The following is a 115,343-nucleotide window of genomic DNA, read 5'->3' on the forward strand; positions in this document are numbered from 1 at the left end:
ACGCCACCCACCTGTACCCCGGGCACGGCGCCCCTGGTGACCCGGACCGGCTCATGGACGAGCAGCGGACCTACCTCCAGCGGTTCCGCGCACTGGTGCGGACCGCGGTGGCGGCGGACTCGCCCGGGGGCGCGAAGGTCACCACCGCCGAACGCGACCGGATCGTGGCGAAGACCGAACGCAGCTACCCCGGGCACCCCAGTGTCGCCTCGCTGCCCACGATGATGGAGGAGAACGTGAAGGGCGTGGCCCGCGAGATCGGGGCGGAGGATCCCGGCACCCTGCCCGCGGTCTGCGGGCGGTAGTCCGCGCGGGGCCCCGGCGCGCGGACGCGTGCGCCCGTCACCCGCGGGTGCCCGTGATCAACGCCGCCAGGGCCCCGATCGGCGGCCACGACCACTGGCCGGCGCGTGCCAGCAGGAAGCTGCGGCGCATGCCGGCCACCGGGTCCAGCCGCCGGAAGGCGACGTCGGCACGGTCCCGCTCGATTCCCGACTCGGCCAGCAGGGCCACCCCCAGCCCCGCTCCGACCAGGCTGTTGACCAGGTGCAGACTGTCCACGCGGTGGGCGATCCGGGGGACGAAGCCGGCGATCGCGCACACCCGCTGCACCAGTTCGTCGTCGTCGGTGCCCCGCGAGTTCGCGATCCAGCCGGTGGCGGCGAAATCCGCCAGGGCCGACACGGCGACCGGCCGGCCGGCCTCCGGATGGCCCGCGGGGACCGCGAGGTACAGGGGCTGCTCGTCGAACCGGCGGGCGCTCAGCTCCGCCGGGACCGACCGGGGCACCAGGCTGTAGTCGTACACCACCCCCAGGTCGATGCCGCCGGCGAGCAGCAGCCCCACGGTGTGCTCCGGCTCGTGCTCGTGCACCTCCACCTCGATCCGCGGGTGCAGACCGCGCAGCCGGGCCAGGGCGGGCAGCAGCACCGGTTCCACCGCGGTGAAGAAGCTCGCCAGCCGTACCCGGCCCACGGGTTCGCTCTCGCCGCGCAACTCCGCCCGGGCCTCCTCCACCGCCGAGAGGATGCGCACGGCGTGCTCGACCAGCCGCTCGCCGGCCGGTGTCAGCCGCACCCGGCGGCCGACCGGCGCCAGCAGCCGCACGCCGACCTCCTGCTCCAGCACGGCCAGGTGCTTGGAGACCGCCGACGTGCCGTACCCGGTGCTCGCGGCCACCGCGGCCATGGTGCCCAGCCGGCGCAGCTCGACCAGGAGCCGCAGCCGCACCAGATCCGGGAGATGCCTCGTACCGTCCGCCGCCATCCCGCCATTGTCCACTTTCAGTGGACAAGATGTCCACGACCAGCCCGTGGACAGAAACGGACGGTTACCGGTCCAATGACGCGGTGACCGCCACCGCCAGCACCGCCAGTACAAGCGGTACCGCAAGCACAGCCAGCGCAGCCGACACAGCCGGCACCGCCGCTCCGGCACCCGGGCCGACGGGCGCCGGTCCGGCGGGCCCCGGCCGCCGCCAGGTGCCGGGGGCCGCCCTCGTCCTCATGGCCATGGCGGTGCTGCACACCGGCAGCGCGCTGGCCACCGAGCTGTTCCACACCCTGAGCCCCACCGGCACCACCTGGCTCCGGCTCACCTTCGCGGCCGCCATGCTGCTCGCCTTCACCGGGCGCTCCCTGTGGCGCGTGCTGCGCACGGCCGCCCGCGCCGACCTGCTCGCCACCGGCCTGCTGGGGGTGGTCAGCGCCGGCATGATGCTGCTGTTCTCCGAGGCTTCCGCACGGCTCCCGCTCGGCACCGCCACCGCCCTGGAGTTCCTCGGCCCGCTCGCGGTGGCGGTCGCCACCGCGCGGCGGCGCAGGGAACTGCTGTGGCTGGGCCTGGCCGCGGCCGGGGTCCTGCTGCTCACCTCGCCGTGGAGCGCTGCCGCCGGCGCCGCCGGGATCCTGTTCGGGCTGGGGTCCGCCGCCTGCTGGGCGCTCTACGTCATCGGCACCGCGCACGTCGGCAGCCGCTTCTCCGCGCCGCACGGGCTGGCCGTGTCGCTGGCGGTCGCCGCCGTCGTCGCCGCACCGTTCGGGGCGCCCGCCGCCGTCACGGCCCTGACCTGGGAGACGGCCCTGGCCGCCGCGGGCATCGCGGTGCTCATGCCGCTGATCCCGTTCCTGCTGGAGATGAAGGCCCTCCAGCGCATCGGCACCACCGCCTACGGCACCCTGGCCGGCCTCGAACCGGCGGTCGGACTACTGGCCGGGCTGCTGCTCATCGCCCAGACCCCCACCCCCCTCTCGCTCCTCGGCACCGCCGCGGTGGTCACCGCGGGCGTGGGCGCCGCCCGCGCCGGGAGCCGCTGATCCCGGGTCCTCGGGGCCTCGGGGCCCGGGCGCCGGACGGGAGCCGCCCGGCGCTTCCGGCGCCGCCCCGCCGGTGTCATGATCACGGCCATGAACAAGAAGAGACGCATGCTGGGCGGCTACCTGGGGGCGGCCATAGCCGTGGCCGCCCTCCCGGGCATCACCGTGGAGAGCAACGTGGCGTTCGCGTCGGTCATCCTGGCCGGCGCGATTTTCGTGATCGTCAACCAGCTGGTCCTCAGCTATCCGCAGGACATCCGCACCGCGCCGCCGGTCATGCTGGCCATCCTCGGCGTGGTCGGCGTCGTCGAGGACACCCTGATCTGGCTGCTGGTCGACTGGCTGGGCGGCCGGCTGGACACCGGTCCGTACGTCGACGGCTTCGGTATGGCCGTCCTCGGCGGCCTCATCGCCCGGGTCACCGCCCTGCTGGTCCTGGCGCTGCCGGGCGGGCGGACCGAAGGCGACCGGTAGCGCCCCTCCCGGCCGGCCCGAGCGGGGCCCGCCCGCCCGCACCGCCGGGCACCCCACCCGGCGCCGGTGGGACCCGGAGCACGCGGGCACGTCGAACAGGGCGGGCGTACCGGCCCGCGCGGTGCCTCGGCGACCAGGAGCGGGCGGCCGGGCCGACCCGCCGACCGCGGGTCGCCGCCGCCCCACGGGAGCACGGTGGAGCACGCGCGGCCGGCCGCCCGACGTATCCGGCGGCGACCGCTGTGCCCGGACACCGGGGTCCGGTCCGCCGGCCCGGCCACCGCACGGCCGCGGCGCGGACCGGCGGGAGGCTGCGCGGCAGCCGCCGCGCGCAGAAGTGATCTAGGCTGAAGTGGCGGCTCGCCGGGGCGAGTTCCGACGGTGAGGGCACGGCCACAAGGGGTCTGGGTGAGCGCGCGGATACTGGTCGCCGAGGACGACGCCAAACAGGCGCGGCTGATACGGATATACCTGGAGCGCGAGGGCCACGCGGTGCAGGTGGTGGGGGACGGCCGGGCGGCCGTCGACCGCGCCAGGACCTCCCGGCCCGACCTGATCGTGCTCGACGTGATGCTGCCGGGGGTGGACGGCCTGGACGTGTGCCGCATCCTGCGCGCCGAGTCCCGGGTGCCGATCCTGCTGCTGACCGCGCGCGGGACCGAGGAGGACATGCTGTTCGGCCTGGACCTCGGCGCCGACGACTACATGACCAAGCCGTACAGCCCACGGGAGCTGACCGCGCGGGTCAGGGCACTGCTGCGCCGGGCCGCGGGCGCCGGGGCCGGCGTCCCGGAGGTGCTCACCGCCGGGGAGCTGGAGGTCGACACGGCCCGCTTCGAGGTGCGGGCGGCCGGTGTCGCGGTGGCGCTGACGGCCAAGGAGTTCGGCATCCTGGCGCTGCTCGCCGGGGAGCCGGGCCGGGTGTTCACCCGGGCGCAGATCATCGACCGCGTCTTCGGGTTCGACCAGGACGTCCTGGAACGCACCGTCGACGCGCATGTGCGGAACCTGCGCCGCAAGCTGGAGCCGGACCCCGCCCACCCGCGCTACGTGGAGACCGTCTACGGCCGGGGCTACCGGCTGCTGGACGGCCCGCGGTGAGCTTCCGCCTGCGGGCCCTGACCCTGCTGATGTTCATCGCGATCACCGCCACGGCGGCCACCGCCTGGCTGACCCTGCGCCAGGTGACCCGGCAGACACGCGCCTCGGTCACCGCCGGGCAGCAGGAGGTGTCCCGGATCACCGAACGGCTCCGGGAGTACGGACTCACCCACGGCACCTGGGACGGGGTGCCGGCGACCGTGGCCCGGCTGGCCGAGGACACCGGCCAGCGCATCCGGGTCACCGCGGTGGACGGCGACGTCCTGCTGGCCGACTCCGACGCACTGGCGGGCCGCGCCCCGCGCGAACCCGGCCCGCAGCCGCCGGTCGTGGTCGACCCCCGTCCCCGACTGCTGCTGCCCGCCGGCGTCCAGGAGACCAGCAAGGCGAAGATCGCCGTCACCGCCCTCGGCGAGTACCGCCGGGAGGCGCTGTACGCCGCCTGTCTGACCCGGGCGGGGGCGGAGGTGACGGCCCGCACCGACCCCCTGGGCATGCCGAAGGTCACGGCCGGGAGCGAGGCGGCGGCCGCCTGCAAGCGGCCGGACTGGCCGGCCCGGGCCTCCCGCCAGGACAGCCATGCCCTGGAGAAGTGCCGCACCGGCAGGCAGGTCTGGACCCCCGGCTGCGTCGAGCGGGTCTTCAACCAGCGGGCCGGGGAGCTCGGCCCGCCCCGGCTCCAGGTCCAGCTCGGCGCCCTCGACGAGACGCAGCCCGGGCCGGCCGCCGCCCCGACGGTGGCGGTGGCCGCGGGAGTGGCCGCCGCGGTGATCGCCGGAGCACTGCTGCTGAGCAGGACCGTGCTGCGCCCGGTGCGGGCCCTGACCGGAGCCACCCGCGATCTGGGCGGCGGTGACCTGGAGCGCCGGGTCCCGGTCTCCGGCCGGGACGAGATCGCCGCGCTCGGCCGGGCCTTCAACCGGATGGCCGCCTCGCTCCAGGAGAGCGAGGAGCGCCAGCGACGCCTCATGAGCGACATCGCGCACGAGTTGCGCACCCCGCTGGCGAATCTGCGCGGCTATCTGGAGGCGTTGCGCGACGGGGTCCTGGAGCCCGACCGGGAACTGCTGGACTCCCTGCACGAGGAGACGATGCTGCAGCAGCGGATCATCGACGACCTGCGGGACCTGGCGCTGGCCGAAGCCGGTGCGCTGACCTACCACCGCACCGGCGTCGAGGTGCGGGAACTGCTGGAGGTCTGTCGCACCGCGCACCGCCCGCAGGCCCGGGCGGCCGGTGTCGCGCTGGACGTGCGCGCACCCGAACCCGCCTGGGTGCACGGCGATCCCGACCGGCTGCGGCAGGCGATCGGGAACCTGGTCGCCAACGCGGTGCGGGCCACGGCGCCGGGCGGCACCGTGACCCTGGTCCTCGTCCCGCACGGAGAGCTGACGATCATCCAGGTCAGCGACACCGGCACGGGAATCCCGGCCGCGGACCTGCCGCACCTGTTCGAGCGTTTCTGGCGGGCGGACGCCGGCCCCGGCCGGGCCGCCGGCGGCAGCGGCCTGGGCCTGCCCATCGCCCGCCGGATCGTCACCGACCACCGGGGGACCATCGACGTGGAGAGCACGGTGGGCGCCGGGACGACGTTCACCATCGTGCTCACCACCCTCGACGCCGGCTGACCCCGCGCGGGGCGGAGGCAGCAGCCCCGCCCCGCGCACCGGCCGGGTCAGGGACCGGCCAGCGCCTGGGCCGGCGCCATCCGCCCGGCCCGCACCGCCGGGTACAGCCCCGCCAGCGCCCCGATCACCAGGGTCACCCCCATGCCCGCGGTGGTGGCCCACACCGGCACCTGGGTGGGCCAGCCCCGCACCGCCGCGTACCCGGCGGTGACGACCGTGCCCACCACCGTGCCGCCCACCCCGCCCAGCGCGGACAGCAGCAGCGACTCGGTGACGAACTGGCCGCGGATCTGCCCACCGGTCGCCCCCAGCGCCCGGCGCAGCCCGATCTCCGGGCGGCGTTCCAGTACGGAGATCACCATGGTGTTGCCCACGCCCACCCCGCCCACCAGCAACGCCACACCGCCGAGGCCGAGCAGCAGCCCGGTCAGCGCGGACTCCGCGGCCTCCCGGGCGGCCAGCGCGTCCGAGGGACGGGACACCACCACCCCGGCCGGATTCGCCGGGTTCGCCGACGCGGCGAGGACCGCCCGGACCGCCTTCACCCGGCTGTCCTGCGCCCGTACGTAGATCGTCGACGGATGGCCGTCGAACGCCAGGTAGGTGCGGGCGGCGGACCAGCCGACCAGCGCCGCGCCGTCGAGCTCGGGCGCCAGCGGCACCCGGTCCAGCACCCCGACGAGGGAGAACCAGGTCCCGCCCAGCAGCAGCCGGGTGCCCGGGGCGCCGACGTCCAGCCGCCGGGCCGCGTCGGCGCCCAGCACCACCGCCGGGTACTCCTCGGTGGCGGAGTTGAACCAGCTGCCGGTACCCACCCGGCCGCCCACCGCGGGCAGCAGCCCCGGTCCGGCGGCGAGCACCTCCACGCTGCTGGTCCGTCCCCGCGGGATGTGCTCGTTGCGGTACACCTTGGCCTGCTCCACGGCACCGGTCGCCGCGGCCCGCTGCACCGGGCCGATGCGCCGCACCGCCGCCACGGACTCCCTGGGGAGCCGGGCCGGCCCCGCGCCCGGCGACTCACCCGGGGCGGCCCGCAGCAGGTTGGTGCCCAGCCGGTCCAGCTCGCGGTCCACCTCCGCCTGGCCGGACGAGGAGATGCCCACCACCGCGACCATCGCCGCGACGCCGATCGCGATGCCCAGCGCGGACAGGAACACCCGCAGCGGACGGGTGCGCAGTCCGGTGCCGCCCAGCCGGACCACATCGGCCGGGCGCAGCCGCGCCGGCCGGAGCGGCCGCCGCTCCGCTCCGCCCGCCGCCCCGCGGCGGGCCCCGGCGCCCCGCCTCACCGGCCCTCCTCCGGGGCGGCACCGAGCAGCGGCTCCGGACGCGTCCCGGCGGGCGCCACCGAGCGGGCCACCGGGCCGCTGTCCGCGACGATCCGGCCGTCGCGCATCTCCACGCGGCGGTCGAACGTCCCGGCCATCTCCCGGTCATGGGTGATCACCACCACGGTGGTGCCGGCCGCGTGCAGTTCCCGGAGCAGCCGGAGCACCGTCGCGCCGGAAGCCGAGTCCAGATTGCCGGTGGGCTCGTCGGCGAGCAGCAGCACCGGCCGGCCGATCACCGCCCGCGCTATGGCGGCCCGCTGGCGCTCGCCCCCGGACAACTGGTGGGGGAGGTGCCGGGCCCGCCGCGCCAGACCCACCCGCTCCAGCGCCGCCGCCGCGCGGCGCCGGCGTTCCCGCAGCGGCAGGCCCGCGTAGAGCGCCCCGTCGGCGACGGTGTCGAGGACGGGCATCCCCACGGCGAGGTGGAACTGCTGGAACACGAAGCCGACGCGCTGCGCCCGCAGCGCCGAGACCTCCCGGTCGGTCAGCTCGGCCACGGCGTGGCCGTCGATGGCGACCCGGCCGGCCGACGGGCGGTCGAGCGTTCCCATCAGGTGCAGCATGCTCGACTTGCCGGACCCGGACGGCCCGACCACGGCGACCAGTTCGCCGTAGCCGATGCGCAGGTCCACGTCCCGGACGGCCGCCACGCCGCCGGGATAGGTCTTGTGGACCCCTTCGAAGACGGCGACCTCACTCACTCGGGGATCCTCACCTTCATGCCTTCGCGGACCGCGGTACCGCTCACCTCGACCTTGCCGTCCGCGAACAGGCCGGTCCGCACCGGCACGAACCGTCCGGACCCGCCGGCCTTCCCGGCCCCCTCGCCGCCGGTGCCGTCGGCGAGTTCGAGACCGTGGCCGCCCTCGGCGAGGGCCACCAGCGCGGCCACCGGTACGGTCAGGACGTCCTTGCGCTCCCGGCCGACGTAGCGGACGGTGGCCGGCCCACTGTGCAGCCTGCCCAGCGCCTCCTGGTCGTCGAAGGTGACGACCACCTGCACGGTGGCGTCGGCGTCCGCGGCGCCGCCGTCGGCGCCGCCCGGGTCACCGCCCTCCGGAGCCACCGCGTCCGTACCGACACCGGACACCTCGCCCCGCACCGAGCGCCCGTCGGGCAGTTCGACCGTGACCCTGGTGCCGCGCTCGGCCCAGGCGGTGTCGCCGGCGGGTGCCCGGACCGTGACCATGCGCGAGGTGCTGGTGTAGCTCAGCGGCTCCCCGCCGACCGGGGCGCCGACCCGTACGGTGGAGCCCGCGATCCGGATCGGACCGGGTGCGTACACCACGTCGCCGATGCCGACCGAGCCGGTCTGCGGCAGGCCCGTGTCCTTCTGCCAGCGCTTGACGGCGTCGGCGGTCAGCGCCGAGTAGGTGTCGTCCACGGTGAAGCCGCCGTAGCCGAGCGCCGCGAGATTGGACTCGAACTGCTGCACGTCCATGCCCCGCGGCGGCCCGGTGTCGCGGGCCGCGCCGTCCGTTCCGGAGCCGCCGGTGGCCCGGTCGTCCCGGCCCGGATCCTCCCGGCCCGGCTCGCCGTCAGGGTCGCCGTCCCCGGCGTCCCCCTCCCGGCCGGCCGGGCCGTCCCGGTCGCCGGACTCCGGCGCCACGCCCAGTCCCCGGTACATCGGAAGACTGCCGTAGAGCAGCACCACCGGCCGGTCGTCGACACGCAGCAGCGGGTGGCCGCGGCGCACCGTGTCGCCGCGCTCCGGCAACCAGGTGACCGTGCCCTCCGCCCGGACCGGGAACGGCACCTCCGGCCCGTGGCCCAGCTCGCCGTCGATCTCGGTCTCGTCGGTCAGCGTGCCGCGGGTGACGCGCACCGTCCCGCCGCTCCTTCCCTCCGTGTCGTCGGACTCGGTGCCGTCGCCGCCCAGGCCCAGGGCGCCGACCACGCCGACGGCGGTGACCACCACCACCGCGGCGCCCACCAGCCAGGGACCGCGCCCGCGGCCCCCGGCCGGCTCCGGTGCCCGCCCGGCGCCGTCCGCCCGGTCCCGGTCCGTCCCGTCCGCCCGCCCGGCGCCGTCCGCCCGGTCCGCCGGGCCGCGCGCACCCGGTCCGCCGGCCCGCGCCGTCATCCCTTCCCCTGCCCGGGGTCGGTGGGGGCACCGATGATCGGGGCGCACTCGCGGGTGGCCCGCTTGGCCCCCGCCGAGGTCTGGTCCCAGACCGTGTCCTCGAAGTAGCCGTCCTCGTCGGTCCCGGGGAAGTCCGGAGCGCCGTTCTCCTGCATACAGGTGGCGTACCGCTTCTTCTGGTCCCTCTCCTCGGACGTGAGGTCCGCCCGGGCCTCCTTCTCCAGACTCTCCGGGATCGGCACGGCCAGGTCGGAGCACGCTTCCTGGGCCCGCCGGAACGTCGGATCGGACTTCACCTCCCGGCCGTCGCCCAGGTCGATCCGGCCCTTGGCGTCCGGGTCGGGGACGTCCAGCCCCTTGTCCCGCAGGCAGGCGACGTACTCGCGCTGGTTCTCCACGTACTCCGCGATCTCGCCCCGGCCCTCCCCACCGCCCTTCGACGCCCCGGACCCGCCCGTCGTCGCCGACGCCACGTCGTCCGTCTCCCCACCGCCGCCGCAACCCGTCAGCATCAGCGCGACCACCGACACCGCTCCGGCCAGGAACGCGCGCCCCGTGGCACGCCGCCGTCGGCACACACTCGTCCTCATGAATCCCTCACCCGTTCGTCGCTGTCCGGCATCAGCCGTGGCCGGACAGCGACGAACGTAGGGCCGCGGTCATGAAGAACCGATGAAGAAGCCGTCAAGAACCGTCCGGTGCGCGGGGGGTGACGGGACCGGGGCGCGGCGTCCCCGTCCCGGCGCCGGGACCCGGCGGGTCGGCCACCGGCGACTGCCGGAACTCCCCGGCCGGCGGACCGGCGGGTGCACGGGGGTGTACGGGGGTGTACGGGGCGCATGGGGGCAGCCGTCACCGGCTCCCGGCCGGCCGGGAGTTCCCGTGATCCCGTGATCCCGTGGTGCCGTGGCGCGCTCCCCGGCGCAGCGGCAGGGCCGACGGGCCGGGGGCCTCGGTACCGGCGCCCTGGCCGCCCCGGCCGGCTGTCCGGGCAGCGACGTTCGGGCCGCGAGAGGGCGGACGGCGACGGCGGCCGCTATGCGGCGGCGGCCCCTGCGCTCCCGGGGCGCTCCGCCCCGGACTCCGGCGCCGGGGCGCCCGCGGCGGTGCCCGGTCCGGCCGGCAGGCCGTGGCCGCGCAGCACCGCGTAGCCGACCCCGATACCGACCGCCACCGGCCATTCGATGACCTCGGCCGCGCCCAGCGCACCCAGCCCCAGGTAGAGGGGGAGCCCCTTCTTCCGGGGAAGCACCTGGCGCGCGACGGCCACCGGGAACATCGCCGCGTTCATCGCGCCGTCGGCCACCTTCTCCAGCGACGGCAGCGGCACGCCGGCGGTGCGCCGGTCGCCCTCCGGGCGGTCCTGGCCGGCGTCACCCGGCGCGTCCGACGGCTCCCGGGGCTCTTCGGCGGTGGGCGGCGCGGCGTCCTGCCCCTTCCCCGCGGTCTCCCGGCCCTCCGCCGCGGGCGTGGTCTCGGCTCCCGCCGCGGCCTTCGCGGTGTCCTGCGCGGTGTGCTTGCGACCTGAATGGGAACTGCCCACGGGTTTTCACTCCCCAACGGATCTCTTCCGGGCATTCCTTACTTCGAGTCTAACGACGGGCCCGGCACCGCGCCGGAGGCGCCGCCCGGCCGCCCCGCCCGCCGGCGCCCGCCCGCGCGGAACCCCCGGCCGCCCGCCCGCGCGGAACCCTGGGCCGACCGGCGGCGGGCCGTGCGTCCGGCGCCGGGCCCGGACACCGGGGGGTTGAACACCGCCGCCGTGGTTACTTGAGGACCCATGCCGCCGCTCCCGGGGCTGAACCTCGCCCACCCCTTCCTGCTGGGTCCGATCGCGCACGGTGTGACAGCCGGTGTGCGCGGTGCGGCGACCGTGGCGGGCCTGGTCGCCGGGCTGCCCCGGCGCGGGGTGTGGCGCCGGCCCGGCCGCTGCCACATCGAGGTCCGCGGGGTGCACGGGGCCGGCGGGGAGCGGGCGGCCCGGCGGGTCGAGCGTGCCCTGGAGGGCCATCCCGGCGTGCTGTGGGCGCGGGTGACCGCACCGGCCGAACGCGTCGTGGTGGCGCTGGCCTCGCCCCCGCCGCCGGAGCGCGACCTGGTGGCGCTGGTCGAGCACGCGGAGGCCCACGGCGCCACCGGCACGGACGACTTCGACACCTGGTGCCCGGAACCGCACCACCCCTGCGAAGGGCCCCGGACCCGCAGATCGGTGTCGGTCCTGGCGGCGGACACCGTGGGGCTGGGCATCACCGTGCTCACCCGCCTCGCCCCGTGGCTCAAGCTGCCCGCCGAGGTGGGCGCGCTGGCGACGGCCCTGGAACACCACCCGCGGCTGCGGCAGCTGGCGTCCGCCGGGTTCAGCGGCCTCGAACAGGCCGAGACCGTGCTGCCCACGGTGAGCGCGCTGGTCCAGGGCGTGGCCACCCGCGGCGGCGGCCTCGCCCTGGACACCGTCGAACGGCTGGCCCAGTGGCGGGAGGCGACCGCCGAGCGGCGGGCCTGGGAGGCGGCCGAGCCCCGGCTGGTGGGCCATGCCGAACACGCGGCCGCCGACCCGATCGTGGTGGAACGGCCGGGACCCACCCCCAAGGACACGGCCGCCCGCTACGCCGAGCGGTCCATGGCGGTCTCCACCGCGGTGGGCGCGGCCACCGTCCCGTTCGCGGGCCTCCGCAAGGGGCACGCGGTCGCGCTGGCCGGGGTGCCCAAGGCCCACCAGGGCGGTCGGGAGGGGTTCGCCACCAGCCTCGGCCGGTTCCTGGCGCTGCGCGGCGTGGTGGCGATGGACCGGGGCGCGCTGCGCCGGATCGGGCAGGTGGACACGGTCGTGCTGGACGAGTCGGCGCTGCGCACCGACCGGTACGAGCCCGTCGACCTGGAACTGCTGGGCGACGCCGGGGAGCAGCGGACCAGCGAGCGCCTGTTCGGGCTCTTCGATCCGGACGCCCCGCTGCGGCTCCAGCGCGAGGACGGCTGGGTGCTCGGCCCGCTGGACCGGCTGGAGCTGACCGGCGCCACCGGCCGGCGCGCCGCGGCCGCCCTCCGGCGCCGCGGCAGCGAACGCGAGCTGGGACTGGCCGAAGGGCGCCGGCTCAGGGCCGTCGCCGGGCTCGCCGCGCAGACCGCGCCGGGAGCGGAGGCCGTCGCGGCGGCCGCCCGCCGGGCGGGCGCCCGGGTGGTGCTGGCCGGGGACGGAACCGACCGCGGGTTCTCCTTCGCCGACGCGGTGGTGCCCGCCGGCGGGCGACTGGTGGCCTCGGTACGCGGCCTCCAGGCCGACGGCGCGGTCGTCCTGCTGGTCTCCGGGAACCGCCGGGCACTGGGGGCGGCCGACTGCGGCGTCGGCGTGCACCGCGCCGACGAACCGCCGCCGTGGGGAGCGCACCTGCTGGTCGGCGCGGACCTGGAGTCGGCGGGTCTCATCGTGGACGCGGTGGGGGTGGCCGCCCGCGTCGACCGGGACAGCGCCCTGCTGGCGGCGGGCGGCAGCGGCGTCGGCGCGGTCGCCGCCCTGCAGGCCCCCGCGCGGCAGGCGTGCGCGCGCGGCGTCGCGATGAGCAACACCGCCGGCTCCGTCGCCTTCTGCCTGGGCAACTGGCGGGCCCGCCGGCTGCTGGCCCGCCCCATGGCGCCGCCGGTCACCACCATCCCCTGGCATCTGATGCCCGCATCACGAGTGCTGGAGCGGCTGGGCACCGGCCCCGACGGACTGTCCCCGAAGGAGGCGGCGGACCGGGCCGGGGGCGAGGCGTCCGGCGGTGAGCGCCCCGGCACCACCGGCCTGCCGTCCGCGTTCGTCGAGGAGCTGGCCAACCCGCTCACCCCCGTGCTGGCGGCCGGGGCCGCCCTGGCCGCCGCTGTCGGGTCCCGCACCGACGCCGCGCTGGTGGCCGCCATCACCGGCACCTCCGCGCTCGTCGGAGGCTTCCAGCGGGTCCGCACCGAACACGCGCTGGCCGAACTCTTCGAGCGCTCGGCGATCGGCGCGCGGGTGCGGCGCGGCGGCACCGAACGCCTGGTCACCGCCGGCGACCTGGTGCACGGCGACGTCATCGTGCTGCGCCCCGAGGACGTGGTGCCGGCGGACTGCCGGGTGCTGGAAGCGGTGGGGCTGGAGGTGGACGAGTCGTCACTGACCGGCGAATCGCTCCCGGCCGGCAAGGGCCCGGAACCGGTGGTCGCCGCCGAGCTGTCCCGGCGCCGTTCGATGCTCTACGAGGGGACCACGGTGTCGGCGGGCCAGGGCCTGGCGGTGGTGGTCGCCACCGGGTCGGCCACCGAGGTGGGGCGCAGCCTGGCCACCGCCCGCCAGGCGGCGCCGGCGACCGGGGTGGAGGCCCGGCTCACCGCGCTGACCCGGACCAGCCTGCCCATCGCGGTCGGTTCGGCGGCCGCGGTCACCGGAGCCGGACTGGCGTACCGCAGGCCGCTGGCCGAGACCCTGTCCTCGGCGGTCAACCTGGCCGTGGCCTCCGTCCCCGAGGGGCTGCCGTTCCTGGTCAACGCGGCGCAACTGGCCGCCGCCCGCCGCCTCGCCGACGTCGGGGCGCTGGTGCGCAATCCCCGGACCATCGAGGCGCTGGGCCGGTCCGACGTGCTGTGCTTCGACAAGACCGGCACCCTCACCGAGGGCGTGCTGCAACTGGCCGCGGTCGCCGACGACGAACGGCTGCTGCCCGCGGACCGGCTGGACACCCGGCGCAAGGCGGTGCTGGCCGCCGCGCTGCGGGCCACCCCGCCGGCCCGCCAGTCGGAACCGATGGCCCACCAGACCGACCGGGCCGTCCTCACCGGGGCCCGCCGGGCCCGGGTCGCGGTCCGGCAGGGCGCGCCCCGCTGGCGGCGCACCGACTCCCTGCCGTTCGAACCGTCCCGGGCCTACCACGCCACCGCGGGGTCGACCGCACACGGCCCGCTGCTCAGCGTCAAGGGAGCGCCGGAGAACGTCCTGGAACGCTGCCGGCACCGCCGCCGCCACGGCTCCGACCTGCCGCTGGACGACGACGCGGCCGGGGAGCTGGCCGGCTACGCGGAGGAGCTGGCCGGGGCCGGCCGCCGCGTCCTCGCGGTGGCCGAACGCCCCATGGCCCCGGGTCAGGACCTGACCGACGACGCGGTGCACGACCTGGTCTTCCTCGGCTTCATCACGCTGGCCGACCCCATCCGCACCAGCGCGGCCCCGGCCACCGCGCGGCTGCACGCGGCCGGCGTGCAGACCGTCATGCTCACCGGTGACCACCCCGCCACCGCGGACGCCATCGCGGCCAGCGTCAGCGACGTGGCCGAGCAGAAGGTGTGCACCGGGCCGGAGCTCGACGAGCTGGACGACGCCGGCCTCGACGCGCTGCTGCCCACCGTCGACGTGATCGCCCGCTGCAGCCCGCGCCACAAGTCCCGCATCGTCCAGGCGTACCAGCGGCAGGGCCGGGTGGTGGCGATGACCGGGGACGGGGCCAACGACGCGGCGGCCATCCGGCTCGCGGACGTCGGGATCGCGCTGGGGCGGCGCGGCACCCCCGCCGCGACCGCGGCCGCCGACCTGGTGGTCGGCGACGACCGGCTGGAGACCATCGTCTCCGCCCTGATGGAGGGCCGCGCCATGTGGGCGTCGGTCCGGGCCGCCCTGGCGATCCTGGTCGGCGGCAACCTCGGCGAGGTCGCCTTCAGCGTGCTGGCGGCGGTGCTGACCGGCGGCACCCCGCTGAGTGCCCGGCAGATCATGCTGGTCAATCTGCTCACCGACCTCGCCCCGTCGCTCGCCATCGCCGCCCGGGAGCCGCGCGGCCAGGCCGGTGAGCGGCTGCTGCGGGAAGGCCCGCACCGCTCGCTGGGCGCCGCGCTGACCGGCGAGATGCTGCTGCGCGGTGCCGTCACCGCGTGCGGTGCCGGTGCCGCCTGGGGCGTCGCCCGGATGACCGGCGGCCGGCGGCGCGCCAGTACCGTGGCGCTCGCCGCCGTCGTCGGCACGCAGCTCGCGCAGACCCTGACCACCGGCGGGCCGGACCGCAAGGTCCTCGCCGCGGGCCTGGGTTCGGCGGCGCTGCTCGCCGCCATCATCCAGACGCCGGGCGTCAGCCGCTTCTTCGGCTGCACCCCGCTCGGCCCGGTGGCCTGGGGCATCGCGCTGGCCGCCATCACCTCGGCCACCGTGCTGGGTCTGGTGGTGGCCCCGCTGGTCCGCCACCGCGGCGACGAGGGCGACGAGCGGGACGAGCGGGACGAGGGTGACGAGCGGGACGAGGCGGACGAGGCGGACGAGGCGGACGAGGGTGCCCCCGGCGACCCTGCGGGAGGGTCCGGCACCCCGGGCCCGGATGGCCCGGCGGGCTCCGGCGCCCCCGGATGACCCCGGATGTCCCCGGCGCCCCGGGTGCCGCCCGGGGCACCTCGGCTGCCCCGGGCGCCTCGGCCCGCGCGGCCGTCCGGGGCCGGCGCAGGGTCCCCGGCGCGCCGGTCCGAAGGGTGGCGCCCGGAGGGCGGGCGGGTGAGCCGAGGGTGTCCGGCCGCGGCGCGGGTGCGTCCGGGCGGGGATGCGGGCCGGCGGGCCGCCCGTCCCGCTTCCGGCGGAAGGGTCAGGTGATGGGCCGCCGGGCCCCGGGTTCGCCCATGCCCCGGCCGGCGGCCCGGGTGATGTTGCGCGCCATCCCGCCGAAGACGATCGCGTGGAACGGCGACACGCTCCACCAGTAGACGTGGCCGAGCAGCCCGCGGGGGTGGAACAGGGCCCGCTGCCGGTAGCGGGTGCCGCCGTCGCCGTCGTCCTCCGCGTACATCTCCAGCCAGGCCAGTCCCGGCAGCCGCATCTCGGCGCGCAGCCGGAGCAGCCGCCCCCGCTCGATCTCCTCCACCCGCCAGAAGTCCAGCGAGTCGCCCACCCGCAGCCGTTCGGCGTCCCGGCGGCCCCGGCGCAGGCCCACCCCGCCGGCGAACCGGTCCAGCCACCCCCGGACCGCCCAGGCGAGCGGGAAGGAGTACCAGCCGTTGTCGCCGCCGATGCCCTCGATCACCCGCCACAGAGCGTCGCGCGGGGCGTCCACGGCAAGCCGGCGCTCGTCCTGGTACAGGCTGCCGCCGGCCCAGTCCGGGTCGGTCGGCAGCGGATCGCTCGGCGCGCCGGGTACCGAGGCCGACGACCAGCGGGTGGCGACCCGCGCGTCCCGTACCCGCCGCAGCGCCAGGGTCAGCGCCTCGTCGTAACGCAGCGGCTGACCGGGGCCGTCGGGGACGTACCGGGCGATGTCGTGTTCGCCGCAGACGACCTCGTGGCGCAGGGATTCGGTCAGCGGCCGGGCGATGGCGTGGGGCACCGGGGTGACCAGCCCGACCCACTGGCTGGAGAGCCACGGGGTGAGGACCGGGACGGGCACGATCAGCCGCCCGGGCAGGTTCGCGACGGCGGCGTACCGCCGCATCATGTCGCGGTAGGTGAGGACGTCCGGGCCGCCGATGTCGAACGTCCGGTTCACCTCGTCCGGCATGCGCGCCGACCCCACCAGGTACCGCAGCACGTCCCGGACCCCGATCGGCTGGATGCGGGTGCGCACCCAGCGCGGGGTGACCATGACCGGCAGCCGCTCGGTCAGGTAGCGCAGCATCTCGAAGGACGCCGAGCCGGACCCGATGATCACCGCGGCGCGCAGCACCGTGGCGGGCACCGGCCCGTCCAGGAAGATCCGTCCGACCTCGGCCCGGGAGCGCAGGTGCGGGGAGAGGTCCCGCTCCGGGACGCCCTCGGGCGTCAGGCCGCCGAGGTAGACGATCCGCCGCACCCCGGCCGCGTGGGCCTGCTCGGCGAAGACGCGGGCCGCCCGGCGGTCCGTCTCCTCGAAGCCGGAGCCGGAGCCGAGGGCGTGCACCAGGTAGTACGCCACTTCCGCGCCGTTCATGGCCTCGGCGACCGAGCCGGCGTCGGTGACGTCGCCACGGACCACCTCCGCGTCCGGCGCCCACGGGTGGTCGCGCAGCTTGCCGGGGGTGCGGGCCAGGCAGCGCACCCGGTACCCGGCGGCCAGCAGTTCGGGGACGAGCCGTCCGCCGATGTAGCCGGTGGCACCGGTCACCAGGCACAGCGGCCCGGTCCCGTCCCGCGTCCCGTCCGTGCCCACCAGAGCCTCCTCGGCTCGCCGCAACCGTCCGACCGTCCCGGTCCGATCATGGCAGTCGCGGCCGGGCCGCGCCCGCCGGGCCGGTGACCGGCCGTCGGGTCCCGGCCGACCGGCCGGGCCTCGGCCGGCGGCTGTGCGGCAGGCGTCGCCGGCCGGGCCTCGGCCTGCCGCTCCGTCAGGACCCGGGCCCGCAGGGCCGCCGGGCGGTTCGCCCCGAGGGGGGCTCCGTCCGGCGCACCCAGGTGACGTATTCCCGGCCACCCATCGGATGGCTTATACCTCCCATCGGATTTCTCATTGGATACCGATGGCGGACCCGGCCTACCGTCGGGACATCGCCGCACCGGCGGTCCGTGCCGAGCAGCGCCACCGGCCGCCCGCCGCCCCGCGGCGACCGAACCGACCTCCGGCCCGCAGCGGCCCGCACCCCGGGAGAAACCCACCATGTCGAAGATCCTTTTCGTGCTGACCGGTGCCGACCACTGGACCCTCGCCGACGGCAGCAAGCACCCGACCGGCTTCTGGGCCGAGGAAGCCGTGGCCCCCTACCAGGCGTTCACCGAGGCCGGCCACGAGGTGGTCGTCGCCACCCCCGGCGGCGTGGTGCCGACCGTGGACAAGGCGAGCCTGGCGCCCGAGGCCAACGGCGGGCAGGAGGGTGCCGACCGGATCGCCGAGGCCCTCGCCGCCTTCCCCGAACTGCGCCGGCCGGTCGGGCTGGAGCAGGTGCGCCTCGACGACTACGACGCGGTGTTCTACCCCGGCGGCCACGGGCCGATGGAGGACCTGTCGGCCAACGCCGACTCCGGTGCGCTGCTGGTCCGCGTGCTGGAGTCGGGCAAGCCCCTCGGCGTGGTCTGCCACGCCCCGGCCGCGCTGCTCGCCGCCACCGGAGCGGACGGCGGCAACGCCTTCGCGGGCTACCGGCTGACCGGCTTCACCAACGCCGAGGAGGCCCAGGCCGGGCTGGCCGACCGGGCGAAGTGGCTCCTCCAGGACCGCCTGGTGGAGCTGGGCGCGCACTTCCAGGAGGGCGAGCCGTGGGCCCCGCACGTGGTGACCGACCGCAACCTGGTCACCGGCCAGAATCCCGCCTCCTCGGCGCCGCTCGCCGCCGAGCTGCTGAAGCGGCTGGGCTGACGCCGGACGCGGACCGGCCCGGGGAGGCCCGGGCCCCGGCGCTCCCCGGCCCGCGGGCGGGGCCCGGCCGCCCGGGTCCCGCCGACCCGCGACGCACCTCCCCGCCCCCACCCCAGCACCGGAGCCCAGCCGTGCCCTTCCCCAGCCGTGAGTGGCATCTCGTCGCCCGCCCGGTCGGCGAACCCACCCCCGCGGACTTCTCGCTCGTGACCGCCACCGTGCCCCACCCGGGGACCGGACAGGTCGTCGTGCGCAACGACTTCCTCTCCGTCGACCCGTACATGCGCGGCCGGATGAACGCGGGCGGGTCCGTCATCCCCCGGTTCGAACTCGGCCGGGTCATGGAGGGCTGGGCGGTGGGCACCGTCGTCGCGTCCCGGTCCGCCGAGGTACCCGTGGGCGCCACCGTCACCCACTTCCTGGGCTGGCGGGAGTACGCCCTGCTGGAGGCCGCCGAGGTGCGGACGGTCGACCCGCGGCTGGCCCCCGCCCGGCGCTACCTCGGGGTCCTGGGCAGCACCGGGCTGACCGCCTGGGCGGGGCTGACCGAGATCGCCGCGGTACGGGAGGGCGACGTGGTCTTCGTCTCCGGCGCGGCGGGCGCGGTGGGGTCCGCGGCGGGCCAGCTCGCCAGGCGGCTGGGCGCCTCCCGGGTGATCGGCTCGGCGGGCGGCCCGGGCAAGGTCCGCCGGCTCACCGACGGGTACCGCTTCGACGCCGGCATCGACCACCGCCTCGGCGAGCTGCCCGCGCGGCTCGCCGAGGCCGCACCTGACGGGATCGACGTCTACTTCGACAACGTGGGCGGCGACCACCTCCAGGCCGCGATCGGCGCGATGAACCGGTACGGCCGGATCGTGCTGTGCGGAGCGATCTCCGTGTACAACGCCACCGAGCCGGCACCCGGCCCGGACAACCTGCCGCTGGCCATCGGCAAGCGCCTCACCCTGCGCGGTATGAACGTCGGAGACCACCGCCACCTCGCCGCCGACTACATCCGGCGCGCCGCCCGCTGGCTGGCGGACGGCTCGCTGGTCGCCGACGAGACCGTCGTGGACGGCATCGGCGAGGCCGTCCACGCGTTCCGCACCATGATGCGCGGCGGCAACACCGGCAAGATGCTCGTCCGCCTGGCCCACGGCTGACCCGCCGCCGCCCTCCCTCGCCGCCGCCCCGCGCCGCCGCAGACCTCCGCCGCCGCGGCTCCCCGCCGCCCCGGCTCCCGCCCCGACCCGGCTCCCGCCCTGACCCGGCTCCCGCCCCGACCCGGCTCCCGCCCGGTCCGGGCCCGCGGGGGCGGGCCGCGCGTGCGGGCGCGGCGCGGCTGATGCACGCTGGTAACAGCGGTGCTGGAGGTGATCGTCCATGATGCAGACCGCCGTCGGATGGCATGTGGAGATGGAATTCGAGGAGGACACGCACCGGACGCGTGCGGCCGCCCTCGTACGGCTCGCCGACGGGAGCGAGGTGCGGGCCCACGGCTACGCCACCCGTCACCCCGTCGACTCCAACCAGCCCCGGGTCGGCGAGGAGATCGCGGGGGCCCGAGCGCTCAACGAGCTGGCGATGAAGCTGCTGACCAAGGCGCACGACGAGATCGACGAGGTGTCGGGCCGCGCGTCACACCCGCTGACGCACTGACCGGGCGGCCCCCGGCCGGAAGGGCCGGGGCGGGCGCCGCGGTCCGCACCGGCCGGCCGGGTACGGCGCGGACACACCGGGCGTGGGCCGGTCGCGGGCCGGCGCCGCGTCCCGCTCCCGGACGCCCGGAACCGGCCCGCCTGCCGGCCGGCCGGTTCCGATGGGGTCGCCCGCGCTGCCGGGCGGTGGTGCTCAGACGCCCGCCGGGGTGCGGTCGTCAGCGCTGGTGGCGGCCGCCTCGGCCGCCTTGGTCGCGGTCGGCCGACGCAGCGGCAGGCGCAGCGCGGGCACCGCGGCGGCGAGCATGAACACCACGGCCCACAGGTAGGTGTCGGCGAACGGCCCGGCGTGGGTCGGGACGGTGGCGCCGCCGCCCTCGCCGCCGGCGGTCAGCATCACCGAGAAGAACGCCATGCCGAGCGCCGCCGCGGTCTGGGAGGTGATCTGCAGGGCCGTCGAGGCCGAGGGGGCGTCGTCCGGGGCCAGGCCGCGGGTGGCGGCGGCCATCGTCGGCATCATCGTCATGCCCACGCCGACGCCCATGACTGCCAGTGCGGCTCCGATCCGCCAGTACGCGACGCCGTCCGACAGCTGGAGGGTGAACAACGCCATGCCGAGCGCCGCCAGCACCACACCGGAGACCACCAGCTTGCGTGCGGACACCTTGTCCGACAGCCGTCCGGACACCTGCATGGTGGTCCCCGCGGCCAGCGCCAGCGGCGCGCCCAGCAGGCCGGAGGTGGTCACCGACTCCCCCCGCACGACCTGGAAGTACATGGGGAGCAGCAGCATGCTGCCGAAGTAGCCGATGACGAACAGGAACAGGGTGGCCGCGGCGGCCGCGAAGGAGCGGTCACGGTACAGGCGCAGGTCGATCAGACGGACCGGGGAGGTACGGGCCCGGAGCAGGAAGCCGGCCATCAGCGCGGCGCCCGCGATCGCCGGGAACAGGACGTCGAGGGAGCCGAAGTCCCGGCGCTCGGCGCCGGTGGACAGGCCGTAGAGGAAACCGGCGAGGCCGGGAGAGAGCATCAGCAGGCCGAGCACGTCCAGGCGCTGGCCCGGGGAGCCGGCCGTACGCGGGAAGACCCGGGCGGCCAGCAGCAGGGCGACGGCGCCGATGGGCACGTTGATGGTGAACATCCAGCGCCAGGAGAAGGAGTCCACCAGCCAGCCGCCCAGGATCGGGCCGGCCAGCGGGCCGATGAGGATCGGGATGCCCATGATGCTCATGATGCGACCCATGGTCTCCGGCGTCGCGACGCGCATCATGATCGTCATACCGGTGGGCATGATCATGCCGCCGCCCAGGCCCTGCACCACCCGGAAGGCCACCAACGTCTCGGGGGACCACGCCAGACCGGCCAGCAGCGAACCGGTGACGAACAGTGTGAGCGCCGTCAGGTACACGGTCTTGGTGCCGAAGCGCCGGATCGCCCAGGCCGTCACGGGGATCACCGCGGCCAGCGCCAGGGAGTACCCGGACGCCACCCACTGGATGGTGGCGAGCGAGGCGTCGAAGTGGTCGGCCAGCGGGTGCATGGCGACGTTCACCACCGTCACGTCCAGCACCGACATGATCGAGCCGAGTATGACGACGGTGGCGAGCGCCGCCAGCCGTGGTGCGGGGGCCGGAGCCTCGCGGGATTCCTGCTGCGGAAGGGACATGACGGTGCCTCGCTCTTCGCCGACCGGTGGTTCGGGGGCGGACCGCCCCCGCTCAGCCATGAGCTTCCGACATGAACCAAGGTTCAAGTCAAGCCGGTCGGCGGCCGCCGGCCGGACCGCCCCCGGTGGGCGGCGATCAGTCCGGCCACTCCCAGGAGATGCCGTGCACCCCCACCGGACAGCGGGCCGGGAGGATGTGCGCCGAATGCGAGGCGTCCGGCCCGATGCGGCGCTGGTGGCGCCGCTCCGCCCCGAACGCCTCCCGGTAGTAGCCGTGGCAGGACCGGGGGAGGGCCGCGGGGTGGAAACACACGTGCAGCAGGTACTCGCGCAGCCCGGCCCGGGTGTTGCGTTCGTAGTGGGTGGAGGTGTCCTGCGCCGGGCCGAACACGATGTCGTAGTCGATGACCGCGGTCTCGTTGCGGACCAGCCGCCGCCCGAACAGGATCTCCACCACGGTGCTCCGCAGCTCCGGCACGAACCGGACGGTGCCCAGCTTCCCGCACCGGACGACGACGTCCGAGGGCTCCGCGGTGGCCTCGTCGGTGGTGTGCAGGGTGGTCAGCCGGGACGCGCCGTCCCGGGTGGCCCGCAGCACCTGGTGGGTGGAGGTGACCCGGATGCAGCGGTTCTCGTCCAGCCGCACGGTGTTGTGGATGACGAGTGCGCTGACGTCCGAGTTGAGCTGCTCGAAGGACTCCCCGAGCACCTGCTCCACCAGCGGGTTCGAGTCGAAGACCGGCCGCTGCCCGGCCGGCTGCCGGGGCCCGGCGGCGAGCCGCCCGCGCGGTCGGCGCGGGCCGAGCAGCGAACGCAGCGTCCCGCCGGGCAGGTTGAGAATGGTCTCCAGCGCGTCCACCGCACGCAGCGAGGACGCCCGTTCCGGCTGGCTGCGGCCGCGCTGCCAGTAGCTCAGGGTGGCGAGGCTGATGCTGATGCCCTGGGCGTGCAGCCGGTCGCGGACCCGCTCCAGGGAGAGGCCGCGCTGGCGCACGGCGGCCCGGAACACGGTGGCGAAGGTCGGGGCCGGCCCGGGGTCGGGTCTGTGGCTCTCGCCGTCGAGGGGCGCCTTGGTCATGACGTCTCCGAGGGAAGGTCGCACGGTGCCGCGGTGCTGCCGCCCCCGGTGCCGGTACCCGGCGCGAACGTGCGGGGGCCGCTCACCGTGTGCCGGTGAGCGGCCGCCGTGTCCCGTGGGGGCGTGGGGACGGGTCAGTTGGTGTTGAGGGTCAGGCCGTAGTACCGCAGCGCGTCGTCGAGGGGCTGGAAGTACGACGAGCCGGCGCCGTTGACCCCGGAGCACTGCTGCCCCATCGGGCCGCCGGAGGTCATGCCCTGCGCCTGGTTGCCCGAGATGTACGCGCCGCCGCTGTCCCCGCCCTCGGTGCAGACGCTGGAGCTGCCCAGTCCGGACACCACGGTCTGCGGGCCGCCGTTCGGGTCGGTGTAGGTGACCGTGACGTTGTACGACTTGACCTTGCCGCAGGTCCAGCCGGTGGTCTGGCCCGACTTGCACAGCGCGGCGCCCGCGGCGGCGCGGCTGCTGCCCCGCACCGCGATGGTGCCCGCCTGGCCGTAGGTGCCGACCGAGGTGGCGATGGAGTCGTCGGAGTCCATCGCCGCGATGCCCATGTCCACGCTGCGCGTGCCGAGCGCGAAGCGGGTGTGGCTGCCCTTGGCGAAGTGGGCGTTGTTGTAGTACAGGTCCGGCAGGTCCTCGATGCAGTGGCCGGCCGTCACCAGGTACTGCTTGCCGGAGGAGTCCTTGGCGCCGTAACCGACCGAGCAGAGGTAGCCGTTGAACGTCATCCGGCTGCCCGGGTAGATCGTGGCCTGGGGCGCCAGGGCCTGCTTGCCCTCCACGACGCGCACCGCGTCGCCGTGGGCCCGAGCCGCCTTGAGGAAGGAACGCGCCGCGGCGCTCCGGTCGCCGGCGACCTCGACGGTCACGGTGTCGGAGGCGAGGTCCACCGACCAGGCGGTGACCCCGGTGGGCACCCGGGCGGCGGCCTTGGCGTCCAGTCCGGCCTTGATGCGGTCGAGCGCGGCCTGGCCGTGCTCGGGTATCCGGGCGTCGAGTCCGGCGGCCTCGACCTTCGCGGCGCTGCGCGCGTCGTCGACGTTGACGGTGAGCGCACCCGTCCCGTCGAAGAACGCGCCGTCCGGGGAGATCCCGTCCTCGCCCAGCTCGGCGAGGAGCTTCTGCTGCGCGGCCTGCTGATCCAGACGCCGCACAGCCGTCTGCTCAGTGACCCCCAGGGAATCCGCGAGTGCCTGGACCATCTGCGGCTGGTACCGGGGAGCGGCGGAAGCCGGCTCCCCCGCCCGCGCCCCGGTGACGACCGAGACCGACAGCAGCGCGCCGACGGTGGCGGTCAGCACGTACTTCCGGGAAACTCTCACGACGTTCCTTCCGGTTGCAGAACGAGCGCCAAGGCAGGGGGGTGGGGCACGCGTCCGAGGCGGCGCGTGCCGCGGGGCGGCGCTCGTCTGGCGGAGCGGGTGGGGACCGCCGCCGCGCCCCGAACTCTGGCGCAGGCCCCCGCGGCCGAACAAGATTCCAGGGCGGACGTTTTTTCAACAGACATGCGAAAATCTGTGAAGGCCCCGCCGTGGGCCGGGGCGCTGCCCGGCAGCGTTCCGCATCCCGTCCGCCCCGGGCCCGGCGGCGCCGGACCGGCGGGGAGGCCGGCCCGGCAGGCCCTCAGGAGAGGGGGCGCGACCCCATGCGCGTAGCCGTCCTCGGCGTCGGTCGCCTCGGCGCGTTCCACGCCACCACCCTGCACGCCCACCCGGACGTCACCGAGTTGCTGATCGCGGACGCCGACCCGGCCCGCGCCGCCGGGACCGCCCGGCGGCTGGGGGCGCCGGCGCGCGCCGTGCCGTCGGTGGACGCCGCCTTCGCCGCCGCCCCCGACGCCGTCGTCATCGCCACCGCGACCGCCGCCCACCCCGGCCTGATCCGCCGGGCGGCCGGGGCCGGGCTGCCCGCCTACTGCGAGAAGCCGGTCGCCACCGGTCTGCCGGAGACCGTGCGGGCCGTGCGGGCGGTGGGGGAGGCGGGGACCGTGCTGCAGATGGGGTTCCAGCGGCGCTTCGACCGCGGGTACGCCGCCGCCCGGCAGGCCGTGCGCACCGGGCGGCTCGGCCGGCTGCACACCATCCGCGCCGTCACCTCCGACATGGCGCCGCCGCCGCCGGAGTTCGTGCCGCTCTCCGGCGGTCTGTACCGGGACTGCGTGATCCACGACGCCGACGCCATCCGCTGGATCACCGGCCGCGACATCGCCGAGGTGTACGCGCTGGGCACCGACCGGGGAGCGGAGTCCTTCCGCTCGGCCGGGGACGTGGACACCGCGGCCGCCCTGTTCACCCTCGACGACGGCACCCTGGCCACCGTCACCGCGACCCGCTACAACGGCGCCGGCTACGACGTGCGCATGGAACTGGCCGGAACCGTCGGTCAGATCGCCGTCGGCCTGGACACGCGCACCCCCCTGACGTCCGTGGAGCCCGGGGCGGCCCCCGGGCCCGCCGAACCCTGGGCCGGTTTCCTGGACCGCTTCGCCCTCGCCTACCGGGCGGAGATCGGCGCCTTCCTGGACGTGGTCCGCGGGACGAGGCCCAACCCCTGCGACGGCCGGGAGGCGCTCACCGCGCTCCTGGTGGCCGAGGCGTGCGAGAGCTCGCGGCGCGAGCGGCGCCCGGTGACGGTCGCGGAGGTGGCCGACCGGGCCGCGGCATACGGGTGACGGGCGGGCGGGCCGAGCGGGTGCACCACTCGCCGGCCCGGCTCCGGCGGCCACGGCGTGCGTATCGGACGTGTAACAGTGGCCGATGAGTGGCTGTTACCCGGCCGACCGGCCACCGAGAGGCGCCCCGCCTAGCGTCGAAGGCACCGAACCCGATCGACCGGAACCGGAGTCGCAGCCATGATCCGCACCACCTCCGCGCCCCCGCGCACCCCCCGGGCCACGGCCGCCACGGCGTCCGCCCTGGCCGGTGCCGCCGCCGTCGCCCTGCTCTGCTCGGCGTGCGGCGCGAGCGGCGGGAACGCCGGTGCCGCCGCGCGCACCGTCGTCCACTCCGCCCGCCCCGGCGCCGCACCGTACGTACTCGACCAGCACGGCGAGGAGAACGCCGACCGGGGCCGGGCCCGGCGCACCCCGGGGAAACTGGCGCTCAGCGAATTCACCACGGTCGGCGGGATGCGCTGGACGCGGTGGGGGCCGACCACCGCGGTGGGAACCGGCGAGGCCACCGGCGCCTGGTGCCTTCCGGGCTGCCTCGACAAGCCGCTGAAGGCGACCGTCACCCTCGCCGACCCCCGGCGGGTGAACGGCACGAAAGTGTTCTCCTCGTTCGTTCTGGAACTCACCGACGCATCCGGAGCGTACGATTCCGATGACCTCCGGGGGAAGCGTCCGCTCGCCACCCGCTGACCGGAAAGGCCCCGATGCCCAAGCCCGCGGCCGCGGCCGCCCTCCTGGCACTCGCACTGGCGCTTGCGCCGGCGGTCGCGGGCACCACCGGGTGCGGCGGGCCCGACCGGCCGCACGTCGAGGGACCCGCCCCCCGCCCCGGCCGGGCCGCCGGCCCGGTCTACGTCTCCGACGTGCTGGGCCACCCGCTGCGCCGCCCCACCGAACTCGCGGTCACCGAACACACCTCGCTCTCCGGCCTCGGCTGGCGGTCCTGGGGGCGGAGCAGGGCAGTCGCCACCGGACGGGTGTACGGAACCTGGTGCATGCCCGGCTGCCCGTCGTCCGGCTACCGGGCCACCGTCGAACTCACCGGACTGCGGCGGCAGGAGAACGTCTCCTACTACACCCGCGCCACCGTCCGCTCCGCCCACCTGCCCGCCGAACAGGCAGCCGGGCTGCGCCGGTTGGCGCTGCCCGCCCCCGCCCCCTGAGGAAGCCGGAAGCCATGACCGAGGTGTTGCTCGTGGAGGACGACGCACTGCTGCGGGAGGCCACCCAGCTCTCCCTGGAGCGCTACGGCTACCGGGTGCGGACGGCCTCCGACGGGCTCGCCGGGCTCGACCGGTTCCGCGACCGCACGCCCGACGTCGCCGTACTGGACGTCATGCTGCCCTCGCTGGACGGCGTCAGCCTGGTCCGCCGCATCCGGGAGGAGAGCCGGGTACCGGTGCTGATGATCTCCGCCCGTACCGACCCGGTGGACGTCGTGCTCGGCCTCGAGGCGGGCGCCGACGACTACCTCACCAAGCCCTACGACATCCCGGTGCTCGTCGCCCGCATCCGCTCCGCACTGCGCCGCGCCGCGGACGGTGCCCGGCCCACCGCGCCGGAGGGGGCGCCGCCGCTGAGGTTCGGCGACCTCACGGTGGACACCGCCGCCATGGAGGTGCGCCGCGGGGGCCGCCCGCTCGAACTGACCCCCACCGAACGCAGACTGGTGCTGGAGTTCGCCGCCCACCCCGGGGCGGTGCTCTCCCGGGCCACCCTGCTGGAGCGGGTGTGGGACTACGCCTGGGGCGGCGACACCCGCGTCGTCGACGTCCATGTGCAACGACTGCGGGCCAAGATCGGCCGCGACCGCATCGAGACCGTCCGCGGCTTCGGCTACCGGCTCGCCCGCTGACCGCCGATGGGACTGCGCACCCGGATCGCACTGGTCATCGCCGGGACCGCGGCCGTCGTCGCCACGCTCATCGGGTTCCTGGTGCACCAGCGCACCGCCGGGGACCACCGGCGGAACGCGGCCGACGCGGCCGACGCCCGGCTGCTGGCGGCGCTGGAGGAGCACGCCGCCGGCACCGACGGCGGCGCCCTGACCGACCCGTCCGAACTGCCCGCGGTGCTGCGCGAGACCATCACCCGCCGCCCGGTGCGCGCCACCTACCTCCAGCGGCCCGCCGGCCGGGCTCCGGTGATGTGGGCGGCCGCCCGCAGCGGCGGCGACGTCCTCGTGGTCCGGCGCTCCTACGCCCCGCAGGCCCGCGCACTCGCCGATCTGGACCGGGTGCTGTTCGGCTCGGGGCTGGCCGCCACCGCCGTCGGCTGCGTCCTGGGCGCCGCCGTGGCCGCCGGTACCGGCCGGCGCATCGGCGCCTCGGCACGCACCGCCCAGCGGATCGCGGACGGTGACCTGACGGCCCGGGTCCGCCCCCGGGGCCGGGACGAGATCGCCCGGCTCGGCGCCGCCGTCAACACCATGGCGGACGCGCTCGGCGCCCGGCTGGAGGCCGAACGGCGGGTGACCGCCGACATCGCCCACGAACTGCGCACCCCGGTGGCCGGGCTGGTCACGGCCGTCGGTCTGCTCCCGCCCGGCCGCCCCACGGAACTGGTGAAGGGGGGCGTGGAGGTGCTGCGCCGGCTGGTGGAGGACGTGCTGGAGGTGGCCCGGCTGGACGTGCCCGGCGTCGAGCGGGCCCGGTGTGAGCAGGCCGCGCTGAGCGCGCTCGCCCACCGGGCCGCGGCGTCGGCGGGCGCGGACGCCGCGGTGCGGGTGCGCCGGGACGCGGTGGTGGACACCGATCCCCGCCGGGTCGAGCGGATCCTGGTCAATCTGGTCACCAACGCCCAGCGGCACGGGGCCCCGCCGGTGGTGCTGGAGGTCGACGGGACCGTGGTGCGGGTACGCGACCACGGCCCCGGCTTCCCCGCCGAACTGCTCGCCCAGGGCCCGCGCCGGTTCCGCACCCAGGCGCGCGAGCGGGGTGGCGGCATCGGGCTGGGGCTGACCATCGTCGCCGGGCAGGCCCGGGTGCTGGGCGCCGGACTGCGCTTCGAGAACGCCCTCGGGGGCGGCGCCCGGGCCGTCCTCGACCTCGCGCCCGGCCCCGGCGCGCGGCCGGGACCTGAGGTGTGACGCGTGGGCGGTGGCCGGAGGTGTGACGCCTGACCGGTGGCTGGCGGTGTGACGCGTGGGCGGGACCGGAGGTGTGACGCGTGGGCGGTGTCCGCACCGGCCGCATCCGCCCGCCGGTATCCGGGGCCTGAGGGGTCGACAGCCAGAGGGATCCGCAGCCTGAGGGATCCGCAGCCCGAGGGATCCGGAGCCGCCTCGGCCCCCGGGCCCCCGTCCCAGGCCCCGGGCCCCGGATCCCGGAGCCGCCCGGCCTTCCGCCGCCGGCCACGGTCCGTCCCGCGCGCATTCTCGCCATTGGCAAGCACATGACATGCCGGTGCCGCGCTCCCCGGTAGAACCGAGGTCGCTTCCCCTCGCAAGACGGCTCGTGCGACGGCGGGTACGGCGACCGCCGCGCCCGGACCGGGCCCGGGCGCCGGATCCCCCACCCCGCCGGAGGAGCGGTCATGCCACGAACCCGCGCGCGACCACGGCGCCGGCCCGCCCCGCGGCCGTGGCGCACGGACCGGTCCCGGCCCGCAGGCCGTCCGCACCCCCGTCCCCGGACCCGCTGAGCGCCCTGCCGCCGGATACCGACCGGCGGCACCGGGCCGCCCGCCCCCGACCCCCGACCGCCCGCCACCCGCCGGAGCGTCACCGATGTATCTGTCACATGCCCGGGCCGCCGACACCCGACGCGATACGGCGGCCGCTCCCAGGAACCGCACCGGGAAACCGCCCGGAGGGCCGGCCGAGGGGCCGGGCGCCGGACGGGCGAAGGTACCCGCGACGGTGCTGGCCCTGGGCATGGTCAGCCTGGTCACCGACGCCTCGGCGGAGATGGTCACGGCCGTCCTGCCGATGTACCTGATGTACGGCCTGGGCATCGGATACCTCCAGCTCGGTGCCCTCGACGGGCTCTACACCGGCGCCACCGCCGCGTTCCGGCTCGGCGGCGGGTACGCCGCCGACCGGTTCGGCCGGCCCAGGGCCGTCGCCACCGCCGGCTACGGGCTCTCCGCACTGACCAAGCTGGGGCTGCCCGCCGTCGGCGCGTCGGTCACCGGCATCGGTGCCCTGGTGGCCGCCGACCGCACCGGCAAGGGACTGCGGACCGCGCCGCGGGACGCGCTGATCACCGCCGCGACCCCCGAACGGGACCTGGGCCGGGCCTTCGGCGTCCACCGGGCGCTGGACACCTGCGGCGCGCTGCTCGGGCCGCTGCTGGCCTTCGCGGTCCTGCTCGCGGTCCCGGGCGGCTACGACACGGCGTTCCTGGTCAGCTTCTGCCTCGCCGCCGTCGGCGTCGTGGTCCTGGTGACCTTCGTCCGGTCCGGCACCGCCGCCCCGCCGGGCGGCACCGCCCTCGGACCGCGGAAGTGCCTCGCCGCCCTGACGGCGCCGGACATCCGTCGCTGCACCCTGGCGACCGCACTGCTCGGGCTGGTCACCGTCGGCGACATGTCCTTCTACATCGGCGTGCAGCGCCGGCTGGACGCACCGCTCGAAGCGCTGCCGCTGCTGCCCGTCGGCACCGCGCTCGTCTTCATGGCCGCGGCGGTGCCGATGGGACGGCTCGCCGACCGGGTCGGCCGGTGGCGCCTCTTCCTCGGCGGCCATCTGGTGCTGCTCGGCGCCTACGCGTTGCTGTTCCTCGCGCCGGTGTCCGGATGGCCCCCCACCGTCGCCCTCCTCACCCTGCACGGACTGTTCTACGCCGCGACCGACGGCGTGCTGATGGCCCACATCGCACCGGCCGTCCCGGCGGCGGCGCGCACCACCGGGCTCGCCGTCGTACAGACCGCGCAGGCCCTCAGCCGGGCCGGCGGCGCGCTGCTCTTCGGGGCGCTCGCCGCCCTCGGCGGGCTCGGCACGGCCTTCGGCGTGCTGCTGTGCGCGCTGCCCGTCGCCGTCATCGCCGCCGGCCGTCTCCACCAGCCAGGGAGCTCCGCATGAACCGCAGCGACCGCCGCCGCGCCGCCACCGGGATCGCCCTCGTCACCGCCCTGCTGGGCACCGCCGCGACAGCCGTCGCCTGGCGCGGCGCCGACCGCGAGCCGACCACCGACTCGCTGCACCTCCGGCGGGCCGGCACCGTCGTCTCGGTGGACTCCGGCCGGGTCCGGCAGACCACCCGGGCAGGGGAACCGCTCGGTTCCGGCCCGTCCTGCGAGCGGGCCGCCGTGGCCGCCGGGACCCTGGTCTGCCTGCGCGGCCTGCCCGGCCCGATGTCGTCGGAGGTCCGGGTCTACCGGGCGGGGGACTCCTCGCCCCGGGTCACCCTGCCGGTCTGGGGACAGCCGAGCAGGGCACGGGTCTCGCCGTCCGGCCGGCTGGTCGCCTGGACGGTCTTCCGCACCGGCGACTCCTACGTCCAGCAGGGCCGGTTCTCCACCACCGCGGGCATCTACGACCTGGAGACCGGCGCCCACCACGGTTCACTGGAGGACTTCACGCCGGTGGTGGACGGCAAGCCCTACCGGAAGGACGACCGGAACTTCTGGGGCGTCACCTTCGCCCGCGACGACCGGACCTTCTACGTGACCATGGCGTCGCGGGGGCAGACCTGGCTGATGCGCGGTGATCTCGGCACCCGCCGGCTCACCGCCGTGCGGCAGAACGTCGAGTGCCCCTCGCTGTCGCCCGACGGCACCCGTATCGCGTACAAGAAGCGGGTGGGCGACCGCTGGCGGCTGCACGTCCTCCACCTGGGGTCCGGCGAGGACGTCCCGCTCGCCGAGACCGCGGACATCGACGACCAGGCGGCGTGGCTGGACGACCGGACCGTGGCCTACGCGAAACCGAGCGGTGGCGGACCGCATGTCTTCACGGTGCCCGCCGACGGCTCCGGAACGCCCCGGGAGGCGTTCCGGGGCAGCTCGCCGACGCCCACCACCGGTCCGGAACGGCCGTCAGCCGGCGGCCGCAGCACGCCCGTTCACACCCCGGCCACGCGCGCCTGACCGGCCACGCGCGCCTGACCGACCACGCGCGCCTGACCGGCCCGGACCGGGTGACGCCCGGTCGCTACGGGGAACAGGGCCGGCGCGCCTCCCGCCGCGACCCCCGGCCGCCGTCCGGCGCGGGCGGTGGGCATGCCGGCGGGCCACCCCGGCATGCCCACCGCGCGCCCGGGCGGCGTCGTGCCCCGGGGGAGCCACCGCGCCTCGACCCGCCGGGACGGGGTGGCACCCCGTCCCGGCGGGTCGAGGCGGACCCGGACCGGGGCGGGTCCGGTGTACTGCCTTGCCTTGCCTTGCCTTGCCTTGCCTTGCCTTGGCGGGGGCCGGGGGCAGAGGGCGCGGGCCGGCGTCCGTCCCGGTCGGGGGCCCGGATTCCGGTCCGGCTGCCGGGCACCCCCGTCCGGGGCGGCCACGCGCCCCGCGCCGCGCCCTGCCGCCCCGTGCCGTACGTCCCACCCCGCTCCGTGCCCCGGGCCCCACCGCACTCCCGCCGCCCCGTGCCGTACGTCGCACCCGGCACCTCGGCCCGGTGCCCGACCCGGCGCCGCGGCCCCCGGCTGTCCGGGGCGGGCCGGCCGGACGCCGCCGTCCGGCCGCGCACCCGGGTTGCGGCGCGGGGTGCGTGGGGTAGGCACCCACTGCGCCACACCCGCCCCACGGACCGTTCCGTTCCCGGCCCTCACGTCCGCCCGGCCTTTGCCCACCAGGCCCGGCCGCGCGCCCGTCGGCCTGCCCGCGCCCCCTCGTGCCCCAGGAGAACCGTTGGAGCCCACCGGCACCCCGTCAGCAGACCCCCACCGCCCCGGCACCGTCCCGGCCGTCTCCCGCCGCCGGTTCCTCCAGGTGACCGCCGGCACCGCCGCCGTGGCGGGCACGGCCGCCCTGCCCCTGGACGCGGCGGTCGCCGCCCCGCGCCGCCGCGGCACGCTGTCCTTCACCGCCGCCACCAACGGCGCCGCCACCCTCGCCCCCTCGGGCGACCGGCTGGTCGCCGAGGTGCAGAACGTGCTCTGGTCGGTCCCCCGCGAGGGCGGCGACGCCACCGCCCTCACCCCGCCCGGTCTGGAACCCGCCCGCCCGGTCTTCGCACCCGACGGCGCACTCATCGCGCTCTGCGCGTACCGGGGCGGCGGCTTCCACCTGTGGACGGTGCGGCCGGACGGATCGGACCTCCGGCAGCGCACGGACGGCCCCTGGGACGACCGGGGCCCGGCCTGGTCACCGGACGGCACCCGGATCGCCTTCTCCTCGGAACGCGGCGGCGACCCGGTGGCCGGCAGCCCCTACCGGATCTGGGTGCTGGACCTGGCCGGCGGCGGGCTCACCCGGCTCACCGGGCTGCCCGGCCAGGAGGGACCGCTGCAGGACGGCGCCTGGGAGGACTTCGACCCGGTGTGGTCGCCGGACGGCGAGCGGGTGCTGTTCGTCCGGGCCGCGCCGGCCGGGACCGCGCTGGAGGCCCGGACCATCGCCTCGGTGGCCGCCGACGGCAGCGGGCCGGTACGGGTCGAGCACACCGAGACGGCGGCCGCGCAGGTCATGGTGCCGGCCGTGTCGCCCGCCGGCCGGCTCGCCTATCTGCGCACCACTCCGGCGCCCGCGGCCGGTTGCACCCTCGTGGTGGACGGCGCCGCGGTCCCGGTGCCGGGGGACGTACTACCGGTGCCGCCGCGCTGGATCTCCCCGGACGAGCTGCTGCTGACGGTGGACGGGAAGTTCCGCATCGTCCGGCCGGCAGCCCCCGGCACCGCGGAGGAGATCCCGTTCCGGGCGGTCCTCCCGGTCGACCGCCCGCGCTACCCCTGCAAGCGGTACGACACCGGCATCGGCGGCGTACGGCCGGTCCGCGCGATCCACCTCCCCGCCCTCTCACCGGACGGCCGGCGGGTGGCCTTCGCCGCGCTCAACTCCCTGTGGGTCGCGGACACCGCGGGCGGCGCCGCGCCGCGCCGGGTGGTACGCGCCGACCCCACGCGCTATCTACTCGCGCCGAGCTGGACACCGGACGGAACGGGCCTGGTGTACGCCGACGACCGCGACGGGCTGCTCGCGGTGCGCCGACACGACCTGGACTCCGGCACGGAGACCGTGCTGGCCGCCGGCGGCCGGGTGCACCCGGCGCTCTCCCCGGACGGCACCGTCCTCGCCTGCCTGGACGTCTCCGGCAACCTGCTGGTCCGGGAGCTCGCCACCGGCCGCGAACGGGTACTCGCGGCGCCGCTGGCCGGCGGCGGACTGCCCGGTCGGCCGAGCTGGTCACCGGACGGCCGCCACCTCGCGCTGTGCGACCGCAACCGGCTCAACCAGCGCTTCCGCGAGGGGTACAACCTGATCCGGGTGGTGGACGCCGCCGACGGCACGGACCGGCTGCACGCGCTCGCCCCGCACCTGTCCCTCTCGGAGCGCTACGACTGCGGGCCGGTGTGGTCGCCCGACGGCCGGCACCTGGCGGTGGTCGCGGAGTCGGCGCTGTGGCTGCTGCCGGTGCGGCCGGACGGCACACCGGACGGCGCACCGCGCCGGCTGACCGACGAGGCCGCCGACCACCCCTCCTGGTCCGGGGACTCCCGCCACCTGCTGTACCTGTCGGCGGGCCGGCTGCGGCTGCTGGACGTCGCGGCCGGCACGGCCCGCACCGTACGCGTCCCGCTCGACGTCCGGCGGCCGACCCCGCCGGACACCGTCGTGCACGCCGGGAAGTTCTGGGACGGCACCGGCGACCGGGCCCGCGAGGACGTGGACGTCCTGGTGCGCGGCGGCCGGGTCGCCGCCGTCGAGCCGCACCGGGCCGGGCGGTCCGCGGCCCGCCGGATCGACGCCGCGGACCGCACCGTGCTGCCGGGCCTGTGGGACGCGCACACCCACCCCTGGCAGTACACCTACGGCGGCCGGCAGACGGCGCTCCAGCTCGCCTACGGCATCACCACCGCGGTCTCCCTCGGCGGCTTCTCCTACGAGCAGGCCCGGATCCGGGAAGCGGTCGCGGCCGGAGCGCTCGCCGGCCCCCGCCTGCTGACCAGCGGCGAACTGCTGGACGGACCACGCGTCGCCTACAGCATGGGCCGGGCGCACCGGACCCGCGCCGGACTGCGCCGCTCCCTGGCCCGCGGCGCCGCGCTGGACTGGGACTTCGTCAAGACGTACGTCCGCGCGCCCGGCTGGGTGATGGAGGAGGCGGCCCGCTTCGCCCACGAGCGGCTCGGTGTGCGCAGCGGCGGCCACCTGTGCTCGCCGGGCGTCCAGCTGGGCCAGGACCTGACCACGCATCTGCAGGCCACCCAGCGACTGGAGTACGGGCACGCGACCTCCGCGGCCGGCCACGCCTACCAGGACCTGACCGAGATCTACACCGGCACCGGCGGGCCCGGCGGCCCGGCCACCGACTTCCACCTGATCGCCACGCCGTTCACGGCGCTGCCGCTGCTCGGGGCCGACCCGGCGCTGGCGCGGGACGAGCGGGTCACCCGGCTGATGCCGCCGTGGGACGCGGAGTTCGTCCGCCGGACCGCCGGAACGCCGCCCACCGACGCACAGCTGGCCACGGTGCGCCGGGAGATCGGCGTCTACCGGCGGATCCTGGCGGGCGGGGGACTGGTGGCCCTGGGGACCGACGCCCCGCTGGTCCCGGTCGGCCTCCACCTCCACCTGGCGCTGCGGGCGCTGCACCGGTACGGGCTGACCGCGGCCGAGGCGCTGCGCACCGCGACGGTGCTCCCGGCGCGGGTGTTCGGCGCCGACCGCGACCTGGGCACCCTGGAGGTGGGCAAGGTCGCGGACCTGGTGGTGGTGGACGGCGACCCGTTCGAGGACTTCGACACGCTGGTGCGGACCGATACCGTGCTGCGCGCCGGGACCCGGTACGAGCGGCGGGAGCTGGTCGGGGCGTTCCCGGGCGGTGGCGCGGTACGCGGTGCGGCGGCGCGGCGGTGGCTGGAGGTGGGCCGGACGCTGCGCCGGGACAGCTGCTGCGAGACCGGCGGCTGAACCGCCCCGGGCCGGTCCGCCGCCGGCCCGCTGTCGCCGGCCGGCCGGCGCCGGGCCGGGGCGCGGGGCGCCGGCGGAACCGCGCGGGCCGGGAGCCCTCCCGGTGTCCCGCGGCCGGCGACCCGGGCGGGCCCGCGGCCGGGCGGTGCGGACCGGCCGGGCGGACCCCGGCGCGGCCCGCCCGCCGCGCGGCCCGCCCGCCGCGCGGGCCGCGCCGGGCTGCGGGCGCCCGCTCAGCCGAGTGGTGCCGGCAGCGGGTCCCGGGCCCGGCGCAGCAGGTGCTCCGCCGCCGGGCACGCCTGGAGCGCCGGGAGGAGCAGCAGCCACAGATCGGCGAGCCGGTCCTCGATCAACAGCCGGCTGTCCAGGGCGTCGGAGACGGTGTGCAGGCCGAAGAACGCCGCGACCAGGCTGCGCGCGTCCCTCGCGGGATCGGTGTGGGCGGCGAGCTCGCCGGCGGCGCTCGCCCGGGTCAGCATCCGCTCGACGGTGTCGATCCAGTCGATGAACGGGGTCGGCATGGTCACCGCGATGGCCTTGCGCTCGGTCCACAGCCGGGCCCCGGCCCGGACCAGGATGTCGTCACGGAACTGGCGCGCCACCGCGAAACTCAGCCGGACGAGTCGTTCGAGCGCCGGCACCGGAGCCGAATCGTGCCGCGCGATCACCTCGGGCCAGGCCGCGAAATGCGCCTGGACGACCGCCAGGGCGAGCTGTTCCTTGTTGCCGTAATGGAAATAGATGGCTCCACTGGTGCGGCCCGACAGCTCGGTGATGTCGCTGATACTGGTCGCTACGTACCCCCGTTCGAAGAACAGTTGAGCTGCCGCTTCCAGAAGGGCTCTCCGCGTCGCTTCTGCCCGCTCCTGCACGTACGTTCCCTCGCCTTTCGCGTGTGGGCTGTCGGGGGGAATCTACTGGTGTCGCCGCCCGGTCGTGATGCTCAGGCATGCGCGCTCGGCAATAGTGCTATTGCCTTTCTTTCATGAATGATGTCGTGGAGGCGTGCGCCGCGGACGAACCGCGGTCGGGTTCGCTGAGCTGGTCCCGCACCGTCGACCGGGAACTGGTGCACCGCGCCTCGGTGGCCGAGGTCCTGCTGACGGACGTGTGCCGTCGTGGCCCCGGGCACTTCCTCGCCGCGGCCTCCTGGGCGCGCTCGCACCCCACCTTCCCGCGCGGCCGGGACGACCGGCACAGCCCCTGGATGGTCGCCGAGACCATGCGCCAGCTCGGCATCTACATCCCGCTGCGGTACTACGCGGTGCCGCCCACCGCGCGCTTCCTCATCACCGATCTGGCGTTCACGCTGGACCCGGTGGCGGAGCCCAGGGTGCGGTACGGGGCGAGCGAGATCACCTGTCAGGCGTGGGTCCAGGACGTCCGTACCTCGCGCGAGTCGGGCCTGGTGTCCGGGTTGCGGATGCGGGTCCGGTACCTGGCCGGCGAGGCCGTCTTCGCGTCCGGTGCGGGCGGGGCGCGGTTCCTCGGCGCGGAGCCGTACGCCGCGCTGCGGGCGGGGACCCGGACGGTGGTCCGCCCGCCGGGGCGGCTGGCCCGGCCCGAACCGGCCCTGCTGGGGCTGGAGTCGGCCGCCGACGTGGTGCTGGCGCTGGGCGGCGCGGGGCCGGTGGTCGACCCCGCCGACCACCGGCACCCCTTCCTGTTCGACCACGGGACGGACCATGTGTCGGGTATGGCGCTGCTGGAGGCGGCCCGGCAGGCGGTGGCACTGGAGAGCGGCGGCCGTCATACCCGTCCGACGTATTGTCATATGAAAGCGCTGCGGTTTACCGAACATTCTCCGCCCGCGCGCGTCGAATGTCTGTTGCACGGTCGTACCGGAGTCTTCAGATTCCGCCAGGGCGATACGCACACGGCCGTCGGGGTGCTGCGATACAGCTGAGTTGTCACCCACATGTACGCATTGCAGAGGAAAAGTCACACGGGACCCGCGGGCTGACGTAACGTTCATTATGTTTCGCTCCGGGACGGTCGAAGAATCTCCGTCCGGAGCCGAACCTGCCCCTGCCCGGACCCGACCGGAGATGTCGGATGCCGTGACGTGCGGACGCTCCGCGCCGGGACGTTCTCCCCGAGTGCGCCGGACGCCGTGAGTCGATGGAAACGCGGGTTCCGAGGCATTCGCCCCAGCGACCAGAATGGTGGGTACATGACACATCACCGTATTCTCGACTGGACCCCTGAAGCCATCGTCTTCGACTGCGACGGAACCCTGGTGGACACCGAGCGGCACTGGGAGCAGGCGAGGGAAATGGTCCTCCAGGACCACGGCGTGACGCCCGACGCCCGCTTCGCGGCCGCCTCCAAGGGCCTGCACTACACCGAATGCGGGGCGCTCATGGCGCGCGTCGCGAACCGGACCGAACTCACCGAGATGATGACGCGCCAACTGCTGGAAGCCTTCCGCGACCTGGTGGCCCAGCAGCCGACCGCCACCCCCGGGGCGGTGGCGCTGGTGACCGAGGCCGGCAGGTTCGCCCCGCTCGCCGTGGCCAGCAACTGCCCTGCCGACGTGGTGGAGTTCTGCCTGGAGTCCATCGGCGTCAGACGCCACTTCCGGCACGTGGTGGTGCCGGACCAGGGCATCTCGCCCAAGCCCCATCCCGACGTGTACGCGGAGGCCGCCCGGCGGCTGGGGGCCGACCCCGGGCACACCCTCGCCGTGGAGGACACCGCCTGCGGGCTCACCTCCGCGGGCCGGGCGGGCCTGCGCACCCTGGGCGTCGGCAGGAGCCCGGGCGAGGAGGAGATCGCGCTGGCCGACCTGTGGGTCGGCGCACTGGACGACCCCAGACTGGTCGCCTGGGCGCGGAGCCGGGGAGCACCCCGGGGCGCGCTCGTGGACGCGGCGGACGGCGGCGCACCCCGGCCGAACGGCCGGCGCACCGCCCCGGAGGGGGCCCAGGTGCCCGCCCCCGGCGGGCCGTCACCGTCCGAGAACCGGCCCGCGCCGGATCACAACGGGGCCTGCTCCCGGCCCGGATCGCTGTCCGGACCCGCCAACCGCGAGCTGAGGGAGGACACGTGAGCGTTGGCCGTGGTGAACAGCAGCGCCACGCCCACCGCTCCGGGGTCCGGCACCCCTGACGCCCGCTCACCCAGGTAGCTGGCCCGGCCCCGGTGCGCCCGCAGCAAGGTGGTGCTCTGCACCCCCTGCCAGCTGCCCCGGGCGGCCGCGGCCAGGGCCCGGTCCGGCCGCCCGGCCGGCGCGAAGCGCTGGAGCTCCCGGGCGGCCGGGGCGAGCGCGTCGACGAGCGTCTTGTCGCCCGGCACGGCCTCGCCGACCCGCTGTACGGCGGCCAGCCCCGCGGCGGTTCCGGCGGACAGGGCGGTGACCCGCAGGACCGGTCCGGCTTCCGCGACGGCCGCGGAGAGTTCCTGGAACAGCAGCCCGAACAACGGGCCGCTGGTGCCGCCCACCCCGTCGAGGAAGGCCCGGGCGGTGGCCTCCAGTGGCGCGGCCGCGGGCAGCGGGCCGGTCGGCAGGGAGTGCAACTCCTTGACGGCCAGGGTGAGTCCGGTGCGGAGGTTGGTGCCGAAGTCACCGTCCCCCGCGCGCTGGTCCAGCGCGGTCAGCTCGGGCTCAGTGGCGGAAACAGAGTCCGCGAAGCGCTGTATCCAGCCGCGGGTGAACGTCCCGTCGAACTCCATGGTGGCAGCTCCTGTCGCCGGTCTCCTCGCCCCGGCCAGGCCGGCGCGGCGGCGGGCGCGTCGAACAGCTCGACCACCTCGGGGTCGGCCGCGAGGAGAGAGATGGAGAAACCTCGCATGTCCAAAGACGTGGCGAAGTCGCCGACGAGGCTGCGGACCAGCACCACGCCGTACCGCTCCAGTGCCTCGGTCAGTTCGTGGAGGATCGCGTACAGCTCCAGCCGGGTGGTCGAACCCAGGCCGTTGACCAGGGCGATCAGCCAGGTGCCGCGGACCAGCCCGGCGGAGGCGCCGATCGCGTCGGTCATCCGCGTCACCAGGTCGGCCAGCGGCTGCTGCCGCACCGACCGGTCGGCCCGCTCGCCGTGCAGCCCCACGCCGAACTCCAGCAGGCCGGGGGACAGGTCGAAGGCGGGCCGGCCGGTGGCCGGCACGGTGTGCGCCCCGGAGGCCACGGCGATGCTGCGGGACCGCTCGGCGAGGGACGCCCCCAGGGCGGCGAGGCTGTCCAGATCGCGTCCGCGGTCCGCGGCCGCGCCGAGGACCTTCTCGACGAGTACCGTCGCCCCGGTGCCGCGCCGGCCCACCGCGACCGTGTCGGACTCCGACGCGAGGTCGTCGTCGACCAGCACCCGCGCGCAGCGGATGCCCCGGTGGGCGAGCCGCTCCGCGGCGATGCCGAAGTTGATTTTGTCGCCGGTGTAGTTCTTGACGATGTGCAGCACGCCCTCTTCGCGGGCGACGGCGCAGGACGCCTCGAAGACCTGCCGGTTGTGCGGGGAGGCGAACACCAGCCCGGGGCAGGCCGCGTCGAGCATGCCCTCGCCGACGAATCCGATGTGCAGCGGCTCATGGCCGGAACCGCCCCCGGAGAGCAGGCCGACCCGGCGCGCCGGGGAACTCCGCGCGGTCCGGACGAAGCCGTGTTCCGCGTCGTAGATGACCGCGCCCCGATGGGCCTGGGCGAATCCGGCGAGCGCATCCGGGACCAGCGAATCCGGTGCGTTGGCGAAGTAGAAGGCCATGGTCGCTCCTGAGTCCATCGGTACCGCAGAGCTCGTGAGACCGGTGCCGTCGTAACGCCATCGTGGGCTCGGCCCCGGCGCACGGCAACTCAGGGGCGTCCGGCGCGACCGCCCTTCGGGCCGTGCCCGCTCCCGGGCCGGGCCGGCCCCGCGGCCGTGGCCGAAGGCCGGCCGGACCACCGGCGGCCGTGGCGCGGCCCGCCGGAAAGCGCGCGATCCGCACCGCGGGGGCCGCCACCCGGCGACCGGTGCGATGCGGATCGCGTGCAGACGAGCGGAGCTCAGACCCGCTGCGCCGAGACGATGACGACCGGCTCGACCGGCACGTCCTGCATGCCGCGGCTGGTGGAGGTCTTCACGGCGACGATCTTGTCGACGACGTCCATGCCCTGGACGACCTTGCCGAAGACGGCGTAGCCGAAGTCCCGGGAGCCGTGGTTGAGGAAGTCGTTGTCCGACACGTTGACGAAGAACTGCGCGGTGGCGGAGTGCACCGCGGCGGTGCGGGCCATGGCCAGCGTGCCGCGGGTGTTGAGCAGGCCGTTGTCGGCCTCGTTGCGGATCGGCTCGTTGGTCTTCTTCTGCTGCATGTCCTCGGTGAAGCCGCCGCACTGCGCCATGAAGCCGGGGATCACACGGTGGAAGATCGTGCCGTTGTAGAAGCCGCTGTCCACGTAGGAGAGGAAGTTCCGCACCGTGATGGGGGCCTTGTCCTCGTCGAGGCTCACCTGGATCTCGCCGAGGCTGGTCGTCAGCAGGACATCTACCATCTGTGCTCTCCCAAGAGGATTACTGATCGTGATCGTGTCGCGGCCTGTCCGGTCCACGCCCTGTCGGCACGACACGGCGAGACGCCCGGCACCGGGCCGACCTCGGATCCTACTACCCATGGAGATCGACACCGGTCAGCCGCCGGGGACGGCCCCGCCCGGGTGTCGTGCGGCGGCTGGCCGCCGGGGCGTCGCCGGCCGTGGCCGCGCCGTCGCGACCGGTGCTTGCGCGGGACCGGGCGGGGACCGGTCCGGGCCGCTCCGGTGCCCGGCGGCCGGCGGTGGCGGGGGAGTGCCGCCGCTGACTCCGCGTAGTCGGAAGGAAGCCGACTCATCGGGCTGATTCCGGCATATCGCCTTATAGTGAGCATGCATCCGGGCGCGTTCGCGCTCCGCTCCGGGCCGCCCGCCGCGGCCCGCCCGTACCGAACCCGAGGAGCGCCATGCCACGTTTCAGCGTCGTCATCGCCGCCTACCGGGTGCAGGGCTACCTCCGCGCCTGTCTGGACTCCGCGCTCACCCAGTCGTTCCACGACATCGAGGTGGTGGCCGTCGACGACTGCTCGCCCGACCACTGCGGCGCGATCATCGACGAGTACGCGGCCCGCGACCCCCGGGTCGTCCCCGTCCACCAGCCGGTCAACTCCGGCCCCGGTCGGGCCCGCAACGCGGGCGTCGCCCACGCCACCGGCGACTACCTGCTCTTCCTGGACGGCGACGACACCCTCGCCCCCGGCGCCCTGCGGGGACTCGCCGACCGGCTGGACCTCAATCACGACCCGGACATCCTCTACTTCGACCATGTGCGCACCTACTGGTGGGAGCGCGCCGAACCCAGCGTGTTCGGCGACCTGCTGCGGTCCGCCGGCACCGACGTCTTCTCCGTGCTCGACCGGCCGGAGTTCCTCCGCCTCTTCGCGATGTCGTCCAACCGCGTGTACCGGCGCGACTTCTACACCGGCCACGGGTTCGCCTTCACCGACGGCATCTACGAGGACGCCCTGATCTCCTACACCACCATGCTGACCGCCAGGCGAATAGCCTGCGTGGACCTGGTCGGCCTGGAGTACCGGCAGCGGCGCACCGGCGCCAGCACCGGCAGCCCCGGCGAGAAGCACTTCCGCATCTTCGACCAGTACACCCGGCTCTTCGCCTTCCTGGACGACAAGCCGCACCTGGAACCCCTGCGGCCGCTGCTCTTCGAACGCGCCGTCCACCATTTCCTGTTCTGCCTCAAACGCCGGTCCCGGGTCGCCGCGGCGGACCGGCGCCGGTACTTCGCCAAGGCCGCCGCCTGGTACCGGACGCACGTACCGGACGGGTTCACCCCGCCCGCCGAGGAACGGTCCGGCTTCGAGGCGCTCGCCCGCGGGGGGTTCGCACGCCACCGCGCACACGAGACCGTCACCCGGGCCCGCGCCGCGGCCCGCAGGCTCAAGCGGACGGTCCGGCGGCGCCTGGCCGCACGGGCCAAGCGGCTGCTGTACCGGTTCCACCTCCGGCGGCCGATCGACCCCGGCCTGGCCGTCTACTCCGCCTACTGGGACCGCGGGGTGCTGTGCAACCCCGGCGCGATCTACCACAAGGCGCGGGAGCTGGCACCGCACATCCGCGGGGTCTGGGTGGTGCGCAAGTCCCAGCTCGACTCCCTGCCCGACGGCGTGGCGTACGTCCACCCGGGCACCCGGAAGTTCTACCGGACCGTCGCCCGGGCCAAGTACCTCGTCAACAACGCCAACTTCCCCAACGACGTCGTCAAACGGCCGGGCACCGTGCACCTGCAGACCCTGCACGGCACCCCGCTCAAGTGCATGGGCCTGGACCAGCAGCGCTACCCGGCCGCCGCCAACGGCATGAGCTTCCGCAACCTCCTCAAACGCGTGGACCGCTGGGACTACGTGCTCTCCACCAACCAGCACTCCAGCGAGGTGTGGGAGCGGGTCTACCCCGGCTCGTACCGGATCCTGGAGTACGGCTACCCGCGCAACGACGTGTTCTTCTCCGCGACCCCCGAGGACGTCGCCGCGATCCGCGGCGAACTGGGCATCCCCGAGGGGCACACCGCGATCCTGTACGCCCCCACCATCCGCGACTACCGCAAGGGCTTCCTGCCCCAACCGGACCTGGAGCGGCTCAGCCGCGCCCTCGGCCCGCGGACCGTGCTGCTGGTGCGGGCCCACTACTCCTACGGCCGGTGCCCGGGGCTCGAACGGCTCCAGGACGCCGGCGCGGTGGTCGACGTGTCCGGCCACCCGTCGGTGGAGCGGCTGTGCCTGGCCGCCGACGCGTTGCTCACCGACTATTCGTCGATCATGTTCGACTACGCGCTGCTGGACCGGCCGATCGTCGTCTACGCCGACGACTGGGAGGCCTACCGGGCCAGCCGCGGCGTCTACTTCGACCTGCTCTCCGGCCGCCCCGGCGACACCCCCGGCGCCGTCGCGACCACCGAGGACGAACTGATCACCGTCTTCCGCGACGGCAGCTGGTGCGGGCCCGAGGCCACCGCCGCGCGCGCCGCCTTCCGGGAGCGCTTCTGCCGCTTCGACGACGGGCACGCCGCCGAGCGGGTGGTGCGCACCCTGATGCTCGGGCAGGACCCGGAGCCGGCCGCCGAACCCCGCCCCGGACCACGGCGGGACGGCAGGGAACCGGTGGCCCTGTAGATCCTCAGCTCCACCCGTCCGGCCCGTCCGGCCCGTCCGGCCTGCCCGTCCGCACCGAAGGACATCCGCCCGCAGTACCCGTTCCCGCGACCCGGAGCCGCCATGACCGCCACCCCCGGCGCGCCGACCCCGCACCCGGCGCCCGCCCCCGGCCCCGCCGCTGACGCCACCGCCGGCCGCCCGCCCCGGGTGAGCGTGATCGTCCCCGCCTACAACGCGATGCCGGAGCTGACCCGGTGCATCACCTCCGCGACGGAACAGACCCTCGGGCTGGACCGGATCGAGATCATCGCGGTCGACGACGGGTCGACCGACGGCACCGGAGCGGAACTGGACCGGCTCGCGGCCGGATGCCCGGCGCTCCGCGTCGTCCACCAGGCCAACTCCGGCGGCGCCGGCGGGCCCCGCAACACCGGACTGGACCTGGCCCGCGGCGACTTCGTCTTCTTCCTCGACTCCGACGACTACCTCGGCCCGGACGCGCTGCGCCGCATGGTGGCGATGGCCGACGACAACGGCACCGACATCGTGCTGGGCAGGATGGTCTCGGTCGGCGGACGGGCCGTACCCACCGCGGTGTTCCGGCACAACCAGCCCCGTACCGACATCTTCTCCTCCGCGGCCTACCGGACCCTGGGACCGTGGAAGATGTTCCGCCGCTCCCTCGTCGAACGGCTCCGGCTGCGCTTCCCGCCCTACCGCAACTGCGAGGACAAGCCCTTCACCGCCGCCGCCTACCTCAACGCCGACGGCATATCCGTCGTCGCCGACTACGACTGCTACTACGTCCGCAACCGCGAGAACGGCAACAACCTCACCCTGGTCGCCGCCGATCTGGCGCACCGGATGGACGGCAGCCGCCTGTGCTTCGAGACCGTCGCCCGCTACCTGGAGCCCGGGCCGCGCCGGGACCAGATCATGCGCCGCCACGTCGAGTGGGAGCTGTGCGGCCCGCTGCGCGCCCTGCTGCCGCGCGAGAGCGAACAGGACGCCCGGGACCGCTTCTACCCCGAGTTCCGGTACTGGGCCCGCACCTGGGCCACCGACGGGGTCCGCCGGCAGCTGGAGGCCCGGGACCGCCTGCTGATCCACCTGCTCCGCGCCGACCGCTTCGAGGACCTGATGACCGTGGTGCGCAACGCCCGGGAGGACGAGCGGCGCGGGCGCCTGGTCGACAAGGGACGCGTCTACTGGCTGCACCCGTTCTTCCGCGACCCGGCGGCCGGCATCCCCGACGACTGCTTCGACGTCACCGACCGGGTCCCCGTGCACCACGGCTTCGGCACCGCCCGGTGGCACCGGGACGGGGTGCTGCGGGTGACCGGCCACGGGTACCTCGAGCACGTGGCGACCGTCGATCCCGGCACCGAGATGATCCTGCGCCTGCGGGACGCCGACCGCCCCGACATACGGGTGCGCACCACGCCCGGCCCCGCCCCGGGGGACCTGCGCGACGGCGACCATGCCGACGCGGGCTTCACCGTCGACCTCGACCTCCGTACCGCAGACGGCGGCGCGCCCCCGGAGGCGGGCATCTGGGACCTCTTCCTCGACGTGCGGGCCCAGGGGGTCAGCCGCACCGTCCGCTTCCGGCAGGCGGCCACCGGCCCCGACGGGAAGCGCACCCCACCGCCGCCGGCCGCCCTGGACCCCGGCCCGGACACCCGCCCCACCACCGTGACCCCGTTCTTCACCCCCTACGGGAACTTCTCCCTCCGCGTCGGCGGCCCGCCGCCCGCCCCACCGGCCGCCCCCTGCCGGGTGACCGGCGTCCGCTGGGACCGCGAGGCGCGCGGCACCCTGGTGGTCGCCGGACGGCTCACCGGCCCGGCGCGGCCCCGGCCCGCCGACGGCACCCCGGAGGACGGCGGGAACCTGCTGCTGCGCGCCGTCGAGGACGGCTCAGGCGCCACCCACGAGGTACCGGTCCGGCCCGCGCCGGACGGTCCGGCCGCGTTCACCGCCCGGCTGCCGCTGCCGGCCCTGCGCCCGGGGCGCTGGACGGTGACCCTGGCCCTGCCGGGCGCGGACGGGTCCTGCCGCGGCGCCCCGGTGCCGCGCCCGGACGGACTGCCGGGCACCCGGTGGTTCCGCCTCGGCCGCCCGTACTGCGCCCGCCCGCTGACCCGCGGTCGGCCCGGCACGCTGGTGTTCGAGGTGGCCCCGATCGACCTGGTCAAGGGCGTCCGGCGGCGGTGGGCGCGGGTGCGCCGAGCGGCGGCCGGCTGACCCGCCGCCCCGCCCCGCCGCGGTGCGGCGGTCCCGGTCAGGCGTCCGGACGGCGCCCCGGCCCGGTTTCCGGGGCGGGCGGGGCGGGCGCCCGGCCGGGCGGGAACGGGATGGCGGACAGCACCGGCAGCAGCCATTCCTCCTCCCGGTCGAGGTGCTCCGTCAGCCGCTCCGCCATCCGGTCCAGCGCGGCACGGAACCGGACCGGCTCCACGGTGTCGATCCCGGCGAGCAGGGCGACCAGCTCGTCCTTGAGCCGCGCCACCGCCCGGTGCTCCGTGCCGAGCCGCTCCAGGGCGTCCCGCAGCTCCGGGTGACGGGCCGCCAGTGCGGGGAAGACATGGGCGTCCTCGCCGGTGTGGTGGAACGCCAGGGTGTCGCAGAAGGCCAGACAGTGCTGCCGGATCTGGAACCCGAGGCCGGCCGCCGGAGGTTCTCCCGGACCCCGGTGGGCCGCCCGCGCGGCGAGATGGGCGTCCGCCTCGGCCCGGACCTGGCGCAGCTGCGCCCGCAGCCAGCCGTGGACCTCCAGCAGCTTGCCGGCCAGGGTGCCCGCCGCGGCCGGGGTCACCGCGGCCCGGGCCTCCGCCTCGGCGGCGGGGCGCTCCAGCACCACGACCGGCAGGGTGCGGCTGGTCCGGCTCTGGTACTCGCCGTAGCCCGGCTCGGCGCGCACCACGCGGGCGAACAGCTCGTCCCGGCGGGCGCCCTCCGCGGGGACCGCGACCGCCTCGTGGGACCCGGCGCCCAGCTCCACCCGGACCAGGGGGTGGGCGAGCAGGTTGTGGAACCAGGCGGGGTGGCGCGGGGCACCGAGATTGGACGCGACGACCAGCAGCAGACCGCCGTCGCGGACGTAGCCGAGCGGAGTGGTGTGCTCCCGGCCGGACTTCGCGCCGGTGGTGGTCAACAGGAGGAGGTCGCCGCCCTCGAAGGGCCCGCCGACCTTTCCCGCGCGGGCTCGGAACTCGTCGATGACCTGGCGGTTGAAGGATATGGACATACGGTGTCGGATCTCCAGGGGGAACGGCGTGCCGCGACCCGTCACGCAGGGCAGCGGACACGCGGGGAAGCGGAAGCAAGGGGGCGCGCCACGGCGCACGGCGACCGGTCCCGTCCGGCAGGCGCGATGCCGCGGCGTGCGGACGCGGGGACGGCGCGGGAGGGCCGCGCCGCGGAACCGCGCCGCACACAGGGGCGGAGCACCACGCGCGGGCCGGGCGGTGCCGGACGCGGGCGCGCGGACGTCAGGCGCGCAGTGCGGAGGAATCGCTCACGGCAGGTCCTTGGGTGAAGGGTGCTCGCCCGGTCACCGGCCCGCCCACTGCTCTTCGGCCGGTGCCACGCGGCACGCGGTCCCATTAGAGCCGTGGTGATCACGACTGTCAACGCCGGGTGAGCGAGGCGACCGGGCGGGCGGCGCGCCCGGACCGCGCTCCCGCCCCGGCGAATCCCCGGCCGCCGCGGGGCTCCCGCCGCCCCGACCGCGGTCGGCGGGCGGCGCCTAGGATGGGCCGGGTGACCGACGAGGATGCCGGGGGGCCGGAGGAGGTGTGGCGGGCGCCCGCCGCGGGACCACCGGACCTGAACCTGCTCCGCACGTTCCTCGCCGTCCACCGGTCCGGCTCCTTCACCGCCGCCGCACACCTCCTCGGAGTGTCGCAGCCGACGGTGACCACCCAGATCAGGGTGCTGGAGCGGCAGTTGGGGAGGGAGTTGTTCCAGCGGCTGCCGCGCGGCGTCGCGCCCGTCCCGTACGCCGACGAGCTGGCGGCCCGGGTGGCCGCCCCGCTGGACGCCCTGGCGGGTGTCACCAGGGCGGGTGATCCGGGCGCGGACCCCGACGAGCCGGTGCACCTGGCGGGCCCGGCCGAGCTGCTGTGCGCGCGGGCGCTGCCCGCGCTGGCACCCCTGGTGCGGAGCGGAGTGCGGCTGCGCGTCGCCACCGGTCTCACCGACCGGCTGCTGGCGGAACTGCGTGCCGGCCGCCATGACCTGGTCATCGCCACCACCCGGCCCCGGGGCCGGGCGCTGACCGCGGTGCCGCTGATGGACGAGGAGTTCGTGCTGGTCGCCGCCCCCGGCTGGGCCGAGCGGATCGGCGGAGCGGAGCGGCTGCGCTCCACGGGTCCCGCCGTGCTGCACGGCGTCCCGCTCGTCAGCTACGCCGAGGACCTGCCGATCGCCCGCCGTTACTGGCGGCACGTCTTCGGCCGGCGCCTGACCGGGCAGGCCGCCCTCACCGTCCCGGACCTGCGCGGGGTGCTTGCGGCGGTCGTCGGGGGCGCCGGGTTCACCGTGCTGCCCCGCTACCTGTGCCAGGACGAACTCGCCTCCGGCGCGCTGGTGCCGCTCCATGAGCCGGAGGACCCCCCGATCAACACCGGCTACCTCGTCCAGCGCCCCGGCTCCCCGGCCGGGACACACCTCACCCGGGTCCGGGACCGCCTGCTGGAGGCCGCGCGCGACTGGTAGCGGGCGGCGGGTCGTCCGGCCGCGCGCCGGGGCCCGCCGTCCGGTTCCCTCAGGCGAGCTGCTTGTAGTAGAAGCTGCCGTCCCGCAGCGTCCCCGCCGGGTCGGCGGCGTACTCGGGGACGATGCCGTAGCGGGTCCAGCCGGACGCCTGGTAGAGGTTCTCCGCGGTGCTTCCGGTCTCGGTGTCGAGGAGCAGCAGGGTCGCCCCGGCGCGGGCGGCGGCCTGCTCGGCGGTGCTCAGCAGCGCCCGGCCCAGCCCCTGCCCGCGGGCGTCGCGGTGGACCATGAGCTTCACCACCTCGGCACGGTGCCGGCCGTTGGGCTTGTACTCCAGGGTGAGACTGACGGTGCCCGCCACGCCGCCGGGGCCGTGGGCCGCCCAGACGCACAGGCTGCCGTCGGCGACGGCGGACTGCCGGGCGTGCCACCAGGCGGCCGCCGCCTGCCGGTCGAAGGGGGTGACGAAGCCGAGCGAGGAGCCGTCGGCGACGGTGTCGGAGAGCAGGCCGGCCAGGCCCGGCACGCTGCCGGGGAAGTCGTCGGCGGACAGGCGGGTGATGGTGTGCACGGGTGTCTTCCTTCTTGGTGCCGCTTTCGGGATGAGTCCGCCGCTCGTCGTCGGGCCGCGGACCGTCGACCGGCAGTGCGGGCCGTCGAGTCGCTCAGGGCAGGACGATCAGCAGGGCGTAACGGACCGGATCGGGTTCCGGGCAGCGGAACCGGGACCGGCCCCAGAGGCGGAACCGCAGGCAGTCCCCGGCCCCGATCCGGTGGACGGCACCGCCCACGGCGACCTCCAGGACCCCCTCCAGCACCCAGATGTGCTGTTCCAGGCCGGGCACCGGGGGCCCGTCGTAGGAGATGTCCGCGCCGGGCCGCAGGATGCCCTCGACGACCTCGCCGCGGAGCCCGGGGTGGGGCGGGGACACCGACCTGCGGTCGAACCCGGAGGTCTCGTCCCGCCACACCGCCTGCCGCTCGGCCCGCACCAACTGCGGCGGCTCGGACTCCACCTCGGCCAGCAGCTGGGACATCGTCCGTTCGTACGCCGCGCACAGCCTGCCCAGCAGCGTCGCCGTCGGGCTGATCTCCGCCCGCTCCAGACGGGACAGCGTCGAGCGGCTGATGTCCGTGCGGCGCCCCAGCTCGTCCAGCGACCAGCCGCGAGCCGCCCGCAGTTCGGCGAGCCGGTTCGCGAGCCGGGCGTCCATGCCGGCCAGGTCCTCGGCGCGGTGCTGCGGGGGCTGTCCCTCCCCGGTCGTTCTCATATTCGAGATGCTATCCCACATATGGGAGACGGCTGGAAGCGGGTGGCCGCGCGGTGGCGGCCGGGACGAAGCCGGACGGCCGGGCGGCCGGGCGGAGGAGCAATGGGCGGCCGGGTGGAGAAAAGCGGGTGGCCGGGTGGGAGAAAGGCAGGTGGCCGGGTGGGAGGGCAATGGGCGGCCGAGCGGGACTGGAGCCGGCGGCCGGGCGGGAGAGCAATGGGCGGTCGGGTGGGAGAGCAATGGGCGGTCGGGTGGGAGAGCAATGGGCGGTCGGGTGGGAGAGCAATGGGCGGTCGGGTGGGAGAAAAGCGGACGGGAAAAGCGGTCCGGCGCGTCAGACGGGCGGGACGAGGGTGAAGTAGTGGTCGAGTGCGGCCCGGTCCCCGCGCAGCGACGCACACCGGTCGGCCGGAATCCGGTTCCACAGGAAGAGCATGAGGTCGGACGCGGTGCCGGCCAGCTCCACGGCGCAGGGGCCGGTGCTGTCGTCCGACCGGACCTCATCGCCGTCGAACCGCACGGTCCAGACGTCCGGGCCGTCCGTGCGGCGGAACCGGAACCGCTCGCCGGAGCCGGGCGGGGCCTGGGTCCACGCCCGCCGGGCGGGTGCCATCACCTCGAAGGTGTGGGTGACGGCGTCGGCGGCCAGGCCGGTGTCGATCGGCCGGGGGGTGCCGGTCGCGGCCTCGGCGTCCCAGCGGTGCACGGCCGCCTCGATGGCCTGGACGCGCAGCCAGAAGCCGACGGTCTGCTCCCGCGACCAGGTCCACACCGTCTCGTCCGGCGGGCGGCTGCGGAACAGCGCCTCCAGTGCGGCGGCCCCGTCGCGGAACCAGTCGATGAGCCCGGCCGGTACCGGCCCCCGGTGGGGAGCCAGTTCCGGGCTCGGCCAGCCCTCGGTGTCGGCCGGCAGCCCCAGGAAGGTGAGGTCCAGGTCCTGGGAGGGTGTCCGGGCGACCAGGTTGGCCACGGTGTCCGGTGGTGTGGTCATCCGCTCGCGGATGACGTGGGCGACGAACCGGTGCACCCCGCCCAGGTGCCCGATCAGATCGGCCACCGACCAGCCGGGGCACGACGGGACGAGGGGCGCCCCGCCGGTGGGCGCCTCGGCGGCGGTTCGGGCCGCGGCTTCGAAGGCCAGGATCTCGCGGCGGAAGTCCGGGAGGTGGTCCATGCCCCCACTCTTCCCGTGCGGTCCCGCCGCCATGTGCCGCGGACGGGTCTGCCCGGCCCGCCCGCGGCGGCCCCGGCGAAGGGGTGACGCACCGTCGGACAGGGCGTGATCTCCGGCACACCGGACTCCGCCGAGGCCCCCGATCGGGCCGCCGCGGCGCCCGGGGGCCCGGAACCCGGCGCAGCGGCCGGTCGAAGGCCTGATGCCGACGCGCGCCGCGCGGTCCTGCCCCGTACACTCGCTCACCGTTTCCGGCCTCGGCGGGAAACCGTGAGCAGCCGATACGGGAAGGACCCTGACATGCATTCCACCGAGCAGACCGACGCGCCGATCTACGCCAGGCTCGTGGCGGAGCGCGGCGACGTACCCGCCGATGTGCGGCAGACGGCGGAGAAGACCCTGAGGGAGGTCGAACGGGCGATGGACTTCCGTGCCCCGAGCCCGTTCACAACATAGGGCCGCCGGGGAGGGAGAGGTACCACGAGCGCGGCTGCCGCCCGGACGGCCGACCGTCCGGGCCGCCGGGAGGGCGGCCCGCCCCGGCGCGCTGCGCCCCCCGCGCCCCGGCCCCGTCGGCCGGGGGCCTCAGGCCGGCCGGGCGCCGTGCCGTACCCAGACGTTGGGCTCCACGTAGACCGCGTGGTCGTGTGCGGTGTCGCAGTGCACCGGCACCAGGGCGCCGGGTACCTCCACATCGCCGTCCCGGTCGAAGGGCAGGCCGGTCCACCGCCGCCACTGCGCCAGGGAGCCGCTGACCGTCATCGACGCCGGGGCGACCTTCTCGATGGTTCCGCCGCTCCTGACGTGCACCCGCAGCCAGGGGTCGGCCGGCAGCCCGTCGGCGCGCCGTTCGCGCACGTAGTGGTCCATCGGGACGCGGGGCCGCAGATGCTTGGCCGTCGGGCGCACCGGGGCCAGCAGCACCGGGTGGCCCTGCCGGGCGACGGCGTCGCGCATCGCCGCCAGCATGCGGTGGGACAGGCCGCGGCCGAGGTGCCCGCTGTCGACCGTGATCTCCAGCGCGCTGGCGACCGTCGTCGGACGTCCGCGGTGGCGGTCCTGGAAGGCCCACCCCAGCACGCGGTCCCAGCCCTGGTCGGGCATCTCCTCACGGCCGTCGAGCCCGGCGTCGAAGGGCACGCTGAACCCCCGCGCCACCACGCGGTCTCCCTCGGTGGCCACCACGCAGAACTCGGGGAACTCCGCCGGCACCCGGCTCAGCAGGGCGTTCGCGACCGGTTCGGCGGCGATGAAGGCGGGCCAGGTGTCGGCGATCTCGTACACCCGCCCGGTCAGCCCCGGGCGGTCGGCGAGCGAGGTGATCTCGATGGTGTCGATGTCTGTCACGGTGGCGCACGCTGCCACACCCGGCGTGATCAAGCCAAATGTTTCCCGTGCACCCGTGCGATCCGCGGGGGTGCGCGCCCGCCCCGCGGGGCGCACCGGGACCGGGCGGCGCACGTCGGGGACGGCCCGCCCGTCCTCGGCGGTGCGGTGCGGCCGGCGGGGCGTCACCGGCCGAACAGCTGTGTCCAGTACGTCCCGGCGGCGGCGCCGACCGCATAGCCGATCCCGATGTGGGTGAAGTCCGGGGTGAGGATGTTGGCGCGGTGTCCGGGGCTGTCCATCCAGCCCCGCACCACTTCGGCGGCGGTGCGCTGGCCGCAGGCGATGTTCTCCCCGATGCCCCGGAACGCGCACCCCGCGGCCGCGGCCCGGTCCCAGGGCTCGCTCCCCTCCGGACTGGTGTGCGCGTAGAACCTCCGGCCGACCATGTCCGCGCTGTGCGCCTGCGCCGCGGCGGTCAGCCCGGCGTCGGGCGCGAGCGGGGCGAGCCGGGCGGCGGCCCGGTGCTCGTTGGTGAGCCGGACCACCTCCGCGGCCGTCCGGGCCAGCCCCGCCGCCGAGAACGGCGCGGCCCACAGCGCCGTCCAGTAGAGGTCGCCCGAGCCGTCCCGGACCGCCCGGCCGATGCCCGCGTGGACCACCCCGTGGTCCCGGAACGGGTCGCCCCGCCCCTCCTCGGCCAGGCAGAACTCCACCAGTTCGGCGGCCGTCCGCGGCCCGGACACCAGGTGCTCGGCTATGCCCAGGCAGCCGTACCCGGCGGCGGCGATCCGGTCGTGCACCGACGTGCCGTCCGGACCCACGGCACCGAGCGTGCCGCGCCGCGCCATCGCCTCGGCATGGGCCTGGGCCGCGGCGATGAGCCGTGCGTCGAGCGCCACCGGCGGTGTGCCGAAGCGCAGGCGCGCCGCGTTGACCGCGCCGAGGAAGCCGTCCTGGGCCGCCCCCGCGGCCGGCCCGGCGGCGCCGGGCGCCGCGCCCCGCCCCCGCGGCCCGCCGCCCGGGGCTCCGCCGTCGTCCACGACGTCGACCCCGAAGTCGCGGGCCACGCCCGCCAGACCGTCGGCGTAGCCCTGACCGAGCGCCCGCAGCTTCCACCGGTCGCCGCGCCGGTAGATCTCGGCCAGCAGCAGCGCCGTCTCCCGGGCGGGCCGCGGCGGGGCGAAGCGGGCGACCAGCGTCCCGTCGGCGCGTCGCACGCTCAGCGCGGGCACCGGCAGCCGGCCCAGCGCGACCCCGGGCTCGGCGGGGGAGGCCACCACGGTGACCCGGGTCGCGCCGGGGCGCAGCCGCGCCGGCCGCACGGTCACGGTGTCGCCCCGCAGTTGTGCGCCGGGCGCCACCGGCTGGTTGAAGAACACGAAGTCGCCGTCGCCCGCCACCCGGCCGTCGTCGCCGGTGACGAGGACCGACAGGTCGAAGGGGCCCGGCACCCGGAGGGACAGCTCACCGTCCGGCAGCACCGTGTTGCCGCCCGCCACCAGCTCCGTCACGTCCACCACCTTCGTCGTCCCCCCCCGCTCGCCCGGCGAGCCTCGGGAAGCAGTCGCCCGACCCGGCCGCCGCCCGTCCGGCGCCGCCGGAGGCCGGCCGGCGGCCGGCCCACCGGGGCAACGCTCCGGCGGCGCGCGGGGTTCCGCCGTGCCGGCGCCCCGCCGGGCGCACGTCCGCCCCCGCCGCGGTGTCGCGGCGGGGGCGGACGGTGGCCCGTGACGGTCACCGCCGGGCCGGGCCGGTCACCGAGGACCGGTCGCCGGCGGACCGGGGTGCCGGCGGGGTGGGACGCGCGGTCAGAAGGTGAGCTTCCAGCTGGTGAGCGTTCCGCTGTCCTGCGCGGCCACGTCCCGGACCCGGAGCTTCCAGGTGCCGTTGGCGACCTCGGTGGAGGCGTCGACGGTGTACGTGGTGTCCACGTTGTCGGCCGAGTCCGAGGAACTGGAGTTCTTCAGCCGGTAGGCCGAGCCGTCCGGGGCGACGAGGTCGATGACCAGGTCACCGCGGTAGGAGTGGGTGATGCTGACGCCGACCCGCAGCGCCGAGGGGGCGTTGCCGCTGACGCCGGTCACCGTGACCGGGGACTCGACGGCGGAGCCGGCGTCCGGGATGGCCACCGAGGCGCCGCTGGTGAAGGTGGTGCCACCGGTGGAGCCGCCCGCGACCGCCTGGACGGTCCGGGTGGCGTCGGCCAGCCCCGCGCCGCAGCCACCGGAGCAGGTGCCCGGGATCGTGCGGGCGTTGGACTTGATGGCGGACTCGATCTGCGCCGGGGTCAGCGTGGACTTGGCGGACTTCATCAGTGCCGCCAGCGCCGCGACGTGCGGGGCGGCCATGCTGGTGCCCTGGTAGTACGCGTAGGACTCGGCGGACGGGCTGGTGGTGCCGCTGTTCAGGGTGGACAGGATGCCGTCGGCGGCGGTGGGGCTGGTCTCCCCGCCGGGGGCCGCGATGTCGATGGTCGAGCCGTAGTTGGAGTACCAGGCACGGTTGCCGGCCCGGTCCAGCGCGGCCACCGAGATGACGTTGCCGCAGTTGCCCGGCGAGTAGCCGGCCACGTTGTCGTTGTCGTTGCCCGCGGCCACGACGACGGTGGTGCCGCGGCCCACGGCGCCGTTGATGGCGCTCTGGGTGGCCGCGGAGCAGGAACCGGCCCCGCCGAGGCTCATGTTGATGACCTTGGCCGGGGTGGCGTTGGCCGGGACACCGGAGACGGTGCCGCCGGAGGCCCAGGTGATGGCGTCGATGATGTCGGAGTCGTAGCCGCCGCACTTGCCCAGCACCCGCACCGGCTGCACCTTGGCACCGTAGGCGATGCCCGCGACGCCCTTGCCGTTGTTCGCGGTGGCGGCGATGGTGCCGGCCACGTGCGTGCCGTGCCAGGACGAGTCGCTGCCCGGCACGTTCGCGCCGCACTCGTTGTCCCGGTACCAGTCGCCCGGGTCCGCCGGGTTGCTGTCCCGGCCGTTGCCGTCGTTGGAGACGAAGGTGTCGGAGATGAAGTCGTAGCCCGGCACGATGTTGGCGGCCAGGTCGGAGTGGGCGACATAGCCGGTGTCGATCACCGCGACGGTCACGCCGCTGCCCGTGGTGGTGTTCCAGGCACCGGGGACGTTCATGCCCGCGGTGGTCTCGAACAGGTCCCACTGCTTGGCGTAGTCGGTGTCGTTGGGGGCCGCCTGGATGGTGTTGCGGCGGTCCGGCACGACGTAGGCGACCTCGGGGTCGGCCTGGTACTCGGCGATGACCTCGGCGGTCTCGCTCTTGCTGAGTTCACCACCGGTCTCGACCAGGGCGGCGCCGGTGCCGAGCCGGCGTTCGAACTCCAGGGCCTCGCCGGTCCGGCGGCCCTTGGCCTCGGCGTCGGCGGACGCCGCGGAGTTGGACTTGGCCTCGGAGGCCGATGCCTTGTAGCCGACGATCAGGCGCTCCACCGCGGCGGCCGGGGCCTCGGCGCGGGTGGGAGCGGCGGTGGGGGCGGTCGGCGAACCGGCGCTGGCCGGCCCGGCGGTGGCCACCGTCAGAGCGGTGCCCGACAGCAGCGTCGCCGATATCGCGGCGATGGATATGGCGGTGCGTCGTGGGGATCGTGATGTGCGCAAAGTGTGTGCCTTTCGCGGCCGTTTCCGCGCAGGGGGAACGGCTGTGAGCGCTTCTTCGTCGAAGCGGTGGGGGAGTGGGGAGTGGTACGAAAGGAACGCAGAGGGCCGGCCGTACGTTGGCTTCCCCGGGGATCTTCCCGGTTCAGCTGAATGCGGACAGTAGACAACGCGCAGCCGGACCGGCTACCGGGAAAACCCTTGTGACCAGTAGGGTTTCCCCGTAGCGGGGTGCGGGGCACGGCCTGCGCGGACGCCCTCCGGCACCCCTCGCACACGGTCCGCCGAAGCGCCCCGGCAAGGTCCGCCGGCGCCCATCGGCACGGTCCGCCGAAGCGCCCGGGCATGGCCCGCGGTAGCGCCCGGGCGGATCGGCCGTCAACGCCACCGACCCACCGCGGCACGGCAGTTCGGCCGCGCGCGGCATGGTGGGGACGCGCCGTGCGACGGGTGGCTGACACCCGTGGCGGGCTGCCGCCCGCGGGGCTTCAGGGCCGGAGCACCGAGCAGCCGAGCGTGCCGTCCTGCCGGTCGTCGACACAGGCGCCGAACGGCCGGCTGATGCGGGCCAGGACCGCGGCCAGCCAGGCCCGGTCCTCCGGTGAGGCGTGCCACAGTCGCATCCGCCGGGCCTGCAGGGGCACGATCCGCAGGCCGTGGAGCCTGCCGGTGCCCGCCTCCAGCACCACCAGGTACAGCGGCCGCAGGTCGTCCCGGTACCGCTCGTAGCCGGCGATCCCCTCGTAGTCGTCGATCAGATCACCGCAGCCGTGCAGGATCAGCCGCTCCCGGTACACCTCCACCGGGCGGGGGTGGTGCGAGGAGTGCCCGTGGACCACGTCCACCCCGGCGTCGACCAGGGCGTGCGCGAAACCGTCGTCCTCGGGGGAGACGCCGTAGCCCCAGTTGGAGCCCCAGTGGACCGACACCACGGTCACGTCGCCGGGCCGCCGCACCTGGCCCACCCGTCCCGCCACCTCGGCCGCGGCGGTCGCCGAGGGCCGCTCCACCAGGGCCACCCCGCTGCGGTCGGCGGTCGCCGCCCAGTGCGGGGGAATGCCGCTCGACGGCATGCCGACCGACAGGACCAGGACCCGCCGGCCACCCCCGACCGGGACGGCCGCGGGCCGCCACGCCTCGGCCGCGTCCCGCCCCGCACCGGCCGTACGCAGCCCCGCGGTGCCCAGGGTGCCCAGGGTCTCGGCGAGTCCGGGGCGACCGAAGTCCAGCACGTGGTTGTTGGCCAGCACGCAGACGTCGGGCCGGACGGCCGCCAGGCAGGGGGTGTTGGCCGGGTTCATCCGGTAGTGGATGCCCTTGTCCGCCGCGTAGCCGTCATGGCGCGTGACGCTGGTCTCCAGATTGATCACCCGCACGTCGGGCGCGGCCTCGTCGAGCGCCTCCAGCGCCTCGCCCCACGGCCAGGTGTGGTCGACCGGCAGGGGGATCGGGCCGTTCGCCGCTTCCGCCAGCTCCACGTAGCCGCGGGCGTCCCGGATGTACGCCTCCCGCAGCGCCGGGTCACCCGGGTGCGGCAGGATCTGGTCGACACCGCGGCCGAGCATCACGTCACCGCAGAGGAACAGGGTGACCAGGTCACCGCTCACCCCTCCAGGCTAGGCCGCGGGGCCGGGGTCCGGCGCGGCCGGGGCGGTGGCGGCCGGGCCGCCGGGACCGGCCGGGGCGGCTGGGGCGGTCCCGCCGGAGCCGGCCGTCTCGGACCGGAAACTGTGGCCGATCTCCGGGGCCAGGCCGTGGTAGTGCCGGAAGTTGTAGATGAGCGGGCTCCACGCGGCCGGGTCGATGTGCTGGGTTCCCGGCACCACGATGTGCTCCGCGGCGTGCACCCGCACCACCTCGCACTCGACGGTGAGGAAGCTGCCCCCGCCGCCCGGGGGCGCCGCCGTCACCCGGGCCTCCAGCTGCAGCGCGCATTCGGCGACCCGGGCCGGCCGGACCAGCTCGGACGGCTGCGGTGAGAGACCGGCGGCGGAGAACTTGTCGGGCTCGTACCGGAACTTCGCGCGCTTCGCCTCCGGGACCGGATAGGCGCCGGTGAGCGGGGCGAGGCGCTCCACCGACTCCCACAGCCCGGGCGAGGGCAGATTGATCACCACTTCCGGCCGGGCGGCCAGGTTCCGCGCGGTCCGGCTCGCGCACCCCACGCCCAGGACCACGTGCGGGCCCAGCGCCCAGACGGAGGAGACGGGCGCGAGATTCCCGGAGCCGTCTTCGTTCTCGGTGCTCAGCAGGGCGACCGGGGTCCCGAAGTAGAGGATGCTCGGCCGGATGACCAGGTGCTTGTCGTTCGTCACGCCGGGAACGCTAGGGCCGGGACGTTTCGGCGCCCGCCGAAGCGAGGCCGTGCGGCCGGCGTGGGCCGGGGGCCGGAGCGGCCCCGCCGGACCCGGGCCCGCCCCGCCGCGCCTGCCCCGGGCCGCGACCGCCGCTGTGCGACGATCGACGCGTGGTGGAGGAGGCACCGGTGGCGAGCGGCGATGAGGTGGACGCGGTCCTGCAGCAGGCGCTGCAGCGTCTCGCGCTCCTGGCCGAGGCCACCACCGCCCTGTCCAGCACCCTGGAGGTCGAGGAGGGCCTGCGCCGGCTGTGCCGCACACTGCTGCCGCAGCTCGGCGACTGGTGCGCCGTGGACCTGCTGGACGAACACGGCCACCCGCACCGGCGCGTGGTGGCCCACTACGAGCCGGACCGGCTGCCCACCGGGCACCTGGAGGGTCCGCTCCCGGACGTGCCGGAGACCTCGGCCGACCCGCTCGCCCGGGTGCTGCGCGGCGCCGGCCCGCTGCTGCTGGACGGGCGTTCCGCCCTGGCCTCTGACGGCGGCCCGACGCTCGGCGCCCAGCGGGAGCTGTTCGAACTGCTGGGCGCCCGGACGGTGATCATCGCGCCGCTGCGGGCCCGGCGGCAGGTGCTCGGCGCCCTGACCCTCGCCCGCACCCGGGACGGCGCCCCGCTCACCCCGGCCGACCTGCCGCTCGTCGAGGACCTGGCCCAGCGCACCGCCCTCGCGGTCGACAACAACGCGCTCCACGCGTCGGTGCAGCGCATCGCCGAACGGCTGCAACGGTCACTGCTGCCGCCGCTGCCGGACATCCGGCCGCTGGAGCTCGCCGCCCGCTACCTGCCCGCCCGGGCGGCCGCCGAGGTCGGCGGGGACTGGTACGACTGCTTCGTGCTGCCGGACGGCGTCCCCGCTCTGATCATCGGCGACGTCACCGGACACGACCTGCCGTCCGCCGTCACCATGAGCCAGCTGCGGAACATGCTCCGCGCCCTGGCCTGCGACCGCCGGGAGCCGCCCGGCGACGTGCTGCGCCGCCTCGACGCCATCACCGAGATCCTGTACGGCGGACACACGGCCACCTGCGTCTTCGCCCGGCTGGAGACCGGGCCGGCGGGTGCCTGGCGGCTGCGTTACGCCAATGCCGGCCACCCGCCGCCGCTGCTGATCACCCAGGCCGGTGACACCCGGTTCCTGGAGGCCGGCCACGGCGTGCTGCTGGGCGTCGAACCGCACCGGGTACGTCCCGACGGCGTCGAGCCGATGCCTGCCGACTCCACCCTGCTGCTCTACACCGACGGCCTGATCGAACGGCCCGGGGAGAGCCTGGAGGAGGGCCTCGCCCGGCTGCGTCAGCACGCCGCCGCGCTCGCCCGGGAACCGCTCGACACGTTCTGCGACGAACTGCTGTCGGGCCTGGGGGACAGCGCCGACGACATCGCCGTGCTCGCCGCCCGGATGCCGTCCGCCGCACCGGCGGACGCCCCGGGCGCCGCGCTCTGACCCGGGCCCGGGGGTCGAGGAACATCGGAACGGAAGCCGGCGCCAAGCGGTGAGGGGAAAGCGGTGCCCATGATCGTCCAGTTGTCGACCGGGAAGGCGGTGACCGTCCGGACGCCGGCCGACCTGTTCCTCGCTGGCGCCAGGTGACGTGCGGCGCTGACTGCCGGAACCGGGAAGGGGCAGTTTGTCGTTGGTATCGACATGCCCGCACCCTCACACGCCCCAATCCGGCCGGACTGGCAGCACTGCGGTCTCGAAGTCACGCCGGGCAGTCCCGGTGGCTGCACAGGCATACGGCTACGCGGCCATGCGGCGTGCCTTGCGCACATCGAGCCGGCGCACCGGGACACATACATACAGGGGTTGGCGCCAGGGGCCGACGTCGACCTGCGTGGCACTCGTATTGATGAACCTCTCTTGGCACAGCTCCTGGATGCTGTTCGGGACGCTTCCGGACAGCCATCATTCAGATCGGCAAATTTCCTTGGAGCAACCTTCCCCAGTGGTGCCGACTTCAATGGCTCAAGCTTTGTCTCCGCCTGTTTCAATAACGCCCACTTCGGAGGGTTCACGCAGTTCAAGAGAGCGAGCTTCTCGGATGCCGCCTACCTTTTCGATGTGACCTGTGAAGCGACCATGACGTTCGCTGGAGCAACTTTTAGTGGTCATGCGTTGAACATTGACGGCTCCTTCGAGGGCGCATATTTTCCGGGGGTGCGATTCGAATCTACCGATATTCACATAGGGCCGCTGATCTGTGCAGATCGGGCAGTCTTCACCAATGCGCAGTTCCAGTCGCCAGCCACGATCGAGGTAGCTGCCCCTCACGTGGAATGCCGTAACAGTCAATGGTCGTCGATCGCAACCCTACGTCTGAGGTACGCCTCGGCCGACTTCACTAATGCCTGGTTCGAATATCCTGTCTCAGTCTCCGCCAATGCGGAGCCTTTCGTTGCCACATTCGATCGACCTGCAGATGAGGCAGGTTTTTCCGGCGATCCGGGCGTCCGGTTGAAGTCGCTGCGGGGAGTCGACGCAGCCCACCTCCTGCTGACAGATATCGACCTGTCCACTTGCACATTCGCGGGTGCCATCCATCTGGACCAATTGAGGATGCATGGAAACTGCTCCTTCGCGTCCGCGTCTACGAGCTTTCGCCTTTTTCCAGTACCCCGCCACTGGACAGCTCGCCGGGTACTGGCCGAGGAGCACAACTGGCGGGCGCATCGACAGGGCGCTGCGGCGGATGGTTGGCAGCCGCTCTCGGATTCAGACGGGATAAGGCGAACCCCCGGCCCCCAGCACATCGCCATCCTGTATCGGGAGTTGCGTAAATCTTTTGAGGACGCCAAGAATGAACCGGGTGCCGCGGATTTCTACTACGGCGAAATGGAAATGCGCCGTCACAGTCACCGCTGGCGCGAGGCTGAGCGGTGGCTGCTGCAGACGTACTGGCTGCTCTCAGGCTATGGCTTGCGTGCCTCCAGAGCCATTTGTTGGTTGCTTGTGGCGATGACGATCACCGTCCTGCTCATGATGGGTTTCGGCTTGCCGGCCGAACCACCCAAGCAGACCGCGACGGGCGCCCTGCCTTCTCAGGGTGGGCAGGTCACATTCAAGATCGACAAAGAGGACCCCAAGAACCCAGCCGATAACCGCTTCACAGGGAAGCGGTTCGAGAAGGCGCTGAACGTGACCCTGAACTCTGTGGTATTCCGCTCCAGCGGCCAGGACCTGACGACGGCTGGTGGCTATATCGAGATGGCATCACGACTTTCCGAGCCAGTACTGCTTGCCCTCGGGATCCTGGCAATCAGGAGCCGCGTCAAACGATGACACGCCAGGGATGCAACCCCTCTCGGGGTTCGCTGCTATCGCTTGGTGGAGGGTTTCAATGATTACTCGCCGTCCCCAGTGCCTGGTGCACGCACGCAGGGGCCGCATTCCGCCGGGCAGGTCCAGGAGCTGGAAGGAGTACGGGCCGAGCAGTTGACGTGGTGCCGCACGAACGGGGAGAGGCGGGCGACGTCCTCGTCCCGGACGGCGAAGCCGCGGGCGCGGAGCTGGGCGACGGCGGCGTCCATGTAGCGGGTGCTGAAGAGGGCCAGGGCGTTGAGGGCGAGTCCGAGGGCGCCGATCTGGTCTTATCCGAACTAGCGCAGCATGGCCTTGAGGTAGCGGAATCACTCTCTCCACCACGGCAAGTAGTGGTGGAGAAGTCGGAGAACTGGGTGTCGCCGGGCGCGTCGGCACTACCCTCCCGAAGCGGCCACGATCTACGGATAGCGATGTACCTGAAGCGCCGTCACTGGCACCGTTCGGCTCTTAACCTGACTCGATGGACACAGCTCTCGAGACCGTCAGCGCCCGGACGCGCCGGCTCTTCTGGGCGCTCAGCTCCGGCATCGAGGTGAATCCCCTGCAAGCGTGCTGGGGGCGGGGGCGGGATTCTCCCCAGTGGAGTTCTCGCAGGTTCGCTCGGGTGGGGTCCGCAAACAGGTACTTGATAGCCGTCCCGGGCCAGTGAGGAGCGGTTGCGAGACGTGCTGCTCATCGCCCTCAACGCCTACGAATCGACCTCACTTCGCCGACCACCGTCTTCATGAAGTGAACCCAACCGGGCGCGGTGGGCCGATGGAGTCGCTGCCGCGACCGTGCCGGTTTGAAGTCTTGACGACACGTCAGGGCGCAAGTTCACTCACGCGGTGAGGTAAGTCGTCCTGTCGTCATGCGTCGAAGGGAGTCCCCATGCGCAAGGTGAGACCCGGACACGGACGGACCGCCCTGCTCGCCGCCGCGGCGCTGCTCGCCGGAGCGCTGCCCTACGCCTCGGCCGGGCCGTCCGCCGCGGCCGACGGCCCCGCCCCCGCGGTCGTCACCGGCCCCGCGGTGCACCCGGTCCGGGAGGGCCGGACCGCCACCGTGCCCCTGGTGGTGACCACCCCGGACGGGGCGCCGCTGAGCCGGCCGGTCACCGTCGGCTACGCCACCGGCGACGGTACCGCCACCGCCGACCGGGACTTCACGCCCGCCACCGGCACCGTCACCTTCCCGGCGGGCACCGCCTCCGGCACCTCCCGCGCCGTCCGGGTCCGCACCCTGCCGGACGCGGCGGCCGAGACCGCCGAGACCGTCCCGCTGACGCTCGACGTCGACGGCGCCACCGCGCCCGCACCGCACCCCCGGGTGGTGATCGACGCCCACGGCCTGCCGTACCTCGACGCCCGGCTCCCGGTGCACCGGCGGGTGAAGGACCTGCTGGGCCGGATGACACTCGCCGAGAAGGTCGGCCAGATGACCCAGGCGGAGCGGGGCGCGCTGCGGACCCCGGACGACATCGCCTCGTACGGCCTCGGATCGCTGCTCTCCGGTGGTGGCTCGGTGCCGACGCCGAACACGCCCGAGGCATGGGTGCGGATGGTGGACGGCTACCAGCTGCACACCCGGGCCACCCGGCTGCAGATCCCGCTGATCTACGGGGTGGACGCGGTGCACGGTCACAACAACGTGGTCGGCGCGACGATCATGCCGCACAACATCGGCCTCGGCGCGAGCCGCGACCCCCGGCTCGCCGAGCGCACCGCGGCGGTCACCGCCGCCGAGGTGCGGGCCACCGGCGTCCCCTGGGACTTCGCCCCCTGCCTGTGCGTCACCCGCGACGAACGCTGGGGACGCTCCTACGAGGCGTTCGGTGAGGACCCGGCCCTGGTGACCGCCATGGAGACGGTGATCCGGGGCATGCAGGGCGCACCCGACGGCACCGACCTGGACCGCCCGGACAAGGTGCTCGCCACCGCCAAGCACTACGTGGCCGACGGGGGTACGGAGTTCGGTTCCTCCACCACCGGCAGCTACACCATCGACCAGGGCGTCACCACGGTCGACCGGGCCGAGCTGGAGGCGGTCCACCTGTCGCCGTACCGGGAGGCGGTGGACCGGGGCATCGGCGCGGTCATGCCCTCCTTCTCCTCGGTCGACCTGCTCGGCGACGCGGCCGGCCCGGTGAAGATGCACGCCCACGCCGAGCTGATCGACCAGGTGCTCAAGGGCCGGATGGGCTTCCGGGGCTTCGTCATCAGCGACTGGCAGGCCATCGACCAGCTCCCCGGCGACCACGCCGAGGACGTGCGCACCTCGGTCAACGCCGGCCTGGACATGATCATGGTGCCGTACGCCTACCAGGACTTCCAGCGGACGCTGAACGCCGAGGTCGCGGCCGGCCGGGTGACCACCGCCCGGATCGACGACGCCGTCTCCCGCATCCTCACCCAGAAGTTCCGGCTCGGACTCTTCGAGAAGCCGTACGCCGACCCGGCGCACCTCTCCGACGTCGGCTCGGCGGCACACCGGGCGGTGGCCCGGGAGGCGGCCGCCGCGTCGCAGGTGCTGCTGAAGAACGCGGGCGGGGTGCTGCCGCTGAAACCGGGCCAGAGGGTGTACGTGGCCGGCTCCAACGCCGATGACCTGGGAAACCAGGCCGGTGGCTGGACCATCACCTGGCAGGGTTCCCCGGGTGACATCACCCGGGGGACCACCGTGCTCCAGGGCATGCGCAAGGCCGCCCCCGGGGCGGCGATCACCTACTCCGCGGACGCCTCCGCGCCCACCGGCGGCCATGACGTGGGGGTGGTCGTGGTCGGCGAGACCCCGTACGCCGAAGGCGTGGGCGACGTCGGCAACGGGCACGACCTGGAACTCTCCACCGCCGACCGGGCCGCGGTCGACCGGGTGTGCTCCGCGATGGCCTGCGCCGTGCTCATCGTCTCCGGCCGGCCCCAGCTCATCGGCGACCGGCTGGCCGGCATCGACGCCCTGGTCGCCTCCTGGCTGCCGGGTACCGAGGGCGACGGCGTGGCCGACGTGCTCTACGGCAAGCGGCCGTTCACCGGCCGGCTGCCGGTGAGCTGGCCCCGCGCGGAGTCGCAGCTGCCGATCAACGTCGGCGACCGGGACTACGACCCGCAGTTCCCGTACGGCTGGGGACTCACCACCCTGCGGCCGGTCCCCGGCGGCGACGGAGCCGCGCGGCTGACCGCGCTCACCGCCGCGGCGGCGAGCGCGGAGCGGGCGGGCGACGCCCGGACCGAGCGCGGCCGGCGGATCGCCGGCGAGGCCCGGGTGGTGGTCCAGGACCGGATCGGCACCCGGATCACCCCGGCGGTGGCCCGGCCGTTCGCCCGGGCCGACCACCTGCTGCTCACCGGCGACCTGACGGGCGCGCTCGCCGAACTCACCGCCGCCTACCGCGCGGCCGGCTGACCCGGCGGCCGCCGGTACGGACAGCACCCGGGCCGGGGATGCCGCCCACCCGTGGGGCATCCCCGGCCACTCCCACCCGACCGCCCACCGGGCCCGTCCTGCCGGTCGGGCCGGGCCCGCCGGGCCAGGCCGGTGGCTCCCGGCCGGGCCCGCCCCGGACCGCTGCCCGCTCGGTGCCCTCCGCTACTCTCGGCCCCCGGGAACGGCGCGCCCGCGCCGCGGAGTCGGGGAGAGGCCATGCCGGACGGGGAGAACGGGAGCCGGGGCGACCGGACCGCTGTCGCGCGGTACTTCCCGGACCGAGGGGGCGTGGAGCTACCGGAGTCGATCTTCCGGTTCCAGGCGTTCCTCGACGCGCTGGGCCCCGTCGAACAGCGGGCCCTGGCGGATCTGTCGGTGAGCCCGATGGGCATCATGGACCTGCTCACCGATGACGCACCGGCCCCGCGCGACGGCATCGACATCCGGGTCCACGGCCGCTACTACCGCGACCCGCCCGAATTCCTGACGTTCATGCACGCCGGCTCCGACGGCCTGCACCACGGACTGTGGTTCGACGACGGCCGCACCTGCGCCGGGGTCGCCTCGTACCACACCCACGACGGCGGCACCATCGACCGTTCCGCGCGGACCCCGCTGGAGGCGCTCCGCCGGCACCTCGAACGGTGCGGGCGCGACCTGGACGACGACGATCCCGGGGACGAGGAGGTGGCCCGGCGGCGCGCGGACCACGGGCGGCTGCGCACGGTCCTGGCCCGCTTCGAGACCGGCGACCGGCCCGAGACCGGGCTCGCCTACCTCCGGGCGTACCCGTCGTCCCGGGCCCCGGTGGACCACGGCCGGGTCACCACGCTGGACGGCGCCGGGGCGCTGGTGCCGGGCCGCACCGCGCTGGACCGCCCGCCGCACAACGGGGCGGACGAGTACGCCTTCGCCGAGTACCTGTACGCCCTCTTCGAGGACCCGGTGGCGGTGCGGCGCAGTGTGGCGGAGGCCCGCCGCCGGTGCGCGGCCGGTGATCCGGCCGAGGCCCTGGTGCTCGGCCGCGACCTGCACTGGGCGTCCGGCGGCGACCCGGTGCTGGAGGAGTCCGCCGCGGAACTCCTGGGGAGCGCCTACCGGGCGCTGGGCCGTGACGCGCTCGCGGCCACGGCGGCGGCCCACCACCGGCACCGGGACCTGCCGCACGTGGACGTCCTGGCCCGGTAGCCGGGGCCGGGCGCCGCGCCGGGCCCGGCCCGGCGCCCTCGGACGGTCCGGGGCCCTCCGGCGGTTCGGTGCCCTCCAGCGGCCCGGCGCCCTCGGACGGCCCGGTGCTCTCCGGCGGTCCGGCGCCCGGGACCCCGTGCCGACGTCCGGTGGCGCGGTGCGGCCACGTCCTTCACCCGGACGCGCGGAAGGACAGTTCGTCCGCTCCCAGCGGGGCGAAGAAACGGGCGACGTCCTCCTCGGAGACCTCGGCCGGCGCGGCCGGAGACCAGCGCGGCCGGCGGTCCTTGTCGACCACCTGAGCGCGGATGCCTTCCACCAGGTCCGGGGCGGACAGCGCCGCACAGGAGACGCGGTACTCCTGCTCCAGCACCTGCTCCAGCGACCCGAGCGCCCGGGCGCGGCGCAGCGCGGCGAGCGTCACCTTGACCGAGGTCGGGGACTTGGCCAGGACGGACTCCGCGGCCTCCTTGGCCGCCGGTTCACCGCAGTCGAGCAGCCGCGCGACGATCTCCTCGACCGTGTCCGCCGCGTAGGCGTGGTCGATCCACCCGCGCTGCCCGGCGAGTTCACCCGCCGGGGCCTCCCCGGCGTACCGGGCGAGCACCTCGTGCGGCGGGTCGACGGCCAGTGCGGCGGTCAGTTCCGGCAGCCGCGCGGCCGGCACGTAGTGGTCGGCGAGCCCGCACAGCACCGCGTCCGCCGCGCCCACCGCGCCGGCGGTGAGCGCCAGGTGGGTGCCGAGTTCGCCCGGCGCCCGGGAGAGCAGGTACGTGCCGCCCACGTCGGGCACGAATCCGATGCCGGTCTCGGGCATGGCGATCCGGGAGCGCTCGGTGGCGATCCGCACGCCGCCGTGCGCCGAGATCCCCACCCCGCCGCCCATCACGATGCCGTCCATCACCGCGACGTACGGCTTGGGGTAGCGGGCGATCCGCGCGTTGAGCCGGTACTCGTCCCGCCAGAACTCCGCGGAGGCCCGCCCGCCACCGGCCCGGACGTCGTCGTGGATGGCCCGGATGTCGCCCCCGGCGCACAGGCCGCGCTCCCCGGCCCCGGTGACCACCACCGTGGCGACCCGGTCGTCCCGCTCCCAGGCGTCCAGCGCCCGGCCCATGGCGAGCACCATGCCGTGGGTGAGGGCGTTGAGGGCACGCGGACGGTTCAGGGTGAGGTGGCCGGCGCGCCCCTCGATGCGCACGAGTACGGATCGGTCTTCGCTCACCGGGCGGCTCCGGTCGGTTCCTGGGCCACGATGTCACGCATGATCTCGTCGGTTCCTTCCCTGTCCGGTGGCGGACTGTGCGGGCCCAGCTTGCCGTAGCCGCCGCCCGGGGCGGACGGCGGCCTCCCCGCCCGGGGCCGGGCGGGGGCGGGTACCGGGGCCGAGCCCGCCGGCGTCACCCGGTGGGCAGCCGGGTGGGCGCGGGCTCCCCCGCCGCGGACTCCGCGACGGGGGAGGCGGCACGGGGCTGGCGCCGGGACACCGCGACCCCGGCCAGGCACAGGGCGCCGCCGGCCAGCGCGAGGGGTTCGGGGACCTCGTCCAGCAGCGCCCAGGACATCAGCACCACCAGCGCCGGCACCACGTAGGTGGTGGCGCCCATCCGGCCCGCGGTGGTGCGCGCCAGCGCGAACGCCCAGGTGGTGAAGGCCAGGGCGGTGGGGAAGAGGCCGAGGTAGACCATGTTGAGCGTCGCCGCGGCCGGGGCGTGCGCGGCCTCGTCGATCAGCACCCCGCTGAACGGCAGGCACGCCACCGTCCCGACCAGGCAGCCGAAGGTCGTCACCTGGAGCGCGCCGGCGTGCCGCAGGGCCGGTTTCTGGGCCACCACGCCGCCCGCGTACGAGACGGCGGCGAGCAGGCAGAGCAGCACCCCGAGCCCCGAGGCGTCGCCGGACCCGGACATCGACAGGCCCACCACCACGGCCCCGGCGAAGGACACCGCCATGCCGGCGAGCAGCGGGCGCGGCAGCCCCTCGCCGAGGAGCCGGCCGCCGAGCAGCGCGATCAGCAGCGGGCCGATGTTGACGACCATCGCCGCCGTGCCCGCGTCGACCTCCTGCTCGCCCCAGTTGAGCACCACCATGTAGAGGCCGAACCACAGCAGTCCGGAGCAGACGATGCCGGGCCAGGCGGCCCGGGGCGGCAATCCGGTGCGGCGGATCACGCTGATCGCCGCCAGGGCCAGGGTTCCGGTGAGCAGCCGGCCGAGGGCGAGCGCCCCTGGTGAGTAGGCGGATCCGGCGCTGCGGATCGAGACGAAGGCCGAGGCCCAGAGCAGCACGGTGACGGCGGCCGCGGCGAGCGCGGGCCAGGCCTGGGAGCGGCCGGTGATCGGCGGGGTTGTCATGAACCAGACGTTAGGTCGTCAACGGTTCGGCGCTCAACGAACTATTGCCACCGGCCTCCCGGGACCTCGCCTCCGGTCTCCCGGGACCTCGCCTCCGGCCTCCCGGGACCTCGCCTCCGGTCTCCCGGGACCTCGCCCCCGGCCCGCGCGGGCCGGCGGCCATCGCCCGGCACCGCCGACCGTGCCGACGGGGGTCGACCCGTCGCCCGCGGGGTACCCGCCAGAACCGGTGACTCCGTGCCGCGGGTGCCGGGGCTGGTTCGGAAGGAGGCGGCCATGTGGGAGCAGACGCCCTCCCAGGCCGAGGGAGAACGGGACGAGGACGAGCAGGACGCGACGACACCGCACCGGCGGCTGCCCGCGGACGAGAAGCATCCGGACGTGCCCCGCACCACGCCGTCGCAGGCCGAGGGCGAGCGCGGCGACGAGGAGTGAACGACGGGCGGCGCGGCTCGCCGCCGGTCGTTCCTCGCGTCCCCGCCACCGATGCGTGGCGGGTGCTTGATGTGCCCGCCGCCGCGCGATCTCTCGCGTCTCCGGCCCAGCCCCTCGCGGGGTCCGGCCGCTCCGCCGATGGGGGGACAGGGCGGCCCTGCGGGGTGTGCGGTGCACGCCGTGGCGGGGGCCGGGCGGTTAGCGTCCGTCGCACGGCGAGCGTGCCGAGCGGACGCGGGGCGTGCCGGCCGGGACACGGGAGAGGAGGCCGGTAGGGGCGTGGCTGCGGCGGACACGACCGGAGGCGGGGTGCCGTGCGGTGCCGCGCACCCGACGGCCGGTGGCGGGACGGGGCCGGCCGGGCCGTACCGGCGCAGATGGCGCGCCGTCCCCGTGGCGGCGGCCGCCGCGGCCCTGGTCCTGGGCTGCGGCACCGGCTGCGCGAGCCTGGCCGAACGGCGCTCCGGCGCCCGGGCGGCCGCCGTGGACTTCGAGCGGGCGCTGCGGGCCGGCGACGGCACCGCGCTGTGCGCGGCGCTGGCTCCGCGCACCCGGGAGGAGGTGGCCCCGCCGATGGGGGCGGGCTGCCCCGAGACGGTCCTGACGGAGGACCTGCCGCCCGCGGACCGGGTGCGCCGGGTGGATGTGTACGGTCGCCAGGCCCGCGTCGTGCTGACCGGCGACACCCTGTTCCTCGCGCGCTTCTCCTCGGCGTGGAAGGTGGTCGCGGCCGGCTGCACCCGGTCCTCGGACCAGCCCTACCGATGCACCGTGCGGGGCGGGTGAGGCCGGGATGCGGATCATGTTCACGTTGTGCCTGCTGATCATCGTCACCGGGCTGGCGTACAGCGTCGTGCTGGGGGTGACCCACCGGTGAACCTGCCGCGCTTCGTCCGGGACAACGGCCTCGGTCTCGTCTTCGGCACCGCCTTCCTCTGCGCCCTGGCGGGGCAGGCCGTCGCCGGACGGGCCGAGTTCAACGAGGAACTCACCACCGAGGGGTTCCAGCCGGTCGGCTTCGGCGCCTACCTCACCTCGTCCGACTTCGCCGTGGACACCATGGAGAACTGGCAGTCGGAGTACCTGCAGTTCTTCCTCTACCTCTACCTCACGGTGTGGCTGGTGCAGCGCGGCTCGCCCGAGTCCAAGGAACCGGGCAGGGAAGGCCACGAGAGCGACGAGGAGCAGCGGGTGGGCCGCCACGCCACCGCCGACTCGCCGCGCTGGGCCGGCGCCGGAGGGTTCCGGCAGAACCTCTACGCCACCTCGCTCGGCCTGGTGATGGGCGCCGTCTTCGTGCTGTCCTGGCTGGCCCAGTCCATCAGCGGGGCAGCGGCGTACAACGAACGGCAGCTGCGCCGGCTGGAGCCGCCGGTGAGCTGGGGCGACTACCTGGGTTCGGCCGACTTCTGGAGCCGTACGCTGCAGAACTGGCAGTCGGAGTTCCTGGCCATCGCGTCGATGGCGGTGCTCTCGATCTACCTGCGCCAGCGAGGCTCGCCGGAGTCCAAGCCGGTGGGCGCCGCACACACCGCCACCGGCGTCGAGGGGTGAGGCGGCCGCAGGGTGACGCCGTCGAGGGGTGAGCCGCGGCCGCCCGCCGCCCGGCCCCGGGGGCGGCCGGAGCCGGGTCGGCGGGCGGGGTCCGGTCAGCGGCCGAGGGCGTTCTTCAACTGCTCCTTGTTCATCTGCGAACGCCCCTCGATGTTGCGCTTCTTCGCCTCCGCGTAGAGCTGGTCCCGGGTCGGCCCCTGCGCCCCCGAACCGGACCGCAGGCCGCCGCGGCGCGAGGACGACATGTCCTCGGTGGAGGTCCGGCTCGCGCTGCGGGACTCCCCGGACCGGGCCCGCTCCTTGTTCACCGTCCGGGCGGCGATCTCCTTGGCGCGCCGCTCGCTCTCACCGCGCTGCTCGGCGCTCTCCTTGATGTGCTCGTACTGGCGCTCACGCTTGGGACTCGATCCCCTGGGCACAGCTGACACCTCCCGGTCTTCGGCCCCGCCCCGGCCCGCGTCCACGGAACCGGGGCAGGGACACATGGTGACGAACACCTTCCTGTCTACCCAGAACATGCCTATCCACGTACAACCTCCATCCAACCGCAGGATCGCTGGTTCCGCCGGGGGACCGGACCGGGCGGCTCCGCCGGAGCCGCCCCTGCCGGAGCACCCGTCCGAAGCCCGGCGTCGGGCGGCAGCCGGCCGGGCGCGGCGGGGCCAGGTTTCCCGGCGCGGCGCACGGGAACCCGCCGCAGCATGGTGCAGATCGGGTACACGATGATGACCGAGCAGGCCGGGCCGCGTGAGCTCGTGGACCACGTCGTGCGGGCCGAGGAAGCCGGGTTCGACTTCTCGGTCACCTCCGACCACTACTCGCCCTGGCTGGCCTCCCAGGGGCACGCCCCGCACGCCTGGAGCGTGCTGGGCGCCGCCGCGCAGGCCACCACACGTATCCCGCTGATGTCCTACGTCACCTGCCCCACCACCCGCTACCACCCCGCGGTGGTCGCCCAGCAGGCGGCGACCGTGCAACTGCTCTCCGAGGGCCGGTTCCGGCTCGGCCTCGGCTCCGGGGAGAACCTCAACGAACACGTGGTCGGCGGCGGCTGGCCCGGCGTCGCCGAACGGCACGAGAAGCTCGCCGAGGCCGTGGAGATCATCCGCGCGCTCTTCGACGGCGGCACCGTGGAGTACCACGGCACGCACTTCGACGTCGAGGCCGCCAAGCTCTGGGACCTGCCCGACCGGCCCCCGCCGATCGGGGTCGCCGTCTCCGGCGACAAGTCCTGCGCCCTGGCCGGCCGGCTGGCCGACCTGGTGATCGCGGTCGAGCCCCGGGCCGAGCTGCTCGACTCCTTCGACCGCCACGGCGGCGCCGGCAAGCCCCGGGTGGGCCAGCTGCCGATCTGCTTCGACCGGGACCGGGACGCCGCGGTGCGGCGCGCCCACGACCAGTTCCGCTGGTTCGGGGGCGGTTGGAAGGTCAACTCCGAACTGCCCGGCACCGCCGCCTTCGCCGACGCGACGCAGTTCGTCCGCCCCGAGGACGTCGCCGGGTCGATCCCGTGCGGTGACGACGTCCCGGCCTTCGTCGAGGCGGTGCGGCCGTACGCGGAGGCGGGCTTCACGGAGATCGCCCTCGTCCAGATCGGCGGCGACACCCAGCTGACGTTCCTGGAGTGGGCCGCCGACAAGCTGCTGCCCGCGCTGCGCGAACTCTGACCGGCGGACGAACGCACCCGAAGGCGAAGGGAGCCGGCATGACCAGCCTGAGGCCACCGGTGGAGGACGGGGCGCTGCGCGTCGCCGTCGTCGGGGCCACCGGCAACGTCGGCACCGGACTGCTCCGGGCACTGGCCGACGACCCGCTGATCGGGTCCGTGACGGGCATCGCCCGGCGGATCCCCCGGGACCCGATGCCGAAGACCGAGTGGGCCGCGGCCGACATCTCCGACGAACGGTCCGACCTGGTGGGCCTGTTCGCCGGGGCCGACGCGGTGGTGCATCTGGCGTGGCTGTTCCAGCCCGCCAGGGACCCGGCCGTCACCTGGCGCACCAACGTCCTGGGCAGCATCAGGGTGTTCGACGCGGTGGCGACCGCCGGGGTGCCGGTACTGGTGCACGCCTCGTCGGTGGGCGCCTACTCACCCGGGCCCAAGGACCGGGCGGTGGACGAGAGCTGGCCGACGCACGGCTGGCCGGAGGCCGCCTACCCGCGCGAGAAGGCGTACGTGGAGCGGGTGCTGGACGCGTTCGAACCGCGGCACCCCGGGATACGGGTGGTGCGGCTGCGGCCGGGCTTCATCTTCCAGCGGGAGGCGGCCGCCGAGCAGCACCGGCTGTTCGCCGGCCCGCTGGTCCCCGGCCGGCTGGTCCGCCCGGGCCTGGTCCCGGTGGTGCCGGACCTGCCCGGGCTGCGGTTCCAGGTGCTGCACGCCGACGACGCCGCGCAGGCCTACCGGCTCGCGGTGCACCGGCCGGTCCGCGGGGCGTTCAACATCGCCGCCGACCCGGTCGTCGACCCCCGGCTGCTGGCCGAGACGCTCCAGGCGCGCGCGGTGCGGCTGCCCGACGCGGCGGCCACCGCCGCGCTCAGGGCCCTGTGGCAACTGCATGCCGTGCCGGTACCCCCGGGGCTGTTCCGTACCGTGCTGCGCCTGCCGGTCATGGACACCGGCCGCGCGGCACGCGAACTGGGCTGGCAGCCCCGGTCCAGCGCGCGGGAAGCGATCGGCGCGTTCCTGAGCGGCCTGCGCGACGCGGCGGCCGGCCCCACGCCGCCGCTGGCGGCCTCAGCGCGCTGACCACATCCCACGCCGGGCCCGCGCGGCGGCGCGGGTCCGGCGTGCACCCACCACGCCTCGGAGTTCCCCACACCGCGCCCGCGCCGCGGCGCCGTCCGAACCCGCCCCTCGCCCCGGACCGCCGGCCTGCCACCCGCCCCCGCCCGCTCCGTCTCGCCGCCCCGGACCGCCCCGCCGTCCTGCCACCCGGACCGCCCCCGCCGCCCCGCCGCCCGCCGGGGGCGGCAGGCCCACCACGTCCTGTGGTCCCGGTCCACGACGACGGCCGGCCACCGGCCGCCACACGACCCCGGCGGTGGCCCAAGTGTTGCGAAGCGGCAAACAAATCGCATCCGGGAGGTTGCCGTGCAGTGGAGCCGTGGCACCATGGCGCGGCCGGGCGAGGCGAGCGATGGAGGCCGTCATGAGCGACGAGCACCTACCGGAGCAACTGCGGCGGCTCGGACTGGCCGAACCCGAGGCCCGCGCCTACGCCGCGATGCTCGGCACCGGGCCCACCGGCATCGCCGAACTGGCCGGACGGCTCGGGCTGTCCAGCGGCGAGGCGTCGCGCACCGTCGCTCGTCTGGTCGCCCTGGGGCTGGCCGCGGAGAGCGGCCCCGACCGCTCGGCGGTCACCGTCGTGGAGCCCACCGTCGGCCTGGAACAGCTCGCCCACGCCCGCTCGGCGGAGCTCCGGCAGGCGCACGTCGCGGCGCTCAACGCCTACCGCGGCTACCGCCGCTCGGTGCACCCGCAGGCCACCGAGGACCTGGTCGAGGTGGTCACCGGACCGCAGATCATCGAGCGCATCTGGCACTTCGAGCGGAGCGCCGAGTCCGGTGTGCTGCGCTTCGACTCCCCGCCCTACCACACCCACGGCGGACCGAACCCGGTCGAGGCGCGCAACCTCGCCCGCGGGGTGGAGTACCGGGTGGTGTACTCCAAGTCCGCGGTACAGGACTGCGCCTACTACAGCTGCAACATCAAGCCGTGCATAGCGGCCGGCGAACAGGCCCGGGTGCTGCCCACCGTCCCGGTCAAGCTCACCATCTTCGACCGCCGCCTGGCCATCGTCTCCATGTCCTTCGTCGAGGCCGAGGTCAACGACTCCCTGCTCCTGGTCCGCCCCTCCAGCCTGCTGTCGGCGCTCACCGGCCTCTTCGAGATCTGCTGGAACACCGCCCTCCCGCTGCACGTCGGCGACCGGGCGCCCTCCCCGCTGCGGCCGGTGCAGCGCCGCCTGCTGGAACTCCTCGGCAGCGGACTCACCGACGAGACCATCGCCGAACTGCTCGGCGTGAGCCGGCGGACGCTCTCCCGCAACCTGGAGCAGCTGAACCACCTCGCCGGCACCACCACCCGCTTCCAGCTGGCGCTGCACGCCTCCCGGAAGGGCTGGATCTGACCCGCCGGAGACCCCGCGTCCCGCCCCGGCGGACCGGGCGTCAGCGGTCGACCGTGCCGTCGCAGCCGTCCGGCAGCCGCAGCCGCCCCGAGTAACCCGGCGCCACGGTCACCTCCCGGTCGGCCAGCACCACCCGGATCGGTTCCGGGTCGGAGGCCGGGACGGTGATCCCCACCTCCCCGGAGCGCATGTGCACCCCCACCCCCCAGTCGGCGCGGTACCGCAGTGAGAACCCGTACTCCGACAGCTCCGGCAGCGGCACCGGGTCCAGCCAGAGCGCGTCCCGGCGTGTCTCCAGCCCGGTCAGACCGCGTTGCACCAGGTCCAGCGTGCCCGCCATGGCGCCCAGATGGATGCCCTCGGCGGTGGTGCCGCCCTGCACGTCGGCCACGTCGCCGACCAGCGCCTCCTGGCAGTACTGCCACGCCTCGGTGCGCCGCACCCGGGCCAGCACCCAGCCGTGCACGAGCCCGCTCAGCGTCGAGCCGTGGCTGGTGCGGCGCAGGTAGTACTCCACCGTGGCCTGCCACACCTCGTCGTCCAGCCGGTAGCCCAGCCGCCCGAACAGACCGGCGAGTTCGGCGGGTGAGAAGAGGTAGCCCAGCATCAGGGCGTCCGCCTGCTTGGACGCCTGGTAGCGGTTGACGGTGTCCCCTTCCGCCTCCAGGATGCGGTCCAGCCGCCGGATGTCGCCGTACCGGTTCCGGTACGCCCCCCAGTCCAGCTCCGCCAGGTCGCCGTAGCCCTCGAACTGGCTGATCACACCGTGGTGGAACGGCACCCGCAGCCGCCGGGACACCTCGTTCCACCGGTCCAGTTCGTCCTCCTCCAGCGCGATCCGCTCGAAGAGCTCCCGGCGGCGCGGCCGGGGGAGGTCCCGGGCCAGCCCCAGCGCCCGGGTCAGCACCCAGGCCGCGGTGACGTTGGTGTACGTGTTGTCGTCCAGCCCCGGCGCGTCGGAGTCCGGATACGCCTCGTGGTACTCGTCGGGCCCCATCACACCGCGGATCCGGTAGCGCTCCCGGTCCGGGTCCCAGACGGCCGCGTCCGCCCAGAAACGGGCGATCTGCAGCAGCATCTCGGCGCCCTTGGTGTGCAGGAAGTCGGTGTCCCCGCTGGCCTGGCAGTACTGCCAGACGTTGTAGGCCACGGCCGAGCCCACGTGCTGCTGCAACCGCGAGTGGTCGGGCACCCAGCGTCCGGAGCGCGGATTGAGATGCAGGGTCTGGGTCTCCTCCCGGCCGTCGCTGCCGCTCTGCCACGGGTAACGGGCCCCGGCCCGCCCGGCGTCCGCCGCGGCCCGGCACGCCTGCGGCAGCCGCCGGTGCCGGTAGGTGAGCAGTGCCCGGGACACCTCGGGGAAGTGCAGGTTCAGGAACGGCAGGACGAACAGCTCGTCCCAGAAGACGTGACCCCGGTACGCCTCACCGTGCAGACCGCGTGCCGGGACCCCCACGTCGAGCTCGGCGGTGTGCGGCGAGAGGCTCTGCAGCACGTGGAAGAGGTGCAGCCGCAGGATCCGGCCCGCCTCGCCCGGCACGTCCAGCTCCGTCCGCCGCCACAGGTGCTCCCACGCGGTGCGGTGGGTGGCGAGCACCTGGGCGAACGCCGGGGCGCGCACCACCCGGTCCACCGCGGCCCGCTGCGGATCGCTGATCGCGGCGTCCCGCGAGGTGTGCAGGGCCACGGTCTTCTCCACGGCCACCGGCGCCCGCGGGCCGACCGGCAGGGTCAGGTGCCAGGCGGCGGTCCGCTCACCGGGCGCGGCCCGGGAGGAGACCGCCGCGCCGGGGGTGTGCGCGGTGCGGGCGGCCAGCGCGATCCGGATGTCGGACTGGGTGGTGCGGCCGGACAGCCACACCACCCCGGGGTCCTCCGCCCCGGTGTGCACCTGGTCGAGGTGGTGGCCGTCCAGCTCCCGGTACCGGGCCACCCCGTCGTTGGTGACCCGCCCGTCCAGCTCGGAGACCACGTCGAGCGTCCCCGACCAGTTCTCCGCCGAGAAGACGGTGCGCAGCGCGGCCAGGTGGGGATCTCCCATGTGGACCAGCCGGCACTGCTCCACATGGAGCCGGCGTCCGTCGGCGTCCTCGTACCGCGTCCGCCGGGTCAGCGTGCCGTGGCGCAGGTCGAGCAGCTGGCGGTGGGCGCGCAGCCGTGGATCGTCGGGGGAGAGCCACGGGCCCACCGGGGCGTCCGCGGGGCGGATCCGGTACCGCAGCGGCAGCCAGTCGGGGAGGTTGACCAGGTCCTCGTTCTCCACCTGGCGGCCCGCGACGACCGAGACCTTGCGGTTGTAGCACCCCGCGGCGTACGTCCCCGGATAGTGGACGCCGTCCGCCGGGCACTCGGCGGCGGCACCACGGGTGGCGAAGTATCCGTTGCCGAGCGTGCACAGGGACTCGCGGAGCCGCTCGGTGCCGGGGTCGTAGCCCTCGTACAACCACGTCCAGTCCCGCATCGGCTCACCCCTCGCTCCCCTCGGCGCCGCGGCCCGGCGGCGGTGCGGCCACTCCACCAGTGTGGGCCGAACGGCGGACCGGCGCCGATCGGCCGCCGGCCCCGCGCGGACCCGGCACCGGCCGGCATGTCCGGCATCTCCGGTGTGTCCCGGGGGGCTGCCCCAGGAGACACCGACCGGGTGGCCGGATGTCCGCGGCGCGCCCCGGCTCCTAACGTCTCCTTCCGGACACCGAGACTTCGGCACCCGACCCCGAGGAGCACCATGCGCACCGCATCCACGGTCGCGGCCGGCCTGGGCCTGACCGCGTTACTCGCGGCCGGCCTGCCGGCCGCGGCCCAGCCGCACCGGCCGTCGCCGCCGCCCGCCCACGGGCAGCAGCGGCTCGACTGGGGGCCCTGCCCGGCCGACCAGGCCGAGCTGCGCCGGGCGGGCGCGGAGTGCGCGAAGGTGACCGTGCCGCTGGACCACGCCGCCCCGGACGGCCCGGCCATCCGGATCGCGATCTCCCGCATCAAGGCGCGGCCCGGAGTGCGCCGGGAAGGCGTTCTGCTGACCAACCCGGGCGGGCCCGGCGGCACCGGGCTGGCCACCACCCTCGCGCTGCGCCCCGCCCTGAAGGACGTAGCGGACCGCTACGACCTCATCGGCTTCGATCCCCGGTTCCTCGGCCACTCCACCCCGATCGGCTGCGGCCCGGCCGCGCCGCCGGCCCCGCCGGGCACCTCGACCTCGCCCCGGCGGGACTTCGAGGACTCGGTGCGGTCCGCGCGCGAGACCGCACGGCGCTGTGCGGAGCACGGCGACAACGCGCGGCTGCTGCCGCACGCGTCGACCCGCAACGTGGCCCGGGACATGGACGTGATCCGGGCCGCCCTCGGCGAACGCCGGCTCTCCTACTACGGCGTCTCCTACGGGGCCGACCTGGGCGCGGTGTACACCCAGCTGTTCCCCCGCCGGGCCGGACGCGTCGTCATCGACTCCGGCACCGACCCGGCGGCCACCCAGTACGAGCTGTTCCAGCGCACCGGGGAGCCGCTGGAGGAGGCCCTGGACGAGTGGGCCGCGGAGATCGCCCGGGAGCCGGAGACCCACCGGCTGGGCAGCACCGGCGCCGAGGTCCGGGCCCAGGTCCGGCGGATCCTGGACCGGGCCGAGCACAGCCCGGTCGACGTCGGCGGGCAGCGGCTGACCGCCCCCCTGCTCCGGCTGCTGCTGCGCCAGCTGATCCAGCACCGGGAGCAGGACCCGGCGCTGGCCCGGATGGTCCGCGACCTGGCCGACGCGGCGGCGGGCCGGCCGGTCGAGCCGGGCCCCGAACTCGCCGCGCTGCTGGAACTGCTCTCCTCGCCCGACCTGGGGGACAGCATGCTGGGCGGCGCGCTGTTCATGTGCGGTGACGGCGGCTGGCCGGCCGGCGGCTGGCCCGAGGACCCCGCCACCTACTGGCGGAACATGGAACGCAGCCGCGCGACCCAGCCGGTGTTCGGGCCGTTCGCCAACGGGATGACCGCGCCCTGCGCGTTCTGGGGGACCGAGCCCCGGGAACCGGGCACCGCCATCGGCAACGACGTCCCGGTGCTGATGCTCCACGCCCGCCGGGACAACAACGTCCCCTACGAAGGGGCGCTGGCCCTGCACCGCAGGCTCACCGGCTCACGTCTGGTGACCGCGGACATCCGGTCGCACGGCGTGTACGGGCGCGGCGTCGACGGCCTGCGGCCGGTGCCCTGCGCCGACCGGGCCGTCAACGACTACCTGCGGGACGGCACCCTGCCCGCCGGCGACCTCAGCTGCCCCACCGCCGGCCCGCCCCGGTGAACCGGCCGGTGGCCCGGGGCCATGGGCCCCGGCCACCGGGGTAGCAGAGCGCGGCCGGGTGGGTGAGCCTTGAGGGAGGACCGCCGTCCCGGACCAGGGAAACCGACGAGAGGACGTCAGCGATGTCGGACGGAACAGGCGGCCCGGGACCGGCCGGGGCCTCCCGGCAGGGCGGTGCCGGCGGCCGGGAAGCCGATCGGCTGGAGCGCGGCCGCGGCCGGCACGAGACCGCGGAGGAGCGGGCCGACCGGCGCTGGGCGGATCTGCTCCAGGAGCTCCGGGTGGCGCAGACCGGGGTCCAGATCCTCTTCGGGTTCCTGCTCACCGTCGTCTTCCAGCCGCGCTTCACCGACCTGTCCGACACCGATCGCGACATCTACGTGGCCACCGTCATGCTCGGGGCGGCGACCACCGGCGCGCTGATCGGCCCGGTCTGCTTCCACCGCCTGCTCACCGGGCAGCGGCTCAAACCCCAGACGGTGGTCTGGGCCTCCCGGCTCACCATGGCCGGGCTGGTGCTGCTGCTGTGCACCATGGCAGCGGCGCTGCTGCTCATCCTGCGCCTCGCGGTACACGACACCACCGCGGTCTGGCTGGTGGCGGTCATGGTCGTGTGGTTCGTGGTGTGCTGGTTCGTCCTCCCGGTCTGGGCCAGGCACAAGACCCTCGGCGGCCGCGGCGACCGGTGACCTCAGCCGACCGTGCCACCGGTGGGCTCCGTGCGCAGCACCCGGACGGTGCGCAGGGCCGGGTCGGCGGAGTCCGGCAGGTGCATGCCCGCCGCCACCCCCGAGCGCAGGTACCGGAGCACCGGCTCGGTCAGCCGTTCGCCGGGCAGCACGGCGGGGATGCCCGGGGGATAGGGGGTCACCGTCTCCGCGGCGACCCGGCCGGCCGCCTCGGCCACCGGCACCTCCTCCACCGGCCCGAAGTAGGCGTCCCGGGGGAGGTGGCTCTGTTCCATCCGCAGCTCGGCGGGGGCGGGAACGGCCACCTCCGGGGCGGCGGGAAGGTCACCGGCGTGGTCGGCGAAGTCCTCCAGGGCGCTGACCAGGGCGCCCGCGGTCGCGGTGTCGTCGGCGTGGGTGAGCTGGGCGTTGATCCGGCGGTGGTCGGCCAGGTGCACGGCGATGTGCCGGTGCTCCCGCAGCCAGTCGGCCGCCAGATAGCCCGTCGTGCCCAGGCCGCTGACGTCGACGACCAGCGGCAGCGGGTCGAAGTCGTGCGCCAGCCGGTCGCCGACGAAGTCCTCCCGGTCGTTGACGTGCAGGCCGTCGATGCCCTCGACGGCGGTGCGGGTCTTCGCGGCCAGCTCCAGCGCGTGGCTCAGCAGCTCGTGGCCGTGCTGGACCATCTGCCGGCGCCAGCCGTCCATCCCCGCGTAGACCAGCACCGACGGGCTGGTGGTCCCGAACAGGTCGGCGCGGGACCGCAGGACGACCGGGTCGACCAGGTCCCCGCCCAGATGGAAGACCGAGCCCTGCTCCAGGCCGCTGCCCATCTTGTGGATGCTGGTGACGCAGACGTCGGCGCCCGCGTCCATCGCCCAGGTGGGCAGTTCGGGATGGAAGGGCAGATGGGCGCCCCACGCCTCGTCCACGATCAGCGGCCGGGACCGCCGGTGGCACACCTCCGCGATGCCCCGCAGATCCGCGCAGCCGCCGTACGGGGTGGGGCTGACCACCAGCGCGCCGCGCGCGTCCGGATGCTCCTCGAAGGCGGCTTCGAAAGCGGCCGGGGACGGCGGATGGGCCAGGCCCCGTTCCGGGTCCCACTGCGGGTCCACCCACACCGGCCGCACCCCGGACAGGATCAGCCCGGCCACCACCGACTTGTGCGCGTCCCGGCCGAGCAACAGCTTCTCGTGCGGGCCCGCCACCGCCAGCATCGCGGCCTTGACGGACAGGGAGCTGCCGCAGGTGGTGAAGAAGGTGTGGGAGGCGTGCACGGCGTCGGCCATGAGCGCCTCCGCGCGTTCCAGCACCCGGCCGCGGGTGCACCGGTCGTCCAGTGCCCCCGAGGCCAGCAGGTCGCTCCGGAAGACCGAGTCGCCGAGCACCCGGCGCACCGCCGGATCGGCGCCTCGGCCCTGCTTGTGACCGGGCGGGGCGAACGACAGCGCGCCCGACTGGCGGAAGCGGGACAGCGCGTCCAGAACCGGAGCCTGTGTGTGATCGTGACTCATGCCCTACGGCTTCCCGGGACATCTCGGTGGCAATCGCCCGGACTCGCGGGCCGTCCCGGCGGGCGCGGACCGCCCCGGCACGTCCTGCCGGGCCGTCCCGCGGGCCCGGCCCGCCCGGCGGTTCCGACCGGGTACGGGCCCCCGGTACGTCCGGTACATCCGGGACGTCCGGGTCCGGATGGCCCGGCACGTCCGGTGGGGCCGGCGCGGTCACGGCCGCGGTCCGGGCCGGCCGCCGGTCCGGACCCCGGCGCGGTCACGGCCGCGGTCCGGGCCGGCCGCCGGTCCGCGGCGCGGGGGAGCGCCGCGGGTCACCCGCCGGCGCCGGCGGCCGCGGTGACCTCGCCGGCGAGGTCCCGGTCGAGGGCGACCCGTACCAGCGCGGCCGCCAGCACCGCCGGGTCCCGCCCCGCGGCCAGCCGCGCGAGCGCCCCGGCGCTGCCGGGCAGGCCGATCCGCTCCGCTCCCTGGACCGCCTTCCGGTCGATGTACGGTGCCACGTCGGGCCAGACGCCCTGCACCTCGCGGAGGAAGATGTCCGCCCCGGTCGGGCCCAGGCCGGGTACCTCCTGGAGGAGCCCGCTCAGCGCCCCGGCACCCTCCCCGGGGCCTTTCCCGGCCGCCTCCCGCAGCCGGCGCAGATCGCCCCGGTAGGTGTCGAGCAGGAACCGGGCGCCGTCGCCGAGCTGGGTCGCGGTGCGCTCGTCGTAGCGGCGGTAGTGCCCCCGGCCGAGCGCGTCCACCCGCCGCTGCCAGTCGGCGTCGGCCATCCGCCGGGGACTGCGCAGCCCGTCGTCGAACAGGGCGCGGGCGGCGTCCACCGCGGTGGACGCGCGGATGCGCGCGCTGAGCAGCAGCGCCAGCACCAGGAGTTGGTACAGCGGCTGCGGGGTGTCCCTGACGCGGATGCCCGCGTCGGCGGCGTACGTCCGGCCGCACCGGTCGAGCAGGGCGTCGACCGTCCGCCGCCGGCGGCCGGAATCCGTGGAGCGTGTGTCACTGGCCATGCCCTACGCACTCCCGGGCGGGACGGTCCGGCAAACCACCGGGACAGCGGGTTTCCCGGCCCGGCGCCGGTGCCGGGCGGCCGGATCCGCGGCGGACCACGGAGTGGACGGGGCCGGTGGCTGTGCGAAGCAGTTTGCGATCGTGTATGCGCCCGCGCGCGACTTCTCGGAGGGTGCATGCGCCCGCGCACATTCTGTGATCGTGCGCCCCTGTGCGCTCTCTCGGAGGGGCCACTGCCCCCGCTGCCCTCTCCACGGGGACGATCCGCATCCGGCCCCGCTGGCCGACATGTTCCGCCGGATGGCCGGAACCTGACGAGCCGCCGTGCGGCGAACGGCTGCCCGGCACCCCGGTGACGGCCACTCCCAAGGCGTAGACGCTGGTGAGGGCCGTGATGTCGGGTGCCGGGCAGATGTGGCGGCGCGACTTCGCGGGTCAGGCGTTTGCCGGGGTCGCGGTGGGGCACACGCACCGGCGGCAATCCGGCCAGGACGACATCGGTGAGTCAGGCCCCCTGAAGCTACTCCTCAGTCACAGTTGGAGAGGGAGAAAATTACTCTCCGTTAAACCTCAGGGGGTTGCTATTCGAGTGACCCACCATGAAGACTGTGGCCGAGTTCGACCGGGACGAAGGTGTCTGGAGAGCGCATTGTGCCCATGCTCGGACAGTGCACGCCAGGTGTGCGTTCTCTCCCCTCTCGTCTCCGGAAAGTCCGGCCTCTTCGGGCCTGCCACCTGTTCATGAGGGCACGGGTACGTCCGCGCAACGGTTGCGCGGGCGATTTCGCAGGGGGGTTTGCGATGTCGGCTTGTTCCGCGAGGCAGGTGCCACCACCCGGTCACGGACCGGCGAAACACCCGGGTGCCGTACGGCGGGCGTGTTGACCCGCCCCGGAACCGTTCGATGACACACGGCTGACCGCCGTACGGCCGGCGGCCGGCCCACGGACCACCGCGAGCCGTGCCGTCCACGGCGCGCGACGGACCGGCGTGCGGCGCCGGCGGTCCGGCGCGCGGGCGGAACGTCCGCCGCGGCTCCACCGCGCCCCGGCCCCGTGCGGTGGCCGCCGGCCGGCGTGCCGTCGCGCCGTGCTGCCCAGGCCCCGTCCCCCGGTGGTTCCGCCGCGCCCGCACGCCTCCTATCGAGGGAGAAAAGAAAAGGGTGACCAGCAATCAACCGATACCGACGCCCTGGGCCTTCGACGCGCAGGCCGACCGATGGCGTGCGCTGCGCGCGGCCGGGCCCGTGCGGTACGACGAGGAGCAGGGACTCTGGCAGGTCGTGGACCACCAGAGCGTGGCCGCCGTACTCGCCGATCCGGCGACCTTCTCCTCGGACCTGTCCTCCCTCACCCCGAGCCACCCCGACTTCGACACCTTCCGGCAGGGCAACTTCGTCGGGATGGACCCGCCGCAGCACCGCAAACTCCGCACCCTGGTGAGTCAGGCGTTCACCCCGCGGACGGTGCGGGAGCTGGAACCGCGCATCGAGGCGGTGTGCACCCGGCTGCTGGACGCCGTGGCGGACCGCGACCGGTTCGACCTGGTCGACGAACTCGCCTACCCGTTCCCCATCATCGTGATCGCCGAACTGCTCGGCATACCCGCCGGCGACCACAAACTGTTCCAGGACTGGGCGGCCACCCTGTTCGGCGGCGACCAGCTCGGTGAGACGCTCGACATGGCCGATCTGGAGCGGGCCCTGGAGGCCATCGCCCCCACCGTGCGCGAGATGAACGCGTACATGCTGGACCACATCCGCCACCGCCGCGCCCACCCCGGCCCGGACCTCACCAGCCGGCTCATCGACGCCGAGGTGGACGGCGTCCGGCTGGCGGACCAGGAGATGGTGGGGTTCGTGGCCCTGCTGCTGGTCGCCGGGCACATCACCACCACGGCGCTGCTGGGCAACGCGATGGTGAGCTTCGAGCGGCACCCCGGCACCGTCACCGCGCTGCGCGCCGATCCGGGACGGCTGCCGGACGCGGTGGAGGAGGTGCTGCGCTGGCTGCCGCCCTTCCCCGAACTGGGACGCCGCACCACGCGGCCGGTGGAGCTCGGCGGCCACCGGCTGCCCGCGGACACGTTGCTGATGGCCCATCTGGGCGCCGCCAACCGCGATCCGGCCCGCTTCACCGCGCCGGACGCCTTCGAGGTGACCCGAAGTCCCAACCCGCACCTGACCTTCGGGCACGGCATCCACTTCTGCTTCGGCGCGCCCCTGGCCCGGCTGGAGGCGCGGATCGCGCTGCGCATGCTGTTCGAACGTTTCCACGACATCGCCGTCCCCTCGCCGGAGGCCGTCACGTACCAGAACCCGGCGGTCATCGTCGGCGTGCGCCGGCTGCCGGTCGAGGTCGCCCGGGCGTAACACCGCGCCCGTCCGCCCGCGGGCGCGGACCCGCGCCGCGCGGGCCGGCCCGCACACCAACCCTGAGCCCCAGCTACCGGGAGTCCCGTTCTCATGCCCTACCGCACCGGCGCTCCGGTCATCGACCGGCGGCCGACCCAGTTACGCCAGGCGTTACAGGACCGCTTGGACGCCCTCGCCCTCGCCCACCGGGTGCCCGGCGCACAACTGGCCGTCGACACCGGGACACAGGTCCTGAGCGTGCACACCGGCACCGCCGACGCCGCCACCGGCGCCGCCTTCACCCCCGACACGGCCGTTCCGCTCGGATCGGTCACCAAGGTCTACACGGCCGCCGCCGTGATGCTCCTGGCCGACGACGGCGACCTCGACCCGGACGATCCCGTCCACCTCTTCCTCCCGGAGCTGCGCGAGCTGCCCACGGTGACGGTGCGGCAGCTGCTCGGCCACACCGCCGGCCTGCCCACCGGGCCCGACTCCGACACCGCCGCCGGCACCACGGCCGCCCGCTACCTGTCGGCGGTCTGCACCCGGCGCGACGCGCTCTTCCCGCCCGGGGCCGGCTTCTCCTACTCCAACGCCGGCTACATCGCCGCCGGACGGCTGATCGAGGTCGTGACCGGCATGAGCTGGCGGGAGGCGATCCGGGCGCTGCTGCTGGAGCCGCTGGGCACCGCGCCCGCCTTCCTCGGCGACCCGCCCGGGCGCCCGGCCGCCGCCGGCCACACCCTGAACACGGCCTCCGGCCGGGTGCGCCCGGTCCACCAGAACCTGGCCCCGGTGGAGGCCCCGGCCGGCGCCCTGCTGGCCAGTGCCGCGGACCTGGTGGCGCTCGGCGGCGCCCTGGCCGGCCGGTCCACCGTGCTGCCGCCGGCCGCCGCCGCGCGGATGCGCCGCCCCGAACCGGGGGCCGATCCGGACGTCCTGGCCGACGCCTGGGGGCCGGGCCTGGCCCTGTACCGGGAGGACGGCCGGTGGTGGTGCGGCCACGACGGCAACGCCCAGGGCACCTCCTGCCACCTGCGGGTGGAACCGGAGAGCGGGGTGGTCGTCGCCTTCACCGGCAACGCGGGCGGCGCCACCGCCCTGTGGCACGACCTGGCCGACGACATCACCCGGATCACCGGTCTGCGGGTCCCCACCGCTCCGGATCCCGCGCACCGGGGCGACCCGGTCCACCTCCCCGAATGCGCCGGCGTCTACCGCAACGGCCGGACCGAGTACCGGATCACCGTCGACGCGAACGGCTCACCGGCGCTCTCCGTGGACGGCGACACCCCGGCGCCGCTGATCTGCTACCCGGACCTCTCCTGCGACCTGGTCGACCCGGCCACCGGCCGGCGCGCGCCCGGCGGGCGGTTCCACCGCGACCCCGCCACCGGCGCCGTCGACCGGGTCCAGATCACCGGACGCACCGCCCGCCGCACCGCCGCCTGACCCGCCGTCCGCCCGGTACCGCCCGGTCCACCACCCCGCTCCGGTGGACCCCGCGGGCCGCCGCCCAGGCCGGCCGGGCCCGCGCGCACCGCACCGTCCCCGCCCCAGAAGGACTTCTCCCATGACGGACCCGCACCACACTCCCCAACCGGCGGCCGCCCTGCCGCAGGCCGACGACGCCGCGTCCGCCCGGACCGGCCGGGCGGCCCGCCCGGGGCCGCCCCCGCCGATCGGCGAGCTGTTCTCCGCGTGGGTGGCCCGCACCCCGCAGGCCCCCGCGGTCACCGACGGCCGGCGGACCTGGAGCTACCGGGAGCTGGCGGACCGGGTCGACCGGCTCGCCGACGACCTCGTGCGGCGCGGCGCCGGCCCGGACCGGGTGGTGGCGCTGGTGCTGCCGCGCTCCATGGAACTGGTCGCCGCGGAGCTGGCCGTGGTCCGGGCCGGCGCGGCCTTCCTGCCGGTGGACCCCGCGTACCCCGCCGAGCGCCGCGCGCTGATGCTGGCCGACGCCACCCCGGCCGTGGTCCTGGACGACCCGGCCGGACCCGGCCGCCCTCCGGCCGGGGACCCCGCCACACCGGCCGGGAAGCGGCGGCCGGTGCCGGACCCCGACCACGCGGCGTACGTCATCTACACCTCCGGCTCGACCGGGACCCCCAAGGGCGTGACCGTCACCCACCGGGGCATCGCCCACTTCGCCGCGGCCGCCGCCGAACGGTACGCCGTCGGCCCCGGCGACCGGGTGCTGCAGTTCTCCTCACCCAGCTTCGACGCCTCGGTGCTGGAACTGTGCGCCTCCGTGCTGGCCGGCGCGACCCTCGTGGTGCCGCCGGACGGACCGTGGCTGGGCGACGAACTCGCCGCCGTCCTGGAGGAGCACCGCATCTCCCACGCCCTCATCCCACCGGCCGCCCTGGCCACCCTCCCGGATCCCGGGCCCGGCGGGGCGCCCCATCTGCGCACGCTGATCGTGGGGGCCGAAGCCTGCCCGGCGGCACTCGTCGACCGGTGGGCCCCCGGCCGCCGCATGATCAACTCCTATGGGCCCACCGAGGCCACGATCGTGGCCTCCTGGACCGGTCCGCTGTCCGCGGGCGGCGGCACCCCGACGATCGGCGGCCCGCTGCCCGCCACCCGGGCCCACGTGCTGGACGCGGCGATGCGGCCGGTGGCGCCCGGCGCGGAGGGCGAACTGTACGTGGGCGGGGCCGGGGTGGCCCGCGGCTACCTCGGCCGGCCGGGCCTGACCGCCGCCCGCTTCCCCGCCGACCCCTTCGGACCGCCCGGCGCCCGGCTCTACCGCACCGGGGACCGGGCGCGCTGGACCGCCGGCGGCGAACTGGAGTACCTCGGACGGGCCGACCGCCAGCTGAAGGTCCGCGGCTTCCGCATCGAACCCGGGGAGATCGAGGCGGCCCTGCTGCGGCAGCCCGGCGTCCGCGAGGCCGTCGTCGTGGCCCGCGAGGACGAGCCCGGGCGGCAGCGGCTCGTCGGCTACGTCACCCGCGGCGACACCGAACGCGCCCCGGACCCCGGACAGCTGCGGGCCGCGGTCGCCGCCACCCTGCCCGCGCACATGGTCCCCTCCGCCGTCGTCGTGCTGGACGAGTTCCCGCTCACCCCCCAGCACAAGATCGACCGGCGCGCGCTGCCGGTGCCCGCCCACCTGCCCGCGGTGGGCCACGTCCCGCCGCGCACCCCGGGCGAGCGGGCCCTGGCCGGCATCTGGGCGGACGTGCTGGCGGTCGGCACGGTCGGCGCGACGGACGACTTCTTCGACCTGGGCGGCGACTCGATCCTCGCCGCGCGGACCCTGTCCCGGGTCCGGGAGGAACTGGGCGCCCGGCTCTCGGTACGCGACGTGTTCACCCAGCGCACCGTGGCCGCCCTCGCCCCGCTGCTCGGCGACCCGGCGGCCGCCGCACCCCCGGAGCCGATCCGGCCCGCCCCGCGGGACCGGCCGCTCCCGCTGTCCGGCGCGCAGCGGCGGCTGTGGTTCCTCGACGACCTCACCGCGGGCTCCACCGAGTACAACACCGGCGTGGCGGTACGGCTGCGCGGACCGCTGGAACACGGCGCGCTGCGCCGTGCCCTCACCCGCCTCGCCGCCCGCCACGCGTCGCTGCGCACCACCTTCGGCACCGTGGCCGGGCAGGGCGTCCAGCAGGTGGCTCCCGAGCCCCGGCTCCCGCTGCGCACCGCCGACACCGGCAGCCTGCCGCCCGACCGGCGCGCCGCGGCCGCCGAACGCCTGCTCACCGAGGAACTGGGCCGCCCCTACGACCTGGCGGCCGGTCCGCTGACCCGCGCGCTGCTCGTGCGGCAGGCCGACGACGACCACCTGCTGCTGCTGGCCCAGCACCACATCGTCACCGACGGCTGGTCGGTGGGCATCCTCGTCCGCGACCTCGCCGCCCTCTACGACGCCGAGGTCCGCGGCGGCCCGGACGGACTGCCCGCACCCGGCGTGCAGTACCCGGACTTCGCGGTGTGGGAGCGGGAGCGCCGGCCGGCCGCCGAGGACGCCGAGGACCTCGCGTACTGGAGACGGCACCTGACCGGACTGCAGGAACTGGAACTGCCCACCGACCGGCCCCGGCCACCGGTGCGCACCACCACCGGCGCCGCGCACCGGCACCGGCTGCCGGCGGACCTGGTCGCCCGGCTGCGGCACCAGGCCGGGGGCCGGGGCACCACCGTCTTCACCCTGTTCGCCGCCGCGGCGGCGCTGCTGTTCTCCCGGTACTCCGGACAGCGGGACGTGGCGTTCGGCACCGTCACCAACGGGCGGGGCCGCCGGGACCTGGAGGACGTCACCGGCTTCTTCGCCAACACCGTGGTGCTGCGCGGCGAGGTGGACGACACCGTCACCGTCGACCGGTTCACCGACACCATGCGCGCCACCCTGCTGGACGCCTTCGCCCACGACGGGGTGCCGTTCGACCGCGTGGTGGAGGAGCTGGCCCCGCCCCGGGACCCCAGCCGCACCCCGCTGGTGCAGGTGCTCGTGGTCCAGCAGACCGCGCCCGTCCTCCCGCCGCGGTCCGGCGGGGTGCGCATCGAGGACCACCCGCTGCCGCGTCCGGCCGCCCGCTTCGACCTGGTGCTGGAGTTCACGCCGTGCCCGGACGGCGGCCACCGGCTGACCGTCGAGTACAACACGGACCTGTTCGAGGCGCGCACCGTGGCCCGGATGAGCCGTCATCTGCACCGCCTGCTGGAGGGCATGGCGGACGGCCCGCACCGGACCCTGGCCGAACTGCCGCTGCTCTCGGCCGGCGAGCGGCGCGCGCTGCTGCAGTCCTGGAACCCGCCCGCCGGCACCGGGCGGGACACCCCGGACCCGACCCTGCCGGCGCTGTTCGAGGCGCGGGTGGCGCGGACCCCGGACCGGACGGCCGTGGTCTGCGGACCCGTCCGGCTGGACTACGCCGAGCTGAACCGGCGCGCCAACCGGCTCGCCCGGCTGCTGGTGGCCCGCGGCGCGGGGCCGGAGACCCTGGTGGCGCTCTGCCTGCCGCGCACCGCCGACCTGGTGCCGGTGCTGTGGGCGGTGCTCAAGTCGGGGGCGGGGTACCTCCCGGTGGACCCGGGCTACCCGGCCGAGCGGATCCGCTTCATGCTCGCCGACGCCTCCCCGGCCCTGGTGCTCGCCGACCGGGAGACGGCGGGCGCGCTGCCCGAGGAGTGCGAGCCGCTGATCCTGGAGGACTGCGCGGCCGGCCCCGGCGACCCCGGTGAGGACGGCACCGACCTGTCCGACGCGGACCGGATCCGGCCGCTGCGCCCCGCCCACCCGGCGTACGTCATCTACACCTCGGGATCGACCGGGACCCCCAAGGGGGTCGTGGTCACCCACCGCAGCGTGGCGGCGCTGGCCGCCTGGGCCGAGGAGCGGTTCGGCCCCCGGCTGGCGCACGTGGTGGCCGCCACCTCGCTCAACTTCGACGTCTCGGTCTTCGAGACGCTCTGCCCGCTGCTGGCCGGCGGCGGGGTCGAGGTGGTCGCCGACCTGGCCGCCTACGCCGAGGCGGCCGACCGGGGACCGGCCGGCCTGCTCAGCGGCGTGCCGTCGGTGATCTCCCGGATGCTCACCGCGGACGCCCGTGCCGTCGCGGCGGACACGGTCGTGCTGGCCGGCGAGGCGCTGCCCGCCGAGACCGTGCGGGACCTGCGGCGGGCCATGCCCGGCTGCGAGGTCGCCAACATCTACGGCCCGACCGAGGCCACCGTCTACGCCACCGCCTGGTTCGCCGGGGACGACGTGCCGGACCGGACACCGCCCATCGGCCGGCCCGTGGCCCGCACCCGGGCCTATGTGCTGGACCGGATGCTGCGCCCGCAGCCCGCCGGGGTGATCGGGGAGCTCTACCTCGGTGGCGGCGGCCTGGCGCGCGGCTACCTGCGCCGCCCCGGGCTGACCGCGGCCCGGTTCCTCGCCGACCCCTACGGCGCGCCCGGGGACCGCATGTACCGCACCGGGGACCTGGTGCGCTACACCGCGGACGGGCAGCTGGAGTACGTCGGCCGGACCGACCAGCAGGTCAAGGTGCGCGGCTTCCGCATCGAACTGGGCGAGGTCGAGGAGGCGCTGCGGCGCTGCCCGGGGGTCGCCGAGGCGGCCGCCGCGGTGCACGTCGGCGGCGGCCACCGGCGGCTGGTCGGCTACGTGGTCCCGGCCCCGGGGGCGCGGGTGGAGCCGGACGGAGTGCGCCGGACGCTCGGCCGCACCCTGCCCGACTACATGGTGCCCGCGACCGTCGTGGTGCTCGCCGCACTGCCGCTCAACCCGAACGGCAAGCTGGACCGCGGCCGGCTCCCCGACCCCGGCCCCGCCGGGCACACCGCGCGCCACGTCGCCCCGCGCACCCCCACCGAACGGAGCCTGGCCGCCATCTGGGCGGACGTCCTGCGCACCGAACGGGTCGGGGCGGACGACAACTTCTTCGCGCTGGGCGGCGACTCGATCCTCAGCATCCAGGTGGTGGCCCAGGCCCGGGAGGCGGGCCTCACGGTGACCTCCCGCGACGTCTACCGGCACCAGACGGTCGCCGCCCTCGCCCGGTGCGCGGACGCCGCGGGCGGCCGGCGGACCGCGCCGTCCCCGGCCCCGGTCCCGGCCGCCGGCCCGGCGCCGCTGACGCCCATCCAGCACTGGCTGTTCGACAGCGCCGGCGAGCGGGCCGGCCACTTCGCCCAGACGCTGTCGATGGAACTCACCGAACCGGTCGACGCCACGGCGCTGGAGGACGCCCTGAACGACCTGGTCGCCCACCACGACGCGCTGCGCTCCCGCTTCCTCCGCGCCGGCGACACCGACACCCCCGACATCCCCGACACCCCCGCCGACGGTGATGCCGCCGACGACGATGATGCCGCCGACGCCGCCGACGGCGTCGCGGCCGCGGGGGAGGACGGGGGCGACGGCGAGGCGGGCGTCCGGTGGCGGATCGACCGGACCGCCGACCGCTGCCGGCTGCTGCGGCACACCGGCCCGGACGGCGACACGCCGCACCAGGGCCCCTTCGACCTCGCGCGCGGGCCGCTGCTCCGCGCGGTGCTGCACGACCGGGGCGCCGGCCGGGCCCGGGTACTCCACCTGGCCGTCCACCACCTGGTGGTCGACGGGGTCTCCTGGCGGGTCCTGCTGGACGACCTCGACCGGGCCTACCGTGCCCGCCGCGCCGGCCGCGACGGGGCGGCGGCGCTGCCGCCCCGGTCCGCGCCGGTGCGCCAGTGGGCCCGGCGGCTCGCCGGGCACGCCGCCGCCGGCGGTTTCGCCGACGAGACGGCCCACTGGGCGCGGACACCGGCCGGCGCCGAGGCCGCCCTGCCGACCGACGAGGCGGGTGCCGACACCTACGCCTCGGCCCGCTCGGTGACCGTGCGGCTGACCCCGGAGAGCACCGCCGCCCTGCTCCGCACCCTGCCGGAGACCTACCGCACCCAGGCCAACGACGTGCTGCTGGCCGCTCTGGGCCGGGTGCTGTGCGCCTGGACCGGGCGCGACCGGGTGGCGGTGGACGTCGAAGGGCACGGCCGCGAGGAACTCTTCGCCGACCTCGACATCAGCCGCACCGTCGGCTGGTTCACCACCCGCCACCCGGTGGCCCTCGCCGTCCCGCCGGACGCCGACTGGGACACCGTGCTCAAGCGGGTCAAGGAGGACCTCCGGGCGGTGCCCCGGCACGGTCTGGGACACGGCGCCCTGCAGTACCTGTCCGGGACCGGCGCGCCGCCCCGGACGAGAGCGGCGGACATCAGCTTCAACTACCTGGGGCGGTTCGCGCTGCCGGACCGGCCGGACGGCCTCTACCAGGGCCCCTTCCGCCCGCTGGAACTGGACGCCGACCCGCTGGCCGAGCGCCCGCACCCGCTGGAGGTGGTGGGCCGGCTGGACGGCGACGCCCTGGAGTTCACCTGGTTCTACTCCGCGCGGCTGCACCACGAGGAGACCGTCGCCGGGCTGGCCGCACGCTACGCCGACGCGCTGACCGGCCTCGCCCGGCACGCCGCCGCGCCCGGCACCGGCGGTCGCACCCCGTCCGACTTCCCGCTCGCCCGGCTCGACCAGGCGGCCGTCGACCGGCTGGTGGGCGACGACCCCGGCGCGGTGGAGGACATCCACCCGCTCACCCCCACCCAGGCCGGCATGCTCTTCCACGGGCTCTCCCAGGACGACCGGAGCGTCTACTTCCAGCAGCTGACGTTCGTGCTGCGCGGCGTTCCCGACCCCGCCGTACTGGCGGCGGCCTGGCAGCGGGTGGCGGACCGCACCCCGGTGCTGCGCGGCCGGGCCGTGTGGCAGGACGTCCCCGAGCCCCTGCTGCTGGTGGAGCGGCACACCCCGGTCCCGGTCAGCCACCTGGACTGGCGCGAGCTCTCCGAGGAGGAGCGGGACGGCCGGCTGGCCGAACTGCTGGACCGCGACCGCGAACGCGGCATCGACCTGGCGCGCGCCCCGCTCCAGCGCCTGGTGCTCGCCCGCCTCCCCGGCGACGGCGTGCGCGTGGTGTGGTCCTTCCACCATCTGGTCTTGGACGGCTGGAGCCTGTTCCAGGTGCTCTCCGACGTCTTCGCCTGCCACACCGTGCTCTCCGGCCCGGCCGGCGCCGACGGCACCGCCGTGGACGACGCGCTGCCCGTCCGCCGGCCGTTCCGGGACTACGTGGCCTGGCTGCTCGGCCGGGACCGGGCGGAGGCCGAGCGGCACTGGCGCACCCGCCTCGCCGGCCTGGCCGGCCCCACCCCGCTGCCCTACGACCGCGAGCCGCGCGAGACCCACCGCGCCGAGTCCACCGGGGCCGTCCGGGTCACCGTGCCGGCCGCCACCACCCGGGCGCTGCGGGAGCTGGCCAGGACCGCGGGCCTGACCGTCAACACCCTCGTACAGGGCGCGTGGGCGCTGCTGCTGAGCCGCCACGCGGGCCGCCCGGAGGTGGTCTTCGGCACCACCGTCTCCGGGCGGCCCCCCGAGCTGCCCGGCGCCGAGGCCATGACCGGACTGTTCATCACCACCCTGCCCACCCGCGTCACGGTGCCGAGCGAGGGCGGCCTGTCGGACTGGCTCCGCAGGATCCAGCAGGACCAGAGCGAGGACCGGCGCTTCGACCACGTGCCGCTCACCCGGATGACGGCGTTCACCGGCCTGCCCGAGCGCACCGCCCTGTTCGACAGCATCGTCGTCTTCGAGAACTACCCCGCCGACGACGGCCTCGCCGCCGCCCACGGCCTGCGGCTGAGCGACCTGGACGGCATCGAGACCACCAACTACCCGCTCAGCCTGGTCGCCTACCCGGGCCCCGAACTCGCCCTGCGCCTCGGCTACGACCCGCGGCTGTTCGACGCCGCCACCGTGGCCCGGCTGGCCGAGTACCTCACCGTGCTGCTCGCGGGGATGGCCGCCGGACCGGAACGGCCCCCCGCGCGGCTGCCGATGCTCACCGCCGCCCGCCGCGACCAGGTGCTGCGGGAGTGGAACGACACGGCCACCGGCACGCCCGGGGCCACGGTGGCGGAGCTGTTCGCCGCCCAGGTGCGGCGCACCCCCGCCGCCACCGCGCTGGAGGCGGGCGACGAACACCTCACCTACCGGGACCTGGACGCCCGCGCCGGGACGCTGGCCGCCCGGCTGGCCGCGCTCGGGGTGCGCGCCGAACGCCCGGTGGGCGTGCTGATGGACCGCTCGGTCGACCTCGTCCTGGTACAGCTCGCCCTCGCCCGCACCGGCGGGGTGTACGTGCCGCTGGACGGCCGGGCCCCCGGCGAGCGGCTGCGGCGCATGCTGGCCGAGGCCGGCGCTGACCTGCTGCTCACCGACGGCGCCTGGGAGGAGACCGCCCGCGCCGCACTGCCCGGCGGCGCCGTCCGGCGGGTGGACGGCCTCCGGGCCCCCGCCGGGCCCGGCCCGGACCGCCCCGAGCCGTCCGCGGTGCACCCGGACAACGTCCAGTACCTGATGTTCACCTCCGGCTCCACCGGCAACCCCAAGGGCGTCGCGGTGCGTCACCGGGACGTGGCCGCGCTCGCCCGGGACCGCGCCTTCACCGGCCACGACCGGGTGCTGGTGCACTCCCCGCACGCCTTCGACGCCGCCACCTACGAACTGTGGGTGCCGCTGCTGCGCGGCGGCACCGCGGTGCTCGCCCCGCCGTCGGAGGTGGACACCGCCGCCGTCCGCCGGGCCATCACCGAACAGGGGGTGCGCTGCCTGTGGCTGACCGCCGGTCTGTTCCGGCTGCTCGCCCAGGAGGACCCCGCCTGCCTGCGCGGCGCCCGCGAAGTCTGGACCGGGGGCGAGGCGGTGCCCGGCGCGGTGGTGCGCCGGGTCCTGGACGCCTGCCCCGGTCTCACCGTCGTCGACGGTTACGGCCCCACCGAGACCACCACGTTCGCGACCCGGCGGGTCTTCCGCGCCGGCGACCCGCTGCCCGCCGTGCTGCCCATCGGCCGCCCGCTGGACGACACCCGGGTGTACGTGCTCGACGACGCGCTCCAGCCGCAGCCGCCGGGCGTCCCCGGCGAGCTGTACATCGCCGGCGCCGGAGTGGCCCGCGGCTACGCCGGACGGCCCGGTGCCACCGCCGCCCACTACCCGGCCGACCCGTTCGGCCCGCCCGGTGGCCGGATGTACCGCACCGGCGACATCGTGCGGTGGAGCGGCGACGGCGAACTGCACTTCGTGGGACGCGCCGACGACCAGGTCAAGATCCGCGGATTCCGCGTCGAACCCGCCGAGACCGAGGCCCGGCTCACCGCCCACCCGCACGTCGCCGAGGCCGTCGTGTCGGTGTACGAGCACGCCGGACGGAAGCGCCTGGCCGCCCATCTGGTGCCCGCCCAGGGCGCCGCCGTACCGTCCGCCACCGAACTGCGCGCCCATGTGTCGGCCGAGCTGCCCGACTACATGGTGCCCGCCGCGTTCGTCCCGGTGGCCGCGCTGCCGCTGACCGCCAACGGCAAGGTGGACCGGCGCCGGCTGCCGGCCCCCGACTGGTCGGCGGCCGGCGACGCCGCCTACCGCGCACCGCGCACCGGCCCCGAGCAGGTCCTCGCCGGGATCTGGGCGGAGCTGCTGGGGGTGGCACGGGTCGGCGCCGACGACAACTTCTTCATGCTGGGCGGCGACTCGATCCTCAGCATCCAGGTCGTCTCCCGCGCCCGCGCCGCCGGACTCGCGCTGACCCCCCGCGACCTGTTCCGGCACCCCACCGTCGCCGCGCTGGCCGCCGCCACCGGCACCGCCGCGCCGGTCGCCGGGACCTCCCCGGTGACCGGACCGGTCGAACTCGCCCCCATCCAGCACTGGTTCCTCGACCAGCGGCCGAAGCGTCCGGAGTTCTTCGACCAGTCCGTCGTGGTCGAGACCGGCCCCGACCCCGACCCGGCCGCGCTGCGCCGCGCCCTGGCCGCCCTGTGGGCCCAGCACGACGCCCTGCGGTCCCGCTTCACCACCGGCCCCGGCGCGGCCTGGCGCCAGGACTGCCCGCCCCCCGGCAGCGCCGCGCCGGCGGAGCTGCTGACCGTCCACGACCTGTCCGGGCAGGACCCGGCGGCGGCCGAGGAGAGCGAGGCCCGCGAGACGGCGGCGGCGCACGCCGGCTTCCGGCTGGACACCGGCCCGCTGTTCACCGCACGGCTGTTCACCCGCGCCGACCGCCCCGCCCGGCTGCTGCTGACCGCCCACCACCTGGTCGTCGACGGCGTCTCCTGGCGCATCCTGCTGGAGGACCTGGAGACCGCCTACCGCCAGGCCCGGGGCGGCGAGCCGGTGCGCCTGCCGGCCCGCACCACCTCCGTCCAGGAGTGGACGCGGCGGCTGCGCGCCCACACGGCGGCCGGCGGCTTCGCGCCCGAACGCGACCACTGGCACACCGCGGCCCGGCACGGCGCGGTGCCGCTGCCGGAGGACCTCGACGGCGGAAACACCGTGGCGGACCTGCGCGCGGTGACCGTCCGGCTGGACCCGGAACGCACCGGCGCACTGCTGCGGGAGGTGCCCGGTGTCTACCGCACCCGCGTCGACGACGTGCTGCTGACCGCCCTCGGCCGGGTGCTGGCCGACTGGACCGGGCGGCGCACCGTCGCCGTCGGCCTGGAGGGCCACGGCCGCGAGGACCACCTGTTCGACGACGTGGACCTGTCCCGCACGGTCGGCTGGTTCACCACCCTCTTCCCGGTCGCCCTCGACCTGCCGGACGGCGACTGGGGCACCGCGCTGAAATCCGTCAAGGAACAACTGCGCTCGGTGCCCGGCCGGGGCCTGGGGTACGGCGCCCTGCGCCACCTGGCGGACGAGAGCCGGCTCGCCGGGACGCCACCGCCCGGCATCAGCTTCAACTACCTCGGCCGCTTCGACTGGTCGGCCGGCGACGCCGCCCTGGTGCGGTCCGTGCCGGACGGCCTGGACGGCGCCGAGGCCCCCGAGACGGCGCGCCCGCACCTGCTCGACGTGGTGGCCCGGGTCGAGGACGACCGGCTGGCGATCACCTGGCACTACAGCGCCGGACGCCACCGCGAGGAGACCGTCGCCCGGCTCGCCGGAGGCATGCTGCGGGCGCTGGAGGCCATCGTCGCCCACTGCGGCGCCCCGGACGCGGGAGGCCGCACCCCGTCGGACTTCCCGCTGGTCCGGGTCGACCAGGAGGAAGTGGACCGGATCGCGGGGGACGGCCGCGCGGTCGCGGACCTCTACCCGCTGACACCGATGCAGGCGGGCATGCTCTTCCACAGCCTGCTGGACCCGGACTCCCGCACCTACCTCAACCAGGTGCAAGTGGTGCTGTGCGGGGTCACCGACCCCGGCGCCCTCGCCACCGCCTGGCAGCACACCGCGGACGCCAACGCCATGCTGCGCACCCGGCTGGTGTGGCAGGAGACCGCCGCACCGCTCCAGGTCGTGCAGCAGCGGGCCACCGTGCCGGTGGTCCACCACGACTGGACCGGGTGGCCGGCCGAGCGCCGGGAGCGGGAGACCGCCCGGCTGCTGGCGGAGGACCGGCAGGCCGGCCTCGACCTGTCCGCGGCCCCGCTGATGCGGCTGGCGATGATCCGGCTGGCGCCGGACCGGGTGCGGATGGTGTGGACGTTCCACCACGCCCTGCTCGACGGGTGGAGCGCGGCCCAGGTGTTCGACGAGGTGTGCGAGCGGTACGCGGCGCTGACCGCCGGGCGGCCGCCGCGGGTCGCGGACCGTGCGCCGTTCGGCGACTACCTGCGCTGGCTCGCCCGGCAGGACACCGCGCGGGCGGAGCGGTACTGGCGCGCCACGCTGGCCGGCTTCACCGCCCCCACCGCGCTGCCCCGGGACCGGCGGCCCGCCGGGGCACACCGCACCTCCTCCTCCGGCTCGGTCGGCGTGACCCTGGACGCCGCCCTCTCGGCCCGGCTGCGGGAGACCGCGCAGCGGGCGGGCCTGACCGTCAACACCGTGCTCCAGGGCGCGTGGGCGCTGCTGCTGTCCCGCTACGGCGGCGGGGACGACGTGGTCTTCGGCACCACGGTCTCCGGCCGGCCGGCCGAACTGCCCGGCGTGACCACCATGGTCGGGGTGTTCATCAACACGCTGCCCACCCGGGTCGCCGTCGACGGGCGGCGCCCCCTGCTGGAGTGGCTGCGCGACCTCCAGGCCGCCCAGTCCGAGTCCCGGCGCCACGACTTCGTCTCCCTCGCCGAACTCCAGAACTGGAGCGAGGTGCCGGGCGGGACCGGCCTGTTCGACAGCATCGTGGTCTTCGAGAACTACCCGTTCGACAGCGGCGCCCTGGCCCGCCACGGCCTCGCCATCGAACAGGAACGCGACCTGGAGCCGACCAACTACCCGCTCAGCGTGGTGGTCGCCCCCGGCGACACCCTGTCGGTGGCCCTCGACTACGACCCGACGGCCTTCGACGCCACCACCGTCGAGGGGATCGGCGCGAGCCTGCACACGCTGCTCGCCGGGATGGCCGCCGACCCCGAGCGGTGCCTGGCCGACCTGCCGCTGGTGGACCCCGCCCGCGGGCGCCGCCTGCTGGACCGGTTCGGCGGACCGGTGGCCCGGACACCGCGCCGGACCCTGCCCGGGGCGTTCCAGGAGCAGGCCGCCCGCACCCCGGACGCCCCGGCCGTGCTGGCCGGCCCGGAACGGCTCAGCTACCGGCAGCTCGACGAACGCGCCAACCGGCTGGCCCGGCTGCTCATCGACGCCGGCGCCGGTCCCGAGCGGTTCGTCGCCCTGGCCCTGCCGCGCACCGCCGACCTGGTGGTGGCCCTGCTGGCGGTCCTCAAGAGCGGCGCCGGCTACCTTCCGGTGGACCCCGGACACCCGGCCGAGCGCCTGGCGTTCCTCTTCGACGACGTCCGGCCCGACGCGGTGGTCACCAGCGCGGAGACGGCCGGCCGGCTCCCGGACGGCCCGTTCACCCGGATCACACTGGACGACCCCGGATGCGCCCGGCGCCTGGCCGCCGCCTCCGCCGCCCCCGTCGGAGACGACGAGCGGCGCGCGCGACTGCTGCCCGAGCACCCCGCCTACGTCATCCACACCTCCGGCTCGACCGGCCGGCCCAAGGGCGTCGTGGTCGCCCACGGCTCGGTGGTGGCGCTGACCGACTGGGCCGCCGCCGAGTTCGGCGGCCGGGGGCTCGCCCACGTGGTGGCCTCCACCTCGCTCAACTTCGACGTGTCGGTCTTCGAGATCCTCTCCCCCCTGCTGGCCGGCGGCCGCGTCGAGATCGTCCGCGACCTGCTGGCCCTCGCCGAACGCCCCGGCCCCTGGCGGGCCGGACTGCTCAGCGCGGTCCCCTCCGCCCTCGGCAGGCTGCTGGCCGACGACACCGCGCGGGTCACCGCCGACACCGTCGTCCTCGCCGGGGAGGGGCTGCCCGCCCGGACCGTGCGGCAGGTGCGCGCGGCGGTACCCGGCTGCCGGGTGCTGAACATCTACGGCCCCACCGAGGCCACCGTCTACGCCACCGCCTGGCTCTGCGACCCCGACGACCCCGACCGCGTCCCGCCGATCGGCCGGCCGGTGGGCGGCGCCCGCGCCTACGTCCTGGACTCCCGGCTGCGCCCGGTGCCCGCCGGGGCGCCCGGCGAGCTGTACCTCGCCGGGACCGGGGTGGCCCGCGGCTACCTGCGCCGGCCCGGCCTGACCGCCGCCCGCTTCCTCGCCGACCCGTTCGGCCCGCCGGGCAGCCGGATGTACCGCACCGGCGACCTGGCCCGCTGGACCGCGCAGGGCGACCTGCTCTACCTCGGCCGCACCGACGACCAGGTGAAGGTCCGCGGTTTCCGCATCGAGCTGGGCGAGGTGGAGGCGGCACTGGCCCGCCATCCGCGGGTGGCCTCGGCCGCCGCCAAGGTGGTGGAGCACGACGGCCACCGGCGGCTGGTGGGCTACGCGGTGCCGCGCGGCGCCGGGGCGCCGGACGCCGCCGCGCTCCGCGCCTTCCTCGCCGGCACGCTCCCCGACCACCTGGTCCCGGCGGTGGTGGTGACGCTGGACCGGCTGCCGCTGGGCGCCACCGGGAAACTGGACCGGCGCGCGCTCCCCGACCCGGTGTGGGCCGCCCCGGCCACCGCCACCGGCGGCCGCCCCCCGCGCACCGGCACCGAGCGGACCCTCGCCGCCATCTGGTCCGAGGTGCTGGGCGTGCCCGAAGTGGGCGCGGAGGACAACTACTTCGCGCTCGGCGGCGACTCGATCCTCGGCATCCGGATCGTCTCCGCCGCCCGCCGGGCCGGACTCGCCCTGACCCCCCGGCACGTGTTCCTCCACCAGACGGTCGCCGAACTGGCCGCCGCGGCCGGGGACCTGCCGGCCCCCGCCTCCGACGCCGAACAGGGCCCGGTGGTCGGCGAGGTGCCGCTCACCCCCGTCCAGCACTGGCTGTTCGAAGCCCCCGGCGCCCCCGAGGGCCTCACCCAGTCGCTCTCCTTCGAGCTCTCCGCCGACCCCGGCGAGGCGCTGCTGCGCGCCGCGCTCGCCGCGGTGCTGGAGCGGCACGACGCCCTGCGCTCCCGCTTCGCGGCGGGCCCGGACGGCGAGTGGCGCCAGTACGGCACCGCCCCCGGTGCCGCCCCCCACCTGGAGGTCCACGACCTGCCCCGGGAGTCCCCGCAGGCCGCCGGCACGGCGCTGCGCGAGGCGGCCGGCGCGCTGGCCGCGGGCTTCGCCCTGGACACCGGGCCGCTGCTCAAGGCCGCGCTCTGCCGCCCCGGCGACGGCCGGCCACCGGTCCTGCTGCTCGCCGCCCACCACCTGGTGGTGGACGCGGTGTCCTGGCGCGTGATCCTGGAGGACCTGGACGCCGCCTACCGGGCGCTGCGGGCAGGGGAGCCGGTGGACCTCGGCCCCAAGACCACCTCCTTCCGCACCTGGGCACAGCGGCTCACCGCGCACACCGAGGCCGGCGGCTTCGACGGCGAACTCGACCGGTGGCGCGACTCGCAGGACCCCGGCGCCCTCCCGGCCGACCACCCCGGTGGCCGCAACACCGCCGCCGACGAGGACGCGCTGACGGTCGCCCTGGACGACGAGGACACCCGCCGGCTGCTGCAGGACGTGCCGGACGTCTACCGCACCCGGGTCAACGACGTGCTGCTGTGTGCCCTGGGCCGGGTACTGGCCCGCTGGACCGGGCGGGACCGGGTGGTGGTGGCGCTGGAGGGCCACGGCCGCGAGGACCTGTTCGACGACATCGACCTCTCCCGCACCGTCGGCTGGTTCACCACGATGTACCCGGTCGCGCTGGAGGTGCCCCGGGACGCGGACACCGGGGCCGCGCTGAAGTCGGTCAAGGAGAGCCTGCGGTCCGTACCGCACGGCGGGGTGGGCTACGGCGCGCTGCGCCATCTGCACCCCACCGCCGGCCGGCGGCTGCCCGGGCTCCCGCAGATCGGCTTCAACTACCTCGGCCGGCAGGACTGGCACGCGGCGCCGGGCGGCCTGCTGCACGGACCGCACGGCGGGCTGGCGGGCGGCATGGACCCGGCCGCCGACCGCCCGCACCTGATCGACGTCGTGGGCCGGGTCACCGGCAAGCGGCTGGAGTTCACCTGGTCCTACTCCCGCCGGGTGCACGCGCGCGACACCGTGGCCCGGCTCGCCGCCGAGACCGCCGACGAACTGCGCGAGATCGTGCGGCACTGCGCCCTGCCCGGTGCCGGCGGCCGCACCCCGTCGGACTTCCCGCTGGCCCCGCTGGACCAGCCGGCCGTCGACCGCCTGGTGGGCACCGGCCGCGACGTGCTGGACGTCTACCCGCTCACCCCCACCCAGGTCGGCATGGTCGTCCACGGCATGGACGAGCCCGGCCAGGGACTGTACGTCGAGCAGATCACCTTCGTCGCGGACGGCGTGCGCGACCCGCGCCTGCTGGCCGCCGCCTGGCAGCAGGTGGTCGACCGCACCCCCGTGCTGCGCACCGCCGTCACGCTGCGCGGGGTCCCGGTCCCGGTCCAGACCGTGCGCCGCGGCGTCACCCTGCCGGTGACCGGACACGACTGGAGCGAGTCGTCCCCGGCGGAGCGCGACGCGGCACTGGAGCGGCTGCTCACCGAGGACCGGGCCCGCGGCTTCGCCCTGGACACCGCACCGCTGCTGCGCGTCGCGCTGATCCGGCTCGGCCCGGACGAGGTGCGGGTGGTGTGGACCTTCCACCACGTGCTGCTGGACGGCTGGAGCGTCTTCCACGTCCTGGGGGACGTCATGGCCTGCCACGAAGCGCTCGCCCGGGGCACCGAACCGCGCCTGCCGGACCGCCGCCCGTTCGGCGACTACGCCGCCTGGCTCGCCGGCCGGGACACCGCCGGGGCCGAGGAGCACTGGAAGCAGGCACTCGCCGGACTCACCGCGCCCACGGCGCTGCCCTACGACCGCAGGCCCGCCCACGGCGCCCCGGCCCGCTCCGGAACCTGGCTGTCGCAGCGGCTGGCGGCGGCGGAGACCGCCCGGCTCCAGGACTTCGCCCGCCGCCACCGCCTCACCCTCAACACCCTGGTGCAGGGCGCCTGGGCGCTGCTGCTGTCCCGCTGGAGCGGCGAGCGGGAGGTGTGTTTCGGCACCACCGTCTCCGGACGGCCCGCCGACCTGCCCGGCGCCGACACCATCACCGGCCTGTTCATCACCACCCTCCCGGCGCGGGTCACGGTGGACGGCGGCGCCCGGTGCCACGCCTGGCTGCGCCGGACGCAGGACGCACGCGCCGAGGACCGTCGCTTCGACCACGTACCGCTGCCGGACCTGCAGGACTGGAGCGGACTGCCCGCCGGGACGGCGATGTTCGACAGCCTGCTGGTCTTCGAGAACTACCCGGTCGGCGACGCCACGGCCGGCGCCCACGGGGTACGGGTCCGCGACCTGGACGCCCGGGAGGCCACCAACTACCCGCTCACCGTGGTGATCTCCCCCGGCGACCGGCTGGCCGTCGAACTCGGCTACGACCCCCGGTACTTCGAGGAGGCCACCGCCCGGTCGCTGGCCGGCCAGCTGCTGCACACCCTGCTCGCGCTGGCCGGCACCGGGGACACCACCCGCCTGGACGCCGTCGAGGTGCTGCCCGAGCGGGAACGGCGGCGGCTGCTGCGGGGGCCCGCGCGCCCCGCCGCCGTACCGGTCGCCCCGGCCACCCTGCCCGCGCTGGTGGAGGCCGCGGTGGACCGCCGGCCGGACGAACCGGCGCTCCACGCACCGGGACTGCTGCTGTCCTTCGCGGAGGTCGAGCGGCGGGCGAACCTCCTGGCACACCGGCTCATCGCCCGCGGCGCCGGTCCCGGCGACCTCGTGGCGCTGGTGCTGCCCCGCTCCGCGGACATGGTCCTCGCCCAGCTGGCGGTGGCCAAGGCGGGCGCCGCGTTCCTGCCGGTGGACCCCGGCTACCCGGCGGAGCGGGTCGCGTGGATGCTGCGCGACGCGGCACCCGCCGTGACCCTCGACGCCGCCGAGGTCGCCGCCCTGCTCGCGGCGCCGGACGGCGAGCCCGGGCACCGGCCCACCGACGCCGACCGGACCCGTCCGCTGGACCTCGACGACCCGGCCTACACCATCTACACCTCCGGGTCCACCGGCACCCCCAAGGGCGTGGTCGTCACCCACCGCGGGCTGGCCGGCTTCGCCGCCGCCGAGGCCGCCCACTACCGGGTCGGCCCGGGCGACCGGGTGCTGGCCTTCGCCACGCCCAGCTTCGACGCCTCGGTCCTGGAGCTGTGCATGTCACTGCCGAACGGCGCCCGCCTGGTCGTGCCGCCGCCCGGCCCGCTGCTCGGCGCGGAACTGGCCGAAGTGCTCCGCCGCGAACGCGTCACCCACACCCTGCTGCCGCCGGCCGCGCTCGCCACCCTGCCGCCGGACACCCCCGGCACCCTGCCGGACCTCGCGACCCTGGTGGTCGGCGCCGACGCGTGCGGCGCCGAGCTGGTGGCCCGCTGGGCCCCGCACCACCGCATGGTCAACTCCTACGGGCCGACCGAGGCCACGGTGGTCGCCACCTGGTCGGCCCCGCTGGAGCCGGCCGGCACCGCGCCGCCCATCGGCCGCCCGCTCCCCGGCACCGGCGCCTACGTCCTCGACGCGCGGCTGCGACCGGTCCCCGACGGAGTGCCGGGCGAACTGTGGCTGAGCGGCCCGTCCCTGGCCCGCGGCTACCTCGGCCGGCCGGGCCTGACCGCGGCCCGGTTCACCGCCGACCCGTTCGGCCCGCCGGGCACCCGCATGTACCGCACCGGCGACCTGGTACGCCGGGACGCCCGAGGCGAACTGCACTACCTGGGCCGCACCGACCACCAGCTCAAACTGCGCGGCCACCGGATCGAGGCGGGCGAGGTGGAGACGGCGCTGGTGCGCCACCCGGCCGTGCTGGACGCCGTGGTGACCGTGCGGGAGGACGAACCGGGGCTGCCGCGCCTGGTCGCGCACCTGCTCGCCGCCCCGGGCGCCGGCACGCCACCCGCCGCCGAGCTGCGGGCGTTCGCCGCGCGCACCCTGCCCGGGCACATGGTCCCCTCGGCGTTCGTGGTGCTGGAGCGCTACCCGCTCACCGAGAACGGCAAGACCGACCGGGCCGCGCTGCCCGCGCCCGCCCCCGAGGAGGCCGCGGCACCCGGCCACGTCGCCCCCCGCACCCCCGCCGAGGAGGCCCTGGCCGCCATCTGGGAGGAGGCCCTGCACACCGCCGTCGGCGCCTGGGACGACTTCTTCTCCCTGGGCGGCGACTCGCTGCGCGCCCTGCTCATCGCCTCGCGCGCCAACGAGGCCTTCGGCGTGACTCTCACGCCCCGCGACGTCCTGGTCTCCCGCACCGTCGCCGCCCTGGCGGAGCTGGTGGAGGAGCAGGTGCTGAGCGAACTCGAAGACGCCGCACGCGGCGACAGCGACCGAGAAGAACGGTGAGGACCTCACGACCATGACGTCTTCGAAGCGAAACCGCGCCGACGCCCTGCCCCAGGACCTCCAGGAGGCGCTGCGCCGCCGGCTGGCCGGCCGGGCGGGCGCCGCCGGCCCGGCAGCCCGGCCCGGCATCCCGCACGCCGACCGGACCCGGCCGTTGCCGCTGTCCTTCGCCCAGCAGCGGCTGTGGTTCCTGGACCGGCTGCGCCCCGGCGACGCCCGCTACAACAGCGCGGTCGCGCTGCGGTTCACCGGCCCGCTCGACCGCGACGCGCTCGCCCGGGCGCTGGCCACCGTGGTGGCCCGCCACGAGGCGCTGCGCACCACGTTCGAGGAGGCCGACGGCCGCCCGGTGCAGATCGTGCACCCGGCCGGCCCGGTACCGCTGCCGGTCCGGGAAGGGGCCGCGGACGGGCCGGACGCCCTGCGGGCCGCGCTGCTGGCCGAGTACTCCCGCCCGTTCGACCTGAGCACCGGCCCGCTGCTGCGCGCCCTGCTGCTGCCGGAACCGCCCGGGTCGCACGTACTGCTGCTGACCGCGCACCACATCGTCACCGACGGCTGGTCGATGGGGGTGCTGCTGGAGGAGCTGTGCACCGCCTACGAGGCCCTGGCCCGCGGCGCGGTGCCCGACCTGGCGCCGGTGGCCACCCAGTACCCGGACTTCGCGGTGTGGCAGCGCGAACAGCTCTCCGGACCCGCGCTGGAGCGCCGGCTCGGCTACTGGAAGGAGAAGCTGTCGGGCGTGGCGGCGCCCCGGCTGCCGCTGGACCGGCCCCGCCGCGGCGAGGAGTCGGGCGCCGGCGCGGTGCACACCTTCACCGTGCCGGCGGCCACCGTCTCCCGGCTGCGGGACCTCGCGACCGAGCGGCACACCACCCTGTTCACCGCCCTGGTCGCGGGCTGCCAGGCGCTGCTGGCCCGCTGGTCCGGGCAGGACGACATCGCCGTCGGCTCGCTGATCCCCGGCCGCCCCCGCACCGACCTGGAGCGGGCCGTCGGTTTCTTCGCCGGCACCGTCGTGCTGCGCGGCACCGTCGAGACCGGCGGCACCTTCCGGGACCTGCTCGGCGGCACCGCCGAGACCGTCAACGACGCCTTCGCGTACGGCGACACCCCCTTCGAACGCCTCGTGGAGGCCGCGGGCGCGACCCGGGAGGCGGGCCGCAACCCCCTGTTCGACGTGATGGTCCTGCTCCACCCCGCCCCGCCCGCCGCCCCCGCCCCGCAGGGCCTGGCCACCTCCCCGGTCACCGTGCCGCGGCAGGCGGCCACCTTCGACCTGAGCGTGGAGTTCGTGCCCGACGGGGACCGGCTGACCGGCCTGCTGGAGTACCGCACCGACCTGTTCGACCCGGCCACCGCGCGGCGGATGGCGGACCAGCTGCTGCGCACCCTGGAGGGCGCCGCCGCCGAACCGGACCGGCCGCTGGACACCCTCGCCCTGCTCTCCCCGGGGCAGGCGCGGCGGCTGACGGCCGACTGGAACGCGACCGCCCGGCCGGTCCCGGCCGCCACCTGCCCCGAGATCTTCCAGCGCCAGGCGGCCCGCACCCCGCACGCCACCGCGCTGGTCGCCGGGGACGTGCGCCTGGACTACGCGGAGCTCAACGCCCGCGCCAACCGGCTGGCGCACCACCTCATCGCCCTCGGCGCCGGCCCCGAACGGCTGGTCGCCCTGCGGCTGCCGCGCACCGCCGACATGGTGGTGGCGATGCTCGCCGTGTGGAAGTCCGGCGCCGGCTACCTGCCCATCGACTCCGCACTGCCCGAGGAGCGCGTCCGGTTCCTGCTGGCGGACGCCCGGCCGGCCCTGGTGCTGGACGAGGCCGCGCTGCGGTCGGTACCCGGGACCGCCCCGGACACCGACCCGGCCGACACCGACCGGCTGGCACCACTGCACCCGGAGAACACCGCGTACGTCATCTACACCTCCGGCTCCACCGGCCGGCCCAAGGGCGTCGCCGTCCCGCACCGCTGCCTGAGGAACCTGCTCGCCGGGCACCGGGAGGGATTCGTCGCCGAGGCCGGCGGCGGCCCGCTGCGGGTGGCGCTGACCGCGTCGTTCTCCTTCGACACCTCGCTGGAGGGGGTGCTGCTGATGGCCGACGGCCACCCGCTGCACCTGGTCGACGAGGACACCCGGCTCGACGCGGCCGCCCTGGTCGGGTACGTCGTCGAACACCGGGTGGACTTCCTCGACCTGACCCCCTCCCACCTGCGGCAGCTGCTCCCCGCGGGACTGCTCACCGACCCCCGCCACCGCCCGCGGGTGCTGATGCTCGGCGGCGAGGCGGTCGGCCCCGGCCTGTGGCGCGAACTGGCCGGCCACCGGGACACCGCCGCGTACAACTTCTACGGACCCACCGAGTGCACGGTCGACGCCCTGGCCTGCCGGATCGAGGGCGCGGACCGACCGCTGGTCGGCCGGCCGCTGCCCAACGTGCGGGCCCATGTGCTGGACCGCCGGCTCCAGCCGGTGCCGCCCGGCGTGGGCGGCGAGCTGTACCTGGCCGGCGACCAGCTGGCCCGCGGCTACGCCGGCAGGCCGGGCCTGACCGCCGCCCGCTTCGTGGCCGACCCCTTCGGCCCGCCCGGCACCCGGATGTACCGCACCGGCGACCTGGCCCGCTGGACGCCGGACGGCCGGCTGGACTACCTCGGGCGCGCCGACGACCAGGTCAAGGTGCGCGGCCACCGGATCGAGCCGGGGGAGGTCGAGGCGGCCCTGCTGGACCTGCCCGGCATCGCCGCCGCCGCCGTGGTCGCGGTGGCCGACGCGACCGGCCACCACCGGCTCGCCGCCTACCTGGTGCCCGCCGCCGGCGCCGCCGCGCCCGCCGCCCCCGCGCTGCGGGACGCCTGCCGCCGGGTGCTGCCCGACCACATGGTGCCGTCCTCCTTCACCGCCCTCGCCGCCCTGCCGCTGACCACCAGCGGCAAGCTGGACCGCCGTGCGCTGCCCGCGCCCGACCCCGACGCCGCCCCGCGGGACCGGGAGTTCGTCGCCCCGCGCACCCCCGGCGAGGAGACGCTCGCCGGCATCTGGTCCGACGTGCTGGGCGTGGCCCGGGTCGGCGCCACCGACAACTTCTTCGAGCTGGGCGGCGACTCCATCCTCAGCATCCAGGCCGTCTCCCGGGCCCGCGCCGCGGGCCTCCGGCTCAGCTCGCGGGACGTCTTCCGCCACCAGACCATCGCCGACCTGGCGGCCGCCGCGGCCCGCCGCACCCCCGCCGCGCCCGCCGCGGACCGGCCGCGGCACGACGGCCCCGCCCCGCTCACCCCGGTCCAGGAGTGGTTCTTCGCCACCCACGGCCCGCTGCGGCACTTCAGCATGTCGATGCTGCTGGACCTGCCGGGCGACCTGGACGAGCCGGCCCTGCGCCGGGCCCTGGAGGCGGTGGCCGCCCACCACCCGGCGCTGCGGACCCGGTTCGCCCCCGCCGGGGACACCTGGGAGCAGCACCCCGGCGCCGGTCCGGCCACCGGCCTGCTCACCCGCCACGACCTGTCCGGCACCACCGCGGCGGACCTGCCGGCGGCGGTGACCGAGGCCGCCGGCACCGCCCGGGCCGCGCTCGACCCGGCCACCGGCGCCCTGCTGCGCGCGGCCCTGCTGCTGTTCCCGGACGGCCGCCGGCCACAGCTGTTCCTCACCGCCCACCACCTCGCCGTGGACAGCGTCTCCTGGCGCATCCTCCTCGCCGACCTGGAACGGGCCTACCGGCAGGTGTCCGCCGGCGAACCGGTGCTCCTGGAGCCGGTCACCACCCCGTTCACCGAGTGGGCCGCGCAGCTGTCCCGGCGGGTACGGGCCGGTGAGCTGGACGCGGACCTGCCGTACTGGACCGCGGAGACCGCCACCCCGCGCACCCCGCTGCCCGTCGACCGCCCCGGCACCCCGCTCGCCGGGTCGGTCCGCACCGTCCGCACCCGGGTGGACCGGGCGACCACCGACGCGCTGCTGCGCCGGGTGCCCGGGGTCTACCGCACCCAGGTCAACGACGTGCTGCTGAGCGCGCTGGGCCGGGTGCTCGCCGACTGGGCGGGCAGCGAACGGGTGACCGTCGCGCTGGAGGGCCACGGCCGCGAGGACCTGAACGACCCCGCCGGCCCCGCCGACCGGGGCGGCGACGAACCCCTCGACGTGTCCCGGACGGTGGGCTGGTTCACCACCCAGTACCCGGTCACCCTCACCCCGGCCGGGCCGCCGGACGCGCCGGACTGGGGCGCCACCCTCAAGGCGGTGAAGGAACGGCTGCGGGCGGTGCCCCGGCGCGGGCTCGGCTACGAGGCGCTGGCCCGCCTCGGCTCGCCGGACCCGGCCGCCGCCGCGCTGCGGGAACTGCCGCTGCCCCAGGTGTGCTTCACCTACCACGGCCAGTGGGACGGGCCCGCGGGACGGGACTTCGCCCCGGCCGCCGAGGCGCCCGGCCGCGACATGGCGGCCGATGAACCGCTGGACCACCTGCTGGACGTCTCGGCCGTGGTGACCGGCGGCGAGCTGGAGATCACCTGGCACCACAGCGACCAGGTGCACGACCCGGACACCGTCCGGCAGTTGGCGGACGCCATGGTCCGCGCGCTGACCGGGATCACCGGGCACTGCGCCAGCCCGGACGCCGGCGGCCGCACCCCGTCCGACTTCCCGCTGGCCCGCCTGGACCAGGCCGGAGTGGACCGGATCGCCGGCGACGGCCGCGACGTGGAGGACGTCCTCCCGCTCACCCCGCTGCAGGAGGGCATGCTCTTCCACCGCCTGGTCGGCGGCCCCGACGACGTCTACCTGGACCAGGCCGCCCTGCTGCTGGACGGGGTGGCCGACCCGCGGGCGTTCGCGCTGGCCTGGCAGCGGGTGACCGACCGCACCCCCGCGCTGCGGACCTCGGTGGTGTGGGAGTCGGTGCCCGTCCCGCTCCAGGTCGTGCACCGCGCGGTCCGGCTGCCGGTCACCCACCTGGACTGGCGCGAGGTGGACCCCGCGGCGCGCGCCGACCGGTTCGACCGGCTCCGCGCCGACGACCTGGCCCGCGGTGTCGGCCTCGCCGAGGCGCCGCTGATGCGGCTCACCCTGGTCCGGCTCCCCGACGCCCGCCTGCACCTGCTGTGGACCTCGCACCACATCATCCTGGACGGCTGGAGCCTGGCCCAGGTGCTGACCGACGTGTGCGAGGAGTACGCGGCCCTCACCGCCGGCAGCGCCCCGCCGGCCCCCGCGCGCCGGCCCTTCGGCGACTACGTCCGGTGGCTGGCCGACCAGGACGCGGACGCCGCGCGGGCCCACTGGCGCGCCGCCCTCGACGGCTTCGCCACCCCGACCCCGCTCCCCGTCGACCGGCCCCCGCGCGAGGCGCACCGCTCCCGGTCCGCGCGCGTCCACCAGGCCGCGCTGTCCGCCACGGCCTCCGCCCGGCTCGCCCGCACCGCCCGGGACACCGGGCTCACCCTGGGCACCGTGGTGCAGGGCGCCTGGGCGCTGCTGCTGTCCCGCTACGCCGCGGAGCCCGACGTGGTGTTCGGCACCACCGTCTCCGGGCGCCCCGAGGACCTGCCCGGCGTGGAGTCCATGGTCGGCATGTTCATCAACACCCTGCCCACCCGGGTCCGGGTCGACGGCCGGCGCACCGCCGCCGAGTGGCTGCGGGAACTCCAGGCGGCCGAGGCCGAGTCACGGCGCTTCGCGGCCGTCTCGCTCGCCGAACTGACCGGCCTGTCCGAGGTGCCGTCCGGCACCCCGCTGTTCCACAGCATGGTCGCCTTCGAGAACTACCCCTTCGACGAGGCCCGCACCGCGGGCGCCGGGGTGCGCCTGCTGGACGTCGCGTCCCGGGACGCCACCAACTACCCGCTGGTGCTCCGCGCCCACCACGGCGAGCGGCTCGGCTTCGACCTCGCCTACGACCCGGAACTCTTCGACGCCGCGACCGTCCGGGCCCTCGCCGACCGGCTGTGCCTGCTGCTCACCGGGATCGCCGCCGACCCCGGCCGCCCGCTGCGCGCCCTGCCCTGGACGACCGCCGGGGAACGCCGGCGGATGCTGGAGGACTGGAACGGCACCGAACGCGGCCGCCCGGCGCACACCCTCGTCGACCTCTTCGAGGCGCAGGCCGCCAGGACCCCCGGCGCCACCGCCGTCAGCTTCCGCGACGAGCACCTCGACTACGCCGCGCTGGACACCCGCGCCGCCCGGCTCGCCCACCGGCTGGCCGAGGCGGGGGCCGGCCCCGAACGCTTCGTGGCGCTCGCCCTGCCCCGCTCCGCGGACCTGGTGGTGGCGGTGCTGGCCGTGCTGAAGACGGGCGCCGCCTACCTGCCGATCGACCCCGGGCAGCCCGCCGAGCGGTTCGCCGGACTGCTCCGGGACACCGCACCGGTGATGCTGGTGACCACCTGCGAGGCCGCCGGGCGCGCGGCCGGCACCGCCGTGCCCGTCCTGCCGCTGGACGACGCCGCGGTACGGGCCGACCTGGCGCGCCGCCCCGCGGCCGCCGGCCCCGCCCGCCGCCCGCTGCCGGAGCACCCCGCCTACGCCATCTTCACCTCCGGCTCCACCGGCCGGCCCAAGGGCGTGGTGGTGCCGCACGCCAACGTGGTGCGGCTGTTCACCCGCACCCGGCACTGGTTCCGCTTCGACGAGCGCGACGTGTGGACGCTGTTCCACTCCTACGCCTTCGACTTCTCGGTGTGGGAGCTGTGGGGGGCGCTGCTGCACGGCGGACGGCTCGTCGTCGTCCCCGAGGACACCGCCCGCTCCCCGGAGGACTTCCTGCGCCTGCTCGCCGACGAGCGGGTCACCGTCCTCAACCAGACCCCGTCGGCCTTCCACCCGCTGGCGCGCGCCGACGCCGAACTTCCCGAGGTGAGCGCCCGGCTGGCGCTGCGCACGGTGATCTTCGGCGGCGAGGCGCTGGACGTCGAGCGGCTCACCGACTGGTACGCGCGCCACCCCGACACCGCCCCGCGGCTGGTCAACATGTACGGCATCACCGAGACCACGGTGCACGTCACCCACGCGCCGCTGGAACGCGGCACGACCGGCACCGGCGCCGCCGGGCCCATCGGCACCGGCATACCCGACCTGCGGGTGTACGTGCTCGACGACGGCCTGGCCCCGGTACCGCCCGGCGCCGTCGGCGAGCTGTACGTGGCGGGGGAGGGCCTGGCCCGCGGCTACCTCGACCGGCCCGGCCTGACCGCGTCCCGCTTCGTGGCCGACCCGTTCGGGCCGGCTGGCGGCCGCATGTACCGCACCGGCGACCGGGCCCGGTGGCGGGCCGACGGCACGCTGGAGTACCTGGGCCGCGCCGACCAGCAGGTGAAGGTGCGCGGCTACCGCATCGAACCCGGCGAGATCGAGGCCGCGCTGCACACCCACCCGGCCGTCGGCGCCGCCGCGGTGGGCGTGTACCAGGACGGCTCCGGCACCCGGCGCTTGGTGGCGCACGTCACCGGCACCGGGGCCGCCGCCGCGCCGTCCGCCGCCGAACTCCGCGCCCACCTGGAGCGCCTGCTGCCCGCTCACATGGTGCCCGCCGCCTATGTGCCGCTGGCCGCCCTGCCGCTCACCGCCAACGGCAAACTCGACCGGCGCGCGCTGCCCGCGCCGGGCCCCGACGGCTTCGCCGCCGGCACCGACCGCACCCCGCCGCGCACCGCCGCCGAACGCCTGGTCGCCGCCGCCTGGGCGGAGGTGCTGGACACCGCCGAGGTCGGGGCGGGCGACGACTTCTTCGCCCTCGGCGGCGACTCCATCCTCGCCGTCCGCGTCACCTCCCGGCTGCGCGCGGCCTTCGGCGCCGACGTCTCGCCCCGGCTGCTGTTCACCCACCCCACGGTGGCCGCCCTGGCCGCCGCCCTCGGCGCCCCGGCCCGGCCCGGCACCGCGCCCACGAGGACCATCCCGGCCACGGACCCGGACACCCCCGGGCCGCTCTCCCACGCCCAGCAGCGCCTGTGGTTCCTGGACCGCTTCGAGCCGGACAGCACCGAGTACACGACGCTGTCCGTGCTGCGCCTGCGCGGCCCGCTCGACGAAGCGGCCCTGCGCACCGCGCTGGACGGCCTGGTGGCCCGGCACGAGTCCCTGCGCACCACCTTCGAGGAGCGGGACGGCCGCGCCCGGCAGCGGGTCCGGCCGCCGCACCCGGCGGACCTGGTGTCCACCGACCTCACCGGCGGGCCGGACGGCCCGGCGGCCCTGGACGCCTTCGTGGAACGCGTCGCCGCCACCCCCTTCGACCTGGGCACCGGGCCGCTGCTGCGCGCCCGGCTGGCCCGCCTGGCCGCCGGCGAGCACGTGCTGGTGCTGGCCGTCCACCACATCGTCACCGACGGCTGGTCCCTCGGCGTCCTCGGCCGCGACCTGGGCGAGCTGTACACGGCGGCGCGGGAGGACCGCCGCCCCCGGCTGCCCGAGCTGCCCGTGCGGTACGCCGACTACGCCGCCTGGCAGCGGGCCGGCGCCGACCGGACCGGGGAACAGCTCGCCTACTGGCGCGAGGCGCTGGACGGCCTGGCGCCGCTGGAGCTGCCGACCGACCGGCCGCGTCCCGCCGTGCGCACCCGCGCCGGCGCCCTGGTGACCTTCGACCTGACCGCCGGACTGACCGAGCGGCTGCGCGAGCGGGGCCGGGACGCCGACGCCACCTTGTACATGACCCTGCTGGCCGCCTGCACGGTCCTGCTCGCCCGCTGGGCGGACCAGGAGGACGTCGCCGTCGGCACCGTGACCGCCGGCCGGGAACAGCCCGAACTCCACGACGTGGTCGGCATGTTCGTCAACACCCTGGTGCTGCGCACCCGGGTGCGCCCCGGCGCGTCGTTCCGCGAGACGCTGGCGCAGGTGCGGGATACCGTGCTGGCCGCCTTCGCCCACCAGGACGTGCCCTTCGAACGGCTGGTGGACGACCTCCGGCCGGAGCGGGACACCAGCCGCACCCCGCTGTTCCAGGTGATGGTCGCGCTGCACAACCTCGGCGCCGAGGCCCCCCGGCTGCCGGGTCTGGACGTCGAGCCGGTGGCACCGCCGGTCCGGCACGCCGCTTTCGACCTCGCCTTCGACTTCGTGGAACGGGACGGCGGCGGCCTCACCGGCCACCTGGAGTACGACACCGGCCTGTTCGACGCGGACACCGCCGAACGCCTGGCCGCCCGGCTGGGCCTGCTGCTGGAGGCCGTCGCCGAGGACCCCGGCCGGCAGACCGGCGCGCTGCCGCTGATGACCGCCACCGAGCGGCACCAGGTGCTCCGGGAGTGGCAGGGCGCCCCGCTGCCGGTGCCGGACACCACCTTCCCCGCCCTGTTCGAGGCCCAGGCCGCCCGGTCCCCGCGGGCCACCGCCCTGGTGGCGCGGGACACCACGCTCGACTTCGCGGCCCTGGAGGACCGGGCCAACCGGCTGGCCCACCACCTCATCGCGCTGGGCGTTGGCCCCGAGCGCGTGGTGGCGCTCCGCCTGCCGCGCACCTCGGACCTGCCGGTGGCGCTGCTCGCCGTCCTCAAGGCCGGCGGCACCCTGCTCTGCCTCGACCCGGAACTGCCCGCCGAACGGGTCACGTTCCTGCTGGCGGACGCCGCCCCGCACACGGTCCTCACCACCGGCACGCTGCGCGAGGTGCCCTGGGAGCGGCTGCCCGGACACGCCCCCACCGACACCGACCGGCTCGGCCCGCTGGACCCGCGGAACACCGCCTACATCACCTACACCTCCGGCTCCACCGGACGCCCCAAGGGCGTCGCGGTGGAACACCGCCACCTGGTCAACCTCGTCCACGACCACCGCGAGGGACTGGTGGCACCGCACACCGCGGACGGTCGGCGGCTGCGCGCCGCGCTCAGCGCCTCGTTCTCCTTCGACACCTCCTGGGAGGGGCCGCTGCTGCTCGCCCTTGGCCAGGAGGTCCACCTCGTCGACGAGGACGTACGGCTGGACCCGGACGCGTTCTGCGCCCAGGTCGCCGAGCGGCGCCTGGACCTGGTGAACGTCACCCCGTCCTTCCTCCGCGAACTCCTCACCGCCGGACTGCTCGCACCCGGCCGCCACCACCCCCGCCTGCTGCTGGTGGGCGGCGAGGCGATCGACACCGCCACCTGGCGGGAGCTGGGCGCGGCCGGCCGGGACCTCGGCGTCACCGCCTACAACGTGTACGGGCCCACCGAGTGCACCGTCGACGCGGTCTACGGGCGCTGCGCGGACCGGGCCGGCCCCCCGGTCATCGGCCGCCCCGGCCGCAACCTGCGCGCCTACGTGCTCGACGGCGCGCTGCGGCCGGTGCCCCCCGGCGTCCCGGGCGAGCTGTACCTGGCCGGGGCGCAGGTGGCCCGCGGCTACCTGCACCGGCCCGGCCTCACCGCCGCCCGCTTCCTGCCCGACCCCTTCGCCGCCCCGGGCGGGCCCGCGGGCGGCCGGATGTACCGCACCGGCGACCGGGCCCGCTGGGACGCGCGCGGGAACCTGGAGTTCCTGGGCCGCGCCGACGAGCAGGTGAAGATCCGCGGGTTCCGCATCGAGCCCGGCGAGGTGGAGGCCGCCCTCCTGGACCACCCGGACGTCACCGAGGCGGTGGTGGCCGCCCGCGAACACGCCGGCCGCACCATGCTCGTGGCCTATCTGGTGCCCGCCGGCGACCGGACCCCGCCGGCCGACGAACTGCGGGTCCGGCTGCGCCGGACGCTGCCGGACCACATGGTGCCGGCGGCGTTCGTCCCGCTGGCCCGGATACCGCGCACCAGCAGCGGCAAGACCGACCGCCGCGCGCTGCCCGCGCCGCCGGCGCAGCCCGACAGCGGGACCCGCTACGTGGCGCCGCGCCCCGGCACCGAGCAGCGCCTCGCCGCCATCTGGGCACAGGTGCTGGGGATCGAACGGGTCGGCGCCCGGGACAACTTCTTCGCCCTCGGCGGCGACTCCATCCTCAGCATCCAGATCGTCTCCCGCGCCCGCCAGGCCGGCCTCGCCCTC

Annotated in this window: 68 protein-coding genes and 1 pseudogene (2 of these 69 only partly in view); 39 read left to right on the plus strand and 30 right to left on the minus strand. The window is 75.8% G+C overall.

Going from position 1 to position 115,343, the window contains the following annotated elements; genetic code table 11:
- On the plus strand, positions 1-305 hold the end of the coding sequence (locus ACH4B3_RS21065; RefSeq protein WP_398464745.1) for an MBL fold metallo-hydrolase. The gene continues 763 nt to the left of window position 1, outside the view; only the last 305 of its 1,068 coding nucleotides appear in the window; its start codon lies off the left edge, out of view; the stop codon is at positions 303-305.
- Between the two features lie 37 nt (positions 306-342).
- On the opposite strand, the gene ACH4B3_RS21070 is transcribed toward ACH4B3_RS21065, so the two are convergent.
- Complete coding sequence (locus tag ACH4B3_RS21070; protein ID WP_398464747.1) at positions 343-1,266, minus strand: LysR family transcriptional regulator; 924 nt, start codon at positions 1,264-1,266, stop codon at positions 343-345.
- A 239-nt stretch (positions 1,267-1,505) separates the two neighbouring features.
- On the opposite strand from ACH4B3_RS21070, the gene ACH4B3_RS21075 reads away from it, so the two are divergent.
- The 4 genes from ACH4B3_RS21075 (at position 1,506) to ACH4B3_RS21090 (ending at position 5,518) form a co-directional block, all read left to right on the plus strand.
- Positions 1,506-2,315 (plus strand): EamA family transporter, encoded by an 810-nt coding sequence (locus ACH4B3_RS21075; RefSeq protein ID WP_398464749.1) that lies wholly within the window; start codon positions 1,506-1,508, stop codon positions 2,313-2,315.
- 90 nt (positions 2,316-2,405) lie between these two features.
- The gene (locus ACH4B3_RS21080; protein ID WP_398464750.1) at positions 2,406-2,789 is read left to right on the plus strand and encodes a hypothetical protein; all 384 of its coding nucleotides are present in this window, start codon (positions 2,406-2,408) and stop codon (positions 2,787-2,789) included.
- 408 nt (positions 2,790-3,197) lie between these two features.
- Positions 3,198-3,890: a response regulator transcription factor gene (locus ACH4B3_RS21085; RefSeq protein ID WP_398464752.1), complete on the plus strand. Its 693-nt coding sequence runs from the start codon at positions 3,198-3,200 to the stop codon at positions 3,888-3,890.
- Positions 3,887-5,518 carry a sensor histidine kinase gene (locus tag ACH4B3_RS21090; protein ID WP_398464754.1) on the plus strand — a complete coding sequence of 544 codons (1,632 nt, stop codon included), beginning with the start codon at positions 3,887-3,889 and terminating at the stop codon, positions 5,516-5,518. The genes ACH4B3_RS21085 and ACH4B3_RS21090 overlap by 4 nt, the downstream gene beginning before the upstream one ends.
- Before the next feature lie 47 nt (positions 5,519-5,565).
- On the opposite strand, the gene ACH4B3_RS21095 is transcribed toward ACH4B3_RS21090, so the two are convergent.
- The 5 genes from ACH4B3_RS21095 to ACH4B3_RS21115 all read right to left on the minus strand — a co-directional run bounded on the left by ACH4B3_RS21095 (position 5,566) and on the right by ACH4B3_RS21115 (position 10,475).
- Entirely contained in the window at positions 5,566-6,807 is a 1,242-nt protein-coding gene (locus ACH4B3_RS21095) for an ABC transporter permease (protein WP_398464756.1), read from the minus strand.
- On the minus strand, positions 6,804-7,550 hold the full coding sequence (locus tag ACH4B3_RS21100; protein WP_398464758.1) for an ABC transporter ATP-binding protein: 747 nt from the start codon (positions 7,548-7,550) through the stop codon (positions 6,804-6,806). Before ACH4B3_RS21100 ends, ACH4B3_RS21095 begins: the two co-directional genes overlap by 4 nt.
- Entirely contained in the window at positions 7,547-8,932 is a 1,386-nt protein-coding gene (locus tag ACH4B3_RS21105) for a peptidoglycan-binding protein (RefSeq protein ID WP_398464760.1), read from the minus strand. Before ACH4B3_RS21105 ends, ACH4B3_RS21100 begins: the two co-directional genes overlap by 4 nt.
- Complete coding sequence (locus ACH4B3_RS21110; RefSeq protein ID WP_398464762.1) at positions 8,929-9,522, minus strand: hypothetical protein; 594 nt, start codon at positions 9,520-9,522, stop codon at positions 8,929-8,931. Before ACH4B3_RS21110 ends, ACH4B3_RS21105 begins: the two co-directional genes overlap by 4 nt.
- A 446-nt stretch (positions 9,523-9,968) precedes the next feature.
- A complete protein-coding gene (locus ACH4B3_RS21115; protein WP_398464764.1) occupies positions 9,969-10,475 on the minus strand; it encodes a hypothetical protein in 507 nt (168 codons plus the stop codon).
- Positions 10,476-10,712: 237 nt separating this feature from the next.
- On the opposite strand from ACH4B3_RS21115, the gene ACH4B3_RS21120 reads away from it, so the two are divergent.
- Positions 10,713-15,278, plus strand: a complete 4,566-nt coding sequence (locus tag ACH4B3_RS21120; RefSeq protein WP_398464766.1) for an HAD-IC family P-type ATPase — start codon at positions 10,713-10,715, stop codon at positions 15,276-15,278.
- A gap of 226 nt (positions 15,279-15,504) precedes the next feature.
- Here the strand turns inward: ACH4B3_RS21120 and ACH4B3_RS21125 are convergent, their stop codons facing one another.
- The gene (locus ACH4B3_RS21125; RefSeq protein ID WP_398464768.1) at positions 15,505-17,037 is read right to left on the minus strand and encodes an SDR family oxidoreductase; all 1,533 of its coding nucleotides are present in this window, start codon (positions 17,035-17,037) and stop codon (positions 15,505-15,507) included.
- Positions 17,038-17,481: 444 nt separating this feature from the next.
- Between ACH4B3_RS21125 and ACH4B3_RS21130 the strand changes: the two genes are divergently transcribed.
- From ACH4B3_RS21130 to ACH4B3_RS21140, 3 genes are all read left to right on the plus strand, one after another.
- Positions 17,482-18,177: a type 1 glutamine amidotransferase domain-containing protein gene (locus ACH4B3_RS21130; RefSeq protein WP_398464770.1), complete on the plus strand. Its 696-nt coding sequence runs from the start codon at positions 17,482-17,484 to the stop codon at positions 18,175-18,177.
- A 131-nt stretch (positions 18,178-18,308) separates the two neighbouring features.
- Positions 18,309-19,322 carry an NADP-dependent oxidoreductase gene (locus tag ACH4B3_RS21135; protein WP_398464772.1) on the plus strand — a complete coding sequence of 338 codons (1,014 nt, stop codon included), beginning with the start codon at positions 18,309-18,311 and terminating at the stop codon, positions 19,320-19,322.
- 220 nt (positions 19,323-19,542) lie between these two features.
- The gene (locus ACH4B3_RS21140) at positions 19,543-19,818 is read left to right on the plus strand and encodes a DUF1876 domain-containing protein (RefSeq protein ID WP_398464774.1); all 276 of its coding nucleotides are present in this window, start codon (positions 19,543-19,545) and stop codon (positions 19,816-19,818) included.
- A 192-nt stretch (positions 19,819-20,010) separates the two neighbouring features.
- Here the strand turns inward: ACH4B3_RS21140 and ACH4B3_RS21145 are convergent, their stop codons facing one another.
- The 3 genes from ACH4B3_RS21145 to ACH4B3_RS21155 all read right to left on the minus strand — a co-directional run bounded on the left by ACH4B3_RS21145 (position 20,011) and on the right by ACH4B3_RS21155 (position 23,889).
- On the minus strand, positions 20,011-21,486 hold the full coding sequence (locus tag ACH4B3_RS21145) for a DHA2 family efflux MFS transporter permease subunit (protein WP_398464776.1): 1,476 nt from the start codon (positions 21,484-21,486) through the stop codon (positions 20,011-20,013).
- A gap of 136 nt (positions 21,487-21,622) precedes the next feature.
- Positions 21,623-22,564 (minus strand): helix-turn-helix domain-containing protein, encoded by a 942-nt coding sequence (locus ACH4B3_RS21150; protein ID WP_398464778.1) that lies wholly within the window; start codon positions 22,562-22,564, stop codon positions 21,623-21,625.
- Between the two features lie 134 nt (positions 22,565-22,698).
- The gene (locus ACH4B3_RS21155; protein WP_398464780.1) at positions 22,699-23,889 is read right to left on the minus strand and encodes an alpha-lytic protease prodomain-containing protein; all 1,191 of its coding nucleotides are present in this window, start codon (positions 23,887-23,889) and stop codon (positions 22,699-22,701) included.
- 323 nt (positions 23,890-24,212) lie between these two features.
- On the opposite strand from ACH4B3_RS21155, the gene ACH4B3_RS21160 reads away from it, so the two are divergent.
- The 8 genes from ACH4B3_RS21160 (at position 24,213) to ACH4B3_RS21195 (ending at position 35,252) form a co-directional block, all read left to right on the plus strand.
- Positions 24,213-25,238 carry a Gfo/Idh/MocA family oxidoreductase gene (locus tag ACH4B3_RS21160; RefSeq protein ID WP_398464782.1) on the plus strand — a complete coding sequence of 342 codons (1,026 nt, stop codon included), beginning with the start codon at positions 24,213-24,215 and terminating at the stop codon, positions 25,236-25,238.
- Positions 25,239-25,418: 180 nt separating this feature from the next.
- Complete coding sequence (locus ACH4B3_RS21165) at positions 25,419-25,928, plus strand: hypothetical protein (RefSeq protein ID WP_398464784.1); 510 nt, start codon at positions 25,419-25,421, stop codon at positions 25,926-25,928.
- Positions 25,929-25,942: 14 nt separating this feature from the next.
- Complete coding sequence (locus ACH4B3_RS21170) at positions 25,943-26,401, plus strand: hypothetical protein (protein WP_398464786.1); 459 nt, start codon at positions 25,943-25,945, stop codon at positions 26,399-26,401.
- A gap of 14 nt (positions 26,402-26,415) precedes the next feature.
- Complete coding sequence (gene cseB / locus ACH4B3_RS21175; RefSeq protein WP_398464788.1) at positions 26,416-27,093, plus strand: two-component system response regulator CseB; 678 nt, start codon at positions 26,416-26,418, stop codon at positions 27,091-27,093.
- Between the two features lie 6 nt (positions 27,094-27,099).
- Positions 27,100-28,326, plus strand: a complete 1,227-nt coding sequence (locus ACH4B3_RS21180; RefSeq protein WP_398464790.1) for an ATP-binding protein — start codon at positions 27,100-27,102, stop codon at positions 28,324-28,326.
- A gap of 771 nt (positions 28,327-29,097) precedes the next feature.
- Positions 29,098-30,261 (plus strand): MFS transporter, encoded by a 1,164-nt coding sequence (locus ACH4B3_RS21185; RefSeq protein WP_398464792.1) that lies wholly within the window; start codon positions 29,098-29,100, stop codon positions 30,259-30,261.
- Positions 30,258-31,268, plus strand: coding sequence for a TolB family protein (locus tag ACH4B3_RS21190; RefSeq protein ID WP_398464794.1), 1,011 nt, complete (start codon positions 30,258-30,260; stop codon positions 31,266-31,268). The genes ACH4B3_RS21185 and ACH4B3_RS21190 overlap by 4 nt, the downstream gene beginning before the upstream one ends.
- 762 nt (positions 31,269-32,030) lie before the next feature.
- Positions 32,031-35,252 (plus strand): amidohydrolase family protein, encoded by a 3,222-nt coding sequence (locus ACH4B3_RS21195; protein ID WP_398464796.1) that lies wholly within the window; start codon positions 32,031-32,033, stop codon positions 35,250-35,252.
- A 233-nt stretch (positions 35,253-35,485) separates the two neighbouring features.
- Here ACH4B3_RS21195 and ACH4B3_RS21200 read toward each other — a convergent pair whose 3' ends face one another.
- Entirely contained in the window at positions 35,486-36,124 is a 639-nt protein-coding gene (locus ACH4B3_RS21200; RefSeq protein ID WP_398464798.1) for a ScbR family autoregulator-binding transcription factor, read from the minus strand.
- Between the two features lie 113 nt (positions 36,125-36,237).
- Here ACH4B3_RS21200 and ACH4B3_RS21205 point away from each other — a divergent pair, with 113 nt between their 5' ends.
- Both ACH4B3_RS21205 and ACH4B3_RS21210 read left to right on the plus strand, forming a co-directional pair.
- On the plus strand, positions 36,238-37,158 hold the full coding sequence (locus ACH4B3_RS21205; protein ID WP_398464800.1) for a ScbA/BarX family gamma-butyrolactone biosynthesis protein: 921 nt from the start codon (positions 36,238-36,240) through the stop codon (positions 37,156-37,158).
- Positions 37,159-37,425: 267 nt separating this feature from the next.
- Positions 37,426-38,304 carry an HAD family hydrolase gene (locus tag ACH4B3_RS21210; RefSeq protein WP_398464802.1) on the plus strand — a complete coding sequence of 293 codons (879 nt, stop codon included), beginning with the start codon at positions 37,426-37,428 and terminating at the stop codon, positions 38,302-38,304.
- Here ACH4B3_RS21210 and dhaL read toward each other — a convergent pair.
- The 3 genes from dhaL to ACH4B3_RS21225 form a co-directional block, all read right to left on the minus strand.
- Positions 38,232-38,927, minus strand: coding sequence for a dihydroxyacetone kinase subunit DhaL (gene dhaL / locus ACH4B3_RS21215; protein ID WP_398464804.1), 696 nt, complete (start codon positions 38,925-38,927; stop codon positions 38,232-38,234). The genes ACH4B3_RS21210 and dhaL overlap by 73 nt on opposite strands.
- Positions 38,849-39,952 (minus strand): dihydroxyacetone kinase subunit DhaK, encoded by a 1,104-nt coding sequence (locus tag ACH4B3_RS21220; RefSeq protein ID WP_398464806.1) that lies wholly within the window; start codon positions 39,950-39,952, stop codon positions 38,849-38,851. The genes dhaL and ACH4B3_RS21220 overlap by 79 nt, the downstream gene beginning before the upstream one ends.
- Before the next feature lie 281 nt (positions 39,953-40,233).
- The gene (locus ACH4B3_RS21225) at positions 40,234-40,722 is read right to left on the minus strand and encodes a peptidylprolyl isomerase (protein ID WP_398464808.1); all 489 of its coding nucleotides are present in this window, start codon (positions 40,720-40,722) and stop codon (positions 40,234-40,236) included.
- Positions 40,723-41,165: 443 nt separating this feature from the next.
- Between ACH4B3_RS21225 and ACH4B3_RS21230 the strand changes: the two genes are divergently transcribed.
- Together ACH4B3_RS21230 and ACH4B3_RS21235 are read left to right on the plus strand one after the other, a co-directional pair.
- Positions 41,166-43,388: a CDP-glycerol glycerophosphotransferase family protein gene (locus ACH4B3_RS21230; RefSeq protein WP_398464810.1), complete on the plus strand. Its 2,223-nt coding sequence runs from the start codon at positions 41,166-41,168 to the stop codon at positions 43,386-43,388.
- 102 nt (positions 43,389-43,490) lie between these two features.
- Entirely contained in the window at positions 43,491-45,617 is a 2,127-nt protein-coding gene (locus ACH4B3_RS21235) for a glycosyltransferase family 2 protein (RefSeq protein ID WP_398464812.1), read from the plus strand.
- 37 nt (positions 45,618-45,654) lie between these two features.
- Here ACH4B3_RS21235 and ACH4B3_RS21240 read toward each other — a convergent pair whose 3' ends face one another.
- Positions 45,655-46,620, minus strand: coding sequence for a nitroreductase/quinone reductase family protein (locus ACH4B3_RS21240; protein ID WP_398464814.1), 966 nt, complete (start codon positions 46,618-46,620; stop codon positions 45,655-45,657).
- A 506-nt stretch (positions 46,621-47,126) separates the two neighbouring features.
- Between ACH4B3_RS21240 and ACH4B3_RS21245 the strand changes: the two genes are divergently transcribed.
- The gene (locus ACH4B3_RS21245) at positions 47,127-48,092 is read left to right on the plus strand and encodes a LysR family transcriptional regulator (protein ID WP_398464816.1); all 966 of its coding nucleotides are present in this window, start codon (positions 47,127-47,129) and stop codon (positions 48,090-48,092) included.
- Between the two features lie 49 nt (positions 48,093-48,141).
- Here the strand turns inward: ACH4B3_RS21245 and ACH4B3_RS21250 are convergent, their stop codons facing one another.
- The 3 genes from ACH4B3_RS21250 to ACH4B3_RS21260 all read right to left on the minus strand — a co-directional run bounded on the left by ACH4B3_RS21250 (position 48,142) and on the right by ACH4B3_RS21260 (position 50,534).
- A complete protein-coding gene (locus tag ACH4B3_RS21250; RefSeq protein WP_398464818.1) occupies positions 48,142-48,660 on the minus strand; it encodes a GNAT family N-acetyltransferase in 519 nt (172 codons plus the stop codon).
- A 94-nt stretch (positions 48,661-48,754) separates the two neighbouring features.
- On the minus strand, positions 48,755-49,360 hold the full coding sequence (locus ACH4B3_RS21255; RefSeq protein ID WP_398464820.1) for a helix-turn-helix domain-containing protein: 606 nt from the start codon (positions 49,358-49,360) through the stop codon (positions 48,755-48,757).
- Between the two features lie 334 nt (positions 49,361-49,694).
- On the minus strand, positions 49,695-50,534 hold the full coding sequence (locus ACH4B3_RS21260; protein WP_398464822.1) for a maleylpyruvate isomerase family mycothiol-dependent enzyme: 840 nt from the start codon (positions 50,532-50,534) through the stop codon (positions 49,695-49,697).
- A gap of 300 nt (positions 50,535-50,834) precedes the next feature.
- On the opposite strand from ACH4B3_RS21260, the gene ACH4B3_RS21265 reads away from it, so the two are divergent.
- Positions 50,835-50,990 carry a hypothetical protein gene (locus ACH4B3_RS21265; RefSeq protein ID WP_398464824.1) on the plus strand — a complete coding sequence of 52 codons (156 nt, stop codon included), beginning with the start codon at positions 50,835-50,837 and terminating at the stop codon, positions 50,988-50,990.
- 129 nt (positions 50,991-51,119) lie between these two features.
- Here the strand turns inward: ACH4B3_RS21265 and ACH4B3_RS21270 are convergent, their stop codons facing one another.
- The 5 genes from ACH4B3_RS21270 to ACH4B3_RS21290 form a co-directional block, all read right to left on the minus strand.
- On the minus strand, positions 51,120-51,881 hold the full coding sequence (locus ACH4B3_RS21270; protein WP_398464826.1) for an N-acetyltransferase: 762 nt from the start codon (positions 51,879-51,881) through the stop codon (positions 51,120-51,122).
- A gap of 164 nt (positions 51,882-52,045) precedes the next feature.
- A complete protein-coding gene (locus ACH4B3_RS21275; RefSeq protein ID WP_398464828.1) occupies positions 52,046-53,374 on the minus strand; it encodes a CAP domain-containing protein in 1,329 nt (442 codons plus the stop codon).
- Positions 53,375-53,671: 297 nt separating this feature from the next.
- Positions 53,672-55,477, minus strand: coding sequence for a S8 family peptidase (locus ACH4B3_RS21280; RefSeq protein WP_398464830.1), 1,806 nt, complete (start codon positions 55,475-55,477; stop codon positions 53,672-53,674).
- Between the two features lie 485 nt (positions 55,478-55,962).
- The gene (locus ACH4B3_RS21285) at positions 55,963-57,081 is read right to left on the minus strand and encodes a CapA family protein (RefSeq protein ID WP_398464832.1); all 1,119 of its coding nucleotides are present in this window, start codon (positions 57,079-57,081) and stop codon (positions 55,963-55,965) included.
- 9 nt (positions 57,082-57,090) lie between these two features.
- Positions 57,091-57,789, minus strand: coding sequence for a flavin reductase family protein (locus ACH4B3_RS21290; RefSeq protein ID WP_398464834.1), 699 nt, complete (start codon positions 57,787-57,789; stop codon positions 57,091-57,093).
- Between the two features lie 170 nt (positions 57,790-57,959).
- Here ACH4B3_RS21290 and ACH4B3_RS21295 point away from each other — a divergent pair, with 170 nt between their 5' ends.
- Together ACH4B3_RS21295 and ACH4B3_RS21300 are read left to right on the plus strand one after the other, a co-directional pair.
- On the plus strand, positions 57,960-59,279 hold the full coding sequence (locus ACH4B3_RS21295) for a PP2C family protein-serine/threonine phosphatase (protein ID WP_398464836.1): 1,320 nt from the start codon (positions 57,960-57,962) through the stop codon (positions 59,277-59,279).
- 417 nt (positions 59,280-59,696) lie between these two features.
- Entirely contained in the window at positions 59,697-61,115 is a 1,419-nt protein-coding gene (locus ACH4B3_RS21300; RefSeq protein ID WP_398464838.1) for a hypothetical protein, read from the plus strand.
- A gap of 93 nt (positions 61,116-61,208) precedes the next feature.
- On the opposite strand, the pseudogene ACH4B3_RS21305 reads toward ACH4B3_RS21300, so the two are convergent.
- Positions 61,209-61,423, minus strand: a pseudogene (locus tag ACH4B3_RS21305) (Tn3 family transposase); the annotation flags it as partial.
- A gap of 604 nt (positions 61,424-62,027) precedes the next feature.
- Here ACH4B3_RS21305 and ACH4B3_RS21310 point away from each other — a divergent pair.
- Both ACH4B3_RS21310 and ACH4B3_RS21315 read left to right on the plus strand, forming a co-directional pair.
- The gene (locus ACH4B3_RS21310; protein WP_398464840.1) at positions 62,028-64,538 is read left to right on the plus strand and encodes a glycoside hydrolase family 3 N-terminal domain-containing protein; all 2,511 of its coding nucleotides are present in this window, start codon (positions 62,028-62,030) and stop codon (positions 64,536-64,538) included.
- 237 nt (positions 64,539-64,775) lie between these two features.
- Positions 64,776-65,747 (plus strand): ADP-ribosylation family protein, encoded by a 972-nt coding sequence (locus tag ACH4B3_RS21315; protein WP_398464842.1) that lies wholly within the window; start codon positions 64,776-64,778, stop codon positions 65,745-65,747.
- 172 nt (positions 65,748-65,919) lie between these two features.
- Here ACH4B3_RS21315 and ACH4B3_RS21320 read toward each other — a convergent pair whose 3' ends face one another.
- A complete protein-coding gene (locus ACH4B3_RS21320) occupies positions 65,920-66,972 on the minus strand; it encodes an enoyl-CoA hydratase/isomerase family protein (RefSeq protein WP_398464844.1) in 1,053 nt (350 codons plus the stop codon).
- A 175-nt stretch (positions 66,973-67,147) separates the two neighbouring features.
- Positions 67,148-68,101: a DMT family transporter gene (locus ACH4B3_RS21325; RefSeq protein ID WP_398464846.1), complete on the minus strand. Its 954-nt coding sequence runs from the start codon at positions 68,099-68,101 to the stop codon at positions 67,148-67,150.
- Between the two features lie 276 nt (positions 68,102-68,377).
- Between ACH4B3_RS21325 and ACH4B3_RS21330 the strand changes: the two genes are divergently transcribed.
- The 3 genes from ACH4B3_RS21330 (at position 68,378) to ACH4B3_RS21340 (ending at position 70,090) form a co-directional block, all read left to right on the plus strand.
- Positions 68,378-68,536, plus strand: a complete 159-nt coding sequence (locus ACH4B3_RS21330; protein ID WP_398464848.1) for a hypothetical protein — start codon at positions 68,378-68,380, stop codon at positions 68,534-68,536.
- Between the two features lie 393 nt (positions 68,537-68,929).
- On the plus strand, positions 68,930-69,322 hold the full coding sequence (locus tag ACH4B3_RS21335; RefSeq protein WP_398464850.1) for a hypothetical protein: 393 nt from the start codon (positions 68,930-68,932) through the stop codon (positions 69,320-69,322).
- 93 nt (positions 69,323-69,415) lie between these two features.
- Positions 69,416-70,090: a DUF6766 family protein gene (locus ACH4B3_RS21340; protein WP_398465027.1), complete on the plus strand. Its 675-nt coding sequence runs from the start codon at positions 69,416-69,418 to the stop codon at positions 70,088-70,090.
- A gap of 95 nt (positions 70,091-70,185) precedes the next feature.
- On the opposite strand, the gene ACH4B3_RS21345 is transcribed toward ACH4B3_RS21340, so the two are convergent.
- A complete protein-coding gene (locus ACH4B3_RS21345) occupies positions 70,186-70,509 on the minus strand; it encodes a plasmid stabilization protein (protein ID WP_398464852.1) in 324 nt (107 codons plus the stop codon).
- A gap of 282 nt (positions 70,510-70,791) precedes the next feature.
- Here ACH4B3_RS21345 and ACH4B3_RS21350 point away from each other — a divergent pair, with 282 nt between their 5' ends.
- The 3 genes from ACH4B3_RS21350 to ACH4B3_RS21360 all read left to right on the plus strand — a co-directional run bounded on the left by ACH4B3_RS21350 (position 70,792) and on the right by ACH4B3_RS21360 (position 74,226).
- Positions 70,792-71,757, plus strand: coding sequence for an LLM class F420-dependent oxidoreductase (locus ACH4B3_RS21350; protein ID WP_398464854.1), 966 nt, complete (start codon positions 70,792-70,794; stop codon positions 71,755-71,757).
- 38 nt (positions 71,758-71,795) lie between these two features.
- Entirely contained in the window at positions 71,796-72,839 is a 1,044-nt protein-coding gene (locus ACH4B3_RS21355) for an NAD-dependent epimerase/dehydratase family protein (protein ID WP_398464855.1), read from the plus strand.
- A 403-nt stretch (positions 72,840-73,242) separates the two neighbouring features.
- Positions 73,243-74,226 carry a helix-turn-helix domain-containing protein gene (locus ACH4B3_RS21360; RefSeq protein WP_398464857.1) on the plus strand — a complete coding sequence of 328 codons (984 nt, stop codon included), beginning with the start codon at positions 73,243-73,245 and terminating at the stop codon, positions 74,224-74,226.
- A gap of 40 nt (positions 74,227-74,266) precedes the next feature.
- Here ACH4B3_RS21360 and ACH4B3_RS21365 read toward each other — a convergent pair whose 3' ends face one another.
- Positions 74,267-76,687: a glycoside hydrolase family 65 protein gene (locus ACH4B3_RS21365; protein ID WP_398464859.1), complete on the minus strand. Its 2,421-nt coding sequence runs from the start codon at positions 76,685-76,687 to the stop codon at positions 74,267-74,269.
- 264 nt (positions 76,688-76,951) lie between these two features.
- Between ACH4B3_RS21365 and ACH4B3_RS21370 the strand changes: the two genes are divergently transcribed.
- Positions 76,952-78,508 carry an alpha/beta hydrolase gene (locus ACH4B3_RS21370; protein WP_398464861.1) on the plus strand — a complete coding sequence of 519 codons (1,557 nt, stop codon included), beginning with the start codon at positions 76,952-76,954 and terminating at the stop codon, positions 78,506-78,508.
- 122 nt (positions 78,509-78,630) lie between these two features.
- A complete protein-coding gene (locus ACH4B3_RS21375) occupies positions 78,631-79,197 on the plus strand; it encodes a DUF6328 family protein (RefSeq protein WP_398464863.1) in 567 nt (188 codons plus the stop codon).
- A gap of 2 nt (positions 79,198-79,199) precedes the next feature.
- Here the strand turns inward: ACH4B3_RS21375 and ACH4B3_RS21380 are convergent, their stop codons facing one another.
- Together ACH4B3_RS21380 and ACH4B3_RS21385 are read right to left on the minus strand one after the other, a co-directional pair.
- Positions 79,200-80,693: an aminotransferase class I/II-fold pyridoxal phosphate-dependent enzyme gene (locus tag ACH4B3_RS21380; protein WP_398464865.1), complete on the minus strand. Its 1,494-nt coding sequence runs from the start codon at positions 80,691-80,693 to the stop codon at positions 79,200-79,202.
- 311 nt (positions 80,694-81,004) lie between these two features.
- Positions 81,005-81,700 (minus strand): endonuclease, encoded by a 696-nt coding sequence (locus ACH4B3_RS21385; protein WP_398464867.1) that lies wholly within the window; start codon positions 81,698-81,700, stop codon positions 81,005-81,007.
- Positions 81,701-82,863: 1,163 nt separating this feature from the next.
- Here ACH4B3_RS21385 and ACH4B3_RS21390 point away from each other — a divergent pair.
- The 4 genes from ACH4B3_RS21390 to ACH4B3_RS21405 all read left to right on the plus strand — a co-directional run.
- Positions 82,864-84,072: a cytochrome P450 gene (locus tag ACH4B3_RS21390; protein ID WP_398464869.1), complete on the plus strand. Its 1,209-nt coding sequence runs from the start codon at positions 82,864-82,866 to the stop codon at positions 84,070-84,072.
- Positions 84,073-84,165: 93 nt separating this feature from the next.
- The gene (locus ACH4B3_RS21395; protein WP_398464871.1) at positions 84,166-85,509 is read left to right on the plus strand and encodes a serine hydrolase domain-containing protein; all 1,344 of its coding nucleotides are present in this window, start codon (positions 84,166-84,168) and stop codon (positions 85,507-85,509) included.
- Between the two features lie 121 nt (positions 85,510-85,630).
- Positions 85,631-104,383, plus strand: a complete 18,753-nt coding sequence (locus tag ACH4B3_RS21400) for a non-ribosomal peptide synthase/polyketide synthase (protein ID WP_398464873.1) — start codon at positions 85,631-85,633, stop codon at positions 104,381-104,383.
- 13 nt (positions 104,384-104,396) lie between these two features.
- Positions 104,397-115,343, plus strand: the 5' portion of a protein-coding gene (locus ACH4B3_RS21405) for a non-ribosomal peptide synthase/polyketide synthase (RefSeq protein ID WP_398464875.1). The gene runs 9,084 nt beyond the window's last position; only the first 10,947 of its 20,031 coding nucleotides appear in the window; it begins with the start codon at positions 104,397-104,399; its stop codon lies off the right edge, out of view.

Source organism: Streptomyces sp. NPDC018031 (assembly GCF_044327625.1).
GTDB lineage: Bacteria > Actinomycetota > Actinomycetes > Streptomycetales > Streptomycetaceae > Streptomyces.

Excerpts from the sequence above, each read along its gene's own strand:
- ACH4B3_RS21265 (WP_398464824.1), top strand. The coding sequence starts at position 50,835 with ATGCATTCCACCGAGCAGACCGACGCGCCGATCTACGCCAGGCTCGTG.
- ACH4B3_RS21150 (WP_398464778.1), bottom strand. The coding sequence starts at position 22,564 with ATGACCAAGGCGCCCCTCGACGGCGAGAGCCACAGACCCGACCCCGGG.
- ACH4B3_RS21225 (WP_398464808.1), bottom strand. The coding sequence starts at position 40,722 with ATGGTAGATGTCCTGCTGACGACCAGCCTCGGCGAGATCCAGGTGAGC.
- ACH4B3_RS21180 (WP_398464790.1), top strand. The coding sequence starts at position 27,100 with ATGGGACTGCGCACCCGGATCGCACTGGTCATCGCCGGGACCGCGGCC.
- ACH4B3_RS21370 (WP_398464861.1), top strand. The coding sequence starts at position 76,952 with ATGCGCACCGCATCCACGGTCGCGGCCGGCCTGGGCCTGACCGCGTTA.
- ACH4B3_RS21400 (WP_398464873.1), top strand. The coding sequence starts at position 85,631 with ATGACGGACCCGCACCACACTCCCCAACCGGCGGCCGCCCTGCCGCAG.
- ACH4B3_RS21360 (WP_398464857.1), top strand. The coding sequence starts at position 73,243 with ATGAGCGACGAGCACCTACCGGAGCAACTGCGGCGGCTCGGACTGGCC.
- ACH4B3_RS21160 (WP_398464782.1), top strand. The coding sequence starts at position 24,213 with ATGCGCGTAGCCGTCCTCGGCGTCGGTCGCCTCGGCGCGTTCCACGCC.
- ACH4B3_RS21365 (WP_398464859.1), bottom strand. The coding sequence starts at position 76,687 with ATGCGGGACTGGACGTGGTTGTACGAGGGCTACGACCCCGGCACCGAG.
- ACH4B3_RS21130 (WP_398464770.1), top strand. The coding sequence starts at position 17,482 with ATGTCGAAGATCCTTTTCGTGCTGACCGGTGCCGACCACTGGACCCTC.
- ACH4B3_RS21170 (WP_398464786.1), top strand. The coding sequence starts at position 25,943 with ATGCCCAAGCCCGCGGCCGCGGCCGCCCTCCTGGCACTCGCACTGGCG.
- ACH4B3_RS21210 (WP_398464802.1), top strand. The coding sequence starts at position 37,426 with ATGACACATCACCGTATTCTCGACTGGACCCCTGAAGCCATCGTCTTC.
- ACH4B3_RS21145 (WP_398464776.1), bottom strand. The coding sequence starts at position 21,486 with ATGTCCCTTCCGCAGCAGGAATCCCGCGAGGCTCCGGCCCCCGCACCA.
- ACH4B3_RS21325 (WP_398464846.1), bottom strand. The coding sequence starts at position 68,101 with ATGACAACCCCGCCGATCACCGGCCGCTCCCAGGCCTGGCCCGCGCTC.
- ACH4B3_RS21230 (WP_398464810.1), top strand. The coding sequence starts at position 41,166 with ATGCCACGTTTCAGCGTCGTCATCGCCGCCTACCGGGTGCAGGGCTAC.
- ACH4B3_RS21375 (WP_398464863.1), top strand. The coding sequence starts at position 78,631 with ATGTCGGACGGAACAGGCGGCCCGGGACCGGCCGGGGCCTCCCGGCAG.
- ACH4B3_RS21255 (WP_398464820.1), bottom strand. The coding sequence starts at position 49,360 with ATGAGAACGACCGGGGAGGGACAGCCCCCGCAGCACCGCGCCGAGGAC.
- ACH4B3_RS21165 (WP_398464784.1), top strand. The coding sequence starts at position 25,419 with ATGATCCGCACCACCTCCGCGCCCCCGCGCACCCCCCGGGCCACGGCC.
- ACH4B3_RS21315 (WP_398464842.1), top strand. The coding sequence starts at position 64,776 with ATGCCGGACGGGGAGAACGGGAGCCGGGGCGACCGGACCGCTGTCGCG.
- ACH4B3_RS21120 (WP_398464766.1), top strand. The coding sequence starts at position 10,713 with ATGCCGCCGCTCCCGGGGCTGAACCTCGCCCACCCCTTCCTGCTGGGT.
- ACH4B3_RS21395 (WP_398464871.1), top strand. The coding sequence starts at position 84,166 with ATGCCCTACCGCACCGGCGCTCCGGTCATCGACCGGCGGCCGACCCAG.
- ACH4B3_RS21245 (WP_398464816.1), top strand. The coding sequence starts at position 47,127 with ATGGGCCGGGTGACCGACGAGGATGCCGGGGGGCCGGAGGAGGTGTGG.
- ACH4B3_RS21355 (WP_398464855.1), top strand. The coding sequence starts at position 71,796 with ATGACCAGCCTGAGGCCACCGGTGGAGGACGGGGCGCTGCGCGTCGCC.
- ACH4B3_RS21070 (WP_398464747.1), bottom strand. The coding sequence starts at position 1,266 with ATGGCGGCGGACGGTACGAGGCATCTCCCGGATCTGGTGCGGCTGCGG.
- ACH4B3_RS21240 (WP_398464814.1), bottom strand. The coding sequence starts at position 46,620 with ATGTCCATATCCTTCAACCGCCAGGTCATCGACGAGTTCCGAGCCCGC.
- cseB (WP_398464788.1), top strand. The coding sequence starts at position 26,416 with ATGACCGAGGTGTTGCTCGTGGAGGACGACGCACTGCTGCGGGAGGCC.
- ACH4B3_RS21330 (WP_398464848.1), top strand. The coding sequence starts at position 68,378 with ATGTGGGAGCAGACGCCCTCCCAGGCCGAGGGAGAACGGGACGAGGAC.
- ACH4B3_RS21105 (WP_398464760.1), bottom strand. The coding sequence starts at position 8,932 with ATGACGGCGCGGGCCGGCGGACCGGGTGCGCGCGGCCCGGCGGACCGG.
- dhaL (WP_398464804.1), bottom strand. The coding sequence starts at position 38,927 with ATGGAGTTCGACGGGACGTTCACCCGCGGCTGGATACAGCGCTTCGCG.
- ACH4B3_RS21235 (WP_398464812.1), top strand. The coding sequence starts at position 43,491 with ATGACCGCCACCCCCGGCGCGCCGACCCCGCACCCGGCGCCCGCCCCC.
- ACH4B3_RS21080 (WP_398464750.1), top strand. The coding sequence starts at position 2,406 with ATGAACAAGAAGAGACGCATGCTGGGCGGCTACCTGGGGGCGGCCATA.
- ACH4B3_RS21220 (WP_398464806.1), bottom strand. The coding sequence starts at position 39,952 with ATGGCCTTCTACTTCGCCAACGCACCGGATTCGCTGGTCCCGGATGCG.
- ACH4B3_RS21385 (WP_398464867.1), bottom strand. The coding sequence starts at position 81,700 with ATGGCCAGTGACACACGCTCCACGGATTCCGGCCGCCGGCGGCGGACG.
- ACH4B3_RS21350 (WP_398464854.1), top strand. The coding sequence starts at position 70,792 with ATGGTGCAGATCGGGTACACGATGATGACCGAGCAGGCCGGGCCGCGT.
- ACH4B3_RS21260 (WP_398464822.1), bottom strand. The coding sequence starts at position 50,534 with ATGGACCACCTCCCGGACTTCCGCCGCGAGATCCTGGCCTTCGAAGCC.
- ACH4B3_RS21310 (WP_398464840.1), top strand. The coding sequence starts at position 62,028 with ATGCGCAAGGTGAGACCCGGACACGGACGGACCGCCCTGCTCGCCGCC.
- ACH4B3_RS21075 (WP_398464749.1), top strand. The coding sequence starts at position 1,506 with ATGGCCATGGCGGTGCTGCACACCGGCAGCGCGCTGGCCACCGAGCTG.
- ACH4B3_RS21380 (WP_398464865.1), bottom strand. The coding sequence starts at position 80,693 with ATGAGTCACGATCACACACAGGCTCCGGTTCTGGACGCGCTGTCCCGC.
- ACH4B3_RS21190 (WP_398464794.1), top strand. The coding sequence starts at position 30,258 with ATGAACCGCAGCGACCGCCGCCGCGCCGCCACCGGGATCGCCCTCGTC.
- ACH4B3_RS21205 (WP_398464800.1), top strand. The coding sequence starts at position 36,238 with ATGAATGATGTCGTGGAGGCGTGCGCCGCGGACGAACCGCGGTCGGGT.
- ACH4B3_RS21110 (WP_398464762.1), bottom strand. The coding sequence starts at position 9,522 with ATGAGGACGAGTGTGTGCCGACGGCGGCGTGCCACGGGGCGCGCGTTC.
- ACH4B3_RS21140 (WP_398464774.1), top strand. The coding sequence starts at position 19,543 with ATGATGCAGACCGCCGTCGGATGGCATGTGGAGATGGAATTCGAGGAG.